Source organism: Streptomyces sp. NPDC052052 (assembly GCF_040680455.1).
Classification (GTDB): domain Bacteria; phylum Actinomycetota; class Actinomycetes; order Streptomycetales; family Streptomycetaceae; genus Streptomyces.
Genome location: NZ_JBFAWU010000022.1, coordinates 1 through 109959 on the forward strand (window position 1 = coordinate 1; position 109959 = coordinate 109959).

Sequence of the window (109959 nt, forward strand, 5' to 3'; positions counted from 1 at the left end):
TTCTAAATGACCAGCACCAGCGAACAGTTGTCGGCCACCACCCTGCTGCGGTTCGCCACCGCGGGGTCCGTCGACGACGGCAAGTCCACCCTCGTGGGACGTCTGCTGCACGACTCCAAGTCGGTCCTCACCGACCAGCTGGAGGCCGTCGAGCACGCCTCCCGCAACCGCGGCCAGGAGGCGCCGGACCTGGCCCTGCTCACCGACGGCCTGCGCGCCGAGCGCGAACAGGGCATCACCATCGACGTGGCCTACCGCTACTTCGCCACGCCCCGCCGCCGGTTCATCCTCGCCGACACCCCGGGCCATGTGCAGTACACCCGCAACATGGTCACCGGCGCCTCCACCGCCGACCTCGCCGTCGTCCTGGTCGACGCCCGCAACGGCGTCGTCGAACAGACCCGACGCCACGCCGCCGTCGCCGCACTCCTGCGGGTGCCGCACGTGGTGCTGGCCGTCAACAAGATGGACCTCGTCGACTGGTCCGAGAAGGAATTCCGCCGCGTCACCGAGGACTTCGCCCGCCACACCCAGGATCTCGGCATCCCCGGGGCGGCCCCGTTCACCGCGATCCCGCTCTCCGCACTGCACGGCGACAACGTCGTGGAGCCCTCCGCCCGGATGGACTGGTACACCGGTCCCGCCCTGCTCGCGCATCTGGAGACCGTGCCCACCGGCGACGACCTCGCCGAGAGGCCCGCCCGGTTCCCCGTGCAGTACGTCATCCGGCACGACGGCCGACGTCTCTACGCGGGCCAGCTGGCGTCCGGGGTGCTGCGGGCCGGCGAGCAGGTCGCCGTACTGCCCTCCGGGCAGCGCTCCACCGTCACCGCGATCGACCGGCTCGGCGAGCCGGTCCCTGCGGCGTACGCGTCCGACTCGGTCGCTCTGCGGCTCGGCGACGACCTGGACATCTCCCGGGGTGACCTGATCGTGCCCGCCGCCGAAGCGCCCCTGCCGACCCGCACGGTGGAGGCCGATGTCTGCCACCTCGCCGACCGGCCGCTGCACGTCGGTGACCGGGTGCTGGTCAAACACACCACCCGTACGGTCAAGGCCGTGGTCGAGGAGATCACCGGAACACCCCACGGACTCACCGCCAACGACCTGGCCCAAGTGCGGCTGCGTACCGCCGAGGCGCTCTTCACGGACCCGTACGCCGACTGCCGGCGCACCGGATCGTTCCTCCTGATCGACCCCGCCGACGGTGCCACGCTCACCGCGGGCATGGTCCGGTGATCCTGTGCCGGCTCTTGCCCTGTCCCGTGTGACCCATGGCTATCCGGACGGGTCCGCTCCCGTCGTCGAGGACCTCGACCTGACCGTCACCGAGGGCGAGTTCCTCTGCGTGCTGGGCGCGTCCGGTTCCGGGAAGTCGACCCTGCTCGCCCTGCTGGCAGGGCTGGTCGAACCGCTGTCGGGGACGGTGTCCCTGCCCACCCCCCGGCCCGCCCTGATGTTCCAGGAGCACGCCCTGTTCCCGTGGCTGACCGCGGGCGGGAACGTCGAACTCGCCCTGCGGCTGCGCGGGTTGCCGAAGTCCCGGTGGCACACCGAGACGGAGCGGCTGCTGACGCTGGTACGGCTCGACGGGGTCTACGACCGGCCCGTGCACACGCTCTCCGGCGGGATGCGGCAACGCGTGGCGCTGGCCCGTGCGATGGCACAGGGCAGCGGCGTCCTGCTGATGGACGAACCGTTCGCCGCGCTCGACGCGATCACCCGCGACGTCCTGCACGAGATGCTGACCCGGGTGTGGCGCGAGCAGCGGCTCACGGTCGTCTTCGTCACGCACAGCGTGCCGGAGGCCGTCCGGCTCGGCACCCGGATCGTCCTGCTGGCGTCCCGGCCGGGGCGCGTCGCGGACGAGTGGCGGTGCGGGGATCCGGGGGCGGACTCCGCCACGATCACCGCCCGGCTGCGGGAGGAGGTCGTGCGCCATGCCCGTATCGGCTGAACCAGTGGCCGGCGAGGTCTCCGACGGCCTCGACGCCCTGGACGGGCGCGCCCCCGCGGCCCCGTCCCCTGCCCGGGGGCGCCGCCTGCGCCTGCCGGCCGCCCCGGTCGTCGCCTTGCTGACTGTCCTCCTGCTGTGGCAGGCCGCCTGCGCCTGGGGGCTCTCCACGACCCTGCCCTCCCCCTCGTCCGTCGCGGCGGCGCTGGCCGGAACCTGGCGGGACGGCACGCTGCTGCCTTCGCTGGGCCACAGCCTGCTGCGGACCGGTGCGGGATTCGCCCTCTCCGTCGTGCTGGGGGTGCTGACCGGTCTGCTGATCCACCGGGTCCGGCCGGCCCGGGAGGTGCTCTCGCCCATCCTGTCCGCCCTCCAGTCGCTGCCGGCGGCCGGTCTCGTCCCGCTCGCGGTGATCGTCCTCGGGGAGTCCGAGGGCGCGGTGTACGCGGTCGTCCTGCTGGGTGCCGTACCGCCGGTGGCCCTCGGTCTGGCGGGGGCATTCGACCGGATCCCGCCGCTGCTGCTGCGGGCGGGCCGGTGCCTGGGGGCCCATGGCCGGACCTACGTCCGCCACATCCTGCTGCCCGCGGCACTGCCCGGTCTGGTCGCCGCGCTGCGGCAGGGCTGGACGTTCGGCTGGCGGGCACTGATGACCGCCGAACTGATCACCGCCACCCCGTTGCCCGGCGTCGGCCGGCTCCTCGATTCCGGCAAGCAACAGGACGACACCGCCCTGGTCCTGGCGGCCGTCCTGCTCATCCTCGCCGTCGGTGTCCTCATCGAGTCGGCCGTCTTCGCCCCCGTCGAACGCCGGGTGCTGCACATCCGGGGGCTGCTTCCCGACCGGGCCGCCCCCGGTCCGGACCGTCCCCGTCCGTCCCGAAAGGTACGCGTTCCATGAGCACCACCCCCGAACCCCGGGTCAGCGTCGTCGTCCCGGTGTACAACCCCGGCCCGCACATCGACGAGCTGATCGCCTCCCTGCTGCGCCAGACCATGGCGCCCGGCGACTTCGAGGTGATCTTCGTCGACGACGGTTCGACCGACGGCACCGGCGCCCGGCTCGACGACCTCGCCTCCCGTCACGCGCACATCGACGTCGTGCACATCCCCAACTCCGGCTGGCCCTCCCGCCCCCGCAACATCGGTATCGAGCGCGCCCGGGGGGTGTACGTCCAGTTCGCCGACAACGACGACTGGTTCGGCGACGAGGCGCTGCAGCGGCTGTACGCGTACGCGACCGCCCAGGACGCCGACGTGGTCGTCGGCCGGATGGCGGGCATCCGCCGCGGTGTCCCGCGTGAGCTGTTCCGCAGGAACCATCCCGAGGCGACGCTCGCGAACGCACCGCTCATCGACAGCCTGACTCCGCACAAGATGTTCCGGCGGGAGTTCCTCCTGGAGCAGAACCTGCGTTTTCCCGAGGGCGACCGGCGGCTGGAGGACCATGTCTTCGTCACCGCCGCCTACTTCGCCGCCCGGCGGATCTCCGTGCTGTCCGACTACGTCTGCTACTACCACGTGGGCCGTCCGGACGCCTCGAACGCCGGATTCCGCACCTTCGACCCGGCCGGCTACTTCGGCAACCTCCAGGAGGCCCTCGACATCGTCGACCGGAACACCGAACCGGGAGCGCTCCGCGACCGGCTGCACCGGCGGTGGCTGCGCGTGGAGATCGTCGACCGGCTGAGCGGGCGCCGCTTCCTCGACGCCCCCGAGGAGTGGCGGGCCGACTTCTTCCGGGAGGCCCGGGCCGTGGCCGCCGCACGGTTCGCCCCCGGGGTCGCCGCGGGGCTGCCGGCAAGCCGCCGGGCGGCGGCGGACCTGCTGATCCAGGGCCGGATGGCCGAGGCCCTGGAGTGGGCGGGGTGGGAGTCGCGCATACGGGCGAGGGCGACGGCCCAGGTCTCCCCTTCGCTGGAGATCACCGCGACGGGCGGGCTGTACGCGGGTGCCTCGCCGCTCGCCTTCACCCACCGCTCCGACGGCACCGACGCCCTGACCACCCCCGTGACGGGCATCCGTCCGGACGCGCTCGACGTGACACAACGGCTCGGCGTGGCGCGCATGGACATCCTGGCCCGACGGCGCAGCGGCGGCGAGGAGTTCTTCCTTCCGGTCACCACATCCGCCGAACGCGCCCCGGTGAAGGGGCGTGACACGGCGGACCGGTTCCGGCAGGTCCACACCGCGGTGGCCCGGCTCGCCCCGGACACCCTCAATGCGGGGCGCAACGCGGGCACCTGGGACCTGAAGGTGCGCATCACCAGCTGCGGCTGGCAGCGGGACGCGGACCTGCCGCTGTCCCTGAGCATTCCCACCGACGGCGCCCCGCCGGCCGTCGTGGACCGCGTCCGCCGCGACCGGCTGACGCGCGCCAAGCGCTCGGCGCGGCGTCGTAGCCGGCTTCTCCTGACCCGGGTCCGGAACCTGCTGCAGAGCTGAGGGCTCTCCCCCGGAGCCCCGCTTCGGAGCCCCGCTTCGGAGCTCCTGGAGCCCCGGAGCCTTCGGGGCCCCGCCCGGGGTCCGTCAGGCCCGGCGCCGCGCGGCCTCGTACAGGACGATCCCGGCAGCGACACCGGCGTTCAGCGACTCCGCGCCACCCGGCATCGAGATGCGGACCCGGTAGTCGCAGGTCTCGCCGACGAGGCGGCCCAGTCCCTTGCCCTCGCTGCCGATGACGATGACGACGGGGCCGTCGAGCGCCTCCAGGTCCTCGACGGTGTGCTCTCCGTCCGCGGCGAGGCCGACGACCGTGAGACCGGCCTTCTGGTAACCCTCCAGGGCCCGGGTCAGGTTCGTCACCCGGGAAACCGGGGTCCGGGCGGCCGTGCCCGCCGAGGACTTCCAGGCACCCGCGGTCATCCCGGCCGCGCGCCGCTCCGGCACGACCACGCCGTGGCCGCCGAACGCGGAGACGGAGCGGACGATCGCGCCCAGGTTGCGCGGGTCGGTGACGCCGTCGAGGGCGACGATCAGCGGGTCCTCGCCGTTGTCGTACGCGGCCGCGGTGAGGTCCTCCGGGTGCGCGTACTCGTACGGCGGGACCTGGAGGACCAGGCCCTGGTGGTTCAGGCCGCGCGTCATCCGGTCCAGCTCGGCGCGCGGGGCCTCCATCAGGTTGATGTTGCCGCGGTCACCGGCCAGCTGGAGCGCGTCGCGGACCCGCTCGTCGTTGTCGATGTACTGCTGGACGTACAGGGTCGTCGCCGGGACGCCGTCGCGCAGGGCCTCGTAGACGGGGTTGCGGCCGACGACCATCTCGGACGTGCCCTTGACGCCCCCGCGCCGCGGCGCGGGGCGGCGGGCCGCGGCCTGCTTGGCCTGGGCGTTGGCGATCCGGTTCTTCACGTGCCCCTTGCGGGCGGAAGCGGGCGGCGTCGGGCCCTTGCCCTCCAGGCCACGGCGCCGCTGCCCACCGCTGCCTACCTGCGCGCCCTTCTTGTTGGACGTGCGGCGGTTCCTGCGCTGGCTGTTCCCGGCCATGACCTACCTGTTTCGTTGCTTCTGGGACTGCGTGCGTACAAGTGAAGTGTGCCGCCCGGGACGCCGGGCGGCACATGGGACGGCTACGGGCGCGGGCCCAGCGTCCATCGTGGTCCGCTCGGACTGTCCTCGATGACGAGTCCGGACTGGCCCAGCTGGTCGCGGATGGCGTCGGCGGCGGGCCAGTCCTTGCGGTCGCGGGCCGCCTGGCGCTGGTCGAGGACGAGGCGTACGAGGGAGTCGACGACGCCGTGGAGGTCGTCGCCGCGGTCGCTCCCGCCGGCCCAGTGGTCGTCGAGGGGGTCGAGACCGAGGACGCCGAGCATCGCGCGGACCTCCGCCAGGCGGGCCACGGCGGCTTCCTTGTCGTCCGCCGCCAGTGCGGAGTTGCCCTGCCGGACGGTGGTGTGGACGATCGCGAGGGCCTGCGGAACGCCCAGGTCGTCGTCCATCGCCTCGGCGAAGGCCGGCGGGACCTCGGTGGCCGGGGCGACCTCGCCGCCGGCCTTCTCCACGACGCGCTGGACGAAGCCCTCGATCCGCGCGAACGCGGACTCGGCCTCGCGCAGGGCCCCCTCGCTGTACTCGATCATCGACCGGTAGTGGGGGGTGCCGAGGTAGTAGCGCAGCACGATCGGGCGCCACTGCTTGACCATCTCGCTGACCAGCACGGAGTTGCCGAGGGACTTCGACATCTTCTCGCCGGACATGGTGACCCAGCTGTTGTGCACCCAGTAGTTCGCGAACGCGTCGCCGAAGGCCTTGGCCTGGGCGATCTCGTTCTCGTGGTGGGGGAAGATCAGGTCGATGCCGCCGCCGTGGATGTCGAAGGCGGTGCCGAGGTACTTGTGGGCCATGGCGGAGCACTCCAGGTGCCAGCCGGGCCGGCCGCGGCCCCAGGGGGTCTCCCAGCTGGGCTCGCCGGGCCGGGACGCCTTCCACATCGCGAAGTCGCGCGGGTCGCGCTTGCCGGTCTCGCCCTCGCCGGAGGGCTGGCGCAGGTCGTCCAGGTCCTGGTTGGAGAGTTCGAGGTAGTCGGGGAAGGACTTCACGTCGAAGTAGACATTGCCGTCGGCCGCGTAGGCGTGACCTCGCTCGATCAGACCCCGCATCATCTCGATCATCTCGGGGATGTGGCCGGTCGCGCGGGGTTCGTAGCTGACCGGGAGGCAGCCGAGCGCGTCGTACCCCGCGTTGAAGGCCCGCTCGTTCTCGTACCCGATGGCCCACCACGGGCGGCCCTGCTCGGCCGACTTCGTGATGATCTTGTCGTCGATGTCGGTGACGTTCCGGACGAAGGTGACGTCGTAGCCGCGGTACTCGAACCAGCGGCGCATGATGTCGAAGTTCAGCCCGGACCGGATGTGCCCGATGTGCGGGGCGGCCTGGACGGTCGCGCCACAGAGGTAGATCGAGACACAGCCCGCGGTGAGCGGTACGAAGTCACGGATCTGCCGGGCGCTGGTGTCGTACAGGCGAATAGTCACGCCTCAAGGGTAGTGGGCGCGCACCAGTGCCCCGCGCCCCTCCCGGGGCCACGGGGACAAGTTTCTGGCGGCAGGACGCTCCGGGAGGCCCGGACCGGTCACGGCACTACATACGTCCGACGACCTTGCGCGGGGTGATGCGGACGACCACCCGCTCGGCGTCGGCACCGAAGTCGGGGTTGAACTCCGCGTACTCCTTGCCGGTGTACTTCACCGACAGCTCGTCGATGAGCTCCTGGCCACCCTCGGTGGTGAGCGCCGCGGTGCCGCGGATCTCCGCGTACGAGTAAGGCGCGTCGAACGGCTGGAGGACGACGGAGACCCGCGGGTCGCGGCGCAGGTTGCGCTCCTTGCGGCGGCCGACCGTCGTCGAGATGAGCAGGTCGTCGCCGTCACGCTTCACCCAGACCGGCGAGACCTGGGGGCTGCCGTCCGGCTGGACGGTGGCGACGGTGACGAAGACGGGCGTGTCGAGAAGCGCCTTGATTTCCGGGGAAAGTGCGGCGGTCATGAGGTACGTCCTCCACAGGGGATCGGCGGCGGTTCGTCTACCCGTACCCCAACACGGCGTCAGCCTTTCCGCTTCCCGCTCCTTCCCACCGGAAGGGCCAAGGCGAGTGCGGCACCCGTGAGCGGCACGGCGGCGAGCACCGCCCACCGGACCGGGCCGGGCGTGCCGAGCAGCGCCCCGGTGGCCGCGCTGCCGCCGAGCACGGCGAGCCCGGAGACGGACGACAGTGCTCCGGTGGCGAGTCCGAGCCGCCGGTCGTCGACGAGATCCGGTACGAGGCCGCGTACGGCGGGCACCAGCAGCATCTGCCCGAGCGTGAGCAGCACCACGAGCACGGCACCGGGCAGCAGCCCGGCGGGTCCGGCGGGCGTGAGCGGCACCGCGGCGAAGGCGGCGGCGACGACGGTGAGTCCGGCGACGAGTGCGGTGCGCGGGGCGAGACGGCGGGCGGCCCAGCGGGTCAGCGGCAGTTGGGCGCAGACGACCAGGAGCGAGGAGAGCGCGAACAGCCAGCCCAGGGCGGCCTGCGAGCCGGTGGCGCGCTCCACCTCGGCGGGGAGGGAGAGATAGAGCTGGTTGTAGGCGATCAGGTAACCGCTGTACGCGAGGCAGAGCACGAGGAAGGGGCCGTTGCCGAAGACGTCGCGCAGGGCGCGCCGGGACCCGGCCGGTGTCCTGCCGGCGGGTGCCCGGCGCGGCATCCGACGGAAGTGTCCGGCGAGGACGCCCGCGAAGACCAGCGCACCGGTGAGGCAGGCCGCCCGGAATCCGGAGTCGAGGAGCAGGAGCAGCGAGCCGAGCAGCGGTCCGACGAAGGCTCCCGCCTGTCCGGCGGCGGAGAACACCGCCAGCACCTGGGCGCGCGGGGTCGTGGTGTCCTTCTCGTACCGGACGGCCTCGCGGGCGGTCTCGGACTCCACGGCGGGCGAGAACAGCGCGGCGGCGAATCCGATGAGGACCACGGCGGCGATGACGGTCGCGGTGGACCCGGCGAAGGCCAGCCAGCCGAAGCCGGCGATCCGCAGGGCACAGCCGACGAGGACGACGGGACGGGGACCATACCGGTCGGTGAGCGCGCCGCCCACGACGAACAGGCCCTGCTGGCTGAAGGTGCGCAGGCCGAGGACGAGTCCGACGAGCCAGCCCGCCATGCCCAGGCCGGTGCCGAGGTGGGTGGAGAGGTAGGGCAGCACCGCGTAGAAGCCGATGTTGAAGGCGAACTGCGTGGCGATCAGGAGGCGCAGGTAGGGGGAGTACCGGGGTGCCGCGGCGTTCCCGGGACGGCCGCCCGCTGCCGCCGCCGCTTCCGTCCGCCGGCCGGGTGCCCACCGGTGCGGGATCACGCGGCGCCTGCCCGGTTCCGGTTCCTGCCCTGGACCGCCGCCGCCGTGAGGACGGCCAGGGCGCCCAGGACGGCGAGTGCGGCGGCGGGGGCGAGTACGGACCAGGGGGCCCGTTCCGCGTACGGCATGTTCTCCGACAGCATCCGGCCCCACTCCGGTGCCGGGGCCGGTGTGCCCAGCCCGAGGAAGCCGAGGGAAGCGAGGGCCAGCGCGATCGCCGGTACGCGCAGGACCGCGTGGCGCAGGACCGGGGGCAGGACGGCGGGCAGCAGATGACGGCGGGCCAGGTGCCACCGCCCGGCGCCCAGGGAACGTGCGGCCGCGAGGTGCGGGGCGGCGCGCTCCTGCGCGTACAGGGCCGAGGTGTGGGCGGCGAGCGGGGCCCAGGCTACGGCGGTCACGGCCGCGGCGGCGCCCCAGGGGCCGGGGCCCGCGATGCCCGCGACGACCAGTCCGGTGAGGACCGCGGGCAGCGCGTTGGCGGTCTCGGTGAGCGCCCCGGCCCGTACCGCCCCGAGGACCAGGCCCAGCACGAGGGTCGCGGCGGAGACGGCGACCGCGGTGAGCACCGTACGGGCCGCTCCGTGGCCCAGCCTGGCGAGGAGGTCGCGGCCGAGGGAGTCGGTGCCCAGGGGGTGCGTGGCGGACGGGGCGGCGAGGCGGGCCGCGGCGTCCACCTGGAGCGGGTCGCGCAGCAGCCCCGCGAGGGTCACGGCGGCGAGGAGGACGGCGAGGACGACCGCACCGGCGAGGAGCGGACGGCGCGCGGGCAGCTTCGGGGGCACCAGTGCGGGAAGGTTCCCGTCGCGCAGGGCGGGCCCGAGCAGGGCGCGGGTGGCGAGGCGCGCCCCGCCGCCCGCCACGGCGCCCAGGAGCAGGAGCAGCAGGACGCAGGCCTGGAGGACGGGAAGGTCCTGCGCGAGGGCCGCGCCGAGTGCCGTGGAGCCGAGGCCCGGTACGGCGTACAGCGTCTCGACGGCGACGGCGCCGCCGGTGAGGCCGACGACGACCATGCCGATCTGGGGCAGCAGTCCGGGCAGGGTGCGGTGCAGCGCGTGCCGCGCGATACGGCGTCCGGGCAGTCCGCCCGCGGCTGCGGACCGCGCCCACGGTTCCGCGAACGCGGCGGGCAGCGCGTCGTCCAGCAGCCGGCCGAGCAGGGCGCCCGCCGGCACGCCCATGGCGAGCGCGGGCAGCACCGCCTGGCCGGGCGTGCCCCAGCCGAGCGCGGGGAACCAACCGAGCCGCACGGCGAGGACGGTGGCCAGGACGGCGGCGAGCAGGAACTCCGGCAGCGCGGCGAGCACGGCGGCACTCGTCCCGGCCCGCGTGGTGACGATCCGGCGCCGCGCCCCGCGACGGAGCGTGCCCGCGGCGAGTGCGGCGGCCAGCAGCACGGCGACGGCGAGCGAGACTCCCATCAGGGAGAGGGAGACGCCGAGCGCGGACATCACGTCGGGGGCGATGGGCTGCCCGGAGACCCAGGAGACGCCGAGGTCGCCGTGGAGGAGCCCGCGGAGCCAGTCGCCGAGGACCTGCGCGGGCCCGCCGTCGAGGCCGGTCTCGGCGCGGATCGCGTCGAGGGTCTCGGGCGTGGGCGGCCGGTCGGCGTAGCGGGCGTGCAGGATCGTGAGCGCCGGATCCGTGCGGGTCAGCCGGGGCAGCAGTCCGATGACGGCGACAACGGCGAGGAGTGCGCCGAGCCGTCCTGCCAGGTGCTTCACCCGGTCACCCGATGCGGGTGTCGGCGGTGATGAGGGTGCGTTCCATCGGGTCGAGCGAGACGCCCCGGACGCGGGTGTCGTCGTACCCCTGGATGAAACGTTCGTGGAGCAGCGGCACGAGGGCGTCGGTGCCCAGGATGCGGGCCTCGGCGGTCATGGCGGCGCGGTGGCGGACGTCGGTGCCGGCGAGGCCGGCGGCCTTGCCCACGGCGGCGTCGACGCGCGGGTCGCAGAGCTGGGAGATGTTGAAGCTGCCGTCGCAGGTGAAGTCGGAGGCGAGGTAGGAGACGGGGTCGGCGGTGTCCAGGAGGGTGTTGCGGGCCTGGATGAACGCGTCGTACCGGCCGGCCAGCGCGTCGGCCTCCAGCTGGGCGTAGTCGCGTACCACCTGCTTGACGGTGAAGCCGCGGGCGGTGAGCTGCTGCTGGACGACGGAGGCGACCTCGGGCAGTTCGGGCCGGTTGGTGTAGGTGGCGAGGACGATCTCCTCCGTCTTCGCGACCTGGGCCCGGTCGGCGGCCTTCACGCGGTTCGTGGGGGCCGTGCGGGCGGCGGCGGCCCAGGGCACTCCGGGGCCGAGAAGGCCCTCGGCGGTGTCGGCGCGGCCCTCGTGGACGCCCTTGACCAGGGCCTCGGAATCGATGGCCTCGCGGGCGGCGGCGCGCATGGCCGGGTCGGCGAAGACACCGTGTTCGGTGTTGAGGGAGAGGCCGTTGGTGCGCGCGGAGGGGAAGGCGTGGACGAGCCGGTCGCCGAGGAGGGACGCCTGCGAGACGGGGACGTACTCGGCGATGTCGACGGCCTCGGTCCGCAGCGCGTTGGCGCGCGCCGTGCCGTCGGCGACGAACGTCACGTCGGCTCCGGGGGCCTTGGCCTTCGGGCCCCAGTAGCTGTCGTTGCGCTGGAGGGTCGCGCTCACCGCGCCGTTGACCTTCGTCAGGGTGAACGGGCCGGTGGCGTGCCCGGCGGGGTTCACCCTGCCGTCCCGGTACGCGGCGGCGGACAGGATCGTGAGGGAGGGGTTGGCCAGGCGCTGGGGCAGCAGCGGGTCGGGGTCGGCGGTGGATATCCGTACGGTCCGCGCGTCCGGTGCCGAAGCGGTGAGGCGGGTGTCGCTGAGGACTCGCGGCTTGGGCGAGGCCGCCTTGGCGGCGCGCAGCGAGCGCACGACGTCCGGGGCCTTGAGCTTCGTGCCGTCCTGGAAGGCGGCGTCACGCAGGGTGAACGTCCAGGTGCGGTCGTCGTCCCGCTTCCAGGAGGCCGCGAGTGCGGGCTTTGCCTCACCGTTCCTGTCGAGCGCGGTGAGGCCCTCGATCACGGCGAGCCGGCTGAGCGTGACCGCGTCGTCGCCGTAGGGGGACATGGCCTGGGCGGGCGGGAAGGCCATGGCGACCCGGAGCCGTTGCCCCGCCGTGGAGCCGTCGGAGGTGCCCGAGGAGCAGGCGGTGGCGAGCGGGACGAGAAGGGTGGCCGCGAGGAGCGTCAGCGGCAGCGCGGAGCGACGGCGTCGGGGCGTGGACATGACGGCACCTTATATGAAAATGATTGTCATCTACTGGACGGGAGTCGGCATCGGCAGTTCGAAGTGGACGATGCCCTGACCGCCACCCGGCAGCGCACGCTCGTCGCACACCTCGGACGCCAGCGACCGCCAGAACGGCTCGGCGCCCGGCACGGCGGGGTCGGTGTGCAGATAGATCGCCTCGTACCCGCCCGTCCGCGCGACGAAGTCGCAGAGTTCGCGGACCAGCCGGCGCGCCAGGCCCTGCCTGCGGTGTCCGGGCGCCACGTAGATCCGGCAGAGCTGGGCGGTGCTGCCGGACGGGAAGCGATCCGCGACCCACTGCGGATTGGGCGGCGCCTGGGGCCCGCGGTCGCGCACGGCGCCCGTGGCGACGATCTCGCCCTCGCACTCGACGACCAGCAGGGTGCAGCGGTCGGGGCGCAGATAGGCGGCGTCGGGGTCGATGATGTCGGCGTGCCAGCACGGCACGTAACCGGACCCGAAGTCGCGGTAGACGGTGTCGAGCATCACGGCGCGCGCTCCGTCGAGGTCCGCGGAGCCGGCCGTGCGCAGTACGTACCGGCCGGCGTCCGCCCGCACCGGCTTCACCGTCGTCGTGCTCATCCGCGAACCCCACCGCCCTCGTACGACACCTCGTTTGCCGCACCAGAGTACGTGCAACTGATGTGCAACAAGGTTCCGGGGGCAGACGCCACGGCGGCTCAGCCGGTGCGGTAGACCAGCGCCGTCGCGATCCCGGCGAGGCCCTCGCCCCGCCCGGTGAAGCCGAGCCCGTCGGAGGTGGCGGCAGAGAGCGAGACCGGCGCACCCACGGCGGCCGACAGCACCTTCTGCGCCTCGTCGCGCCGCTTGCCGATCTTCGGCCGTACACCGACGACCTGTACGGCGACATTGCCGATCTCGAAGCCCTCGGCCCGCACGATCCGCGCCGCCTCGGTCAGCAGGGTGACCCCGGCGGCGCCGGACCACTCGGGCCGGCCGGTGCCGAAGTGCTGCCCGAGGTCACCGAGCCCGGCGGCCGAGAAGAGCGCGTTGCACGCGGCGTGCGCGACCACATCGGCGTCGGAGTGTCCGGCCAGACCGGGCCCCTCCCCCTCCCACAGCAGACCCGCGCACCACAGCTCGCGGCCCTCCTCGAAGGCGTGGATGTCGGTGCCGATCCCGACGAGCGGGATCACCGGACCGGTCCGTTCCTCAGAAACCATCGTTCGCCCTCCTGCGTGCGAGTACCGCCTCGGCCAGCACCAGATCCAGCGGCCGGGTCACCTTGAACGCCTCCTCGTGCCCGGGCACCACCACCACGGGCTCCCCGAGCCGCTCCACCATGCCCGCGTCGTCCGTGGCGCCCTCGCCCTCGACCGCGACGGCCTGGTGTGCGCGCACCAGGGTGTCCCGGTCGAAGCCCTGCGGGGTCTGCACGGCACGCAGCCTGGCCCGCGGCGGTGTGCCGAGCACCGGCTCCGGCTCCCCCGGTGCGCCGGGCTCGACCTCCTTGACGGTGTCGGCGAGCGGCAGGGCCGGGACGACGGCGGGGGCCCCGTCCCGTACCGCCTCGACCACCGCGTCCACGGTGTCGACGGGCACCAGCGGGCGCGCCGCGTCATGGACGAGGACGACGGAGACCTCCTCGGGCAGGGCGTCGAGGCCGAGCCGCACCGACTCCTGGCGGGTCTCGCCGCCGGGCACGACGAGGTAGTCGGTGCGCTCGGGCAGGGCGTGTGCGTCGAGCAGGTTCTTGACCTCCGGCGCGCCGTCCGGCGGTGCGACCACGACGACCAGGGTGACGGAACGGGACGCCGCCATGGCCCGCACCGCGTGGATGAGCATGGGCGTTCCGCCCAGCGCACGAAGCGCCTTGGGGGCGCCCGGGCCGAGGCGTACACCGCGGCCGGCCGCCGGAATCACGGCTGCTGCGCGGTACGGACGCGGTTGATCAGACATCGGTTGCACTCCGAAGCTCCGGCATGTTTGTTTTCACAGCCGACATGGGTATGGCCACAAGCGAGCCGGGCGCCACTCCACGACTCGACCGGACCCCTTCCGTGACTCCCGGTCGGCATCGGACAGTCGCACCGGTCGCTCGGGATCGGTTACGCAAGATCGCGAGCAAGCTATAGGGGGATGGCCGACGGAGCCAGCGCATCGGTGGGGCAGCACGAAATCCAGACACGTCCCTGGCTGGATCACGCCACTGAATCGCGTCACTGAAATCGCGCTGCTTAATCACGTCGCCGCATCACGCCGTGACTGAACCCAGATATGCCGCAGCGCCCGACGACATACCGTGAATACGGTTGTCAGCGGGCACCGCGGCACATGAGATGACACAGCCGGCGCAAGCCGGTTCAGGACGCGAGCACCTCGTCGAGCAGAGCCTCGGCCTTGTCCTCGTTCGTGTTCTCCGCGAGAGCGAGCTCGCTCACCAGAATCTGGCGAGCCTTGGCGAGCATGCGCTTCTCACCTGCGGAGAGTCCACGCTCGCGCTCACGACGCCACAGGTCGCGAACGACTTCGGCGACCTTGATGACATCGCCGGAGGCGAGCTTCTCCAGATTTGCCTTGTAGCGACGGGACCAGTTCGTCGGCTCCTCGGCATACGGCGCGCGCAGCACCTCGAAGACCCGGTCCAGCCCTTCCTGCCCGACTACGTCGCGCACACCCACGAACTCTGCATTGTCCGCCGGCACGCGAACCGTCAAGTCGCCCTGAGCGACCTTGAGCACCAAGTAGGTCTTGTCCACGCCTTTGATCTGGCGAGTTTCGATAGCCTCGATCAGCGCGGCCCCGTGATGGGGATAGACCACGGTGTCGCCAACCTTGAACGTCATGTGACAGGTACCCCTTCCGTGGCTATCAAGGGTAACACGAGAACAGCTTCTCCTGAATGGCGTTTTCGCAGGTCAGGGCATATCTCGGGGCTTGACAACAGCAACACGGACGTGCTGCGGAAGGCTCGCGGGAGACGGTATTCGCAGGTCGGAGCGGTTGCACGCACGGGGTGAAACGCGCACGTTACACGCATCCGGACCCCTCTTCGAAGTGACTGAACGTCCCGTTTTGCCGGGTTCTGGAGGGGGAGTTTCCGTACTCCGTTCGGAGATCGATCACTCGTACGGATGTATGTGGGGTGATCAATAGAATTGATCACCGCTCCGGTGCGATCGGTTATGCGCAGGGAATGCGCCACGCTTCATGAATTGATCACCGTTGCTCGCCGCGATATGCGAACGGCGCGTGTCGACCGGATTCGTGGTGCACCTGTCACGCAAACGCCGACCCGGTACCGGCCCCCGACGGCATCGGCCGCCGCGAAGTGCCGATGCGCCAAGGGGCGGGTCGGGTGCGGGGCGGAAGGGGCGGCTCGGTAGCCTAAGGCCGCTGACACACCCTTAGGGCGGCTTTACGTCGCCCGCCCTTCCCGTCCGCAGTCCGAACGTTCAAGGAGTTGCCGCCGCCGTGAGCCGCAGCCTTCGACACGGCGCCCTCGCCGCCACAGCCATCGTGTTCTCGATCGCCTCGCTCAGCGCGTGCGGTGCCGGCAATCACGCCGCGACGCTCGAGGTCAGGCCGGACACTGCTGCCACCACCATCGGTGACATCAGCATCCAGAACGCGAACCTCATCATCCAGCCGGAACACGGCGCCGAGGGCCCGGCCGTCGTCTCCGCGACGCTGTTCAACAACGGCGTCAAGCAGCAGACCCTGGATTCCGTCACCCTGCCGGGCACGACCGTCACCGTGGCGCTGCACGCCGCCAAGGGCTCCGGCCCCGTCGTCGTCCCGGCCGGCGGCCGGGTGGTCCTCGGCGGCGAAGGCAACGCGTCCGCCGTGATCGAGAACGGCCACGAGGCCTCGCAGGCCGGCAATGTGCAGCGCGTCGTCTTCAAGCTCAGCTCGACCGGCGAGGTCCCGCTCAACGCGTTCGTCGTCCCGGCGACCAGCTACTTCGAGAGCTTCGGCCCGAGCACCCTGCCGACGCCGAAGCAGACCTCCACACCGACCGGTACCGCCTCCGCTTCGCCGGCGGCCGGTTCGGAGTCCGACAGCGACACGGCCACTCCGGACAACGACGCGTCCGCCTCGTCGCACACCGACTGACCCCGCACGCATACGACGGAGGGCGCCCTTCCTCATCGGGGGGCGCCCTCCGCGTGTCCGTACGGGCCGCTCTACGGCTCGAACTTGTACCCCAGGCCCCGCACCGTCACCAGGAAGCGCGGGGCGCCCGGGTCGGGCTCGATCTTGGCGCGCAGGCGCTTGACATGGACGTCGAGGGTCTTGGTGTCACCCACGTAGTCCGCGCCCCAGACCCGGTCGATCAGCTGCATACGGGTCAGCACCCGGCCCGCGTTGCGCAGCAGCATCTCCAGCAGGTCGAACTCCTTGAGCGGGAGGTCGACCTTGCCGCCGGAGACCGTGACCACATGGCGGTCCACGTCCATCCGGACCGGGCCCGCCTCCAGCGCGGCCGGTACGACCTCCTCCGGCTCACCGCGGCGGCGCAGGACCGCACGGATGCGGGCGACGAGCTCCCGCGAGGAGAACGGCTTGGTGACGTAGTCGTCCGCTCCTATCTCCAGGCCGACGACCTTGTCGATCTCGCTGTCCTTGGCCGTGACCATGATCACGGGGACGTTGGACCTGCTGCGCAGCTGACGGCATACCTCCGTGCCGGGCAGGCCCGGCAGCATCAGGTCGAGCAGCACGAGATCGGCGCCGTTGCGCTCGAACTCGTCCAGCCCGTCCGGGCCGGTGGCCGCGACGGCGACCTCGAAACCCTCCTTGCGGAGCATGTAGGACAGGGCGTCACTGAAGGATTCCTCGTCCTCGACGACGAGCACTCGGGTCACGGAAGGACCTCCGGGGCAGAAAATGGTTCGAGGTTGTCGGGGTGAGCGGGTCCGTGCGGCCCGTCGGCGCCGTCGGCGACGAGCAGCCCGTCCGGGCGACGGTCCCGCTCCCGTGCGGAGCCCGCTTCGGGCAGCCGCAGGGTGAACGTGGAGCCCTGGCCCTCCGAGCTCCAGACCGAGACCTCCCCGCCGTGCGAGGCGGCCACGTGCTTGACGATGGCGAGACCGAGGCCGGTGCCACCGGTGGCACGTGAGCGGGCCGGGTCGACGCGGTAGAAGCGTTCGAAGACCCGCTCGCGGTCCTTCTCCGAGATGCCGATGCCCTGGTCGGTCACGGCTATCTCGATCTGGTCCCCGCCGGGTACGGACAGCCGCCTGGCGGCGATGCCCACTCGGGTACGGGCGGGGCTGTAGTTGACGGCGTTCTCGACGAGGTTGCCGAGTGCCGCTGCGAGCTGGCCGCGGTTGCCCCAGATCCGGAGGTCCGCCGTGCCGCCCGCCGCCATGGTGATCTGCTTGGAGCCGGCCTGCTGGCGGCAGCGGTCGATGGCCTCGGCCACCAGCTCGTCCACCCGGACCGGCTCGGCGTCCTCCAGCGGGTCGTCGTTCTGCACCCGGGAGAGGTCGATGATCTCCTGCACCAGGTTGGTCAGCCGGGTCGCCTCGATCTGCATGCGCCCCGCGAACCGCTCCACCGCCTCCGGATCGTCCGAGGCGTCCATGACGGCCTCGGAGAGCAGCGAGAGCGCTCCGACCGGGGTCTTGAGCTCGTGGCTGACATTGGCGACGAAGTCGCGGCGTACCGCTTCGATCCGGCGGGCCTCGGTGAGGTCCTCGACCAGCAGGAGCACCAGTCGGGAGCCCAGCGGAGCGACCCGCGCCGAGACCGCGAGGGTCTCGCCGCGGCCGGTGCCGCGCCGGGGGAGGTCCAGCTCGACCTGCCGTATCTCACCGTCCCGGCGGGTGTCCCTCGCCATGTGGAGCATCGCGTCGACGGCGAGCCGCCCGCCCCTGACCAGGCCCAGCGCATAGGCGGCGGAACTGGCCTTGACCACGCTGTCGCTCTCGTCGAGCACGACCGCTGAGGAGGAGAGCACGGACAGGACGGTGTCCACCCCTGGAGGCAGGGGGGCGTTGCTGTCGGGGCGCAGGGAGGTACGTGTCGGCATCTTCTGGTCGCGCTCGCTCCAGCGGAACGCCAGCATGGCGACCACTCCGGTGCACGCACCGCCGATCGCCGCAGCTGCGGCGACTGCCGCGTTCACGTCCATACCTCAAGGTTATGCGCGCCCAGGAGACCTCTCCCAGCCATCCGAGGGCATATCCGAACACTCGTCGCCCAGAGTTCACCAAGGGGCAAGGGACGGTTCACCCGTGCGGCCGGAAGCCGACGCGTACGCAGCCCAGGGTGACAGCGTGGGGTCCGTATCCGGCCCCGGCCTTGACGAGGACTGGAGAGGGACATCCATGCGTGACGCGTACCACGAGGAACTCGACTCGATCGGCGAGGGGCTGGTCGAGATGGCCCGGCTCGTCGGGTCGGCGATCGGCCGGGCGACCACGTCCATGCTCGATGCCGATCTCAAGCTCGCGGAGAGCGTGATCGCCGCGGACCAGAAGGTCGACGACCTGCAGCACGACCTGGAGGCGCGGGCCATCGCCCTGCTCGCGCGCCAGCAGCCGGTGGCGACCGATCTGCGGATCGTGGTCACCTCGCTGCGGATGAGCGCCGACCTGGAGCGCTCGGGCGACCTCGCCCAGCACGTCGCCAAGCTGGCCCGGCTGCGGTTTCCCGAATCGGCGGTGCCGCACGACCTGCACGCCACCATTCTGGAGATGGGGCAGCTGGCCCAGCGGCTGATGGCCAAGGCGGCCGAAGTGATCATCACCAAGGATGTCGACCTGGCCCTCCAGCTGGAGCAGGACGACGACGAGATGGACCTGCTGCACCGCACCCTCTTCCAGCACCTGATGGACGACCGCTGGAAGCACGGCATCGAGACCGCCGTCGACGTGACGCTGCTCGGCCGCTACTACGAACGCTTCGCCGACCACGCGGTGTCGGTCGCCAAGCGCGTGGTGTACCTGGTGACCGGCGAGCACGCCGACGAGATCCAGCAGCAGCCGCCGGCGCAGGGCGCATGACCGGAGGCCGGGCCGGAAGGGGCAGACCTCCGTCGGCGTACGCGGGCGCGCCCGGTCGCACAGGTGTTTCTGCACATGTGCGCCGTTGATGCGCCCGCCCGCCTGGGCATTCAATGGGGTGGGGCGGCACGCCTTGTCGGTAGCCCCGGTCGTACGCGCGTCGTTGTCGCGTACGGCTCTGTCGTACGTATGGAGGAGGAACCATGGCCGATTCCCCCACGACCGAACCCCAGCAGGAGGCACCCGCCGAAGCGGTGCATCTGCCCCTGCTCGGCGCCTGCGGATGCGGCTCGGGCTGCGGATGCGGCTGCCAGTCCGGTGCTCCGTGCCAGTGCGGCGGCTGACCGGACCCGGTCGGCAGTAGCCACGGAAGCCGACGGGGCACCCCGTGCGGAGCGAACTGCTTCGCACGGGGTGCGCTTCGCGGGCGTGCGCGGGCGCCGGGCCGCCTTCGATGGCCGCACGCCCTCGCTGCGGTCAGCGAGGGAGCCCCAGCTCACCCGCCCGCAGCCCGGCCTGGAAGCGGGAGCCGGCCTCCAGCTTGATCATCAGCTCGGCCACGCGCCGCCGGTAGGTGCGGAGAGAGACGCCGAGCCGTCGGGCCGCCGATGCGTCGGTGAGTCCCGAACCAAGAGCTTTGAGGACCGAGCGGCCGTCGGCATCGAGATGGGGGACGTCGCTGCGCAGATAGGTGTCGAGATCGGCCGAGTTGTCCCAGATCGCCGAGAACAGCGAGTGGACGCCCTCGACCAGGATCGGCGATGTCGTCACGGTGTACTCGCGGCCGGTGGGGGTGTCCCGGCCGGCCAGGATCATCACCCGCCGGTCGATGAGGATGGTCTCGTACGGCAGCGGCGACGCGCTGATCCGCACGCGAGCGCCCTCGCCCTGGACCAACCGCAGGTGCGCGCGGGCCTCCTCCTCGATGAGCGCCACCGGGCTGAGCAGCTTGCACGTGGTGAAGTCCGGGGACCGCACGGCGCGCATCCGGTCCTGTACCGATGCCCTGGCCTCCGGCTGGGACCAGGTCTTCAGGTCCCGGGCGGCGCACAGGAACTCGGCCCGCGCGGACGCGAAGAGATGACCGGCACGCGCGATCAGTTCCGCGTCCCCTTGGACCGAGAACACCTGTTCATTCCGCACTGCGCCAGTCTGGCAGCAAACTGTCACGGGCTCGCCGGACTTCATGACGGATCGGACCATGAATCCCATGGCGACCAAGAAGACTTTCTCCCTCGGTGGAGACCTGACCATCAACCGACTCGGCTTCGGCGCCATGCGCCTGGCGCTGGGTACCCTCGACGGTCCGACGCGGGCCCCGGAGAGCGGCATCGCGGTGCTCCGGCGTGCCGTGGAACGGGGCGTGAACCACATCGACACGGCCGGCTTCTACGGCCGCGGAGCGGTGTGGGCCAACGATCTGATCCGTACCGCGCTGAGCCCCTACCCCGACGACCTGGTGATCGCGACGAAGGTCGGGCCGCTGCTCGGGGCGAACGGAGTGCCGAGCAGGCAGGCGACGCCCGATGAGCTGCGCGCCCTGGTCGAGACGGATCTGCGCACCCTCGGGCTGGACCGGCTCGACCTCGTCTACCTGCGGGTGGGCGGGCTGGCCGCACCGGGTGGCGAGTCGATCGCCGAACGCTTCGCGGTACTGGCCGAGCTCCGGGCGGAGGGGCTGATCCGGCACCTGGGCGTCAGCCATGTCGACGCCGCCCAGTTCGCCGAGGCCCGGGCGATCGCACCCGTCGCCGCGGTGCAGAACGAGCACGTCGCCGACATGGAGCTGCTCGCGGAATGCACGGAAGCGGGTGCCGCGTACGTGCCGTACTTCCCGCTCGGCGGTGGCCGCACCCCGCTCGACACCGGACGGCTCGGCAAGGTCGCGGCACGCCTGGGCGCGACCGTCACACAGGTACAGATCGCCTCGCTGCTGGCGTTGTCGCCGTCGGTGCTGGCGATCCCCGGCACCGGCACTCTCGGTCACCTGGAGGAGAACCTCGCGGCCGGCGATCTCGATCTCAGTGACGAGGACCTGTCCGAGCTGCGCGGCTGACGGGTCGTCTACTCGGCACAGCGGTCGCCGACATCGTTCTCATCGGCCCATCGTTCTCATCGGCCCATCGTTCTCATCGGCCCGGAGCCCGGCCACGACGACCTGGGCCAGGCTCCGGCCGTGGGTGAGGGTGATCAGCCAGGACCCGGCCCCCGCCCGGCCACCCAGACGCCCACCGCGGCCGCGACACCGGAGGCATCGTCGCCGCTCGGGCGCATCAGCACGCCAAGATCCAACTTCCTTGCTCTGCACACCGATCGGCCGATAAGGTGCCGAACCACCTTCACCGAACCATCACTTCATGACGCGCTTTCCCCGGGCCCCGATCGAGAGGTTTCCGCGATGAGTACGCGGTTCACGCTTCAGCCCAACCAGACTCCGGCACGTCCCGAGCGGCGTGCGGAGATTCTTGCGGACCCCAAGTTCGGACGCTACTTCACCGATCACATGGCCCGCGTGGTGTGGACTCCGGAAACGGGCTGGGGTGACGGCGAGGTGGTTCCGTTCGCGCCGATTCCCATGCACCCGGCAGCGGCGGTGCTGCACTACGCGCAGGAGATCTTCGAGGGGATGAAGGCCTACCGGCACCCGGACGGGTCCATCTGGACCTTCCGGCCCGAGGCCAACGGCGAGCGGTTCATCCGCTCCGCGCAGCGACTCGCCCTGCCCGAACTCCCCCTGCCGACGTTCCTCGACTCGGTGTCCGCTCTGGTCCGCGCCGACCAGGCGTGGGTGCCCCAAGGAGAGGAACAGAGCCTGTATCTGCGTCCGTTCATGTTCGCCTCGGAGCCGTTCCTCGGTGTGCGACCCGCCGCCGAGGTCACCTACATGGTGATCGCCTCTCCGGTCGGCTCGTACTTCTCCGGCGGGGTCAAGCCGGTGTCGATCTGGCTGTCGACGGAGTACACCCGCGCCGGGCGCGGTGGGACCGGCGCGGCCAAGTGCGGCGGCAACTACGCGGCGAGCCTGGCCCCGATGAGGGAGGCCGCCGAGCACGGCTGCGACCAGGTCTGCTTCCTGGACGCGACCGAGGGGCGCTACGTCGAGGAACTCGGCGGCATGAACCTGTACTTCGTCACGCGCGACAACCGCCTGGTCACCCCGGAACTCGGCACCATCCTGGAGGGCGTCACCCGGGCCTCCATCCTCACCCTGGCCAAGGAGCTCGGCCTCGACGTCGAGGAGCGCCCGGTCACGATCACCGAATGGCAGCAGGGCGTGCGCACGGGTGAGATCAGAGAGGTGTTCGCCTGTGGCACCGGCGCCGTGGTGACGCCCGTCGGGCGGCTGGTCTGGAACGACGGAGAGGCGATCGCACCGGACACCGGCTCAGAGTCCTCGGTGACGATGCTGCTGCGGCGCCGCCTGGTCGACATCCAGTTCGGCCGGGCCGAGGACCCTCATGGCTGGATGCGACGCCTGATCTGAGCGACCGGCCCGCCCGCCCCTTACCGAGCTGCGGGGCTGACGGGCCGACTCCCGGACCCGGGGCCGGCGGGAGCGGCACTCTCCTCGACCCGGCCCTCCCCCGGCACCGGCACCGCCGGGCCGCTCTCCGCCACCGGGTCCGCCGCGGCCGCCGCCCCGCGCTCATCGGGCAGGTTCCGCATCAGCAGCCCGTAGCCGAGCGCGGCCCCGGTCCCCAGGACGGCGCACGCCCCCCAGAGCCACTGCGCCCCGAACCGGTCGAGGACCAGGCCCGCCATCAGCGGCGCGATCAGCGCCGAAGCCGACCAGGACATCGTGTACATGCCCTGGTAGCGGCCCCGGCCCCGGACGGGCGAGAGCCTCACCACGAGGCTGCTCTGGATGGGCGAGCTGATGATCTCGCCAACCGTCCAGACGCAGATGGTCAGCGCGTACAGGGCGACCGACCCGGCGAACGCGGTCAGCCCGAACCCGTACCCCGCCAGCAGCGCCGAGACGATCAGCAGCCGGCGCGGATCGCGGTGCTGGAGGAAACGCGTGACCGGGATCTGGAGCACCACGATCAGCACCCCGTTGACGGCCATGGCGGCACCGAAGTCGGAGCTGGAGAACCCGTCCGCGCCCATGGCCACCGGGAGCCCCACGGACCCCTGCTGGAAGATCAGGGCGGTGACGAAGGACAGTCCGACGACGCTCATGAAACGCCTGTCGCGCACCACGGTCATGAGCCGTACCTCGTCGGCACCGGCTGCCGCACGCCCGCGCACCCCCTGCGGGTCGGGCCGCGACTCGGGCACCTTCATGAAGACCACGAGGGCGCAGAGCAGCGTCATCGTGGCCTCGCCCAGGAACCCGACGAGATAGCTGTACTCGGCGACGAAGCCGGCCCCGGCGGAGGAGACGGCGAAGCCGAGATTGATCGCCCAGTAGTTGAGCGAGAAGGCCCGCACCCGGTCCTCGGGCCGGACGATGTCGGCCATCATGGCCTGCACGGCAGGCCGCGAGGCGCTGCTCGCCATGCCGACGAAGAACGCCACGAACGCGATCGCCACCGGATGGACCATGAATCCGAGCACGGCCACGGACACGGCGGTGGAGGTCTGCGCGATGAGCATGGTGGGCCGCCGACCCAGCCGGTCGGTCATCACCCCGGCCCCGAGTGAGGAGACGACCCCGCCGAGCCCGTGCAGCGCGGCGACCAGACCTGCGTACGACGCCGAGTAACCTCGCTCCAGGGTCAGGTAGAGCACCATGAACGTGGCGACGAAGGCCCCGAGACGGTTGACCAGCGTGCTGGTCCACAGCCACCAGAACTCCCTGGGGAATCCGGACACGGAATCTCGGGCAGCCCGTCCAAGACCGGCGACAGACATACGGAATCCCCCCAGGGACGTACGGAACACGGACGCTCGCCGGTAAGAGGCCCGACAGCTCCGCACACATTACAAATCCCGGATTCCACTCCGCCACCCCATTGATGCCGACCGCCCGTCGCCGCATTCCCCGGCCCCCTCACCTCGCCCCCGCCGGGCCCCTCCCGTCCGCCCGGTGACCGCCCGGTCCCGGCTGTCCGGCCTGTGACCGCCCGCGCGACACGAGTACGGATTCGATTACGCTCGGGGCCATGGCCGACGCACCGTACAAGCTGATCCTCCTCCGCCACGGCGAGAGCGAATGGAACGCGAAGAACCTGTTCACCGGTTGGGTGGACGTCAACCTCACGGAGAAGGGCGAGAAGGAGGCAGTCCGCGGCGGTGAGCTGCTCAAGGACGCCGGTCTGCTCCCCGATGTCCTGCACACCTCCCTCCAGAAGCGCGCCATCCGCACCGCGCAGCTCGCGCTGGAGGCCGCGGACCGCCACTGGATCCCCGTCCACCGCACCTGGCGGCTGAACGAGCGTCACTACGGCGCCCTGCAGGGCAAGGACAAGGCGCAGACGCTCGCCGAGTTCGGCGAGGAGCAGTTCATGCTCTGGCGCCGCTCGTACGACACCCCGCCGCCCGCCCTCGAGGACGGCACCGAGTTCTCCCAGAGCGACGACCCGCGCTACGCGTCGATCCCGCCGGAGCTGCGCCCGCGCACCGAGTGCCTCAAGGACGTCGTCGTCCGCATGCTGCCGTACTGGTACGACGGCATCGTCCCGGACCTCCTGGCCGGCCGCACGGTCCTGGTCGCCGCCCACGGCAACAGCCTGCGCGCGCTGGTCAAGCACCTCGACGGCATCTCCGACGCCGACATCGCGGGCCTGAACATCCCGACCGGCATCCCGCTCGCCTACGAGCTGGACGCCGACTTCCGCCCGGTGAAGCCGGGCGGCACGTACCTCGACCCGGAGGCGGCGAAGGCTGCCATCGAGGCCGTGAAGAACCAGGGTAAGAAGAAGTAGCTTTCGTAATCATGCCCCTGATCCGCGCTTTCGGTGCGGATCAGGGGCATTTTCACGGCTTGGGCCCTCTCTGGCCCTCAGGCCCCCGGGTCCTGCGGCCGGAGCGCTCGCCCGAGAGCCTTCCGGGCTCGATCCCGGCTGCTCGGCATGAGGTGCGCGTACACCTTCAACGTCAGCCCCGGATCGGAGCGCCCGAGGTACTCCGCGAGGCCCTTGATGCTCTCTCCCGTATCCAAGAGCACGGACGCGTAGAAGTGCCGCAGGGCGTGCATGCCGTGCTCGCTGGCGGCGGCGTGCTCGCGACTCTTGTCCTTCGGGATGACGCCCGCCTTCGCGAGAGCGGGCTTCCAGTGGTCTTCGTTCAGCGAGGTCCGCCAGATGTGCCCACCGTTGGGCCCCGTGAAGATGAGCCGCCGGGTCACCGGCTGGCCGTTCGCTCGCATCCACAGGAGTTTGATCTCTACCGGCGGGAATCGCTTCATGTGCTCCTGTAGTGCTTCTGCCACCGGATCGGACAGCGGTACGTCACAGAGCTTGCCGCCCTTCGGGGGCGCGGACACGGCCTTGATCAGGCTCAGCTTGAGTTGCTGCACTACGTGCAGCGTGCCGCTGTCGGAGTCGATGTCATCGACGGACAGGCCGAGGATCTCCCCTTACCGCAGGCCGCATCCGGCACCCACGTCGACCACGGGCCGGAAGCGCTCGACCATGGCGACGCGCACCCATGGCCGCGGGGTCACCGTGCGCGAGTTGCAGGAGTTCCGGCGCAGGCATCCATCTTCTACGGCGGCGGAGAGCCTGGAGCGGACGTTGGAGAAGATGACGCGTGCGTACGCGCCGGACATGCCGGATGCCTCGAGCTGCGTCACGAACTCTCGGACGTGGCTCGGCTGGAACGACCCGAGCTGACGCGCCCCGATGCGCGGGAAGGCGTGCAGTCTGAGCCGAGACTCCATTGACGCCCGAGTGTTCGGGTCGCCGCTCTGGCTCGCGAGCCACTTCTCTGCGAACTCCTGAAACGTGGTACGGGACGCATTCGGGTCGATGAAGTCGCCGCAGGCTACGTCTGCCTGCATGGCACTCAGCCACTGCTCGCCCTGGCGTTTCTGCCCGTCGGGGAAGGCCTTCTCCTTACGCTTCCCCTCGGGCGTGAAGGAGCGGGCGCGGTAGCGCATGCCCTTCCGTGGCGGTCGGTCCTGACACGGACGGTCTTGCTGTCGGTGCCGGTCGTGGTCTTGAACCAGCGGTCGTGGATGTGGCTTGCCATGAGGAGCGGAGTCCTTTCCCAGCATGGAGCAGGGGCGGCCGCTCGACGGCCGCCCCTGCTGGCGTGTAAGGCCGCGACGCGGTCGACGTCCTTGAGCTGAGTGACGTAGGCCCCCACTTCGGCGGGGTCGTAGCGGACGTGCTTACCGACGCGGAATCCGGGAGGGCCGGTGCGCTTCCTGCGCCACTGGTAGACGGTTTCGCGGGGAACGCCGAAGATCTCGGCGATGTCGTCGGGAGCGCCCGCCACGCCATTCTCCTCGCGGAACTCCGCAAGGCAGGCCTGCTGGACATGGACGACGCCGCGATCGACGGCTCACACGTCCAGGCCCTGAAAGGGGGGCTCACACCGGACCCTCGCCGGTCGACCGTGGCCGCCTCGGCAGCAAGCACCACCTGATCACCGACCGGCACAGAACACCCCTCGCCGCGTCGTTGACCGGCAGAAACCGTCATGACGTCACCCAGTTCATACCGCTGCTGGACACGATCCCCCGCATCCACGGCCTAGTAGGCCGGCCCCGCTACCGGCCACGGCGCTTGTTTGCCGACCGCGGCTACGACTACGACAAGTACCCACGCCTGCTCCGCACGCGTGGCATCACGCCGAAGATCGCTCGCAAGGGCACCGCCCACGGATCCGGCCCGGGCAGGACCAGATGGGTCGTCGAGCGAACCTTCGCCTGGCTCCACCAGTTCAAACGCCTACGGACCCGCTACGAGATACGAGCCGACCTACACCTCGGGCTGCTCCAACTCGCCTGCAGCATCATCTGCTCGCGACGCCCCCGAACCTCATTCTGAAATGATCAGCGCTCCTCTTCGTGAGTGAGGGTCCGGGGCGACACCGCCGGCCCTCCTTAGGCCCTCTGAGGGCGACAAGCAACGGTCAATAGCGACCACCCATGGCCGCCCAATCGCAGGTCAGCGGAGGTTAGTCGGCACGCCTGCTGACACCGCAGGATGCGGAGCCGTCAGCCGTGCCGGACGACGACATCACCCGATGGCAGGCCTCCCTCCACTTCGGTGTTGAACAGCGAATTCACCCCCTGATCCGCCGCAGATCGTGATGGAGTTCGCACGGAGCACCATCGAACGCCAGGGGAGTCCAGGGCGGCGTGGCTCGCCGAGCTGGCCGGGAATGTGGAGGAGTTGCGGGGCGCTGAGGGCGCGTGCACTCGTGCCAAAGCAGCTCCACAGACCTCCTGTTGCCAAGCCCATGAAGGGCCTCAGCTTAAGCATCGAGATGACTCTTGCCAGACTTTCCCCTCGTACCGCGACGCTTTGGATAGTCGGACCAACGCTTCGTGTATTCGGAATCCTCACGGATAGACAGGCGGAGCACCTCGCTGGAGTTCTCATAGATCGCCAACCTTAGGACATACTGAGCCTCAGAACTCACAGGCAGGCCTGTCAAGTAATAGGACGAGGGTCGAACTAGGCGAAGGGTCTTTCCGTTTGCCGTGCCTAGCGTCAGCGTGCGCCTACCGTAGTCGTCGGTCTGAGATTCACGGAGACGTGAAACCACCGGGAGGAATCCCGCCTCTTCCGCCTCTGCAAGGACTGTCTCCGCAGCATTAATGGCGCCCAACACTTCATCTTGAGTCGGGAACTTCGGATTAGTGTGCTGCAGGACATTTCGGATCTCATCGACCTTGCCTGAATGCAGCTTTTGCGAGGCAGTAGCCAACATGGCCACAATACGAGATCTTGCGGTCTGATCGAGATCAAGATAGGGATAGGCGTGCTTGAATAGAAAAGTGTAAGGGGAAGCCGAGCGCAGGAGTTTGGGATAATCACCAAGGCCCCGCCGTGTAGTCTCGTCAGACTTCAAGCGCCTCAGGCGGTCGGCCAAGATCGCGAATCCCCGAATCATTGGGAACAGTGTCCACTTTCCATCATCGGAAAATTGAACGTCTGATTGATCCCGAGAGAGTTCCTGGATGGTAAATGTGATCGCCTCATCGGGAGAGTAGACGAACCCTGATGTCGCATAATGATCACGCAGAAGCGACCAGGTGGCCAGCTTGAGGTACTCCTGAAGCAGCCCCTCCAATTTCACGAAGAAGTTAGAAGCAACCGCTCTAATGTCTGCCTGATCGGCTGGCGCGTACGTATGCGTACGCATGGCGAGTTCCCTCAGCCTGGTGCCATACTGACGGAAATCGACCAATACGTCAGATTCAGACGGCCCATCAATGCCTAGCCGCCATGTGATCGCCCGCCTGAGGGACTCTTCGTTCGAAAGGCGTTCCCTGGCCCGTGGGCCGATACCAACGAACTTCTCTGCCGCCTCAAGGTTCGCGCCACTATCAAAGATCAGAGATCCCAGCGCTCCGTCCAGGGGGCCACCGCACACGAACTGATCCAACTGCTCCTGGAAGGACGCCCCGTCTGTCCCTCTGATCAGCCACTCCAGCCTCTCGCGCTGGGCTGGGTTCCCTAGGTCAAAGAGATTCGAGATCAGATGACGACTCCGCAGCAGAGCGAGCGACGAAGCACCGAGAAACCTGACACCTCCATTTGCGCACTCAGGCGCCAGATCGAAGTACCCCGTAGCCCTGATATCCCTGGGAGACTTTCGGATTTCAGCTGGCGGGATAAAAATACTTCCGGACAGAATTAGCGAATCAAGTGAATCGATAATCTCCTCATCCCGACACAGGAGAATGAGTTGCAGCACCTGAGCTTCATTAAGACCCTCAGTGAACTTTTCAGCCTCTTTGACGTCTTGTCCAAGCGTGGAGATAGAAGCCCGAAGTTTACCCTGAGTGCAGTTAAGCAGGTCATGCAAAATCAGACGCATTTCAGGAGCGGAGAATGCATCGCCAATAAGAGTCGGGAGCCCGGCTGAATGCCTCCACGAGAAAGGATTGACGTGAGAAGCAACCTGATCGCGCGAGAACTCGTGCCACTCGCTTTCCGCGCTATCCTGGCGAGACAAAACCTCTCGCATCTTAGAACGGACCTTCGAGATCTTTGATGCTCCCGTTTCAAGGAGCACGTTATGCAGCTTCATGCACGACAGATCATCGCAGTGGTAGAGCGGCACCCAGACGGAGGGCGGACAGTAGCGGACTTGCCGGGACCGAACAAGTCCCCAGGGGCCTGTTACATAATCATGCATCTGGAATACCCCTTGGGGGGCGCCGGACAGTAGCGTCATCGTATCCTTATGAGTCAGAGTGTCATTGTTGTCCCTTAGCTCACTGAAGGCCTTGTCGTACAATTCCCGCCCATAAATATAGGGGAAGAGAATTCTCTCCTTCCTGATCTCGTCAGAAATCGACTTTTCGATCGAATCCAGGTTGGTCTCGTCTGGATGTACCAGCAACTCGTTCCAAGAGACTTGCAAGAATGCAGATAGCGTGCATTCGTTGCGAGGGTTAGCATTGCTCTGCACGCGGGAAACCAGCCCGGCGCCGGCAGAAGTGAGCTTGATGGCCGCCGCGAGTCGCGCTGGGACTTCGTAAGCGTCAGAAATGATGCACGATCCAAGAAGATCTGACAGGCAGTCAATCCGGAGGATCCGTTCCTGCGTTTCGGGGTTCGAATAGATCTTCTCGATCTGCTCACGCGTCAGCTTGTCGGCCATTCTTTGCCTCCCCAGACCTTGGAACCGTCACCAGGTTACGAACCACGCCGAGAATCCGCAGGGCTTTCAAGCAAGACCCTCTCCTTCTGTGCTAGAGGAAGGCGTTGGCCGCGGTCAGGGTCCTATGCGCAGCTGCGGGACGTGACACGGTGTGGCGGCAGTGCGCTCCGACCTCACAGCGCTTGAGCAGACCCCGGCTGAGTCCGCGTCGATTCCCAGCTCGGTGTCCGGCCAGCAGAAGGCGCAAGCCGTAATGTTCGGATCAGTGAGGTCAACTCGGTTCGGCAATCGGCCCACTACACTCACCCCAACCGCCCCTGGCCAGAGAAAAAGCCAAAGCGCTGCTGGAGTACTAAGTGTCTTGTCAGACACGGCACGGGTGCCTAGCCGAACCTCTAGCGGTAGAGGGTCTCGCCCCTAGCGCTAGAGGTTATGACGAGCCCCCGACTGGCCCCCTGTGAGCCCTCCGAGGTCGACCGACGACGACCAACAACGACCGCCCGACTGCAGGTCAGTTGCAGTGCGCGGCGCTCTGAACAGGGCCGAAAAACAGGCCAGCCAGACCCAGGGCAAGAAGAAGTAGTTCCGTGCACGTACTGAAGCCCCCTGCCTGGGTTCTGTCCCCAGGAGGGGGCTTCGGTCGTGCCGTGCCCGGTGCACCACGGTTCAGATCGGCTCCGGCTGCGGTTCCGGCTGTCGCACGGGGGTGGCCCGCGGTTCCCACGCCGTGGTGGTCCGTACGTAGCCGTAGACCACCGAGGCCATCGCCAGTATGAGCAGCGGTCCGAACACCCACGGATGCTCGGCCATCGTCAACGGCAGGAAGCGGTAGGAGACCAACAGCGCGGCGAAGACCGTTGCCCCGTAGGCGACCAGCCGGATCCCCGCACGGTCCCAGCCGCGGTCGTACGAGCGCAGAGCGGCCTCGATCGTCAGGACGAACACCACGCCGGCGATGAGGTCCACGCCGTAGTGGTAGCCGAATCCCAGCGTTGCGGTGAGCGTGGCGACCAGCCAGAACGTGCCTGCGTACCGCAGAACGCGTGGGCCCTTGCGGGTATGGATGAAGATCGCGGTGGCCCACGCCGTGTGCAGGCTGGGCATGCAGTTCCGCGGGGTGATCTCGTCGAACGGCATGGAGTGCGGGGTGCCGATCGGCGACGGCGTCCGGGGCCACAGGTCGGCCACCGCCCAGTGCGCGCTGGACGGAATGTCCGGCGCCCACAGGCTGATCGTCGCCCAGTGCTCGGTGCCGGTGCCGTAGGCGAAGAGCGGCCCGACCACCGGGAAGATCATGTAGAAGGCCGGCCCGATCAGACCGATCACCAGGAAGGTGCGCACCAGGTGATGGCCCGGGAAGCGGCGCTCGACCGCCACATGGCGCAGTTGGTACAGCGCGACGACGACCGCGGCCACCGCGAGCTGGCCGTAGACGATGTCGAGGAAATTGAAACCGATGGGGCCGGTGGCCGTGACGAACCGGCCCACCAGCCAGGACGGATTACCCAGCGCGTGATCGGCTGTCGCCACGTACTGGTCGAGCACCGTCGGGCGGGTCTGCGAGGTGATGAGCAGCCAGGTGTCGCCGGTCTTGCGGCCGGCCACCAGCAGCAGGCCCAGCCCGACGCCCTTCAGCAGCAGTACACGTTCGGCGCCGGTGCGGCGCGTGACGGCGATGACCGCGCAGCCGAGCATCACCCACAACGCGCCGTTGCCGAAGGGATGGCCGCCGGTCGTCCCTTCGTCCACCACCCACCGGACCAGCGTGAAGGCGATATCGATACCGATCGCCGCACCCGCCGCGATGAACCGCTGCCGCCAGGTGAGGACCACCATCATCAGGGCCAGGGCGGCGTACAGCACACCGCCCGACTTGGGGGCGATGACCAGCTCTCGCACCTGACTGGTGAGCGGCCCCGGCAGGCCATAGCGACGCGCGGCGAACTCCAGCACGACGAGGAATCCGAGGGCCACGACACCCGCCACGGCCCAGAGCACGGCCCGTCTTCGGGGCAGGTCCGGTGGAGATATGTGCCCGGGCGGAGCGGCCTCGTCGCCCGCGTTCCCTCTGCGTATCCCAGCACCCTGAGACACCGTGTACCTACCCCCTTGGTCCGCTCCTGCACGCCACCCGTGCCCTTGGTGGGCCCTAGGAGCGGACAGCCACAGTCCCCATGGCGGTGCCCCAGGCCATCACGGGAGGGAAGCACAGCGGATCTGTGCAGGTCAATAGCCTTGTGGGCGCACAAGCACCGTTGCCTTGGGCGACGGCCACCAGGCGCGCGGGGCACCGCCTCCCCCACGACGTCCCCACCCCGGTGAGAAGTACCGCGCAGGCCCTGCGTCCGCCCCGTCCTGGGGCTAACGTGGCCCGTGCAGCGGCCCGTGCACGGGCGGAGCCGATCGGACGGGCCGTACGGCGAGAGCAGGGAGAGCGGGGAGAGCAATCATGGGCGAGCCCCTGAAGACCTTCGTCGGCGGCACCGAGGTCGACGTGCCCAACAGCATCCCGGCCATCCGCGCCGCACTGCCCGAGGAGAGACGCGAGGAGTTCGACCGCGCCATCAACGACGCCGGGGTGGGCGAGATCCAGGCGGTCATGCGGCACTGGATGCTGGAGGCCGTGCCGGACCCGGAGGCCGAGAAGATCCTGGACCGGCTGGCGCAGGACGAGGCCGAGAGGCGGACCGTCGCTTGAGCTTCCGCATCTCCTACGCCCCGCCCGCCGACGACACCCTGGCCAAGATGCGCGACGGCGAGGTGTTCCGCGACGAGATGGCGCGCACCCTGGGCCTCGACCCGTACGGGCACGGGTCGTCGGCCGTCAAGCGCGAGCGCGACCGCCGCGAGGCGACGGTCGCCGGGGCCATCGTGCTCTATTACGTGTCCAGGACGGTCCTGATCGTCACCGTGGTGAGACTCGTCCCGCTGCCCTGAACCGGCGGCCGGGACGACGCCTCGGGCCGCCGAGCGCTCCGCCTCACGCGTCGGGGACGCAGGTCACGCATCGGGGGCATCGATGATCTTGCCGTTGCTGTCCACGGTGTGGGTCTCCCAGTACGTGTCCCACGTGTCGCCCACATGCTTCGGGACCTTGCCCTCCGGGTACCGGGTGTATCCCTTCGGCGGTTCCTCGCCGTTGGGCACGCACGCCGACCCGGTGCCGCCGACGGTCAGGACCGGGTATTCGCCGCCGCCGCAGGCCGCATCCTCGGTAGAGCAGCCCGCGGTCAGCAGCCCCGCGACCACGGCGGCCAGCGCGAGGCCCGCCGCGGACCGGCTCCGGCGGCGTCCGCTGCTCGCGGGCACGTGGTGACGTCGGCTGGTTCCGTACATGATCGACTCCCTCTGGGTGGCTGGTGGGACCAGCCTGCCCGGAGGGTGATGCACCGTTCATGAGTACGAATACTCATGGGTATCGGCTCGCGTACTTGCTCTCTTGGGCACGGCACGACGTGTCCCGCCCGGCGGCAGCCGGGCGGGACACGGAGGGCCGGCTAGGCGAGCTTGGCCGCCTGGCCCTCGACCAGCGCGGTCGGCAGACCGAATTCCACGCCATCGAGCCCGCCCGCCGCAGCCATGTTGAACGCGGAGAACGTGGCGACCGTGGCGCCCTGGCGGAAGGCCACGAGCTTGAACGGGACCGACTCGCCCTCCTGCTCGACCGTCACCGTCCAGGCGGCGGCTTCCTCCCCGGCCGTGACCTGCTCCTCGGCGATCTTGGTGACCTTCTGCTTCTCACCCTTCGCCGTGAGGGTGAAGCCGCCGGCGCACTCGGTGGCCGCGGTACGCAGGCCGGCGATCGTCTCCTCGGCGCCCTTGCCGTCGTACGAGGCGAGCGAGATCTGCGTCGTCGTGATGTCGAGCGCCGCCGCCATCCCCGTGGCACCCTTCTTGGGCTCGCTGACGGAGTGGCGAAGGGTGGAGGCCGCGGGCTTGGCGATCGCGGCGCCCATCAACGCGTCGGCCAGCGGGGTGCAGGCCTCCTTGTCCGTGGTGACTTCCTCCGTGGCGATGGTGTCCTTGGCCGTAGCCTTGGCGATCTTCTCGCCCTTGACGTCACCCTGGGCCAGCGCGGCCTTCTCCAGTTCGGCGGAGGTGAGCGCCTTGACCGCCGGCTGCGCGGCGGCCGACCCCTTGCCCTTGGCGTCCGCCGCCGTGTCGTCACCGCCGGAACCGGAGTCCGAGCCGCCGCAGGCAGTGGCGAGCAGGGCCAGGCACACTGCACCGGCGGCAACGGCGGTACGACGTATGACAGTGGGTCGCATGGTCCGGATCCGTCTCTCTGAGCTGGGGTCTTCGAATTTGCACACTCTAGAGCGGAACTTGGTTTGACGATCACTCAATTCAGGCACAGGAAAACGATCGTGACGGCGCTGTGATCTTCCTGTGAAGGCACCGCCCGCCCACCTCGATCCGCCGCGCGAAGGAGATCAACCCGTGGGCTGCCGGGTCAGTCCGTGGGGCGCCGGGTCAGATGGGCGAACGCGTCCAGGTTCCGGGTGGACTCGCCGCGCGACACCCGCCACTCGTACTCCTTGCGGATCGCGCTCGCGAAGCCCAGTTCCAGCAAGGTGTTGAACGCACCGTCGGCCGCTTCGAGGACCGTGCCGAGCAGCCGGTCCAGCTCCTGCGGGGTGACCACGGAGAGCGGCAGCTTGCCGACCAGGTAGATGTCGCCGAGCCGGTCGATCGCGTAACTCACGCCGAAGAGACGGAGATTGCGCTCCAGGAGCCAGCGGTGGACGGCCGCGTCGTTCTCGTCCGGGTGGCGGACGACGAAGGCGTTGAGGGAGAGCGAGTGGGCGCCGACCCGAAGCGAGCAGGTGGTGGAGAGCTTGCGCGTACCGGGCAGTTTGACCACATAGCTGCCGGATTCGGGGCTCTCCCATTCGAGCTCGGCGTCCGTCAGCGTCGCCTCGATGACCTGCGCGATCCGCTCGATCCGCGGGGCGCCCGCGCCGGCCTGCGCGACCTGCGTCGTCACCGCTTCCTCGGGTACGTCAGCCATGGTGCGAGCGTACGCGACGGCGGTGTCCCTGCAGCGCGGCCGTGTACACCTCGGCGGTCGCGGACGCGGCGGCGTCCCAGCCGAAGCCCCGGGCGTGCGCGGCGGCCGCCTCACCCATCCGGGCAACCAGCTCCGGCTCCTCGGCGAACCGGCCCAGCGCCTGGGCGTACGCCCGCGGGTCGTGTCCGGGTATCAGGAAGCCGCTGACGCCGTCCCGCACCGCCACCGGAAGCCCTCCCACGGCCGCCGCGACGACCGGGGTGCCCGCCGCCTGCGCCTCCAGGGCGACCAGCCCGAAGGACTCGCTGTGCGAGGGCATCACCAGCACGGACGCCGCCCGGAACCAGTCGGCGAGCTGCTCCTGCCCGACCGGCGGATGGAACCGCACGACATCGGCGATGCCCAGCAGGGCCGCCAGCTTCTGCAGCCCCTCCGGCTTCGCGAGCCCGCTGCCGCTCGGGCCGCCGACGACCGGTACGACGATCCGGCGGCGCAGCGAGGGATCGCGGTCCAGCAGGACGGCGACCGCCCGCAGCAGCACGTCCGGGGCCTTCAGCGGCTGGATGCGGCCGGCGAAGAGCGGTATCAGCGCGTCCTTGGGCAGCCCGAGGCGCGCCCGGGCCGCTTCCCGGCCGTCGGCCGGGCAGAAGCGGTCGAGGTTGACGCCGGGATGCACGACGGCGACGGACCCGGGCTCGGCGTCGTAGAAGCGGATGAGCTCGTCCGCTTCCTCGGCCGTGTTCGCGATCAGCCGGTCGGCGGCGCGGACGATCTGGGTCTCGCCGATGACGCGGGCGGCGGGCTCGGGGGTGTCGCCCTCCGCGAGTGCCGCGTTCTTGACCTTCGCCATGGTGTGCATGGCGTGGACGAGCGGAACGCCCCAGCGCTGGGCGGCGAGCCAGCCGACGTGGCCGGAGAGCCAGTAGTGGGAGTGGACCAGGTCGTAGTAGCCGGGGCGGTGACCTGCCCATGCCTGCATGACGCCGTGTGTGAAGGCGCAGAGCTGGGCGGGCAGCTCCTCCTTGGCCAGGCCCTCGTACGGGCCCGCGTCGACATGCCGGACCAGTACGCCGGGCGACAGCTCGACCTTCGGGGGCAGTTGGCCGGTCGTGGACCGGGTGAAGATCTCGACCTCGATGTTGATCGCGGCGAGGCGTTTGGCCAGCTCCACGATGTAGACGTTCATGCCGCCCGCGTCACCCGTGCCCGGCTGGTGCAGGGGCGAGGTGTGCACGGAGAGCATCGCGACACGGCGCGGTCTGCGGTGGCTGCCGGGGAAGGCGGTCGGCAACCTGAGGCGCGGTGCGACACGGCTGCTGCCGAGCCGGGAGACGTACTGACTCACGTCGTCCGGTCCTCCTCAACTCAGGGCATGACACCGACAGGACCCGGGCCCTCAGACGGCTGCAACAGGGGCGCTCCCCCTTTCATTTCCGCTTTGCCAAATCGTTACCCCGTGGGGACCACCCGCCGGATCGTTACTCTCGGTGTCATGCGCCCCATCGGCACCGCGACCCGCGGGACCACCAACCCGAACCGGCTCCGCCGCATGGACCGCTGGATCGCCGCCGTCCACGGCCCGGCCCTGCGCCGAGCCGACACCCCCGTCGCGGTGGACCTCGGGTACGGCGCCGCCCCCTGGACCGCCGTCGAGCTGCTGCACCGTCTGCGGACCGCCGAGCCGCGCACGTCGGTGGTCGGGATCGAGATAGACCCGGAGCGGGTCGAGGCGGCGAAACCGTACGAGCGCGAGGGCCTCACCTTTCTGCACGGCGGCTTCGAGATACCGCTCCCCGCACGCCCCGACCTCATCAGGGCGGCGAATGTGCTGCGCCAGTACGACGAGGGCGAGGTCGCCGCGGTCTGGCAGCGGCTGTGCGCCCGCCTCGCGCCAGGCGGGCTGCTGGTGGAGGGCACCTGCGACGAGATCGGGCGCCGGCACGTCTGGGTGGCGCTCGGCCCGGAGGGCCCGCGCACGGTGACGTTCGCGACCCGGCTCGCCTCCCTGGACCGCCCCTCCGACCTCGCCGAGCGCCTGCCCAAGGCGCTGATCCACCGCAATGTGCCGGGCGAACCCGTCCACGCCTTCCTGCGGGACTTCGACCGGGCGTGGGCGGCCGCCGCCCCGTACGCCTCCCTGGGCGCCCGGCAGCGCTGGATCACGGCCGTGCGCGCCCTGTCGGCCGACTGGCCGCTGACGGACGGGGTACGGCGGTGGCGCCAGGGCGAAGTCACGGTGGAGTGGACCGCCCTCCAGCCCCGCCGCTAGCCGGACCGGCCGCCCGCCGACGGCCGTCCACGCGCCGGTCGGATCCGCGGGAACTCCGGCCGGGGCGCCGTTCGTCCCACGGTGGGCGGTTCCAGGGGTGTGGGGAGCGGAACCCGGGGCGTCGGTCGATTCTCGCGGCCGTCAGGACAGCAGGTGTGCGCCTCTGTCGCTTTTCGCCACGACATGGCACGATCTCGGCAACGACGGAAAGTTACTGACGGTAAATCAGATTCATACGGAGGGGGATCTCTTGAACCGACGCCATGTTGCCGCGGCGGCGATGACCCTGGCCTGTGCGCTGTCCGTGCTCTCCACGCCGGTTCCGGCCTTTGCCGCACCCGCACCCCCTTCGCCCTCCGTCGCACCGTCCCCCTCCGGATCGAAGGCACCGAAGAAGAGCCTCGAAGAGGTGCGCAAGGAGATCGAGGACCTCTACCTCAAGGCCGGCTCGGCCACCGACGCGTACAACCTCGCCGAGGAACGCGCCAAGAAGCAGTCCGCCGAGATCGTCCGGCTGGCCAGGGCCATCGTCGCGGGCCGGTCGAAGATCGACGAGCTCAAGGACCAGGCAGGCGCCCAGGCCCGCGAGCAGTACCGCACCGGCGGACTGCCGCCCGGCGCCCAGCTGATGCTCAGCGACGACCCGCAGCTGTTCCTGGACGGGGTGAACCGGGTCAGGTCCGGCCAGCAGGCCGCCCGGGGCGTCCTCGGCGAACTGACCAGGACCCAACAGGACCTGGAGACGTACACCAAGGACGCGAGCGCCAACTGGAAGAAGCTGGAAGCCAGTCGCCTCAAGCAGGCCGAGACGAAGAAGAAGATCAACGCGCAGATCGCCGCGGCGAAGAAGCTGGAAGCCCAGCTGGAGAAGGAGGAGCGGGCTCGCCTGCTCAAGCTGGAGGAGGAGGCCGAGTACACGATGCAGAAGGCCTGGCTCAGCTCCGGCGCCCTGACGGACATCAATCGCGAGGCGAGCGCGCGCGGCAAGAAGGCGGTGGCCTTCGCGACCGACCAGATCGGCAAGCCGTACGTCTGGGGGGCCGAGGGCCCCGATTCGTACGACTGCTCGGGCCTGACCTCACAGGCCTGGGCGGCGGCGGGGCGGCCGATACCGCGGACCTCGCAGGAGCAGTGGCGGCTGCTCCCCCACATCCCCATCAAGGACATGCGCCCCGGCGACCTGATCATCTACCACAGCGACGCGAGCCACGTGGGCATGTACGTCGGCGACGGCGCCATCATCCACGCCCCCCGGCCCGGCCGGAACGTCACCCTGGCCGGCGCGGGCTCGATGCTGATCCTCGGAGTGGTCCGCCCGGACAAGTGAGGTCGCCCGGAAGCCGGCCGGCCCGGCTCCCGACGGGCCGCCCCCGACGGAGTTCCCGGCCCGGATGCCCCACGGCACACACCACCCGGCCGGGCGCCCCGGGGAAGTGACCCGTACCACCCGCACCCCGCCGCCACGCGTGATGTTTGTCATGCCCCGCAACCCGCCCTCACCCCCGTGGTTCTCGCCGGATCCGTGACCTGACGCGGCTTATGGCGGCGCATATGCCACCGGCTGATTCCGGTGCGCCATTCCGTTCCGCCGCCACGGACCGCTATGGTCCCCGTCTGGCGGATCGTCGCTCGTCGTTCCGCCGCGCCCTCGGGGGGAGGGAAGGAAACCTGGACCGATGCCCGTACCCGCACCGCAGCAGCGCGCCGCCCTCGCTGCGGAGACCTCCCACGGCGCCGACCTCACCCTGCTGGTGATGGAGGACGACCCGACGGGCACCTTCACCGTTCCCGAGCTGCCGTCCGCGGCCGGTTCACGCATCCGTGTGCGCAACGCCCGCAATCTCACCGAGGCGGACCGGCTCCTCACGAACGACGTGGACTGCATCCTGCTGGACCTGAACCTCCCCCTCGGCTCCGAGGCCCGCAGCACCACCACCGAGGGATCCGACGGACTCGCCACCCTCAAGCACGTCCTGCGGATCGCCCCCCGCCACGCCGTGATCGCCCTCACGACGCAGGACGACACCGAGCTGGCCGCCGAGGCGGTACGCGTCGGCGCCCAGGACTACCTCTTCCGCGGCGAACTCGACGGACGCCTTCTCAGCCGCGCCATCCGTTACGCCGTCGAACGCAAGCGGGCCGACGTCGCCCAGCACCAGCTCACCGAGTCCCGGCTGCGCGCCCAGGAGAACGCCCGCCTCGAACGCGGTCTGCTCCCCACCCCGCTGCTCGAAGGCTCCGATCTGCGCTTCGCGGCCCACTACCGGCCCGGCCGCAGCCGTGCACTGCTCGGCGGGGACTTCTACGACACGGTCCGCACCCCGGACGGCACCGTCCACGCGATGATCGGCGACGTCTGCGGGCACGGACCGGACGAGGCCGCACTCGGCGTGGAACTGCGCATAGCGTGGCGGGCGTTGACCCTGGCCGGCCTCTGCGGCGACGAGCTGCTCTCCACCCTCCAGCAGGTCCTGGAGCACGAGCGGGACAGCGAAGAGATCTTCGCGACGCTCTGCACCGTCGACATCGCCCCCGACGGCCGACGCGCCGGCCTCTGTCTGGCGGGCCACCCCGCCCCGCTGATCGCCCGGCACGGGCGGGCCGCGCAGCTGCTCCCCCACGAGGACGGCGGCCCGGCCCTGGGGCTGCTGCCGCGCGCACGCTGGCCGCGCCGACAGGTGGAGCTGGGCGGCTCCTGGAGCCTGATGGCCTACACCGATGGGCTGATCGAGGGACGTGTGGGGCCGGGGCGCACCCAACGGCTCGGGCAGGACGGCATGGTCGCGATGATCAACCAGCAACTGGCCCAGGGACTCACCGGCGAGGACCTCCTGGAGGCCGCGGTCACCCAGGTGCGGGAGCTGAACGGTGGCGAGCTGACCGACGACGTCGCGATCCTGCTGCTCGACCGCGACCAGGAACGCAGCCGCCGTCCGGGGCCGAAGGGCGAGCGGGCCCGGAGCACCCCGCGCCGCCGCCTCCCACCTGCATCACCGACGCCCTGCGCGACCTCCGCGGTCGCGGGGAGCTCCGTGCGCGCTCAACGACCGCCGTTGTAGGGCCCGTACGGCCCGTCGCTGCTGGAGCCGCCGCGCCGGCCGCCACCCGACACGGCCTTGAGCGCGGGCCGGACGTCCACCAGGAAGACGATGGACGCGACCGCGCCCGCGAGCTGGAGGAACAGTATCGGCACGAAAAGATTCACGGCCACGGTGATACCAAGGATGATCAACCAGAAGGACTTCTTCTGCTTGTCCGCGGCCCGGTAGGCGTCCTCACGAGCTGTGGCGGCCAGGACCAGTGCGACCACGGCCAGGACGAGCATGGCCATGTAGAGCAGCCAGATCAACGTGCTGAATCCTGTGAGCAACATGGTGTGCACCGCCTAATCAGTGGATGAGCTCCCGCGGCCAAGGTACCGGGACAACGCGCCGGGCACCCCGAAAGGTGCCCGCCCCGTGCCCCGGTATGCCCTCAGGCTGTGGCGCTGCGGCCTACTTCGCCGACGGCGGAGTGGTCTTCCTCGCAGCCGGCTTGCGCGCGGGCGCCTTCTTGGTGGGCGTGGCCGACGGCTTGCTCTCCGCCTTCGCGGCCTTCGGACCGGGCGCGGTCCTCGCCGTCCCCGACTTGGCGGCCGGACCGGGCTTGGCGCCGGACGCCGGCTTCGCGTGGCCCGTCGGCCTGGACTCCTTGCGGGGCTCGACGACGACGGCGACCCCGACGATGTCGTCAGCCGCCTCGCCCCGCCAGTTCCGCACGGTCTGCTCGCCGCGCTCGGCGACCTTCTCGTACGCCTCCCTCGCCCGCACCGCGTACTCCGCGGCCACGCCCAGACTGCGCATGGCCAGGTCCTGGGCGTTCTCCCCGAGCTTCCGCAGATCGCTGTCGAACGACCCGATCACCTCGTTGACCTTGGCCTGAACGGTGGCCTGGGCTTCCCTGGCCTGTGCGGTCATCTTCTCCTGCACGGCCTTGGGGTCGGCGTTGCGCATGGCGTCGAAACGCTCCGGCGCCTCGGCCCGCAGCTGCTCGATCAGCGCCGGAACCTTGCGCGCCTGCTCGACGGCGATGTCGGCCGTGCCGGCGGCGAAGTAGAGGGGGGTCGGGTCGGTGAGGGTCTTGCGCAGGTCATCGGTGATGGCCATGACTGTGGTCCTCCCGGATCATCAGACTCAGTGTGAGGGTTTTGATGAAGGCTTTGAAGCTGGGCCGGCATCGCTGCCACCGGCCGTACCGGGGCTGCCGGCACCGGGGTGGCCGTCCGCACCGGCCCCCGATCCGGACGTGTCGCCGGTCTGCGATCGGGCATCGGCGCCGGATTCCGGTCCGGGCTCGAACCCGTTCTCCTTGCGGAAGGAGTCGTAGATCTGCAGCAGAACGCTCTTCTGCCGCTCGTTTATGGACGGGTCGGCCAGGATCACCGCCCGCGTCTCCAGCTCCTCCCGCCCCCGCTCGTCCAGGATCCCGGCCCGTACGTACAGGGTCTCGGCGGAGATCCGCAGCGCCTTGGCGACCTGCTGCAGCACCTCGGCGCTCGGCTTGCGCAGCCCGCGCTCGATCTGGCTGAGGTAGGGATTGGACACCCCGGCGGCATCGGCGAGCTGCCGCAGCGACAGCTGCGCGTTGCGCCGCTGTTCGCGCAGGTACTCACCGAGATTGCCGACGTTGAGTGATGCCATACCTTGATGGTGCGCCCGCTTGCTAACTTTTGCAAGCGCTCGCTTGCAAAAGTGCAGCAGGCCACCCGGGCGGCGCCTTGGGGCTGAGCACGGTAGGTGTCCGTTCCCGGTAGAAGTGCGCGAGATCCGCTGGAGGTGACCAGCGATCCGACCGATTCCCACCCGAACCGATCAGCCGAAGCGCTTGGCTCCGAGCACTGATCAATCCGCTGACAGGGCCAGCGGCATGCGGCAGGATGCGGACGCATGGCTCTCTCGTCTCGTATCGCCATGCCGGGCCAAGTCTGGTCGGTGGCCGCACAGGATGCATCCGGTCCGCTGCATGTGACCAACTGGCGCGATCGTCTCGTCGACCTCACCTACTCCCCCAGGCCGGAAGGCGATAGCTGGTCGCGGCGAGTTCTTGATCGGGTCCCAGGGATACGGGGAATTCACCACAGGCCACTACGACCGCGGTGGTGGCACAACAGCCCGGTGGGCCAGTCATGGCGCAATGCTCGTTGACAGCCGGGGCACCGTCTGCGGCCCTGAGCTGGAGAACTGCCTGCCATCCAAGTCGCGGTTCCGGCGGCTGGCGCCGGACAACACGCTCGTGGATGGGCCTCCTCTGACGGGCTACTACACGTCCTATCCCGCGATGGATCGCGAGGGCACCGCCGTCTTCTGGCGTGACGGCAAGCTCCTCGCCGTCGACGCGGACCTGGATGCGCACGAGTTGTTCGCGATGGATGACAGCCGGAACGTCATGAACCGCACCCTGCTGTTGGGGGACGGTCGCGTCGTAGTGTCATTGGACAGCGAGGTTCTCACCTTTCACAGCCCACTGGGACCCCTGGCCGAGGGCCCCTGGCCGTGCGGGGACGCGAATCTCCGGGGCAACCCTGTGCTGGGCTGACGCCCTCAGGACACGGTCACCCGACCGAGGGCAGGGTTCCGCACGGTCAAGACCGCGTTGGCGTCAATCTGACTGGAGCCCCGGAAGGACCCACGGCCTCGCGGGATCCGCCTGGATGCCACGAGGCCGTGTCACGCTGCCCCGCACCGACTGCGAAGGAGTTCCACACCGTCGCCTTCGAGATCGTCGCAGTACGTCGCGCGTCCAGTCATGGCCATGATCAGGGCCAAGGTGCGCCCGGACACAAGGGGCCCGGAACCGGTCGTGAACGGGCCGTCATCCGCTACAAGTCTCAGGCCACCGATGCGTCCCTTGGCAAGGACCACGAGGTCTGAGCCCTGGTAGTACTCGGCCGTCTCCGTGACGACCCCGATCGGATAGTCGCGGCGGATGCCCAGCGCGCGCCGGATGTCTTCTCCGTGCACGATCGTCTCGCCCAGCATGGCGAGGGCAGGCAAGGGAGGCTTGGTCGTGCTCGGAACGATGCGCCGGAAACGTTCAAGGGTCTCGCCCGGGGTCGCGCCGAGCTGCTCGGCCAGCCGCATGGCCACCTGCTTGTCGAAGTCGAACCGGCAGCGGATCACACCCGCCATCCAGCTCACGGGGTTGAGGCTCGCCCCCGCGATCAGGTGCGCCAACACCTCATGCACCGTCAATCCGGCGCAGAGCGAAGGCGTTGACCACTGCTCTTCCGTCAGATCTGTGAGATCGGACGCCAGCGCCGCTCGCTCTGCGCGGATCGAGGGCCAGACCCCGGCCCCGCGATTGCGGCCTGCTGTCCGTACCGGATCAGTCATACGGGCTGGACTCCTGTCAAGGGTCGTGATCTGCGTTGCCCCGGCCCGAACAGTGGACGTCCGGCAGGGGCGTTCCCGAAAGAGACTCTTGCTCCGGAGCAAACTCATCGCCAGAGGACGAGTCGCCGGAGCTCACCCTGCCGCCCTGGCCGAGCTGACTGATGCGAGTGGTCATGCGGCGAATTCCTCTCCGGTGGACCAGCAGCCCTTCACGGCCTCCCGCAATGGGTGCGAGAGATGCGGCCTCGACGAACGGATGAACTCGGACCTTCCGCACCGTCCCTCACGAAGCGTCCGCGTCGTCGTCCATGAGGGACATCCCAGATGCCAGAGCACGGGCAGTGTCGGCGAAGTACTGCTCGTCGGCTCCAGGGGCGAGGCCGAGGGGGACGCCCTGGGCTAGGCCGACGAACAGCGCCCTGAGCGCGGTGGTCAGGCGTTGTGCCCGGTGCGACGTCACGACGCCTCCGTTGTGCGACCTCCCCGTGAACAGCGCGATCAGATGGGTCTCCTGCGACCGGATGGACGTGGCAAGTTGGGACCCAAGGTCCGGGTCGTGCACGACCATGTCCAGCAAGGTGATCTGGAGCGACAGGCGAGCTCACGTACATGCGACTGGTGATTGCCTACGACAGCGGCTGGGTGCTGGCGGCCGCGGCCGGCCTCCTGATGGCGTGGCAGGGCAGCAGTGCCGGGGGCGAAGTCTGGATGGGGTACCAGGCAGCCGCCCCCTCGTGTTCACCGCGCTGCTGGTCGCCGCTGCCCCTGTTCGGAAGAAGTCCGCCGTGCCGGCGAGCGGATAAGGGGAGATCTCCAGAAGCTTCCTGAAATCGGGTGAGTCGGGCGGCAGTTGTGTGACACGGTCAGGGATATGAAGAGGATCACGAAAGCATCGCTCGTCACCCTCTCGGCTGCCGTCGTGGCCATGGGGCAGACGGGAGCCGTGCACGCCGACACCCCTCACTGGAACAAGACCAAGAAGTGCCAGCAGAAGGACTGGGACGGGCGGAACGTGCCCACCCGTATCGGGAACAGTGAACTGGGTTGGACCCACTTCTCCAGCAACCACAACATCCGTGCCTGCCGCATCGTGAACGCTCCCCTGAACGGCACGGCGGACAAGAACGACGGCAAGGGGGGCCTGGAATACTGGGGTTACGCCTTTGACGGCAAGCACCCTCAGGTGAAGATCATCGTCAAGGCGCAGGTCACCCGCCGTACTCAGGACAAGCGGTACGACGCCGGAAGCGGGCAGATGATCGGCGTCATCACCGCCTACTGCAAGGGCATGAGGAAGTGCCCGAACTGGATGAACCAGTCCGCCGCCAAGTTCAAGCGCTGAACAGGGAGACACCCGCAATGACGCCGTGGGAAGTGGCCGTGGCACAGGCCGACGTGACCGGCCACTTGATCCTCTACACGCAGGCACCGATCGTGAAGAAGATGCGTGTCCGCGGCGTCCTCCCGGGCCCCGACGGGGCGCCGACCGTGCGGATCGCGCTCGGCGGCCGCAAGGCGACCGTCGATGATCTCCTCACCATCTACGAGATCCCGCTCTTCCGGCAGGACGAGATGCTGCTCCCCTGGGAGGCGGTCAGCCGTGTACGGCACGAGGCGGGTGAGGTGCGGTTCCACTCCGGCAGCCACGTGGGCAACGTCCTCGATACGCCGCTGATCAGGCTCTCGGAGGACGTGCCCGGCAAGGAGCGGCTGGAGGACCGGGCGCACACGTTGCTCACCACACTGAACTGTCCGGCTCCGGGCTATGAGGAGCGGGAGAAGGCCGAGTCACTCCTGGTCGGCTTCCTGTACCTGAGCAAGGGCCGGATGCGGCTGTATGTACGCCATCAGGGTGATCCCGACGTCGTGGCCTGCGACGTCCGGCTTGCGGAGGCCGGGCCGGCCGTGATCGCGGAGGTGTTCTCCCGGTCGCAGGAGCGGGAGCTGTTCGAGGAGCCGGAGGACGATCCGCACTGCACGGCCGTACTGGATCTGACGCACTGAGCGGATCAACTGGATTGGGGATCAACGGAAGCCGGCCGAGCCCAGCGGCTGAGGACGCTCACACCCTCGGGGAACCGTAGCTCTCAGCTCCCTCACCAAGGCACGCACGACAGCGGATCCGGCCAGTTCGGGGGTCGTGACGTGGCCGACCTGGCGTGTCGGGCGCTCAGGGCCGAGATCGGTGATCTCCACCGAGTTCGGTGCTCCGGCCAAGGAGAGCGCAGGCATGATCGCCATGCCGTGACCTCCGCTCACCAAGGAGAGCACCGCTCCGTCGTCCTCGGCCTCAACGGTCGCCTTCGGGATCCAGTCCTGTGCAGCCCACCAGGCGCGGGTGTACGAGCCACAGTTCTCGGCCCAGTCGACCAGCGGCAGCGAGCGCGGGGCAGCGTGTCCCGCCGGGTACACCAGGGCATACGGCTCCTCAAAGAGTTCGCTCGCGACCAGGCCCGGTGGAAGCGGCACGGAGCCGTCCAGCGTGGCGAGGGCGATGTCGGCTTTCCCGTCGGCCACTTCGCCCGCGGTGCCGCGCCCCACCTCGCGGACGATCCGCACCTGCGGCTCGATCTCAGGATGCCGGGCGCGCAGCCGCTGAAGGACAGGCGGCAGCAGGTGGAGAGCCGCGCTGCGGAAGGCCGCGATCCGAAGCGGCCCCTTCGCCGCGTCGTACCGGGCCGCACCGCGCGCCTCGGCGGTCAGGACGTCCAGCAGGCGCAGAATGCGGCGGGCGTGCGCCACAGCGCTCTCTCCGGCAGGCGTAGGGCGGGCGCCGGAACGGCCGCGTTCGAAGAGCACAGCACCGATCCTGCGCTCGCTGCCACGCACCGAGTGGGAGACCGCGGACTGGGTCAGACCGAGTGTCCTGGCCGCGGCCGAGAAGCCGCCGGCGTCCGCGACGGCCACCAGGACGCGCAGTTCGTGCGGGGCAAGATCGGAGTCGGTCGTGCGGGCCACCGGGCGCTCACCTCACCGTATGAGAACTGCTCATGGAACAGGCCGTCGCATGAACGCAACCGGCTGCCCCGCAGGCGCATTCCCGCCCTACGGTCCGGTCATGAACGAGACCGCGATCACCGTGCACCAGACCGCACGCCCCCACGGCTTTCCCACCGCCAAGCACTTCGCGTTCGTCGAGTCCACGCTTCCCGACCCCGCAGTCGGCAGCGCGCTGGTGGAGAACCTCTACTGGTCCGTCGACCCCTATCACCGCGAGATGATGGATGACGTCCCCGGCGGCTTCGCCCTCGACGCACCGCTGGAGGGCCGTGCCATCGGGCGGGTCATCGCCTCGCGCACGCCCCGGCTGGCCGAGGGCGAGATCGTGTTCCACCGGCAGGGCTGGCGCACGCACGCGGTCGTCACACCCGAGGAGATCCGGCGGCTGCCCCGCTTCGACGGCGTGCCCCTGACCGCGTATCTGAGCATCCTCGGCGGCACCGGCCTGACCGCCTATGTGGGCCTGACCCGGATCGCCCGGTTCCAGGAGGGCGAGGACCTGTTCGTGTCGGCCGCAGCAGGCGGGGTCGGCACGGCCACCGGACGGTTCGCCCGGCTCCTCGGCGCCGGACGGCTGACGGGCAGCGCGGGCTCGACGGAAAAGGCCGACCACCTCACGCGGGAGGTCGGCTATGACGCTGTCTTCGACTACCACGACGGGTCCGCCGCCGATCTGCTCGGCAAGGTCGCACCGGACGGCATCGACGTGTTCGTCGACAACGTCGGTGGCGAGCAGCTGGCCGCGGCGGTGGGGGCGCTGCGCGCGTTCGGGCGCATCGTCCGCATCGGCACGATCAGCCAGTACAACACCCCCGGCACTCCGCCACCGCGCTTCAACTACGCGGACATCGTGGAGAAGAGCCTCCGCATGGAGGGCTTCCTGGTGAGCAACTACCGTGCCGTACAGGAGGAGTTGTACGAATTCGCGGTACCGCACCTGCAGAGTGGCCGGCTCGGCCTGGATGAGACCGTGGTGGACGGGTTCGAGCACATCGTGGACGCGTTCCTGGGAATGCTGCGCGGCCGGAACACCGGCAAAATCATCGTGCGGAACCGTACGCACACCCCGTTCGCCCAGGCGGAGGAGGGCTCCGTGCCGTGCTCCATCCGTGCGAACTCCCCCTGGGACGCGGACAGATCCGGCCGGACAGGGCACGTGACGCAATAAGTTGACCCGGATGTGCCTTGCAGGCCCGTGGGAGGAGGTCCCGTGGATGTCGGGCTGATCAACGGCCTACCCGGCCACCCCCTCTTCGTTCACGGCGCGGTGGTGCTGGTCCCGCTGACGGCGCTGGTGCTGGTGGTCTGTGCGCTGTGGCATCCGGCAGCGCGCCGGGTCAGCTGGGTGCTGCCGCTCCTGGGGCTGATCACCCTTGCTCTGGTGGTGCTGACCACCGAATCCGGTGAGTGGCTGGAGGAGCGGGTGCAGGGGGGTGCGGTGCTGGAACAGCACACCGAGATGGGCTCCGGCCTCACCCCGTGGGCGATTGCCCTGTTCGTGGTGACGATCGCCGTCTGGCTGCTCGGCCGGGTCGGTCCTCGTCGGGAGCGTGGGCGCAGCGATGCGGTCGACGGGCCCACCGGTGGCGGGGTGTCCGCGGTGGCTCGGTCGGCCTCTTCCGTTGCTGTGCGCGTCGCGGTGGCGGTGATCGCCCTGGTCGTGGCCGTCGGTGCGGCCGTTGACGTGTATCGCATCGGCGAAACGGGGGCGAAGGCCGTCTGGCAGGGCCGCTTCTCGGCAAGCGGGTCCGACGGCCGGGGGTGACGCGGCAGCAGTCGCGCCGGCAACAGCCCGTCGCCCCATGGGGCGCGTCGACCGGCCGGACGTCTTGCCTGTGTCCGGCCGGTCTCGCGGCTCAGTTGGGAGGTGGGTCAGTGGAGTTGGTCGAGTGCCTGCTGGAAGGCGGCGGCGTGCTTGGCCGCGGCGGCGGCGGTGTCGCGGAAGTAGCGGGCGGCGGCGGTGTCACCGACGGCGGTGGCCCGCTTGGCGAAACCCGGGTACTGGTTGGTCGCTTCGTTGTGCTCCCCGGCGATGGCCGTGCGCAGGTTGTCCTTCGTCATGCGGACATGACCGGCCAGGGCCGCTTCGCCGGCGAAGTGTTCGTGCAGTTCCACCCCGGCCGTGCCCTCGAACAAGCGAGCCAGGGCCTGGTTGCCGGTCTGCCGCGCGCGTTCGGCGAAGAGCATGTACTTGGCGTGGGCGAGCGCCTCGCCGTGCATGGCGGTGTCCAGGTTGGCCATCGTGCGGGCAGCCTTCACCTTCGGCATGCCGGCGGGCACCGGCACCATGTCCGCCTTGGGCGGCGCCGGGACGGAGCCGCGGCCGGTGGTCACGGCTGTCAGTGCCATGCGGTACGCGTCGCGGTGACGGCCCTCGTCCGCGGCGATCTCGGTGAACAGCTTGGCGGCCTCGTCGTCACCGTCCATGCGGGCCTGGTCGGCGAAGCCCCGGTACATGACCTGGTGCTCGTAGGTCTCGCCGTTGATGGCCTGGCGCAGGTTGGCCTCGTTCGTGCCGACCGTGCCGGCCAGGGCGGCCGCCTGCTTCAGGTGCTCGTTCAGCTCGGTCTGCGCCGTGGCGCGGAAGAGCTTGCCGACGGCCGGGTGGGCCTCGCGGTCGGCTTGCGTGCCGAAGAGGCCGTAGGAGGCGTGGGCGAACGCCTCGCCCTTCATGGTGGTGGTGAGGTCGGAGACCGTCTGCTGGCGGGGTGACTGGGCGGCGGGCGCCACCGTGTGCGGCTCGGCCGGTACGGCAAGTGCCATGGCTGTGGCGGCCTGCGATGCCGCGGTCAGCGTGCTCAGAGCGACCAGAAGTGCGCGGATCGAGTGACGGAACATGATGTCCTCCTCGGGAGCCCTTGGGAGCGGCCCTCCCATACGACCCGTACGCGCCCACTCCTGCCCCTTCACGTAACCCTTTCGGGTGTTTACGCAGCGTGGCATCGGTGCTTGATGCCGGGCAGGCGGCGGTCGGAGCCGGTCGGAATGGCACGGCCCCGGGTGTCCGCATTCAGTGTCCGGAGTCAGCGCGCGAGGGAGAAGTAGTTCTCCTCTTCCTGGGTGAAGTGCAGGCGCAGCACGCTGTAGAGGCCGTAGAGGCAGGCGCGCAGGTCGTCGATCTGTTCGGGGCGCAGGCCGCCGTGGTGGGCGCCGGCGAGCTCCAGGTGGGTGGTGATGCGGCGGGCCAGGCGGTGGATCTCGGTGTGGGCGCGGCTCATGGTGGCGGTGGTTTCCGGGCCGCCGAGGGCGGGGGCGAGGGCGGGGTAGAGCTGGGTTTCCTCGGCGTACTCGTGAGGGAGGAGGCGGTCGGTGAGAAGCCGGTCGACATGGCGGACGGTGTCCAGGGCCTGCGGGCCGGTGGAGTCCGACAGTTGGTCGGCGGCTTCGCGGACGGCCTCGATGACGTCGCGCAGGTCGTCGTGCTCGGCGGCGAAGCGCTGGATGAGCTGTTCGGTAGCCGGTTCGATGGTCACCCGGGCGCGACGATCGACGCGCAGGGCGCGCAGGGCGTTGAGGATGACGGCGACGTCGATGCCCTCCTGGAGGAGCGCGCCGACGGCGGGCGGCAGCAGGCCGTAGGCGGCGGCGCCCATGGCCGCGAGGGACATCAGCATGCCGCCGAGGGAACTCTGGACGGCGATCCGCCGGGCGCGGACGGCGATGGTGGCGGCATCGGCGAGGCGGTCGACGCGGTCGGTGGTGAGCACGATGTCGGCCGCTTCGGAGGAGGCGCTGGAGCCGTGTGCGCCCATGGCGACGCCGACGTCGGCGGCGGCAAGGGCGGGGGCGTCGGTGACACCGTCGCCGACCATGACGGTGACCGCGCGCTCGCGTTCGGCCTGCACGGCGGCGACCTTGTCGGCGGGGGTCTGCTGGGCGCGGACGTCGTCCAGTCCGAGGACGGCGGCGATCTCGCGGGCCGGCTCGGCGCGGTCTCCGGTGAGCATGAGCAGGCGCTGGATGCCGGCCTCACGCAGGCGCCGCAGGGTGCGCGGGGCGTCGTGACGCAGCGGGTCGCGCAGCAGGATCGCTCCGGTGAGCGTGCTGTCCGTGGTGAGCCAGGCGACGGCGGCACCATCCAGGGTGGCGCGGTTGTCCGCGGCGCCGGCCCAGGCGGGCAGGGGCGTGCCGTCGTGCTTGCCCACGCTCACCAGCCGGCCGCCGACGCGACCGGTGGCGCCGCGCCCGGGCTCCTCGGTGACGTCGCGGACCGGCATGAGCGTCAGGCCGCGGACATGGGCTTCGTCGGTGATCGCCCGGGCGAGGACGTGGGGGGAGTACTGGTCGACGGAGGCTGCCAGGGCAAGGACGTCGGCGGGGGTACGGCCGGGCGCGGCGGCAACGTCGATCACCCGGGGGCGGCCCGTGGTGAGGGTGCCGGTCTTGTCGAGGATCAAGGTGCGGGCGCGGCCGAGGGTCTCCAGGGCGGCGCCGTCACAGATCACCACGCCCTGACGGGCGGCGCGGGACAGCCCGGAGACGATCGCGACGGGCGCGGCGAGCAGGAGCGGGCACGGGGTGGCGACCACCAGGACCGCCACCGCCCGCACGGCCGAGCCGCTGACCAGCCAGGCCAGCCCCGCCACGGCCAGCGTCAGGGGCAGGAACCAGGCGGCGTACCGGTCCGCCAGCCGGATCACCGGGGCGCTCTCGGCACCTGCCTGCCGGGCGAGGCGGACGATCTCGGCGTAGGTGCTGTCCTGCTCGGTCGCACAGGCCCGCAGCTCGAAAGCGGTGCCGGCGTTGATGCCACCGCTGCGCACCGTCTCGCCTGCGGTCCGTTCGACCTGAAGGGACTCCCCGGTGAGGACGGACTCGTCCAGGACAGCGGTGCCGTCCTCGATGCGCCCGTCGACGGGGACGACCTCGCCGGGACCGACCACCAGCAGGTCATCCACCCGGACCTCGCTCAACGGCACCGTCCGCACCTCGTCCCCGGTTCGGCGGCGGGCCGACCGCGGGGCATGCTCCAGGAGATGGCGCAGGTCGTGCGAGGCGCGGCGTTCGGCTGCGGCGTCCAGCCAGCGGCCGGTGGCGAGCATGAGCGCGATCAACGCACCGGCCAGATACTCGCCCGTGGCCAGGGTTCCGGCCAGGGCGAGGACAGCGATCAGGTCGACCCCGGCCCGGCCGCGTCGCAGCGCGCCGATCACCCAGGCCAGGGCCGGGAGGACTGCTACGACGGTCCCGGCCGCCCAGCATGCGGCCGCGACCCGCCCGAAACCGCCGAGCCACGCGACACCGCCCGCCACCAGGGCACCGGCGGTGACCGCGAGCAGTACCGGCTCCAGCCACCGCCGGGCGGGGGCACCTGCCGTCCGTGTATCCGTTCGTTCGTCGTCGCGTCGGTTCACCGTGCACTCCGTTCGCCCCGGCTGCCTCTGGCCGGCACGCCGCACCGGTCGGTGCTCCTGCCAGAGCCGTTCGGTCCGCCCAGCCGGACCCTCGGGGCGCCGGCCGAACGCGCCCTCACCCTCGGCAGGTACGCACGGGGGCCTCGAAAGGTCCGGGGCGACGCTTGCGGCCGAATCCTCGGAGAACGAGTCGCGCGGAACAACGGCCGACGTGGGCGGCGCCCGCCGTCCTGCCGCCGGAAACAACGGATCTGCTCCGACAAGTGCCTCCGAGCCCCAGGATCGCGCCGCCGGGATGGTCTCGCATGTCCGGCCCGTGGCCCCCGGCGCAGGGCGCCGGCCGGCACACCCCTGTGGGGTGCGCACCGGGTCCGATGCCCTGCGGAACCGCCGGTCAGTCCCTGACGATGCAGAAGGGATGCCCGACCGGATCGGTGAGGACCCGCGCCCTGGAGGCCTCATGCGGCTGGTGGTCCGGCTTGCCCGCGCCCAGCTCCAGCAGGCGGGCCTCGGCTCCGTCCAGGTCCTCCCCCACCTTGAAGCAGATGTGCAGCTGCTGGGGAACGGTCTGGCCGGGCCAGCAGGGGGCCCGGTAGCCGTCGACCCGTTGGAAGCCGATGAAGAGTCCGTCCGCACGGTTGAGACCGGCGAAGTCGGCGTCCGACTTCGGGTGGGGTTCGAGGCCGGTGGCCTGCTGGTAGAACGCCGCCAGAGCCAACGGATCGGGGCAGTCGAGGGTGATCGCAACCAACTCCATCTGCGGGGACATGGCACCTCCGGGCCGATCGGTCAACTTCCGTACCGCACAACCTACTTCCATGCGGCACACCCTGGCCGCGGCCGTCTGCGGCCGAACAGGGCGCCCACCGCGACGCCGAGCAGGACCGAACGGAACGCCCACCGCGACGCCGAGCAGGACCGAACGGAACGCCCACCGCGACGCCGAGCAGGACCGAACGGAACGCCCACCGGGACGCCGAGCGAGCCGGCGCGGAATCCTTGTTGACCTTCACCCTGGGGAAGCCCACAGCATCGGTGGAGCCGGGCGACAGGCCCGGCATGAGGAGGTACGGGCATGGGGTTGCTGACCATCGGAGCGTTCGCGAAGGCGTCCCGGCTGTCGCCGAAGGCGCTGCGTCTCTACGACGAGCTCGGCCTGCTGACCCCCGCCCGTGTCGACCCGGTCACCGGCTATCGGCTCTACGCACCGGAACAACTGGACCGGGCCCGGCTGGTCGCCTGGCTCCGCCGCCTGGGAATGCCGCTGGCCCGCATCCAGCGCGTCTGCACGCTGGATGCGGCATCGGCGGCCCAGGAGATCCGCGCGTTCTGGGCCCGGGTCGAAGCCGACACCGCCGCACGGCGGGACCTGGCCGCCTTCCTCATCGACCACCTGAGCTGGAAGGACCCTGCCATGTCCCCGACCGCCAAGCCCCTCAGCATCCGTTACGCGGCCCTGTCCGACACCGGCCTCGTCCGCCGGAGCAACCAGGACACCGCCTACGCCGGGTCCCGGCTGCTCGCCGTCGCCGACGGCTTCGGCAGCCAAGGAGCCCCCGCGAGCGCGGCCGCCGTCGACGCACTCAAGCACCTCGAAACGGACAGCATCCCGGCGGGCCGTCTCCTCAACGTTCTGGAGGACGCGATCGAACAGGCCAAACAGGCCGTGGACGGCCTCGCAGGTCCCGGCTCCTCCCCCGAAGAGGCGGGCACCACCCTCACCGCGATGCTCTGGACCGGATCACAGCTCGCCCTCGTCCACATCGGCGACTCCCGTGTCCATCTCCTGCGCGACGGACGGCTGTTCCAGATCACCCACGACCACACCATGGTGCAGTCGATGGTCGACGAAGGACGCCTCAGCCCGGAGGAAGCCGCCTCCCACCCCGAGCGGTCGCTGCTGGTACGCGCCCTGGGCCCAGGCGCCGATACCACCCCCGACCTGCGTCTTCACGACGCCCGGCAGGGAGACCGGTACCTGCTCTGCTCCGATGGGCTGTCCACCGTCGTACCGACCGAGGAGATCCGCCGGGTGCTCTCCGAGAACGGCGAGCCCGAGCAGACGGTCCGCGAACTCGTCGCCCTCGCCAACGGCTCCGGCGGCCCCGACAACATCAGTTGTGTGGTCGCCGACGTCGTGGAACTCCAGCAGTAGGCGGCAGCGGCCCCGCTCCGGCCGACGAGGACATCGGTACGGTGCCCGTCCGCACTCGTGGGGAGTACGACACAGCCGGTCCCGCACGGTCACTGCGGCCGGCGCCGTTAGGACGCCTCGTCCGCGGCGCCGGGCCTCCCGTGCCGTGCGGGTCCCGTCAGCTGCCGACGTAGGCCGCGAGATGCTCGCCGGTGAGGGTGGAGCGTGCGGCGACCAGGTCGGCGGGGGTGCCCTCGAAGACGATCCGGCCGCCGTCGTGGCCGGCGCCCGGGCCGAGGTCGATGATCCAGTCGGCGTGCGCCATGACCGCCTGATGGTGTTCGACGACAATGACCGACTTGCCGGAGTCGACGAGCCGGTCGAGCAGGCCGAGGAGTTGCTCGACATCGGCGAGATGCAGGCCGGCGGTCGGTTCGTCGAGGACGTAGACGCCGCCCTTCTCGGCCATGTGGGTGGCCAGCTTGAGCCGCTGCCGCTCGCCGCCGGACAGCGTCGTGAGCGGCTGGCCGAGGGTGAGGTAGCCGAGCCCGACATCGGCGAGCCGGCCCAGGATGCGGTGCGCGGCAGGCGTGCGCGCCTCGCCGGTACCGAAGAACTCCTCGGCCTCGGCCACCGACATCGCGAGCACCTCGCTGATGTCGCGGCCACCGAGGTGGTGGTCGAGGACCGAGGCCTCGAAACGCTTCCCTTCGCAGTCCTCGCAGGTGGTGGCCGTACCCGCCATCATCGCCAGGTCGGTGTAGATGACACCGGCACCGTTGCAGGTGGGGCAGGCACCCTCGGAGTTGGCGCTGAACAGCCCCGGCTTCACGCCGTTGGCCTTCGCGAACGCCTTGCGGATCGGGTCGAGCAGACCGGTGTACGTCGCCGGGTTGCTCCGCCGCGAGCCGCGGATCGGGCTCTGGTCGACCGACACCACACCCCCGTCCCCTGTCTCCTGGGGCATCGACCCGTGCACGAGCGAGCTCTTGCCGGAACCGGCGACGCCGGTGACGACGGCCAGCACCCCGAGCGGGATGTCGACATCGACGTCGCGCAGGTTGTGCGTCGTCGCGCCCCGGATCTGCAGCGCGCCGGTGGGGGTGCGCACCGTCTTCTTCAGGGTGGCCCGGTCGTCGAGATGGCGGCCGGTGACGGTGTCGCCGGCCCGCAGCCCCTCGACGGTGCCCTCGAAGCAGACGGTGCCGCCGCCCGTACCGGCGCCGGGGCCGAGATCGACGACATGGTCGGCGATCGCGATCATCTCCGGCTTGTGCTCCACGACGAGCACCGTGTTGCCCTTGTCCCGCAGCCGCAGCAGCAGCTCGTTCATCCGCTGGATGTCATGGGGGTGCAGTCCGACGGTCGGCTCGTCGAAGACATAGGTCACGTCGGTGAGCGAGGAACCGAGGTGGCGGATCATCTTGACGCGCTGCGCCTCGCCGCCCGACAGTGTGCCCGACGGCCGGTCGAGCGCGAGGTAACCGAGCCCGATCTCGACGAACGAGTCCAGGGAATGCCGCAGAGCGGTGAGCAGCGGTGCCACCGAAGGCTCGTCGAGACCGCGGATCCATGCGGCCAGGTCGCTGATCTGCATCGCGCAGGCGTCGGCGATGCTGACCCCCTTGATCTTCGAGGACCGGGCCGCCGCACTGAGCCGGGTGCCGTCGCACTCGGGGCAGGCAGTGAAGGTGACCGCGCGATCCACGAACGCCCGGATGTGCGGCTGCATCGCCTCCTTGTCCTTGGACAGCATCGACTTCTGGAGCTTGGGGATCAGTCCTTCGTAGGTGAGGTTGACGCCGTTGACCTTGACCTTGGTCGGCTCCCGGTAGAGGAAGTCCTGCATCTCCCGCTTGGTGTACCTACGGATCGGCTTGTTCGGGTCGAGGAAACCCGACTCGGCGTAGACCTGCACGGTCCAGAAACTGTCCGACTTCCAGCCGGGAATGGTGAACGCGCCCTCGGCGATCGACTTGGAGTCGTCGTAGAGCTGGGTGAGGTCGATGTCGGAGACCGTGCCCCGGCCCTCGCAGCGTGTGCACATGCCGCCGGTGCGGGTGTAGGTCGCCTTCACGGCCTTCTTGTTGCCGCGCTCGACGGTGATCGCACCGCTCGCCCTGACCGACGGGACGTTGAAGGCGAACGCGCCGGGCGGGCCGACGTGCGGTGTGCCGAGCCGGCTGAAGAGGATGCGGAGCATCGCGTTGGCATCGGTGGCGGTACCGACCGTGGAGCGGGGGTCGGCGGACATCCGCTGCTGGTCGACGGCGATCACGGTGGTCAGCCCGTCGAGCACGTCGACCTCGGGCCGCGCCAGGGTCGGCATGAAGCCCTGCACGAAGGCGCTGTAGGTCTCGTTGATCAGCCGCTGGGACTCCGCGGCGATCGTGTCGAACACCAGCGAGCTCTTGCCCGAGCCGGAGACACCGGTGAACACCGTCAGCCTGCGCTTGGGTATCTCGATGCTGACGTCCTTGAGATTGTTCTCGCGCGCGCCGTGCACACGGATCAGATCGTGGCAGTCGGCGGCGTGCGGCGCGGACGGCTGTGCGTCCGCCCTCGCGGTCGTGTTCATGGCGCCTCCCTGAGGGCTGTCCCGTGAGGCCGAGCCGCCTGCGCGGTCCCCGTCGGCGTCACCTGGCTCGATCTAACCAGCTCCGATCCGACCAGTACGGGCGATTCTTCGCGTTGCGCAGCTGCCGCGCAGGAACGAAGAACGAAACCGGAGCGCGTGGTGGTGGGGCACGCTACGTTGCGGACATGACTGAATTCGTACTGGTGGCGGGCGCGTGGCTCGGGTCGTGGGCGTGGGACGAGGTGGTCCCGGAGCTGCGTGCGGCCGGGCACGGCACCCACCCGGTGACGCTGTCGGGCCTCGCCGAGAAGCGCGCCATACCGGCAGGGCAGCAGACCCACGTCCAGGACGTCGTCGACGTGGTGGAGGGCCGCGATCTCCACGAGGTCGTCCTGGTCGGGCACAGCTACGCCGGCATCCCGGTCGGCCAGGCCGCCGAACGGATCGGTGACCGACTGGCCCGTGTGGTCTTCGTCGACTCCGAGGTCCCGGTCGACGGCGAGTCGTTCGCCTCCGACTGGTGGGCCGGCCGCGAGGCGCTGGAGGCCGCCATCGACAAGAACGGCGGCTTCTGGGCGCCGCTCACCGCCGCCGACTGCGAGGGCCAGGACCTCACCGGCGAGCAGATCGCCCGGTTCACGGGCGGCTCGACACCGCACCCCGGCGCCACGCTGACCGAGCCGGCCGTGCTGACCCGCCCGCTCGGGGACCTTCCGGCGACGTACATCAAGTGTCTGCTCGACGGCGACGAGCCGAAGCCCGTCGTGGCCGAGCTGGTGGCCGGCAACGACAGCTGGGAACTGGTCGAGATGAGCACCGGTCACTGGCCGATGTTCTCCCGGCCGCGCGAACTGGCGCAGATCCTCAGCCGCTCGGTCCAGAAGGCCTGATCCCGGGAGCGGGCCCGACAACGGCCTGCCGCCGCACGCCCGACACCCGTCCACCCGGCGCCCGCACGCCCCTTCCGTACGGGCCCTCCCGCGCCTGCCCGTCGAGTGGCCGGACCGGAGCGTGGGGGTCCGGTGGGGTGGACGGGCCCGGCGGGATCCGGCCGAAAGGCCCTAGGATCCCGCTCATGGCTACCGACCCCGGCTACATCTGCTCCTGCTGCGGCGAACACCACGCGGAACTCCCGATGGGGTACTCCACCATGGCGCCCGACGTCTGGGACCCGAGCCTGGAGAGCGATCCCGACAGCATGCTGTCGTCGGACCAGTGCGTCGTCAGGAACGAGCACTACTTCGTCAAGGGACTGATCGAGATCCCCGTCATCGGCAGCCAGGAGAGCTTCTCCTGGGGTGTCTGGGTCTCGCTCAGCCGGGAGAACTTCGCCCGCGCCCTCGATGTGTGGGAGACCCCCGGCCGCGAGTCGGAGCAGCCGTACTTCGGCTGGCTGAGCACCGAACTGGGGCTGTACTCGCCCCGTACGACCAACCTCAAGACCAACGTCCACACCCGCCCGATCGGCCTGCGCCCCCGGATCGAGCTGGAGCCCACCGACCATCCGCTGGCCGTGGAGCAGCGCACCGGCATCACGATGGACCGGGTGCGGGAGATCGCCGAGGCGGTACGGCACGCCGAGGACGACCGCCCCTGAGTCCCGCCGCCGGGTGCGCCCGGCGGGAATGCCGACCGGCCGTCCGCTACCCGGTCCCGAGCCCCGACCGCAGCTGCGCGAAGGCGCGTTCCGCCGCCTCGACCGCACGGCCGTACGCCTGGTCCGCGCTCTCCCCCGCGTCGATCCGTCGCCAGTTCTCCAGTGCCAGGATGCGCTGCACGACGATGATCTGGCCCGCGGCCAGCCTGTCCTCCAGCCGGTCGCCCAGCGCCTGGGCGAGCGCCGCCTCGGACCGGCTCTGGTAGGCGTACAGGCGGGCCACCAGGGACGGTGTCCCGTACAGCAGCCGCAGGAACGCCAGCACCTCCGGCACGTCGCAGAGTCCGGTCACCGGGTCGCGCCGCTCCAGGCCGTCCAGGAAGTGGCGGTGCAGGGCGTCCAGAGGGGATTCGGTCTGTGCGCGGGCGGCGACGACCCGGGCCGGTTCGTCCTCGTGGTCGGCGAACCGGTGCAGGACCAGGTCCTCCTTGGCCGGGAAGTACCGGAAGAGGGTCGGCTTGGAGATGTCCGCCGCGGCCGCCACCTCCGCCACCGAGACCTTGTCGAAGCCCCGCTCCAGGAACATCGCGATCGCGGCGTCGGAGACTGCCTGGTACGTCAGCAGCTTCTTCCGCTCACGCAGACTCATCGTCGCGGGGGACGCCGGCACCCCGGGGACCGGGGCAGGCTCCGCGGCCGTGTGCGCCGCCCCGGCACCTGGCTTCTCTCCGTTCATGACCCCGAAGCGTACGCCCTGACCTCAACCGGACTTGATGTCCCGGCGGCCGGGCGGCCCGGTCGACCGGGCCCGGCTACTTCGGGCGGTTGGCGGTGACCAGCCATGCGGGGGTGCGCAGGCGCACCGCACCGTTCTCCTCATGGGCGTGGAGGATGCCGGTGAGTCTTTGGCGGGCCCGGTCCCGGGCCTCTGGTCCGACCTGGCTGGTCAGGTGGCGTCCGGGGCCGGAGGCCAACAGGAAGGCGGCCGCGTCGGCGGCGCTCCGACCCCACGTCCCGTGGGCCTCCACGCGCACGACGTCGATGTCCTCGAATCCAGCGGCGGACAATATCCCACCGGTGCGGCCCGGGTCCGCCAGGGCGAACATTCCCGGGCTTCCCGGTGCGCCGAACTCCCCGACCGGCAGGATGTCGCGCAGTGCCGCGATCGCCTGGAGCCACTCATTGCCCTCGGCCCCGGCCGCGCAGATGAATGCCATGCGTCCGCCGGGGCGCAGGGCGCGCCGGATGTTGGCGAAGGCGGCAACGGGGTCCGCGAAGAACATCACTCCGAAGCGGCTGATCGCGACGTCGAACGCGCCTGGCCCGAAGGCGTGGGCCTGGGCGTCTCCTCGTTCGAAGGCCGCGTTGGGGACGCCTTCGCGTCGCGCGGTCTCGCGGGCGCGCGCCAGCATCGGTGCCGACAGGTCCAGGCCCAGGGCCTGCCCGTTCGGGGCCCGGCGTGCGGCCAGGCGGGTGGTGCACCCGGTTCCGCAGCCGATGTCCAGGACACGGTCGCACTCCTGGATCTCGGCGGCGGCGAGCAGGGGTTCGTCGAAGCCCCCGTTCACGGCGTCCCAGCGATCCTGGTTCCGGGCCCAGTGGTCGCCTTCGTATCCGTTCCACGCCTGCGCCTGATCGATGTTGACGATGTGTTGCATGCGGGCCTCCTGCTGTGCGGGGTGCGTGCCGGACTTAGAATGGGCGTGCGCCCAAAGGGTAGGGGCACACTATGGGCACGCGCCCATAGTGGCAACGCCTTCCGCCCGGAGCGGGCCGCGATGCCGTATCACCCCTGACCAGGAGTAGCTCTATGTCCCCGCGCGGAGTAGCGATCCCCGACCTTCGCGAGCGGCTCTTCGACGCCGCCGAGCGGGTCCTGGCCCGCGAGGGCCCGGCCGCCCTGACCAGCAGGGCGATCACCGGTGAGGCGGGCTGCGCCAAGGGTCTGCTGCACGCACATTTCGACGGCCTGGACGAGTTCGTCGCCGAGCTGGTCCTGGACCGGTTCGCGCGCACCGCACGCCAGGCCGGTGGGCTCCCTGCGCAAGCGGGTCAGGCCACCGTGGCCGACAATCTCGTCACGGTCGCGCTCATGCTCCTGAACTCCCTGGACCCCACGGTCACCGGCCTGGCCATCACTCGCCCCGCCGCCTCCCTCCGGATTCGCGAGGCGCTGGAGGCCGGCGCACCGGGCTTCACCGCGATCCAGAACGCCATCACCGCCTATCTGGACGCCGAACGGCAGCTCGGGCGCCTCCCGGACGGCACCGACACTCCGTCGATCGCCCTCGCCCTCGTCGGGACCGTTCACCACCTCCTGATGACCGGCTGGGTGGACGCACCGGACCCCCGTGATCAGGCGGAGCGACTGGTCGCCCTGCTCGTCGGCGCCGCCCCCCGGTCACGGCACTAGAACACGTCCGGGCACCAAGCTCGCCGGGCCGTCCGGAGCATCCCCTCCGCCCGCGCCACCGCACCCGGCGCGAGTTCCGTGACGCGGCCCAGGGCGGCCAGTCGGGACGGGGACTCGTCGCCGAGGTAGAGCGTCCCCAACTCCCGTACGTCCAGGGCGAGATCGGCGGCGGCCGTGGTGGGGAAACAGGTGGCGCCGGACGGGGAGGCGTCGAGGCGGTAGCGGCCGGTGGTCAGGCCCGTGGCGTCGTGGACGTCCAGGGTCAGGGTGCCGGAGGCCGCGTAGGTACGGGCCTCCAGGGCGCGTACGACGTCCAGGACGCGTATCCACAGCCAGTCCGCCTGGGTCACGATGCGGGCCGCGCGCGGGTCCGGGAGGAGCAGTGGCAGCAGGTCGTCGGGGGCACGGTGACCGGTACGGACGGTGGTGATCCAGTCGATGGAGCAGACGAAGTGCCACAGGGCCCGTTCCGCGGCGGGCGTGACCGCAATGTGGTCGGCCACCGTGGCCCGGTTCAGCGGCTGCTTGGCGTCGCCCCAGCGGTCGTCGGCCCGGTAGACGATCAGACCGTCGGGCTCGCCCTCGGCATTGCGGTAGAGGGCGTAGAAGGGTTCGGTCCAGGCGCCGGGGGCGGGCAGGTTCTCCCCCGTCCTCAGTTTCCACCAGCGCGGGTTGCGGTCGACCGCCCCGTGCTGCCGGGCGCGCAGCCGCTCGTGCAGGGCCGGGCCGAGCTTGCGGACGTCCTCGCCGCTCACCAGGTCGATCCGGCCGCCGTCCTCGGCACCGGGCACCGGCAGGCGCGGGTCGAGGCCCGCTCTCGGCACGTCGATCTCCCACTCCGTGGTCCACGCCGCCGGGCCGAAGCCGTACCGTCCGTAGATCGGGTACTCGGCGGCGATCAGCGTCGCGACCACGTCGCCGCGTTCCTTCGCCGCCGCCAGGTCCGTGGCCATCATCCGGCTGAGCAGCCCGCGACGGCGGTGGGTGGGCGAGACCGTGACGTTGCTGATCGCGTCGGCCGGCACCGTGGCACCGCCGACGACCGTGAGCTCCTGCGCGAACGAGCGGAACGTGGCCACGCACCGCCCCTCGTCGAACACGCCCTGGGTACGGGCCAGGGCGGTGTGCGGGAGCCGGTCGGCCACCTCCTCGTCCGTCACCGTCGGGGGGCGCAGAAAGCCGGTGTTCAGGGCGCGCAGCCAGTCGGGGAACTCGGACTCGGTGATCATGCGGGCGTCGGGGCACATGGGCCCCACGCTAGGTACCGACTCCTGTTCTGTCGTCCGGTTTTCCGCCGCGGGCCCCTGCCCGGTGCCGGCCAGTGCCGCCCGGTGCCGGCCCGGTCAGAACGCCGCGCGTATCGCGCCGACCTCGCCGCCGCCACCCAGCAGAGGCGCGTGCCCGATCCGGGAGACGACCGGGGCGTCGATGCCGAGCAGCCGCAACGACCGGGCCAGCACGGGGCCGAGGGCACGCGTCGCACCGTCGTCGATCTTGAAGGCCAGCGCCCGTCCGTCCGCCAGCGCCACCGCCTGCACCGCCTCCGCGCCCATCTTGGAGAGCGTGCCCGGCACCTCCCGCATCAGCCAGGTGTCGGGGCGGCGCGTTCCGGCGACGTACTCGGGGTGGGCCCGCATCGCGTCCCCGACCCGGCGCTCCGCCGTGCCCGGCTCCGCCAGCACGAACGAGCGGAAGGCCCGCGCCAGGCCCACCAGGCTGACCGCCATCAGCGGCGCCCCGCACCCGTCCGTACCGACCGAGGCGACCGGCTCACCGGCCGCCTCCTCGACCACCTGCAGCACCAGCTGCTGGAGCGGGTGCGCCGGGTCGAGGTAGGACGCCCGGTCCCAGCCGTTCACCGCGCAGGCCGCGAGCATCGCCGCGTGCTTGCCGGAACAGTTCATCGCCACCCGGTCCCGGCCCCGGCCCGCGGCGAGGTACGACTCGGCCTCCACCGGGTCCAGCGGCAGGTCGGGCGGGGTCTGCAGATCGTCGGGCGTCAGTCCGTGCTCGGCCAGCATCGTGCGCACCAGGTCGAGGTGGAAGCCCTCGCCCGAGTGGCTCGCGGCGGCCAGGGCCAGTCGCTCCCCGGACAGGTCGAGGCCGGCCCGCAGCAGGGCGGCGGCCTGCATCGGCTTGTTGCAGGAGCGCGGGAAGACCGGTGCCGCCGGGTCGCCCAGCGTCTGTTCCACGCTGCCGTCGGCGGCCAGGACGACCAGGGAGCCCCGGTGCCCGCCTTCCACGAAGCCGGATCGTACGACCTCGGCCAGGACGGGGTGGGCCACGGAGTGGTCGGAGGATATGGCGGCGGGAGCAGCGAGAGTGACGCTGGAGGTCATGGTGCGGCCTTCCGGGGACAGAGGTGACCCGCCCCCGGAAGGATCGCTTCAGGCGAGCAGGTCGTCTACTTGGGCTTCCCCATCACGGTACCTGCGCGCAATCTCCGCACTGCAGTCGTCAGCAGTGCGTTGCAGCTGGTGACGGCGCCGGGAGACCTGCTGCTCGTAGCGGACCAGACGCCCCATCGCGGTGTGCAGCTCCTCGTCCGTACGGGCGTCGAGATCGGAGAGCGCGACCTCGGCGAGCGTCTCGGCCGCCAGACGGCGGTACTCGTCGCTGCGCGGCGTGGTGAGCGTGACGTGCCGAGCGGAGGAGCGGTGCTGGGACGGGGTGTCGGCGAGGATCTCCGAGAGCCGGTCCACCACCGGTGTCTCCGGATCCGCCCTTCGGGCCAGTTCGGCCCTCAGGATGTCGATGCGTCCCTGGACCAGCCGCCGCACATAGCTGAGGTCGGCCTCGTCGCGCTGCGCCTCACGGCGCAGGGTGCGCAGCTCCGGCAGCCGCAGGCCGTCGAGCTCCGACTGCGGCCCCATCGACGGGACTCCGTCCGGGCCGTGGCCGGTGCGCTGCAACGGTGGGCGCATGGTGCTGGTACCGGTGCGCGCGTTCGGCACGGCACCGGGGGACTGCCCGGTTCCGTAGGTACTCATACTGTTGTCCATCCCCTCGACCGGTGCGTCGGCACACCGCCTCCCGAGCATCGTGCCACTCCAGCGGGGTCTGTGTAGATGACCTGTACCCGTTCAGCCCAAGATAGGTTGGTCGGCATGCGTGCAGTGATACAGAGGGTGGACGGCGCGAGCGTCACGGTGTCCGACGGCACGGGGGCGTCGGACGCGCCGGAAGTGGTCGGCGAGATCGTCGGCGAAGGACTGTGTGTGCTGGTGGGGGTCACCCACGAGGACACGAAGGAGAAGGCGGCGCAGCTCGCCCGCAAGCTCTGGTCCCTCCGCATCCTGGAGGACGAGAAATCCTGCTCCGACGTGGACGCGCCGCTTCTGGTGATTTCGCAGTTCACTCTCTACGGGGACGCCCGCAAGGGGCGCAGGCCCACCTGGAACGCCGCGGCGCCCGGTGACGTCGCCGAACCGCTGGTCGACGAGGTGGTGGCGCAGTTGCGGGCGCTGGGGGCGCGGGTGGAGACGGGCCGGTTCGGAGCCCGGATGCGGGTCTCGCTCACCAACCAGGGCCCGTTCACCGTCATCGTCGAGGTCTGAGCCGGGACGGGGCGGCACCTCGGCCGGATCGACCCGATCGCGGTCCCGCCCCGGTACGCCGGTGCGGGACCGCGATCGGAACGAAGGTCCTACGGCTCCACGACCGTCTCCTGGGAGGCCGCCGTGTCCCCGGCGAGCAGTTCCGCGTCCACCGCGACGTTCCGCTTGACCAGGGCCAGGGCGATCGGCCCCAGCTCGTGGTGGCGGGCGGACGTGGTGATGAAGCCCAGCTGACGTCCCTCGGCGCCGTCCGCGGCGAGCCGGACCGGGGTGCCGGGGCCGGGCAGGACGACCTCGCTGCCGTCGAGGTGCAGGAAGACCAGGCGCCGGGGCGGCTTGCCCAGGTTCTGCACCCGGGCCACGGTCTCCTGACCGCGGTAGCAGCCCTTCTGGAGATGGACGGCGGTGCCGATCCAGCCCAGCTCGTGCGGGATGGTGCGGTGGTCGGTCTCGAAGCCGACGCGCGGCCGGTGCGCCTCGACGCGCAGCGCCTCGTACGCCAGGATGCCGGCCAGGGGGCCGTTCGCGGCGGCGTACTCCGCCAGGTCGGCGCGCGGCAGGAACAGGTCCCGGCCGTACGCCGTCTCCCGGACCGTCACTCCGTCCGGGACCTCCGCGATGGAACCGGCCGGGAGGTACACCACGGCAAAGTCCGCGGTGCGGTCGGCGACATCGACCCGGTAGAAGAACTTCATGGACTCCAGATAGGCGACGAGGTCGCCCTGGGTGCCCGGTTCGGCGTGCATCCACACGGTCTCGCCGTCGTCGACGAGATAGAGGGCGTGCTCGATGTGGCCGTGCGCGCTGAGGATCAGGGCCTCGGTGGCCTGACCCGGGGCGAGCTCGCTGACGTGTTGGGTGATCAGGAGATGCAGCCAGGCCAGCCGGTCGCTGCCGCTGACGGTGACGACGGCGCGGTGCGAGAGGTCGACGAGGCCTGAGCCGTCGGCGAGGGCGCGCTGCTCACGGAACAGGTCGCCGTAGTGCGCGGCGACGCCTTCGTCGCGGCCTTCGGCGGGGACGGCGCCGGGCAGGGACAGCAGGGGGCTCTTCATACGACCAGCGTAGACGCGCCAGGGGCCCTCGTCCGGACCAGGCCGGTTCAGCGGAGCGCGGTCCCTGCCGTGCGGAATGCCTACCGTGCGGAACCGGCCGCGTCGGCCGCCCGGTGCGCGGTCCCGGAGGCCGCCTTCTTCGTGCAGTCGGCACAGCGGCCGAAGATCGCGAAGTGCTTCATGTCCGTGTCGAAACCGAAGCTGTCCCGGACCTTCGCGGTGAACTCGGCGACCACATCGACATCGGCCTCGATGACGTTGGTGCAGTCCCGGCAGACCAGATGGATGTGGTGGTGGCGGTCGGCCAGATGGTAGGTCGGTGCCCCGTGCCCCAGATGGGCGTGGCTGACCAGGTCCAGCTCCTCCAGGAGCTCAAGCGTCCGGTAGACGGTGGAGATGTTCACGCCGGACGCGGTCTTGCGCACCTCGCAGAGGATGTCGTCGGGCGTCGCGTGCTCCAACGTGTCGACGGCTTCCAGGACAAGCTGCCGCTGCGGCGTCAGACGATAGCCGCGCTGTCGGAGATCGGTCTTCCAGTCGGTGCTCACCACAGGCCCCAGTGTAGGACCGGGTGAGCACCTGGCCACAGGTTTGCGTGGGGCCCGTGGAGCCCGTGGGTCACTTGAAGAAGGCGATGCCGTCGTCCGGCAGGTCGCCGAGGCTCTTCGCCATCGCCTCGACCTCTTCCGGGGTGACGACCTTCTTCAGGTGCGCCGACATGTAGGGGCGCAGCTCCACCTCGGGGGTGGCCTTCTCGCCGACCCACATCAGGTCGCTGTTCACATAGCCGTAGAGACGCTTGCCGCCGCTGTACGGGCCGGAGGAAGCGGTCCGGGCCACAGCGTCGGTGACCAGGTCGATCTGCGGCTTCTGGTCGGCCAGCTCGCCGTACCAGATCTCGATGACGCCCTGGTCACGGACCATGACGACCTCGACCTTGCGGTGCTTGTCGATGCGCCAGTAGCCGGACTCGGACTCCAGCGGCTTGACCTTCTTGCCCTCGGAGTCGAGCACCCAGGTGTGCGAGACGTACTCCAGGAAGTCCCGGCCGTCGTGACTGAAGGAGACCTCCTGGCCGAAGTTGCACTGTTCGGCGCCGGGGAAGTCGGAGACGCCCGCGCCCGCCCAGTTGCCGAGGAGAAAGGCCAGCGGGACGAGGTCCGGGTGAAGGTCGGACGGGATCTCGATCATGAACGGCTCAGGCGATCTGTGAGGTGGGGGACGGGAAGGGGTGACTGCGGGCGCCCGCGAGGGCGGAACAGGTCAGCGCTGGCCCTGGTACAGCTTCTTCACGGTCACGCCGGCGAAGGCGAGAACGCCGACGCAGACCAGGACCAGCAGGGCGGAGAAGAATGCCTCAAGCACGGGGAGCTCCTCGGAACGAGCGGTATGGCAGCAGTACAGGGCCGGGTCCCAGCCTAATGGGTGGGGACCCGGCCCGTCGGTCCGGGGTTTGCCGAGCAGCCGTGCGGCGGCCGGTCAGCCCAGCAGCTGGTTCTGCAGGATCAGCGTCTGGTGGAACGGAACGGCCGGTGTGCCCTCCTTGCCCCTGCGGGACTGGACGACGAGGGCGAGCGTGTCTCCGGCCACCAGGTAACCGTGGCGGACCTGCGCCTCGCCGTACGGCTTCGCCTCTCGGTACGCGAACGAGGAGATGCCGTCCACCTTGCCGGCACCCTCCCAGCCCTCGTCGAACTCCGTCTCGGGCGCCTCGACGAGCGGCGCCGCGGTCGTGCCGCCGTTGATCGAGGTGATGAAGTACCGGGTGAGGGCCGTCGAGTTGAACTGGACGAGATAGATCCGGGTCGACGTGCCGTCCGGCATGGTCCAGCCGCGGGCGGCGACATGCCGCGGAGCGGACTCCTCCAGCGTCTGCGTGATCTCGGAGCGCTCATCCTTCCCGTACTCGGAGAGGTACTGCTCCGTGCTCACCCAGCCGCCATCGAGCTTCTTGTCCTCGGTTGCTCCGGCCGGGGCGGGCAGCAGCAGAGCCCGCAGGTCGGCGTGGTGGACCTCGCTGGGATTGCTGTCGCTGTACGGGCGGGGCGAGCCGGCCGGGAGCGCGGGCAGGCTGAGCTCGGGGTAGTCCCAGCGGCCGTCGCGCTCGGTGGCCAGACCGGGCACGTCGGTGCGCTCCATGGAAGTGATCCCGAAGGCCGTACCGGCGCCCACACCTCCGAGGACGAGGGCGGCAGCGGTCCAGCGGGCGACGGCCCGCAGGACGCGCCGGGGCGGCCGGGGCTGCGAGGGAGGCAACAGCGGCATCGGTGGGACTGCCGGAGGCTCGGGCACCTCCGGTGCGGGGAGGGCCTCCACGCACGCGGTGGACGCGTCTGCCCGCGGTGCGGGGAGGGCCTCGGCGGGCTCGGCGGGTACGCCCGCCGTCTGCTCGGTCATACGTACTCCCCCGGAGACGCGATGTGGTCGAGCTGGTCCTTCAGGAGCTCGGCGACGGCCGACCGGGCGAACGGCTTGGTACCGGATGCCGAGACGCTGATGCTCAGCTCGCCGTCGTACGCCAGGCAATCCATCGACTCGATGGCGTCCCCGCTGTCCTCGCTGTCCTCGCTGTCCTCGCGCAGGACGAAGCACCGGGCGTTCCTGGTGTGCCCCTTGATCTTCGGTCCCTCGCGGAAGAGACCGATCGAGTCCCGGAAGCCCGTCCTGAAGGTGTAGAGGTTCTGGACGGCCTTCTTGTCCTTCATCCGCACCATCTCGGTGTTGATCAGCAGGTCGTTGCTGTCCGCGGTATAGGAACGGACGGCGATGCCCTCGATGCGGAGTTTGTCGATCCTCTTCTCGTAGGCCCGGCGCTCCTTGCCCGCGAGACCACGGGCGCTCTCCTTCATGGCGGCGGTCGCCTTCGCGCCGCTCTGCTCGCCGTCGTTGCCCAGCTCCCCCAGGTCGGGGCCGAGCCGGTAGCCGCTCGGCACCGGCAGCAGCAGCTTGCTGAGCTCGGTGGAGGCCCTTCCCCGGGCCACCTCACCGGCGGGGTCCTTGCCCGGCTTGTGCGCGGGCTTCTTCCAGAGCCTGGTCCCGGCACTGCGGTCGGCGGCGTCCACCGTGTTGCTGGTGTACACGGCCGCACCTGCGATCGCGGCGACCACCAGCACGGCGGGGAGCACCCTTCCGATCACCCGGCGTGCCCCACCGGAGGAGGCCGGGGGAAGCGGGATGGCGGCCCCGACGGCGTCGGTGTTCCCGTCCGGTGCGGTCGGCGGCATGGTCACGTCGTTCACAGGCGCTCCAGCTGTCGTTCGGCCAGCGTCCGGATGTCCTTCTTGCTGATCGGCGCGGTGTCGAAGATGTTGATGTCGACCATGATGTCGCCCTGGTACATGATGGCCCGGGCGCGGTACATGGGCAGGTAGCCCGGCTGCCGGTCGACCTCGTAAAGGTAGTAACGGCCGTTGTGGCTGCCCTTGATCGGGTCTCCGTCGTTGCCCGCACCGAACGCGGTCCCGGACATGTACCCACGCTGGCCGTCGCCGAAATCCTGAGCCGCGTTGAGGGGTCCTGGGCTGAACTGCACGAGATGGGTCTCGGCGGTGCGGTTCTGCCCGCGCGTCCAGTCGGAGCTCGCGACCCGGCGTATGTCCTGCTCCAGGAAGTACTCGTACATCGGGCCCTCGTCATCGAAGAAGCGGGCGTAGGCGTCGACGCTCAGCCAGCCGCCGCCCAGCGCCGACGTGTCGCTCTCGTTCCAGCCCGCGGGCGGGTCGGCGAGCAGCTTGCGCAGGTCGCCGTCCGTCTTCACCTGGCGGTCCTCGGAGGCAGGCAACGGAGTCGGGACCTTGTCCGCGGGCAGCGCCTTCGCCGGGTACGCCAGATCGGGCTGGGACAGGGCGGGCAGCGGAGTCGGAGCGCGCCCGGCCTGCACGTGGTAGCCCACGGCGGTGCCGCCCGCGATGCCGAGCACCGCGGCGGCGGCGATCAGCAGCGCCGTACGCCCGCGCGGGCGCCTCACGGCGGGCACGGCGCCCGGTACGGCCTGAAGTTCGGCCGACGCCGACTCGGGTACGGGCTGGGCCAGGGGCCCGGGTTCGGCCGGCGGCGGCTCCGTTGTCCCTTCGGCCGGCGGCGGCTCCGGTGTCCCTTCGGCCGGCGGCGGTTCCGGTGTCCCTCCCACTGGCACCGGCTCCGGTGCCGCTCCGGCCGGCGACGGTTCCGTTGTCCCTTCGGCCGGCGGTCTCTCCATGGCGCCGGCCGGTGTCTCCTTCCCGGCGAGCGGCTCGGCCTGCCCGTCAGGAATGGTGTCTTTCGGTTCCAATTGGGTCCCCCCACGAGACCAGAGGCGCTGATTCCGTTATCCGCGCACACACCTGACTGCCGCCGAAGACCTTTGGTTGCCTGCCCGACGATTACAGTTCGGCCTATGCCGAAGAAGCTCGTGATCAAGGTGACTGCCGGTGCCGACGCAGCCGAGCGCTGCTCGCAGGCGTTCACGGTGGCCGCGGTCGCCGTCGCCAGCGGTGTGGAGGTCTCGCTCTGGCTGACCGGGGAATCATCCTGGTTCGCTCTGCCGGGACGCGCCGCGGAGTTCGAACTGCCGCATGCCGCGCCGCTGCCGGACCTGATCGAGTCGATCCAGGCGGGCGGGCAGATCACCCTGTGCACCCAGTGCGCGGCCCGTCGCGACATCACCGAACAGGACGTCCTGGAGGGGGTGCGCATCGCGGGCGCCCAGGTCTTCGTCAGCGAAGCCATGGCCGACGGCGTACAGGCCCTCGTCTACTGACACGCCCGCGCCGGGCACCGCTCAGTGTCGCTTCTTGCCGTCGAGTTCGTCCCACCACTCGTCGGACTGAGGATCGCCCGACGGGTCGTCCCACCAGCGGTCCTCCGGACCCCTCCGGTTGGCGATCATGGCCGCGACGGGCGGAATGACCATGGCGACGACGCACATGGCTATCGCGGCGGGCATCGACCACAGCCGGACAAAGGCCCACGCCGATACGAAGAGGACGATGCAACCGCCCATCATCAGGAAATAGCCGCGCCGGCGTCGGGCGTACATAAATCAAGCGTAGGCCCGTTGCCGCTCACGGGTACGACCGAAGGGCCGTACCCCGTCGCAGGAGGCGTCCAACCCCTGGAGTACGACCCTTCGGCCGGTGAGACGACCGCGGGACTCCGGTCCGGTGACCGGATTCCAGCGTTCCTGTTCTTGTCGCGCGCTGGTGCCGCGACCGGTACTAGACGGCGATCGCGACCTCGGAGAGACCACCGGTCTGCGCCACGACCGTGCGGTCGGCGGTGCCGCCGGGGACGAGGGCGCGCACCGTCCACGTGCCCTCGGCCGCGTAGAAGCGGAACTGCCCGGTCGCCGAGGTCGGAACCTCCGCGGTGAACTCACCGGTCGAGTCCAGCAGGCGCACGTAACCGGTGACGGGCTCGCCGTCGCGGGTCACGCTGCCCTGGATGGTGGTCTCACCGGGCTTGATGGTCGAAGCGTCGGGGCCGCCGGCCTTTGCTCCACACATGTTCTCTGTCCTTCTGGTCGAGGGTCGTGCTGGTCCGGATCGTGCGGAGTTACTTGTTGGCGCCGAGCTCGATCGGCACGCCCACGAGGGAGCCGTACTCGGTCCACGAACCGTCGTAGTTCTTGACGTTCTCCTGGCCGAGCAGCTCGTGCAGCACGAACCAGGTGAGCGCGGAGCGCTCGCCGATGCGGCAGTACGCGATGGTGTCCTTCGACAGGTCGACCTGCTCGCCCTCGTACAGGGCCCGGAGCTCGTCGTCCGACTTGAAGGTGCCGTCGTCGTTGGCGTTCTTCGACCACGGGATGTTGCGGGCGCCCGGCACGTGGCCGGGGCGCTGGGACTGCTCCTGCGGGAGGTGCGCCGGGGCGAGCAGCTTGCCGCTGAACTCGTCGGGCGAACGCACGTCGACCAGGTTGAGGTTGCCGATCGCCTTCACGACGTCGTCGCGGTAGGCGCGGATCGACTCGTCCTGCGGCTTGGCCTGGTACTCGGTGGCCGGGCGGGACGGGATTTGGTCGCCGTCGACCAGGTCGCGGGAGTCGAGCTCCCACTTCTTGCGGCCGCCGTCGAGGAGCCGGACGTCCTGGTGGCCGTAGAGCTTGAAGTACCAGAACGCGTAGGACGCGAACCAGTTGTTGTTGCCGCCGTACAGCACCACGGTGGTGTCGTTGCCGATGCCCTTCTCGGACAGCAGCTTCTCGAAGCCGGCCTGGTCGATGAAGTCACGGCGGACCGGGTCCTGGAGGTCCTTGGTCCAGTCGATCCGGATCGCGTTCTTGATGTGGTTCTTCTCGTAGGCCGAGGTGTCCTCGTCGACCTCGACGAGCGCGACCTGCGGGTCGTCGATGTGGGCCTCGACCCAGTCGGCGTCTACCAGGACGTCACTGCGGCTCATTCTGTTCTCCTCCGGGGCAGTTTGCGGCGAGATGGTGCGTGATGCGGATGTACGGCGGCGCAAGGTGCGCGGCACACGTGCACAGGCGATCGGAAGGGGCCCGGACATCGGTCGAAGGGCCGGCGAGGAAAGCGGGAGGCCGAAGGCTCCGCTCAGACAGTGCGACAGAGCATGGCGGCGACACGGCACAGGTCGACTGCCCGCCGTTTCGTGAGATTCGCCCGTCCCCGCTGTGGGAGACCGCCCATGGAGCACTGCATGGGACCGATCGTAGGGAGGTACGGGCGGACATGTCACCGCCCTTTCGAATGGTGAGACGCGATCGTCCGCGATGCGAGACACTCCCGCGATTGCGTCATCCCTCGTACCCGTCCCCCACCACTGGAACACCCGTGCCATCTACGGACCGGACGCGTCCGTCTCACTATGTGGTGCACAGGGGTGCCGGGGCCCGGTCCGCTCGCGGCACTCGCGGCGGGAGGCTATCCGGCGAGCCGCACGTCCTTGCCCACGACCGATATCTCCACGCCCTCGGCGGTCGGCCGGATCTCCTTCAGCTCCAGCCCGCTCGGAAGGCCCCCGACCTCCCGCTCGAAGTCGGTCTTCTTGCGCACCAGGCCCTCCAGCCCCGGGATGCCCTCGCCCGGCACCTTGTCCGCACGCACCTTCAGGATGTGCCCGTCGACCAGGGTCACGGTGGAGCGGACACTGCGCGAGAGCGGGTTGCCGAGGACGTCGACCGTGCCGGTCACCTTCACCTTGCCGTCCCCGCCGTACGCGACGACGACGCCCTCGCCGGCGGCCTGCGTCAGGTCCTCGTACGAGATGAGGACGGTGCCAGTGGCCCGTGCGGCGGTGGCGCTGGAGTAGCCGTCGGCCAGCCTCACCTCGTGCAGCGCGGCGTTCATCCGGCTGATCCGGATCCTGCGGCCGTTGCTGTCGGTCTCGATGCCGGTGATCTCGACGTCGACCTCGTCCAGCTGCGAGCCGGCGACCTGCGTCAGGAACGGGAATCCCTTGATGGAGACGTCCGTCGAACCGATCGTGGCGCCGGTGACCTGGACCCGCCCCTCGACCTCCGACTCGGCGAACCACACCGCCACCCGGTCGACGGCGACGACCAGCAGTATTCGCAGTGCACGCATGCCCGCTCTTCCCCCACCCAGCGTTCGGCCGACGGCCCTCCGGTGCCCGTGCGCCCACGGTGGATGCACAGACACGCCCGAGGTGATCGACGAGCGGCCGCCCTCCTGCGGTTCCCGGGAGGGGGTGTGAGCGGGGCTACCCGAGCAGGCGCCCGATCAGATACACGGCAGGGGCCGCGGCGGTGAGCGGCAGCGCCACACCGGCTGTCATGTGGACGAACCGCGACGGGTAGTCGTAACTCGCCACCCGCAGCCCGATCAGCGCGCACCCGCCCGCCGCGAACCCGAGCAGCGCGGCCTGCGCCCCGAAGTCGGTGAGCGTCCCCGTCGCGGCACCGGCACCCGTGGCGACGAGCAGTGCCACCACGACCGAGGCCGGACCGGTCAGCGGCAGCGCGCGGACGAGCACCGCGACCGCGACGGCCACCCCGCCCACCGTCACCGCGTCCGGGACCGCCGCGAGGTGTCCGGCGGCCAGCACGGCGAGCGCGGCCGATGCGACGGTGGCCATCAGCCCCTGCATCCGCTCGTCGGCGCTCGCCCGGCTGCGCAGCTGGAGGACCACGGTGAGCAGCACCCAGATGCCCAGGGTGCCGAGGATGGCGGCCGGCCCGTTCTCACGGCCCGCGGCGAGCAGGGCGACGTCGGCGACGAACCCGCCGGCGAAGGCGAGCGCGATGCCCTGCCGGGCCGGCCACATGCCGTTGAGCCGGAACCAGCCCGCCGCGGTCACGGCCTGGAGCAGCACCAGGGGCACGACCAGGGCGTACGAACCGATCGCGGCACCGACGGCGAGCAGCAGTCCGAGCGCCGCGGTGATCCCGGCGGGCTGCATGCCCGGCGCGATGATCGGCGAGCGGCCCTCGGCGCGGGCGCGCTGGGCATCGGTGACGCGGCTGTTGCCGACGGTGGTGGGCGGGCCGTACCCGGTGTCGTCGAGCGCGGGCCCGGGGGCGGAGTGGTCCTCGCCGACGGGCGCGACCGGGGCCTCGGGAGGCAGCGGGTAGGAACCGGACGCCCCCGACGGCGGCTGCGGAGAGCCGGTTCGGGCGGCGTCCGGACCGGGCTGCCCGACCGGCCGGGCGGACTGGACGGCCGGCTGGTACTGGGTGTCCCAGGTCCGGCCCTCCCACGTCTGCGCGACAGCGGGGTCCTGCGGGCCGTGGCCGGCGCCGGCAGCGGGCTCCTGCGCGGGCCCGGCTGGCCACGCGGTCACCGGGGTCGCCCCGGGCGCCTGCTGCGGGTCGTACCTGCCGTGCGAGGCCTGGTACGGGTCCGGGTACGGGGCCTGCTGCCCGTACGCCTGCCCGCCGTAGGGCGACGGGTCGCCGTAAGGCTGCGGGTCGCCGTAAGGCTGCGCGCCGTGGGAGGGGTCGCCGTGGACCTGCTGCCCGTACGCCTGCTGTTGCGGCGCGTACGGCTGCTGCTGTTGCGGCGTGTACGGCTGCCCGCCGTAGGACTGTGCGCCGTAGGAGGGGTCGCCGTGGACCTGCTGCCCGTACGCCTGCTGCCCGCCGTAGGACGGGTCGCCGTACGTCTGCTGTCCGTACGCCTGCTGCCCGTACGCCTGCTGCCCGTACGGTTCCTGCCCGTGCCCCTGCGCGGGCTGCGGCTCCCGCCCGTCCGCCGGGTCGTGCCCGTACCCGTGGCCCGGGTCCTGTCCGTACGGATGCTGCTGATCGTTGCTGCTCATGTGCTGCGGTTCACCCTCCTGCGAACGGCGGGAGCACCTCGACCGTGCCGCCCTCGGCAAGGCGTACGGTCTCATGCCCGCGGGTCCCCACGGGATCACCGTCGATGAGGAACGAGCACCTTTGCAGCACTCGGGTGAGCTCACCGGGGTGCCGCTCGCGCACCGCGTCGAGCGCTTCGGCGAGGGTCGCGGCCGCGTACGGCTCCTCCGCGGTCCCGGCGGCGGCCTTGGCCGCGGCCCAGTAGCGGATCGTTCCCGCAGGCATGACGGCGCTCCTCTCGTCTCGCGTCAGCTGTCCATGATGAGTCACGGCGCCGTCGCCCAGTCGCCGATACGACCGAGCAGGCTCTCGTCCGCGGCGTTCTCGGCATGGCCCATGCCGTGTTCCAGCCACAGCTCGCCGCCGTCGCCCGCGGCGTCGGCCAGCATCCGGGGGTGGTCCAGCGGGAAGTACGGGTCCTGGTCCCCGTGCACGATCAGCAGCGGGGCGGGGGCTATCAGCCCGGCCGCCTCGACCGGCGAGAGCGGCACCGGGTTCCACTCCTTGCGGTCGATCCGGGTACCGAACCCGTACCGGCCGACCAGACGGCCCGTGGGCCGGGTGACCAGCCAGTGCAGACGGCGCATCGGGGCCGTGCCCCGGTAGTACCAGCGGGCGGGCGCACTCACCGCCACCACCGCGTCCGCGTGCGCCGGAGCGCCCGCCTCGTCCTGTCCCGCACGCCCCGCGGCCTCAGCGGCTGCCGTGCCGGACGCCGTCGGGGCCGTATACAGCGCCCCGTGCCGCAGCACCACGGAACCGCCCATCGAGAACCCCACGGTCACGACCCGCCGGTGCCCGAGCGCACGCGCCCATCGCACCGCGGCCGCCAGGTCCAGCACCTCGCGGTCGCCCACCGTCGACCGCCCGCCGGAGGCGCCGTGCCCCCGGAAGGAGAAGGTGATCACGGCCGCGTGCCGGGCGAACACCCCAGCCGCACGGCGCACCGCGGGCCGGTCCACCGATCCGGTGAAACCGTGCGCGATCACGATCGCGGCACGGTCGGAGGATGTTTCCGCGGCGGCCCCGACATCCGCCGTACACGGCTCGTACACCGCCTCGACGGGGATCCCGTCATCGGTCCGCAACGTGGTGCGCCGGGGGCCTGGCGTGATCAAAGGAACAGAGGAACTGCGAAATCGCCCCTCGGACACTGAACTCATGTGAGCTATTGTGCTGGGAAGAGGATCCGGGCAAAGCAGCCCCCGGGTCCTTTTGTGGTTTCCGAGCCTTGTTACGGCGACGTTTCCACAAGCTCAGCGGTCCCAGGGCGCGGGACCGCAGCGTAAATCCCGTATGACGAATGTCGCGCGGGAAGCAGGGCGAAAGCCAGCACGAAACGTACGAAGAAGTGCCGCATACTCCCCCGGGTCCCACGCCCGGGAGTGCCCCTCTCGCAGGGAACGAGGAGGACCGACGTAATGAGCGAGCGAACCGTGCACGACCCTCGACCGATGACCCGGGCAGGTGGGCCGCGATGAGTTCACTGCTGCTCCTGACGAATGCCCTTCAACCGTCGACGGAGGTGCTTCCGGCCCTCGGTCTCCTGCTGCACAGCGTGCGGGTGGCACCGGCCGAAGGCCCCGCCCTCGTCGACACCCCCGGTGCCGACATCATCCTGATCGACGGCCGCCGCGACCTGCCGCAGGTGCGGTCGCTGTGCCAGCTGCTGCGGTCCACCGGACCGGGCTGTCCGCTGATCCTCGTCGTGACGGAGGGCGGTCTCGCGGCCGTCACCGCCGACTGGGGCATCGACGACGTACTGCTGGACACGGCCGGACCCGCCGAGGTCGAGGCGCGGCTGCGGCTGGCCACGGGCCGGCAGCAGATCGGCGTCGACGACTCCCCGATGGAGATCCGCAACGGCGATCTGTCCGTCGACGAGGCCACGTACAGCGCGAAACTCAAGGGCCGGGTCCTGGACCTGACCTTCAAGGAATTCGAACTCCTCAAATATCTGGCGCAGCACCCCGGCCGGGTCTTCACCCGCGCCCAGCTGCTCCAGGAGGTCTGGGGCTATGACTACTTCGGCGGTACCCGGACGGTCGACGTCCATGTGCGGCGGCTGCGCGCCAAGCTCGGCCCCGAGCACGAGTCGCTGATCGGCACGGTCCGCAACGTCGGCTACCGCTTCGTCACACCGGAGAAGGTGGACCGGGCCGCCGAGGAGGCGAAGGCACAGGCCGGACAGGCGGCACAGGACGCCGAACAGGCGTCCGCCGCACCCGCCGCCCGCCCCGAGGAGCCGACGCCGGCCGGGGCCACGAAGGAAACCGCCCAGGCGCGGCCCGTCAACCGGTAGCGGTCGGCAGGCGGATCCGCCCGGATCCGCCTGCCGACCCTCCGGTCCATCCGCGTAGACTGCCGCGCGTGGCCAAGGTGACGCGGGACGATGTGGCACGACTGGCGGGTACGTCCACCGCCGTCGTCAGCTATGTCATCAACAATGGACCCCGGCCGGTCGCCCCGGCCACGCGCGAGCGGGTACTCGCCGCGATCAAGGAGCTGGGCTACCGGCCCGACCGGGTCGCCCAGGCCATGGCCTCGCGGCGGACCGACCTCATAGGCATGATCGTGCCGGACGCCCGGCAGCCGTTCTTCGCGGAGATGGCACACGCGGTCGAACAGGCCGCGGCCGAGCGCGGAAAGATGGTGCTCGTCGGCAACTCCGACTACCGCGACGAGCGCGAGGTCCACTATCTGCGGGCCTTCCTCGGGATGCGGGTCTCCGGACTGATCCTGGTCAGCCAGGGCCCGAGCGAACGGGCCGCGGCCGAGATCGACGCATGGGACGCCCGGGTCGTGCTGCTGCACGAGCGGCCCGAGGCGATCGATGACGTCGCGGTCGTCACGGACGACATCGGCGGCGCCCAGCTCGCCACCCGCCACCTGCTGGAGCACGGCAACGCGTACGTGGCGTGCCTCGGCGGCATGGAGTCGACCCCGGCGGTCGGCGACCCGGTCGCCGACCATGTCGAGGGCTGGCGGCGCGCGATGCACGAGTCGGGCCGCTCGACGGAGGGCCTCCTCTTCCAGGCTCCGTACAACCGTTACGACGCCTACCAGGTGGCACTGAAGCTGCTCGCGGGGCCGAACAGGCCGCCGGCGATCTTCTGCTCCACGGACGACCAGGCCATCGGGGTGCTGCGGGCCGCACGTGAACTGCGGATCGATGTTCCCGGGGAACTCGCCGTGGCGGGCTTCGACGACGTGAAGGAAGCCGGACTGACCGATCCGCCGCTGACGACGGTCTCCTCGGACCGCCCGGCGATGGCACGGGCGGCCGTGGACCTGGTGCTCGACGACTCGCTGCGGGTGGCGGGATCGCGTCGGGAGCGGCTGAAGCAGTTCCCGTCGGCGCTGGTGATCCGGCGCTCCTGCGGCTGCGGCTGACCGGGCGCGGCGGGTCGGCCCCACGCGGCCGGGTACCGCGCTCCCGTCCCACGCGGGCCCCCTCGCCTCGCACGCGCGTTCCCGTCGCGCGCACCCTTCCGCCGCCCCCTTATATGGGGCATACAAGGTTCTGCCGGGCTTCTCAGCACCGGCTCAGGCTTCTCTCATATTCGGCGGACAGGCTCTTGGGTATGACAGAGAGCCAGCGCCCGAGCGGCGAGTACCCGATGTACCCCTCGTACGGCAACGGTGACGCGTCCTACCCGCCACCGCCGTCCTACCAGCCCGAGCAGCCGATCATGACGGCCCCCGGAACCATGGTGTGGCCGGGCGGCGGCAGCCACGGCGGCGGAGACGGCGGCTACGGCGCCGCCCTCCCCCAGCCGGCCCCCGAACCCGCCGCACCCCGGCGCCGGGTCAAGCGCCCGGTGGCCCTCCTCGCGGCCGTGGCGATCGCGGCAGCGGTCGTCGGCGGCGGCACCGCCACCGCCATCGCCGAACTCACCGGCAACGGCTCGAACAGCACGAGCAGCATCATCCCCGGCACCACCGTCTCGCAGAGCAGCAAGGGCACCGTCTCCGGTGTCGCCAAGGCCGTCTCGCCGATGATCGTCGAGATCAGCGCGACCTCGACCTCGGGCGAGTCCACCGGGTCCGGCGTGATCATCACATCCGACGGCGAGGTCGTCACCAACAACCACGTCATCTCCGGCGCCTCGTCGATCAAGGTGACGCTCAGCACCGGTAAGTCGTACACCGCCGACGTCGTCGGCACCGACGCCGACAAGGACCTCGCGCTCATCAAGCTCCAGGGCGCGAGCGGGCTGAAGACGGCCACGCTGGGTGACTCCTCCGCGGTCGCGGTCGGCGACCAGGTCGTCGCGATCGGCTCCCCCGAGGGCCTCACCGGCACCGTCACCAGCGGCATCGTCTCCGCCCTCAACCGCGATGTCACCGTCGCCAAGGACGACGACACCGACCAGAGCCAGAGCCAGGACCAGTACGGACAGGGCAACAGCCAGCAGTGGCCGTTCGAGTTCGGCGGTCAGCAGTTCAACGGCGACACCGGCAGCTCCACCACCACGTACAAGGCCATCCAGACCGACGCCTCCCTCAACCCCGGTAACTCCGGCGGCGCGCTGATCAACATGAACGGCGAGATCATCGGCATCAACTCCGCCATGTACTCGGCGAGTTCATCCAGCAGCTCAAGCAGCGCGGGCAGCGTGGGCCTCGGCTTCGCGATCCCGGTGAACACGCTCAAGGCCGACCTCGACACCCTGCGGGCCGGCAACGGCTCCTGAGGAGACAGCCATGCACCACCCCGCACACACCCCCACCGGTCCGGCCGACCTGGCCCTCCCGCTCGCCCTCCTCGCGCAAGGGTCGGCCGGACCGGACGCCGGGACCTCCCGCACCCCCGAGGTCCGCACCTCCACGAGCCGCAGACGCCGAGCCGCGCGACGCCGGGCCGCGGCCGTGCGAGGCTGAAAGCAGCCCCCGGACGCCCGGAACGAGAAGAGGAACCAAGCGATGAGTGCCGCCGAAGACGATCCGCAACGCATCCTGATCGTCGACGACGAGCCCGCCGTGCGCGAGGCCCTGCAACGCAGTCTCGCGTTCGAGGGGTACGGCACCGAGGTCGCCGTCGACGGCCTCGACGCCCTCGCCAGGGCGGAGACGTACGCCCCCGACCTCATCGTCCTCGACATCCAGATGCCGCGGATGGACGGGCTGACGGCGGCCCGTCGGCTCCGCTCCGCGGGCACCACCACCCCCATCCTGATGCTCACCGCCCGCGACACCGTCGGCGACCGGGTCACCGGTCTCGACGCGGGCGCCGACGACTACCTCGTCAAGCCCTTCGAACTGGACGAGCTCTTCGCCCGTATACGGGCCCTGCTGCGCCGCAGCTCCTACGCCGCCCCGGCGGGCGGCAGCACCGTCGACGACCAGGTGCTGTCCTTCGCCGACCTGCGGATGAACCTGGCCACCCGCGAGGTCACCCGGGGGACCCGCCGGGTCGAGCTGACCCGTACCGAGTTCACCCTGATGGAGATGTTCCTGGCCCACCCCCGGCAGGTGCTGACCCGCGAGCAGATCCTCAAGGCGGTATGGGGCTTCGACTTCGAACCGAGCTCCAACTCCCTGGACGTGTACGTGATGTACCTGCGCCGCAAGACGGAAGCGGGCGGCGAACCGCGACTCGTGCACACGGTGCGGGGCGTCGGCTACGCACTCCGCTCCGGCGGCGGTGACGGATGACCAGGCCCCTGAAACAGCTGCGCGCCCTGCCGCTGCGCTCCCGCCTCGCCCTGCTGGTGGCGGCGGCGGTGGCGGTCGCGGTGGCGGCGGTCGCGGCCGCCTGCTGGGTCGTGACGAAGACACAGCTGGACCGGCAGTTGGACAACTCGCTGCGCAGCTCCCAGGTCGATGAGAGGTACCTGTCGGGGCTGTACAACTACTGCCGCGGCACCAGCTCGGTGCTGCCCCCGTCGTTCACCGGGTACACCGTTCAGCTCGTCGACTCCCGTGGCACCGTGTGCATCGAGCCGAACGCGTCGGTGCTCTCCGTGAGCTCCGCCGACATCGCGGTGGCCGACGGGCGAAAGCCCTACGCCCTGCACTCGACGAAGGCCGAGGACGGGACGCGGATGCGCGTCTACACGTACTCGCTGAGGCGGGCCACGCCCCCGAGCGGTGGGACGTCGGGCCAGATCGCCGTCTCCATCGCCCGTCCGCTGAGCGAGGTCGACAAGCCTCTCTCCACCCTCGCCTGGGTGTTGCTGGTCGTCTCCGGTATCGGCGTCATCGGCGCCGGAGCGGCCGGCCTGTGGATCGCCCGTTCCGGCCTGCGCCCCGTCGACGAACTCACCGAGGCCGTCGAACACGTCGCCCGCACCGAGGACCTCACCATCCGCATCCCGGTGGAGGGCGAGGACGAGATCGCGCGGCTGTCCCGCTCCTTCAACACCATGACCGCCTCCCTCGCCAGCTCCCGCGACCGCCAGGCCCAGCTCATCGCCGACGCGGGTCACGAACTGCGCACCCCGCTGACGTCCCTCCGTACCAATATCGAGCTCCTCGCCCGCAGCGACGCCACCGGCCGGGCCATCCCGCCGGACGACCGCCGGGCCCTGATGACCTCGGTCAAGGCACAGATGACCGAACTGGCCTCGCTCATCGGCGACCTCCAGGAACTGTCCCGCCCCGACGCGGCGAGCCCCGGCCCCCTTCAGGTCGTCGGCCTGCACGACATCGCGGACGCGGCCCTGGAACGGGCCCGCCTGCGCGGCCCCGAACTGACGATCAGGGCCGACCTCACCCCCTGGTACGTACGGGCCGAACCGGCGGCACTGGAGCGGGCCGTGGTCAACATCCTGGACAACGCGGTCAAGTTCAGCCCGCCCGGCGGCTCGATCGAGGTCGAGCTGCGGAACGGCGAACTGACCGTACGGGACCACGGCCCCGGCATCCCCGCGGAGGACCTCCCCCACGTCTTCGAACGTTTCTGGCGCTCCCCGTCCGCCCGCCAGCTCCCCGGCTCCGGCCTCGGCCTGTCGATCGTCGCCCGCACCATCCAGCAGGCGGGCGGCGAGGTCGACCTGCGCCCGGCGGAGGGCGACGGCACGATCGCGTCGATCCGCCTGCCGGGAGCACCGCAGCTGCCCCCGGAACACTGAGGCGGGGGCGGGCTGCGCCGCGCTCCGGGCCCGACCCGGCAGGGATCAGAGCCGACGACGGAACTCGGCAGCGGACTGCGGCGCAACCCGGTGCCCGAGCATCGCGCAATTCGAAAGAAACGCAAGCAGCAGGTGTGGACAAGGGAACTGCTCCCCGCCGCAGTGCGCGTCAGCAGCGAGCAACAGCCAGACTGACGACGTAGCGCTCCTCCACCGTCCCGTGGGGAAAGAGGCAGGTCAGCAGGTCTCGCTCCGCATCCAGGAACGTCTTGGTGCCCTTCTCCCCGAGCATCAGGAAGTCGGAGTAGCTGGCGAGGTTCGCGAGATGTGTATCGAGTGGGACGGTCCGGGTCCACCGCACCTGGCGGGTCGCGAAGTCGAGTTCGGTTGGCAGTCCGCGGAATCGGGCCATCGGATCGGGTTCGCTGTCGTCGGCGCCGAAGAGACGCCGAAGGCGAGCGTCCTGGTCGGCTATCCAGGAGACCGTGCTGTCCGAGTCGTTCCACCAGAGGGCGAGCGCACCCCCGGGGCGAAGCACACGGAGTGCTTCCGGGACGGATCTGCGCTGGTCCGTCCAGTGCCAGGCCTGGGCATAGGTGAGGATGTCGATCGCCCCGGAGGCCAGTGGCAGGTTGTTGCCATCCCCGAGCACAAGAGGGACCTCGGGCAGCCCGAGGCGGAACTGGGAGGCCATTCCTTGGCCGGGTTCCACCGCGATGACGCGTGCACCACGGGCATGGAGGAGGGCGGTCGCCAGTCCGGTACCGGCACCGATGTCAGCGACCCGAGCGCCCCTGAGGGGGCGGTCGGCAAGTTCTTCGACGGCATCGATCAGATCGGGCGGGTAAGAAGGGCGGTGTGCGGCATAGTTGACGGCGGCCTGGTCGAAGGAACGGGCCTGTGAGGTGGTCGTCATGGTGCCATCCTCGGCAACCGAAGCCGCCTGACGCAGTGCTTTACCGCGATCGCGGAAGCGGCGATGAGTTCCCCCGACCCGGGAAGTCTCACCATCGTTGTCCGACAACATCGGAGGAACACATGGCTCAGCTCTTGAGAGTTCAGAACTTCTCTGTCTCAAGTGACGGTATCGGGGCCGGTGAGGACCAGACCCTGGAGAATCCGTTCGGCCACGTCCAACCCGAGAGGCTGTTCTCCTGGGCTGGTGCCACAGCGAGCTGGCCCATGCGCACCGATCCCGGGGGCAGCCGGGGCCTCGACGACTACCTCACCCGGGACTTCGCACGCAACATCGGTGCCGAGATCATGGGGCGCAACAAGTTCGGTCCCCAGCGCGGTCCTTGGCAGGATCACGAGTGGCGCGGGTGGTGGGGTGACGAGCCTCCGTTCCACACCCCGGTGTTCGTCCTGACCCACCACAAGCGTCCGTCGATCAGGCTCTCCGACACCACGTTCCACTTCGTCGACGGCGACCCGGCCACGGTCCTCAAGCAGGCCCGGGAGGCGGCGCAGGGCAAGGACGTCCGGCTCGGCGGCGGGGTCACCACCGTCCGGGAGTTCCTCGATGCCGACCTCGTCGACACCCTGCATGTGGCGGTCTCGCCGGTGAAGCTCGGGACCGGGCTGCGCCTGTGGGAGTCACCCGAGGAGCTGCTCGACCGGTTCCACCTGGAGGTCGTGCCCAGCCCGAGCGGCGTGACGCACCACTTGTTCTGGCGGAAGTGACCGGTCCTCCGCACGCGGCGAGGAGATGCCGGAGCATGCTCCGGCCCACCGCCCCGTTTCAGCACATGCAGCAGAGCACGGCGCCCGCCGGGCACCGCCTCAGACGCCCGGCGGGCGGTACGTGAGCAGGTCGCCCGGCTGGCAGTCGAGGACCTCGCAGATACGGGTCAGCGTGGTGAAGCGGATCGCGCGAGCCCGGCCGTTCTTCAGGATGGACAGGTTCACATTGGTCACGCCGACCCGGGAGGCGAGCTCCGCGAGGCTCATGCCGCGCTCGTCGAGCATGCGGTCGAGGTGGACTTCGATCGCATGGTTTTCCTGGTCGTCCGAGCCCATCAGACCGTCCCTTCCAGATCCTCCCGCATGGTCACCCCGGCATGCATGATGCGGGCGAACGTAAGGATGCCCAGGGCCGTGAAGACAAGTGTGTAGGGCGCCTGCATGGCTCCCAGCCAGCTTTCCGCGTCGAAGGTGTAGTCCTGGGCCAGAGTCGCCAGCATCGCCGCGTCCGCGCCGGCTTCCACCGCCCGCGCGACCAGGGAGCCGAGCAGCAGCCACCAGCCCGCCGCCCGCAGGTACGTGACGGTCTGTGCGGTGAAGACGCCGTCGCGGGACGCACTCTGTATCAAGCGGTTGAGCAGGAACAGGATGCCCAGGAGCAGCAGCCACGACGGGAAGTCGCCGAGGAGGTCGTACAGCCGCTGGACACCATCGGGGTGATCGGAGCAGTAGGTCGGGCGGACCATGACCCCGGCCCCCGCACGGGGCTGCGTCATGGTGGTGAGCTCGTCCGCGCTGAAGTCCGAGCGGGATTCGGCGCACACGACCGCGCTGCTCCAGAACGGGCGCAGCCGGGAGCCGACCAAGGGTCCCACGGCGCCGATGATGAGGCCCGCGAGCATCAGCCGGTACACGCCCCGGACCACCGTGGCGACCGGCTCCAGCAGCCTGGCCTCGGAGCGGTCACCGCTCGACGGCTGTGCGTCCGGCGACGTAGTTCTCGTGATTCCCCACATCAGCAACTGCCCCCTGTATCGAATATCGATGGTATCGATTAACGATAAGAACGGGTGGGCGGCGAGTCAACCCTTCCGGGACGCCCGTCCACCAGCCCGCACGGGGCCCCACGCCCCTCCCTTGCTCAGGCGGGGGACGTCACGCCGCAACGCCGCGCGCGGAAGCTCCTTCCACCACTGCGGCATGAGCCTTTACGGTGCGTCCTGGCCCCGTTCCCGCCTTCCTGCGACCCCTGAGTGGAGAAGCGAGTCGATATGCCCGCCGAACAACAGTCATCCACGGTGCGTCAGATACTCCGGAGCCTCGCTGTGTTCGCGGGAGAGCTGCCCGAGTTCCATCCGCAGGCGGCTCCCGGAACGCCCCAGGAGCTGTTCACCGCCTGGCTGACGGAGGCCATCGCGGCGGGTGTGCGCGAACCGCACGCCATGACGCTGTCGACCGCGGGAGTGGACGGCACGCCCTCGGCCCGGGTGCTCCTGTTGAAGGACGTGGGCGTGGGCGGCTGGAGCTTCGCGGCCCATGCGGCCAGCCCCAAGGGCCGGGAGCTGGCGGGTACGCCCGCGGCGGCGCTCACGTTCTACTGGCCGCAGCAGGCCCGCCAGGTGCGGTTGCGCGGCCCGGTCGCGCCCGAGAGCCCCGAGCTCAGCGCCCAGGACTTCCTCGCTCGCCCCCTGGGCTCCCGCGCGGAGGCACTCGTGGGCATGCAGAGCCGCCCGCTCGACGACCCGAAGAACATCCTCGCCGCCACCGAGGAGTCACTCGCCCGCCTGGAGCGCGAGCCGGACCTCGTGGCCGCGGAGTGGACCCTGTACACGGTGAGCCCGCAGAGCGTGGAGTTCTGGCAGGGCGACAAGCAGCGCAAGCACACCCGGCTCGCCTACCTCCGCTCCGACGACGGTTGGGACAAGCAGCTGCTGTGGCCGTGATCCGGGGTTCACGCGTTTCGACAGCAGTCGGCCTCCGCGGCTGAGCCGGCCGTGGCACCCTCGGCACGGCCGCGGAGTCGCGCCGCGGGGTCGAATTCCGCGACCGTGGATTCGGCCCCGTTCTCCTGTGCAAGCTGCGGCAGCTCGCCCGTGACGGACGAAGGCTTGAACAACTCCCGTCGCACGCCCGGGAGATGGAGGACTGTCGACCTTCCACAGCCGAATCGGATAGCGCAATGCCGCAGGGTGCAGGTACCCCCACCCCCACGTGGTGGCTCGCCGGATGGGCAGCGACATCCGGATGCGGCGATCGTGTGGCTCGGAAGACCACCTGAGCCGAAGGGGGAAAAAGTGAGTCGTCCTATGGAGCGGGCTCTCACGCGCCGCATGGTACTGGCCGGTGCAGCGGCGGCCGGTGCGGGAACGGTGTGGGCAGGCGCGGGGCAGGCCGTCGCCGGTGGGGGGAGAGAACCGGTGGAGCAGGCGGCGGTGGCCGCCGAAGTGGCCCGCGGCGAGCGGGCGTTGATCGAACTGCGGCGGGATCTCCACCGGCACCCCGAGGCCCCCGGGCGGGAACGGCGCACGGCCGCTGTGATGGCCCGGGAGCTTCGGGCGGCGGGGCTGACCGTGACCACCGGGTTGGGCGGCCACGGGGTCGTCGGTGTCCTGCGGGGCTCGCGGCCCGGCAGGACCGTTGCCTACCGGGCGGACATGGACGCGGTTCCGCCCACGGACATCGTCGGAACAGGCCCCGCGCCGGCCCACGTCTGCGGCCACGACATCCACACCACGGTGGGAATCGGCGTCGCCCAGGTCCTGGCGCGGCTGCGGCGGCGCTTGAGCGGAACGGCGGTCTTCGTTTTCCAGCCTGCCGAAGAGACCCTCTCCGGCGCCCGCGCGCTGATCGACACGGGCGTGCTGGAGCGTCTGGGCGTCGAGGAGATCCATGCGCTGCACTGCGGGCCGTTCCGGGTGGGCCAGTTCGCTGTGACCGCGGGTTATGGAATGCCGGGCCAGGACAAGGCGGAGGTGACCCTCTCCGGTCCGGACGCGGTCGATGCCGCCCGGCGTCTGGCCGTCGATATCGGCGCGCTCGCCACGGTGGCCGTACCGCAGACCCCGGCGGACTTGGAGCGCCTCGTCGAGGATGCCCAGACGCCCGACGGGCCGCTGGCCCGGTTCGTGGCCGTTCGGGCCGTAGCGCAGGAGGCCGAGGTGAAGGTGTCCTATCGCTGCTGGCCGCAGGAGCGGTATGTGGAGGTGCGCGAGGAGATCCGGCGAGCGGCCATGCCGTACGCAGGGGCCTCGGTGCGTTTTCCCACCGAGCCTTTCCCGGCCCTGGTCTGCCCGGAGCGTGACTCCCACATGCTCGCCCACCACCTGCGGCGCACTCTCGGCCGGAGCGCGGCCATCGAGCTCCATGCCGCCTTCCCGCCCTTCAGCGGCGAAGACTTCGCCCTCTACGTGGACCGTATGCCCGGTACCTTCACGTTCCTCGGCGTCCGGGCTCCTGGAGCACCCATCACAGCAAGCTACCCGCACTATCCCGACTTCTCCCCGGACGAGCGGGCCATCGGAATCGGCGTGCGGGCGATGGCGGGCTGGATCGCGGAGCGCACCCACGGAGGGCGGCGCCTGCCAGGCGAATCCGGGGGCCGGGGCGACTGACTTCCGTTCTCGGATTATGACTCCACGTCTGTGGTGCGTGGACGCTGTCCGTCTGGAGCTCGAGCGCGCACTGCACAGGCCGAATCGGGCGGCACCCGCGCGCAGGCGCGCCCCGAGAAGAGGCGGGCCGGGCCTGCGGGCGGGTGGTGCCAGTGTCAGGCGCGGCTGTTGTAGTAGAGGACGTCCCAGTGGCTGCCCTCGCGTGCGTACACGTTGCCGGCAGGCGACGTGTAGAGCTTCGTGCCGTCCTTGCGGGCGCCGGCCCGCTTGAAGTGCTTGGGGATGTACGCGTCCAGGCAGCCATCCCGCCTGGACATATCCACCTTGTAGCCATTGCGGTGGGAGTACGTACCCGCGGCGTGGCCGACCTCGGTTCCGGCGGTGAGGAGCACCCGGCACTTGCTGAGGTTCTTGAAGGCGATCACGCCGGCCACCGTCGCCTTGTTGATGTGGGTGAAGGAGGTGCACCCCCTGGTGTCCCAGTTGGCGCAGTTCTTGCTCGACGCCCAGGAGACGCCGGCCTTCCGGAACTGCGCCGCCGCGTCGTTGTGCCGGGCATACTTCGCGGGTGCCGCGTCCGCCACGTTGATGGACAGCAGGACCGAGCTCATCACTGCGACCACCAGGACGGATCGGACTTTGTTCATCGAGGCTCCTCCACGGGTGAGCTGCGCACGTGGCGCAGCCAAGATCTACTTCGCGTGATCTTGATTGTGGCGATGCGCACAAAAGGTGAGAATCCCTCGTGAGGGTGACCAGCGCACGCTGTGACGTTTCCGCGGCTGACGCGGTGAGCCGCCCAGAGCGGCCTCGCCGGGCGACCACGCAAAGAAGCGGGGCGGTGGGCCCGTCGGCCCACCGCCCCGCTCACCCGCGTACGGGCGTTCGTACTGGAGTTACTGGAGTTACAGGAGTTGCTGGCGTTACTGGATGACCGTGATCCGGTCCGTCGCCGGCGGGGCCAGCGGCGCGTCGGCCGTCGAGTGGGCCGCCAGGTAGGCGTTGAACAGGTCCAGGTCGGAGGCGCCGACGAGCTTGTCGGTGCCCTGGCCGAGGGCCGCGAAGCCGTCGCCGCCGCCCGCGAGGAACTCGTTCATCGCGACCCGGTAGGACTTCGCCGGGTCGATCGCCTCACCGTTCAGCCGGATGGTGTCGGTGACCACGCGGGCCGCGCCGGTCTTCGTCATGTCCAGGGTGTAGGTGAGGCCCTCGGACACCTGAAGGATCTTCGGGCTGGCCTCGTTGGAGCCACTGACCTGCTGCTGAAGGGCCTCGACCAGCTGGGCACCGGTCAGGGTGACGACGTTCATCATGTTGGTGAAGGGCTGCACGGTGAACGCCTCCCCGTACGTCACCACCCCGTCGCCCTCGCTGCCGGTCGCCTTGTAGACCAGGTCCGCGCGGATACCGCCCGGGTTCATGAAGGCGACGACCGCCCCGCCCTTGTCCGCCGGGGCCAGGCCCTCCAGCTGGGCGTCCGCGATCAGGTTGCCGAGCGGCTTCTCGGGGGCGGTGGAGCCGCGCCCGTTGATGTCGGCGCTGATGTAGCCCTGCGGCCTGTTCGCGATGGGGGCCGCGAGGGTGTTCCAGCGGGCGATCAGGTCCGTCAGGTCGGAGGCCTTGGGCTGGTCCCGGGTGACGATGTGGTTCGCCGACCTCGGGTTCGAGGCACCGGCCGACTTCACCGAGGTACGGACGATGTCCTTGGTGCGGCGGTCGTAGGTGAGGGTCGTGTCGGTGTAGAGCTTGCCGAACGAGGACGCCGAGGTGACCATGCGCGGGTTGCCCGCCGGGTCCGGGATGGTGCACACGTAGGCCTGGTGGGTGTGGCCCGTGACCAGTGCGTCCACCTTGGGCGTGATGCCCTTGGCGATGTCGACGATCGGTCCGGAGATGCCGTCACCGGCGCCGGAGCTGTCGCAGTCGTAGTTGTACGAGGTGGAGGCCGGGGCCCCGCCCTCGTGGATCAGCGCGACGATGGACTTGACGCCCTGCCGGTCCAGTTCCTTGGCGTACTTGTTGATCGTCTCGATCTCGTCGTGGAACTTCAGGCCCTTGACGCCGGCGGCCGTCACGATGTTCGGCGTGCCCTCCAGGGTCACCCCGATGAAGCCGATCTTGACGCCGTTCTTCTTCCACACCGTGTACGGCTTGAGGACCGGCTTGCCGGTCTTCTCGTCCGTCACATTCGCGGCGAGGTACGGGAAGTCGGCGCCCTGGAACTCCTTGCCCTCCTCGTAGCACCCCTCGACCGGGTGGCAGCCGCCGTTCTGGAGGCGGGCCAGCTCGGTGGCGCCCTCGTCGAACTCGTGGTTGCCGACGCTCGTGACATCGAGGTCCAGCTTGTTCAGCGCCTCGATGGTCGGCTCGTCATGGAAGAGACCGGACAGCAGCGGGCTCGCGCCCACCATGTCGCCGCCGGCCGCGGTGATCGAGTACGGGTGCCCCTGGCGCGCCGTGCGCAGCGAGGACGCGAGGTACTCGACACCACCGGCCGGAATCGTCTTGGTCGTTCCGTCGGCCTGCGTCTCGGTGACCGAGCCCGCCGAACCGGACGGCGGCTCCAGGTTGCCGTGCAGGTCGTTGAAGGACAGCAGTTGCACGTCGACCGTACGGGCCGGCTCGTGGCGCCCCTGGCCACGGTCCTGGGCGTCGGCCGGCATCGCGGCGACGAGCGCGCCGACGGTGGCGAGCCCGGCCGCGGCGGCGAGCATGCGCCGGGACGCGCGGTTCTTCTGCGGTGTCGCTGACATCGGTCCCCTTGTGAGTTCAGCGGGAGGTGTGAAAGCAGTGGTGAGTCTGGAGGACTTCGTGCGAAGCCTAGGGTCAACGCGCGTAGCGCGACAGACATACAGGGTTACGAACTGGTTGCCATAGGGGCGGTTTCGAGCCAACTCCCCCGCCCGGCCCGTCGGGAGTGCCCGGTCGGCGTGCGGGCTCACCGGCCGCGGTCCGGCGCGCGGACGGTGCGCCGCTCCGCCTCGGGCAGGGTATCCGGAGCCCCGGCGGACGGCCCGGACGCCCCCGGCACTCCCGTGCCGCGCCAGGACGTCCCGCCGCCACTCCGCCCCCCGTACGCTCGTAGACATGACGACTGACGTACCTCTCCCCGCCCCGGGGCGTGAGCTCCAGACGCTCGACGTGCTCTCCCCCGAACAGGCGGCGGCCGTATCCGATCTGCTCGCCGAGGCGGCCCGGTCCGACGGCAGGCAGGCCGTGTCCGAGCAGGGCCGGCTCCAGCTGCGGGGCGGCCGGCGTGAGGGGGTGCGGCATCTGCTGCTCACCAGTGGCGGCACCCTGGTCGGGTACGCCCAGCTGGAGGACACCGACCCGATCGAGGCACCGGCCGCCGAGCTGGTCGTGCATCCGGCGTACCGCGGACAGGGGCACGGGCGGGCGCTGGGTGCGGCGCTGCTCGCCGCCACGGGCAAGCGGCTGCGGGTGTGGGCGCACGGCGGGAAGTCCGCGGCCCGGCATCTCTCCCAGGTCCTCGGCCTCTCCCTCTTCCGCGAACTGCGGCAGCTGCGGCGCCCGTTGAGCCGGTCGGACATCGCGGAACCGGTGCTGCCGCCCGGCGTCACCGTGCGTACCTTCGTGCCCGGCGAGGACGACGCCGCCTGGCTCGCGGTGAACCGCGCCGCCTTTGCCCACCACCCCGAACAGGGCTCGCTGACCCAGCGCGACCTGGACGACCGCAAGGCGGAGGCGTGGTTCGACCCGAAGGGGTTCTTCCTGGCCGAGCGGGACGGCGAACTGGTCGGCTTCCACTGGACGAAGGTGCACGCCGAGGAGCAGCTCGGCGAGGTGTACGTCCTCGGCATCCGGCCGGACGCGCAGGGCGGCGGCCTCGGCAAGGCGCTCACCGCGATCGGGCTGCGCCACCTGGCCGCCGAGGGGCTGCCGACCGCGATGCTCTACGTCGACGCGGACAACAAGGCAGCGCTGACCGTGTACGAGCGGCTGGGTTTCGTGACGCACGAGGTGGACCTGATGTACCGCACGGAGTCCTGAGCAGGCACGCGGCTCATCCGGGGCGGTGTCCTGAGCAGGCGCGCAGCTCGACCGGGGCGGTGTCCCTTGACACCGCCCCTCTCTTCGCCCACCCTTTCACTACTTCCTTAGTGAAAGGAGTGAACATGGCAGAGCCCGCAGCGGTCGAGTACCGCATCGACCGGCGCAGCGGCGTCGCCACGTACCTCCAGATCGTCCACCAGACCAAACAGGCCCTGCGCCTGGGTCTGCTGGAGCCCGGCGACCGGCTGCCGACCGCGCGCGAGGTCGTGGAGGCCACCGCCATCAACCCGAACACCGTGCTCAAGGCCTACCGGGAACTGGAGCGCGAGGGCCTCGTCGAGGGCCGGCGCGGGCTCGGCACCTTCGTCACCCGGACGCTCGGCGGCGCGGCGGCCGCCGACGACACCCCGTTGCGCGCCGAGCTCACGGACTGGGCCCGCCGGGCCCGCGCGGCCGGGCTGGAGAAGGACGACGTGAGCGCGCTCTTCACCGCCGTACTGGACACGACATTCGAGGGGGATCACACCGGATGACAGGCGCTGCGATCGAGGCCGACGGCCTCGGCATGAAGTACCGGGGCAGGGGCTGGGCGCTTCGGGACTGCTCGTTCCGACTGCCCGCGGGGCGCGTGTGCGCCCTCGTCGGCCCCAACGGTGCGGGCAAGTCCACCCTGCTCGCCCTCGCCGGGGGCTTCCTGCGGCCGACGGAGGGCGCGGTGCGAGTGCTGGGCGCGGCACCCGGTGTCGAGCGGTCCAAGGTGGCCTTCGTGGCCCAGGAGAAGCCGCTGTACCCGCAGTTGACGGTGGCCGCGACGCTCTGGGCGGGCGCCGAGCTGAACCCCGCCACCTGGGACCAGGACACCGCCGAACGCATCGCCGGGGACCTCCCGCGCGACGCCACGGTCCGTCACCTCTCCGGCGGCCAGCGCACCCGGCTCGCCCTGGCCCTCGCCCTCGGCAAGCGGGCCGAACTGCTGCTGCTGGACGAGCCGATGGCCGACCTCGACCCGCTCGCCCGCCACCAGCTGATGGGCGCCCTGATGGCGGAGGCCGCCGAGCACTCCACGACCATCGTGATGTCCTCGCACATCCTCACCGAGCTGGAGGGCGCCTGCGACTACCTCCTGCTCGTCGACGGCGGCCGGGTCCGCCTCGGTGGCGAGACGGACGACCTCCTCGCCGCACACGCCCTGCTCACCGGTCCGGTGCGGGACACCGCACCGCACACCGTCGTCGAGTCCCGCACCACGGGGCGGGTCCAGACCGCGCTGGTGCGGACTCAGGGCCCGGTGGACACCGGCGTCTGGGAGACCGCGGAACCCTCGCTGGAGGAACTGCTGCTCGCCCATCTGCGGTCGCCGCAGGCGCCCGCGCTGCTGACGCCGAGCGCGGAGGCCGACCGGGAGGTGGCCGCGGTATGAGCACGATCGCCCTGCGCGGCCCGGCCCGCGTCGTCCTGACCCAGCACCGGCGGGCCCTCCAGCTGCTGGGCGCGCTCCCCGTCCTGGTCGTCGTCGCCCTGGTCGGTGCCTCGCTGTGGAGCCAGCACCTCACGGACGTCTTCGCCTCGACGGACTGCTCCGTCAATCACGTCACCCTCGACTGCGGCAACACGGTGCACACGTTCCTGGACCATGAGCTGCGGCTGCAGAAGGTCTTCGACTGGGCCGCTTTGCTGATGATGGTCCTGCCCGCGTTCATCGGGATCTTCGTTGCCGGCCCGGTCATCGGACGCGAGATGGAGAGCGGCACGTACCGGTTGGCGCTGTCCCAGTCCGTGGCACCCGCACGCTGGCTCGCCGCCAAGCTCGCCGTGCCCGCCGTCGTGACCCTGGCCTGCGTCTCCGTGTTGTCGGCGGCCTGCGCCTGGGCTTGGTCGCAGCCCGACAACCACTACGAAAAGCCGGAGTGGTACGAGCGCGGCGTGTACGGCTCGATCGGCACCGTTCCCGTCGGCTACGCCCTGTGCATGCTGGCCCTCGGAGCACTCGCCGGTCTGCTGCTGCGGCGGACCGTCGCCGCGATGGTCTCCACGGTGATCGGGTACGGGGCCCTGGTGATGGCCCTGAACTCCGTGCGCGACCGCCTGTGGCCGACCGTCACGACCACCTTCAAACTCGGAAGCTTCGACGTTCCCGACAGGGCGAGCCTCGTCCGACGGGGCTGGCTCTCCGCCTCCGGCCAACGGCTGCCGGACACCACGTGCCAGCACTGGGCCGACGACCTCGAGCAGTGCCTGGCCGACCAGCACATCACCCGCGGCTACCTCGACTACCACCCCGCCTCGCACTTCTGGCCGCTCCAGCTCGTCGAGACCGGCATCCTGCTCGCCCTCGCCGCCCTCGCGGTCGCGCTCACCTTCCGCGTGCTGCGCCGCCGCCACGGCTGAGCCGCAGGCCGTTCCGGGCCCCTCCACGGGGTCCGGAACGGCTCGTACGGCGTATCCGGGCACCCGGACACCGCTTCCTGCACGTCATGTCGCCGTTACCGGCCATTCAGACAGGCTTGCCAGGCTCTCAGAATGCAGCCAGCCGTGCCGACGCCCCGCAGCGGGAGAAGACCCGACGCAGACCCGGCGAACCGCTCGAACCGGGGGTTTCCCGCGATCTCCTCGTCCTCCGGCGCGCCCTCGAAGCCCCTGACGCGGAACAATGGGGCCATGAGCCAGCAGCCCAGCTCCGAGGCCCCGGCCCGGCCCCCTGTGCAGCCGTCGGTCGGCCTGCTCGCCGCGCACCGGCCGCATGCCCTCGCCTCGTCCAACGGTGGTGCGCTGTCGACCCGGGCCGATCTCGATCCCGACATCGACGCCGACGTCGACGCCTACGAACCCGATGTCAGCGGCGACGAACTGCCCCCCGACCGCTTCCTGGACCGGGAACGCAGTTGGCTCGCCTTCAACGAACGCGTCCTCGAACTCGCCGAGGACCCGGCGACCCCGCTCCTCGAACGGGCTAATTTCCTCGCGATCTTCGCCTCCAACCTGGACGAGTTCTTCATGGTCCGGGTCGCCGGGCTGAAGCGCCGGATCGCCACCGGCGTCGCCACCCGCTCCGCCTCGGGGCTCCAGCCCCGCGAGGTCCTCGACCTGATCTGGACCCGGTCGCGCGAGCTCATGGCCCGGCACGCCGCCTGCTTCCAGCAGGACGTCGCCCCCGCCCTGTCCGACGAGGGGATCCAGCTGATCCGCTGGCCCGAGCTGACCGAGAAGGAGCAGGCCCGCCTGTTCACCTTCTTCCGGCAGCGGGTCTTCCCCGTGCTGACCCCGCTCGCGGTCGACCCGGCGCACCCCTTCCCCTACATCTCGGGGCTCTCGCTCAACCTCGCCGTCGTCGTGCGCAACCCGGTCAGCGGCCATCGCCACTTCGCCCGGGTCAAGGTGCCGCCGCTGCTGACCCGCTTCCTGGAGGCGTCGCCGCAGCGGTACGTGCCGATAGAGGACGTCATCGCCGCCCACCTCGAAGAACTCTTCCCGGGCATGGAGGTCCTCGCCCACCACATGTTCCGGGTCACCAGGAACGAGGACCTGGAGGTGGAGGAGGACGACGCCGAGAATCTCCTCCAGGCCCTGGAGAAGGAACTCATGCGGCGCCGCTTCGGCCCGCCGGTCCGCCTGGAGGTCGAGGAGTCCATCGACCCGTACGTGCTGGACCTGCTGGTACGCGAGCTGAAGGTGTCCGACGCCGAGGTCTACCCGCTGCCGGGACCGCTCGACCTCACCGGGTTGTTCGGCATAGCTTCCCTGGACCGGCCCGAGCTGAAGTACCCCAAGTTCATCGCGGGCACCCACCGCGACCTCGCCGAGGTCGAGACCGCCTCGGCGCCGGACATCTTCGCCGCCCTGCGCGAACGCGACGTGCTGCTGCACCACCCGTACGACTCCTTCTCCACCTCCGTCCAGGCATTCCTGGAGCAGGCCGCGAGCGATCCCGACGTCCTCGCGATCAAGCAGACCCTGTACCGCACCTCGGGCGACTCACCGATCGTCGACGCCCTCATCGACGCCGCCGAGTCCGGCAAGCAGGTCCTCGTCCTCGTCGAGATCAAGGCGCGCTTCGACGAGCAGGCCAACATCAAGTGGGCCCGCAAGCTGGAGGAGGCCGGCTGCCACGTGGTCTACGGCCTCGTCGGCCTCAAGACCCACTGCAAGCTCTCGCTCGTCGTCCGCCAGGAGGGCGACACCCTGCGCCGCTACTCGCACGTCGGCACCGGCAACTACCACCCCAAGACGGCCCGGCTGTACGAGGACCTCGGCCTGCTGACCGCCGACCCGCAGGTCGGCGCCGACCTCTCCGACCTCTTCAACCGGCTCTCCGGCTACTCCCGCCGCGAGACCTACCGCCGCCTCCTGGTCGCCCCGAGGTCCCTGCGCGACGGGCTGATCACCCGTATCAACAAGGAGATCACGCATCAGCGGGCCGGGCGGAACGCCTACGTCCGCATCAAGGTCAACTCCATGGTCGACGAGGCGATCGTCGACGCCTGCTACCGGGCCGCGATGGCGGGCGTACCGGTGGACATCTGGGTACGCGGCATCTGCGCGATCCGGCCCGGCGTACCCGGTCTCTCCGAGAACATCCGGGTCCGCTCGATCCTGGGCCGCTTCCTCGAACACTCCCGGATCTTCGCGTTCGGCAACGGCGGAGAACCCGAAGTGTGGTTCGGCAGCGCCGACATGATGCACCGCAACCTCGACCGCAGGATCGAAGCCCTGGTCCGGGTCACCGACCCCGCCCACCGTGCCGCGCTCAACCGGCTCCTGGAGACCGGCATGGCCGACACCACCTCCTCGTGGCACCTCGGGCCCGACGGGAACTGGACCCGGCACTCCATGGACGCGGACGGCCAACCGCTGCGGCACGTACAGGAAATGCTCATCGACGCCCGGAGGCGCCGGCGTGCGACGCCATGACCACCAGACGACCCAGGCGGACCTGACAGCCGGGGCGGTTCTCGCGCCCTACCTGAAGGATCAGGCCGCCGCGTTCCTGCGCAGCCTGCGCCTGCACCGCGAGACCAGCGCCTCCACCGATGCCACGACCCGCACCGCGGCGGAGGCCGCCGTCGCCCTGCGGCGCTCCGCACGCCGGATCGGCGGCACCCTGCACACCTTCCGGGCCGCACTGGACCCCGCCTGGGCCGAGCAGCTGCGCACCGAACTCGCCTGGCTGTCGGGCACCCTGGCCCGGGAGCAGGCCTGCGCGACCCGGCTCGACCGGCTCCTCGACGCACTGCACGCCCTGTCCGGAACGGCACTGCCCGGCGCCCGGACCGGTTCCGGTTCCGCCGCCTCGGGCCTCGCTGCATCCGGCGGCTCCGGCGGCTCCGGCTCCGGCTCCGGCTCCGGCTCCGGCTCCGGCTCCAGCTCCAGCTCCAGCTCCAGCTCCAGCGATAAGGAACGCGCCGCCCTCGGCGTCGGCGCGGCGCGGGCCGGGGCACTGCTCGAACGGCAACTGACGCTCGCCCGCACCCGGGCCCACTCCACGGCCCTCCAGGCACTGGGCTCCGCCCGCTTCCACGCGGTGGCCGACGCCGTCGCCCTGCTCGCCTCCGACGTCCCGCTCGCCCCGGAGGCCACCGCCCCGGCCCAGGACCTGCTGCACGGGCCCGCCGACCGGGCCGCACAACACCTGCTCGGCGCGGTGGCGGCGCTCCCCTCGGACCGGACGGCCGGACCGTACAACGAGGCGCAGGACGCGCCCTGGCACCGCACCCGGCTGCTGCTGCGCCTGCACCGGTACGCCCACGAGGTGGTGCGGGGCGCCCCCGATCCGGTGCTGGCCGCGCCGGGACGCGCGCTCGACCTGCACCGGGACGCGGCCGATGCCGCCGCGGCGGCCGCATCGGCGGCCCGTACCCCCCGGATCGCGCCCGCGACCGCGTACGCCCTGGGGGTGCTCCACGCCGATCAGCGGCACGAGGTCGAGGCGGCCCGCCACGTGTTCCGGAGGACTTGGCCGTACGCGACCGCGGCGGTGGTCACACCGTGAGCGGACCCGTGCTCGCCGCGGGGTGCGTGCTGTGGCGTCGGTCTCCTTGCACCGACGGAATCGAGCTTGCCCTGATCCATCGGCCTAAGTGGTCAGATTGGTCCCACCCGAAAGGCAAGCTCAAGCCTGGCGAGGCATTCCAAGACGCGGCAATACGTGAGGTGCGCGAAGAAACCGGCATGACGTGCGACGTGGGGTCTGCCCTGCCGACCGTTCGGTACCTGGTCGAGGGCCGTCCCAAGGAAGTCCGTTACTGGGCAGCTCAAGCCACCGGTGGAGCATTCGCGCCGAGCAAGGAAGTGGACCGGATGGTCTGGCTGCCTCCCCCAGCGGCACAGGGGCGCCTCACTCACAAGAGAGACAGGGAACTGGTCACAGTCCTCCTCGACGCTCTTCGCGCGGCGGGCGAGCAGCCGTGATGCCCTGGCGCGCAATCGAGGTCTTGGGGCGGTTGAGGAAAACTGGTAGATGACTGGATAGGGTCAGAGATATTCTCCGCACTCGCCGCCGCCAGCTCTACGCAGAGACATGCTGTAGCGTCTCTCCTTTGCTTTAACTCTGGGCATGCCCCTCATCCCAGCTGGACTCTTTTTTATCTTTGCGCCAACCCACCTTGAGCAAGTTGGGATCAAACGGGGCTTTATCACTGACGCCCGCCGGGACGGGCATCACTACGATCGAAGTGAAGATTTGCCCCAGGACCTCTCGCTTTTCAGAGAGTCCCATGTCCTCCCACTTTTCCCGATTCCATCCTCGAAGTAGGTTCCGCTTAGTCTCCGACCTCAGGTGGCCCTCCTCTTCCTGTTCTAGCGTTGCAATGTTTCGCCCCAGGCGCGTCAGAATTTCACGCACATCACCCCACTCAACCTCCCCTGAGGCCACGGAATCCTTGATTCCCTTACACTGCCTACGAAGATGAGCGAGCTTATCCTTCCCACGCCAGGGAATCATCTTGACTTCAGTGTCAGCGAAATGCTCATCCAGGTACGCGAGCGCAAGACCTTCTAGGTGCTTATCTACGAGAGAGACCCTACGACCTACACCCTTGCAGTTGGCGTCTCCGCATCGGCAATAGTCACCATATTTTGCATTCTTCCCCGTGGCCTTATTTCCGCTGAGCTTTGAGTAGCAGAATTCCTCAAAATCGTTGAGGCGCCCACATCGGAGATATCCCGAGAAAAGGTAGCCGCGGGTCCGCAGCCCAGAGGGCGGATCGCCCGCTTCGCTCTTCTTCATACCCCGATGAAGACGGTTCGCCTGAACCCCGGCCATGATGGACTTCCACATTTCGTAGGTGCATCCATCGGATTCCTCGACGTGGTCCCACTCCCCAATCACGGGCTCACCGGTCTCGGCGTCCACCAAGACTTCGCCGTTGAGTACCCGCCCACCCCACCACGCCGGGTTGGTGACGATGGCCTTCACGCCCTGTTCCGTCCAGGCGCCGCCTCTGGCCGTCGGGACTCGCCTCTTGTTGATCTCTGCCGTGATGCTTCGCCATGACCTACCTGCGTACCGCAGCTTGATCATGTGGGTCAGGTGCGGCCATTCATCTTCGTTCCGATGCTTGTTGCCGACCCGGTGGGGGTTCTTGGACGCTCCTAGCCAGCCGAACCGGCGCGGTGCGCCGTAGGTCTTCCCCTCCACCGCTCTGTCAGCGGCGCTCCGCTCGGCGCGCTTGCGCATCTTCCTGACCTCTGACTCGCCTGTACCTGAGGTGACCAGGCCCGAGGCGATCGTTTCGTTGTCGTTGGCCAGGTCCAAGAAGGTCGTGTTCTCGATGAAGACACCGTCCCCGGCCATGACCAGCGCGTCCTGGAAGGCAACGAAGTCCCGGGGAAGTCGGTAGACACGCTCCTTCTCGACAGCGATGCAGCCGCGTACGGGCATCCCTGTCTCTTCCTCCTGGCCGTGCATAATGTCGGCGCACATCTGCCGGAACGCCGGGCGGATGACCTCGCGCTTAGCGGCGGTGAGGTTGTTGTCCTCGTAGTGCATGACAACCGCGCATCCGTGCAGCTCGGCGACCTTGGTGTTGTTCTTGTGCTGGCGTCCGACGCCGATGGCATCACCGTTCAGGCGATCAGCGGATATGCGGGCGTAGGAGATCACCGGCGTACGACCGCTGAGCCAGTCATCGAGCGTGCCGCCCTGGTCCAGCCACACCTGAAGGGGCGGGGAGACGTACGACCGGGAAAAAGTCTTCGAGGGCCGCGCGGGGTTCCGGGTGTCGATCACGTCGGAGAGACTAATGCACCGTGATTCACGATGTTGCGACAATCGGTCGCACCCAAAGGGCAAGTTGAAGCGCCGCAGATCGTCGCTGACTTGTCGGCCCGGGAAGGTCCCCAGCGGAGACTCCGATTGCCCTCCGCAGCCCCACCGGTCATCCGGCGCACCGACCGAGTCGAGGACCCTGCGCTCCCGCACGGACACTCCGCCGTACGCCTAGCGTTCACCCCTGATTCACGCTCCCCCGTGGGCGGCTTCACCTCCTCTGCCTAACTTCGGCTGTACACGGTGCACGGCACGACGCCGCAGCACCCACCCCAACGCACGCCGTCGCAGAACGAAGAAGACTTCGGCGGCTCCTGGAAGGAACACCCGAAAGTGAAGCTTCAGCGCAAGAACCGGCTTCGTGCCACCGCGCTCGGTGCCCTCGCCGTCTCCGGCGCCCTGGTCCTCACGGCGTGCGGTTCGGACGACAACAGCAGCGACAAGACCAGCGGCGGCAACGGCGGCACGACAAGCGCCGCGTCGGACATCACGTGCGACGACGCCAAGGGCCAGCTGCTCGCCTCCGGCTCCAGCGCGCAGAAGAACGCCATGGACCTCTGGGTCCAGAAGTACATGGCCGGCTGCTCGGGCGTCGAGATCAACTACAAGTCGTCCTCCTCCGGTGAGGGCATCGTCGCCTTCAACCAGGGCACGGTCGGCTTCGCCGGTTCCGACTCGGCGCTCAAGCCCGAAGAGGTCGCCGAGTCGAAGAAGATCTGCAAGACCGGCCAGGGCATCAACCTCCCGATGGTCGGCGGCCCGATCGCCATCGGCTACCACCTGGAAGGCGTCGACAGCCTCACGCTGGACGCCCCCACCCTCGCCAAGATCTTCAACGGCAAGATCAAGAACTGGAACGACGCGGCCATCGCCAAGCTCAACAGCGGTGCAAAGCTTCCGGACAAGGCCATCCAGGCCTTCCACCGCTCCGAGGACTCCGGCACCACCCAGAACCTCGGCAAGTACCTGGGCGCGGCCGCCCCGAGCGACTGGACGTACGAGGCCGAGAAGAAGTGGCCGGCCCCCGGCGGCCAGGCCGCGGCCGGCTCGGCCGGTGTCGCCGCCCAGGTGAAGCAGGTCGACGGCGCGATCGGCTACTTCGAACTCAGCTACGCCACCTCGCAGTCGATCTCCACCGTCGACATCGACACCGGCGGCTCCGCCCCGGTCAAGGCCTCCTCGGAGAACGCCTCCAAGGCCATCGCCGCCGCCAAGGTCAAGGGCACCGGCAAGGACCTGGCCCTCGACCTCGACTACACCACCAAGGCCGACGGCGCCTACCCGATCGTCCTGGTGACCTACGAGGTCGTCTGCGACCAGGGCAACAAGGCCGAGACGCTGCCCACGGTCAAGTCCTTCCTGACCTACACCGCCAGTGACGCGGGCCAGAAGCTCCTCACCGAGGCCGGCTACGCGCCGATCCCGGCCGAGATCAACGCCAAGGTCCGCGAGACCATCGCCTCCCTCTCGTAACCGACCTCTCCTCACCGAGGGGACACCAGCACCACCTGTCACACCGTCAGCAACACCAGCAACACCCGGCGAGCCGGTCCGGTGCACGTCCCCGGACCGGCCCGCTACCCATCCGGTGCACCGCCGCCAGGGGAGCCCCGCTCCCCCACACAGACCGGAAAGACCATGGCTTCCACCACACCGACAGACACGCCGCCGATACCCTCGGCGGTGCCCGAGCGCGCCAGGCCCAGGACCGGGCGCGCGGGCGACAAGATCTTCCTCGGCCTCTCCCGGGGCTCGGGCATTCTGCTGCTCGTGATCATGGCGTCGATCGCCGTGTTCCTCACCTACCGCGCCACGGTCGCCGTCTCCGGGGACGAAGGCAACTTCCTCACCACCTTCGACTGGAACCCGGCCGGCGACCCGCCGGTCTTCGGCATCGCGGTCCTCCTCTTCGGCACGGTCGTCAGCTCGGTCATCGCGATGGCCATCGCCGTCCCGGTCGCTGTCGGCATCGCCCTGTTCCTCTCGCACTACGCGCCGCGCCGGCTGGCCGCGCCGCTCGCGTACGTCGTCGATCTGCTGGCCGCGGTACCGAGCATCGTGTACGGCATCTGGGGCGCCCTCTTCCTGGTCCCGTACCTGGAGGGCCTGAACCTCTGGCTCGACCGGTTCTTCGGCTGGACGTACGTCTTCGACAAGACCGAGGTCGGTGTCGCCCGCTCGCTCTTCACCGTCGGCATCCTGCTCGCGATCATGATCCTGCCGATCGTGACCAGCGTCAGCCGCGAGGTCTTCCGCCAGGTCCCGAGGACGAACGAGGAGGCCGCCCTCGCGCTCGGCGCCACCCGCTGGGAGGTCATCCGGCTCTCGGTGCTCCCCTTCGGGCGCTCCGGCGTGATCTCCGCCTCGATGCTGGGGCTGGGCCGTGCGCTCGGCGAGACGATGGCCGTCGCCACGGTCCTGTCGCCGAGCTTCGTCATCTCCGGGCATCTGCTCGATCCGGGCGGCGGAACGTTCGCCCAGAACATCGCCGCGAAGTTCGACGAGGCCGACGCATTCGGGCGCGACGCCCTGATCGCCTCCGGCCTCGTGCTCTTCGTCCTCACCCTGCTGGTCAACGGCGCGGCCCGACTGATCATCGCCCGCCGCAAGGAGTACTCGGGGGCCAACGCATGAGCCAGGCAGCCAACACCGGCATCCAGGACCTTCCCGTCCCAGCTGCAGCACCCGCCCGCACGAGTGGCCTCAGTACCCGGGCCCTGCCCCGCTGGGCCCCCCTCGGCTTCGCGGCCGTCGCGATCGCGCTGGGCGTGGGCACCGGCGCGGCGGCGGGCTGGCGCAGCCACACCCAGTGGGGGCTGTTCTCCGCCCTCCTCTTCGTCGTCATCTCGTACGTCACGACGACGGTCGTCGAGAACCAGCGCCAGGCCAAAGACCGGCTCGCCACCAGCGTCGTCTGGGTGTGCTTCCTGCTCGCCGTGGTCCCGCTGTGCTCCCTGATCTGGACCACCGTCAGCCGCGGTATCAAGGTCCTCGACGGGTACTTCCTGAGCCACTCCATGGCCGGTGTCCCCGGCATCGAAACGGGCGGCGGCGTCTACCACGCACTGATCGGCACCCTGGAACAGGTCGGCCTCGCCACCCTGCTCTCCGCCCCGATCGGCCTGCTGACCGCCGTCTACCTGGTGGAGTACGGCAGGGGTGCGCTCGCCAGGGCCGTCACCTTCTTCGTCGACGTGATGACGGGCATCCCGTCCATCGTCGCCGGCCTCTTCATCCTGTCGATCATGCTGATGGCGAAGCTCCAGCCGTCCGGCCTGATGGGTTCGCTGGCCCTGTCGATCCTGATGATCCCGGTCGTGGTCCGCTCCACCGAGGAGATGCTCAAGCTCGTCCCGAACGAGCTGCGCGAGGCCTCGCTCGCCCTCGGCGTCCCGAAGTGGCGCACCATCCTGAAGGTGGTCCTGCCCACCGCGCTGGGCGGCATCACCACCGGTGTGATGCTCGCGATCGCCCGGATCGCCGGCGAGACCGCGCCGATCATGCTGCTGGTCTTCGGCAGCCAGCTGATCAACACCAACCCCTTCCAAGGCGCACAGTCCTCGCTCCCCTTCTACATCTGGGAGCAGTACCGGATCGGCAGCGAGCCGTCGTACGACCGTGCCTGGGCCGCCGCCCTGGTCCTGATCGCCTTCGTGATGATTCTCAATCTGGTGGCCCGCGGCATCGCCCGCTGGAAAGCCCCACAGCACTGACATATGCGGCATTGCCGCGTGGCCGGCCGCTGTCGCGGCCCACAGGAAGAAGCAGTGATTCAGATGGCCAAGCGCATCGACGTCAGCGGCCTGTCCGCCTACTACGGCTCCCACCTCGCCATCGAGGACATCTCGATGACCGTGGAGCCCCGCTCCGTGACCGCCTTCATCGGCCCGTCCGGCTGCGGCAAGTCCACCTTCCTGCGCACCCTGAACCGCATGCACGAGGTCACCCCCGGTGGCCGCGTCGAGGGCAAGGTGCTGCTGGACGACGAGAACCTGTACGGGGCGAACGTCGACCCGGTGGCCGTGCGCCGCACGGTCGGCATGGTCTTCCAGCGCCCCAACCCGTTCCCGACCATGTCGATCTTCGACAATGTCGCGGCGGGCCTGAAGCTGAACGGCTCGTACAAGAAGAACCAGCTGTCGGACATCGTCGAGAAGTCCCTGCGCGGCGCCAACCTCTGGAACGAGGTGAAGGACCGGCTGAACAAGCCCGGCTCCGGCCTCTCCGGCGGTCAGCAGCAGCGTCTGTGCATCGCCCGCGCGATCGCGGTCGAGCCGGAGGTGCTGCTGATGGACGAGCCGTGCTCCGCCCTGGACCCGATCTCCACCCTCGCGATCGAGGACCTGATCGGCGAGCTGAAGGAGCGCTTCACGATCGTCATCGTGACGCACAACATGCAGCAGGCGGCCCGCGTCTCGGACCGCACGGCGTTCTTCAACCTCGCGGCGGTCGGCAAGCCCGGCAAGCTGGTGGAGATCGACGAGACGGAACGCATCTTCTCCAACCCGTCCGTCCAGGCGACCGAGGACTACATCTCGGGCCGCTTCGGATAGGTCACCCGGCAACGGGGCCGGCCCGGCCCGGGGGACGGGTGGTGACGTCCGGTGGCTGGTTTCCACCGGCGAACCGCCCCGTCTCCCGGCGGACCGGCCTCGTCCCCCCAACGGCCTTGGGGTGCTGCATGGCGGTGCCACCGCAAGGCGAAGGGGCCGCCCCCACTCCCCGTCCAGGGAGTGGGGGCGGCCCCGTTTCCGTGCGTGCTCGGGTCACCCGAAGAGCAGGACGACGACCCCGTAGCTCGCGGCGGCGACCACCGCCGCTGCCGGCATCGTGATGAACCAGCCAAGGATGATGTTCTTGGCGACACCCCAGCGCACCGCGTTCACCCGCTTCGTGGCGCCCACGCCCATGATCGCCGAGGTGATCACATGCGTCGTGGAGATCGGTGCGTGGAACAGGAACGCCGAGCCGAACATGATCGACGCACCCGTCGTCTCCGCCGCGAATCCCTGCGGCGGGTCCAGCTCGATGATCTTCCGGCCGAGGGTCCGCATGATGCGCCAGCCACCGGCGTACGTACCCAGCGAGAGCATCGCCGCGCAGACCAGCTTCACCCAGACCGGGATCGGGTCGCTCGGGCTCTCGACATCGGCGATGACCAGGGCCATCACCACGATGCCCATCGTCTTCTGGGCGTCCTGCAGACCGTGGCCGAGCGCCATGCCCGCGGCCGAGACCGTCTGGGCGATCCGGAAACCGCGCTTGGCCTTGTGCGGATTGGTCTTCCGGAACAGCCACATGATCACGACCATCACCAGATAGCCGACGACCAGACCTATGACCGGCGAGATGAACATCGGGATGACGACCTTGTCGAGCACCCCGTCCCAGTGCACCAGCGTCCCACCGGCGAGCGCCGCACCGACCATGCCGCCGAACAGTGCGTGCGAGGAGGAGGACGGCAGTCCGAAGTACCAGGTGACGAGGTTCCAGATGACCGCCCCGACGAGCGCGGCGAAGAGGATGCCCATCCCCTTGTTGCCCTCGGGGGTCGCGATCAGGCCCTCGCTGACGGTCTTGGCGACGCCGCTGCCGAGGAACGCACCGGCGAGGTTCATCACCGCGGCCATCGCCAGGGCCGCACGTGGCGTGAGTGCACGGGTCGAGACGGACGTGGCGATGGCGTTCGCCGAGTCGTGGAAACCGTTCGTGTAGGTGAAGCCGAGCGCGACACCTACGGTCACGATCAGCGCAAAGGTGTCCACGTGGTTCAGGACTCCTTGACCGCGATGGTCTCCACCGTGTTGGCGACGTGCTCGAACGCGTCAGCCGCCTCTTCCAGTACGTCCACGATCTGCTTCAGCTTCAGCACCTCGATGGCGTCGTACTTGCCGTTGAAGAGGTGGGCGAGCAGCTTGCGGTGGATCTGGTCGGCCTGGTTCTCCAGGCGATTGACCTCGATCCAGTACTCGGTGAGATTGTCCATGGTGCGCAGACCCGGCATCGCCTCGGCGGTCAGCTCGGCCGCCCTGGCCAGTACCTCGATCTGCTGCGAAATGCCCTTGGGGAGTTCCTCGACCTGGTACAGCACGACCAGGTCGACGGCCTCCTCCATGAAGTCCATGATGTCGTCGAGCGACGACGCGAGGTTGTAGATGTCCTCACGGTCGAACGGCGTGATGAAGGAGGAGTTCAGCTGGTGGAAGATCGCGTGGGTGGCATCGTCCCCCGCGTGCTCCGCTGCCCGCATGCGCTCCGCGATCTCGACTCGGGAGGCAGAGTCCGCCCCGAGCAATTCCATCAGGAGTTTGGAGCCCGTGACGATGTTGTCCGCAGAGGCGGAGAACATGTCGTAGAAGCTCGTCTCCCTGGGGGTCAGACGAAAGCGCACGTGGGGTCCTCAGATGCTTTGGATTCGGTCAGGCTGATGCTAGGCGCATCATCCGGCCACGGCTAACCGGCATTCTTCAGTGTCGCGCATCGGACAGCGCGATCCGCACGACCCCCAGGTCACGGTTCGGCAGAATTCGGTATCATATACCCACCAGGGGTATACGGACGCAGGGCAGCGCAGGCAGCAGGAAAACGGGAGGCAGCAATGACCACCACCGAGGCCGCCGGAACCACCGCCGACATCACAGAACCGGCCCCGGTCGTCACCGATCACGACCGGGGCATACACGGCTACCACCACCAGAAGACCGAGCACCTCAAGCGACTGCGCCGGATCGAGGGCCAGATCCGCGGCCTGCAGCGCATGGTCGACGAGGACGTCTACTGCATCGACATACTCACCCAGGTTTCGGCGTCCACCAAGGCACTTCAGTCCTTCGCGCTCCAGCTCCTGGAGGAACACCTGCGGCACTGCGTCGCCGACGCGGCGGTCAAGGGAGGCGCGGAGATCGACGCGAAGGTGGAGGAGGCCACGAAGGCCATCGCCCGGCTGCTCCGCACCTGAAGCGGGGGCCTGCGTCCGAGGGATACGGGGCCGCCCCGGAGCGGGGACTGCCCGACCCCCCGGGAGGTCCGGTGCGGGCCCGGCCCGGTGCGGGGCCCGGCACTCACCTCCGGCGCTCGGCCTGGAGCGGGACGGTGGTCCGGTCGCTGATGACCGTGACGTTCAACACCTCGTCGATACGGTCCGCGCTGAGCCGTTCACCGATCGCAGCCGACGCGGCGATCATCAGCTCGCCGCAGAGCTCGATCTCGGCGAGCGCCACATGGTCGGATACGGCCGGCGTGCCGAGCGTCACCATGTAACTCACCTCTCACTGCCGTCACCGACTTCCTAGCGTAGAGAGTGGGCTACACCCCGCGCATGGCACGGACGGACCATTTCACGCCCACCGGCATGCCTAGTGCCGCGGCAGGTACTTACGTCCGGGCAGCCGCCCCGCTCCGCCGGTCCGCGGCCGTCCACCGGCCCTGCTGGATCCGCCCGGTGTAGATGTCCCGGTCGTCCGGCAGCCGTACCGAGACCGGGACCCCGAATCCGGTCAGCAGCGTCGTCGACACCACTTCCACGACCGGACCCCGGTTGGCGAAGCTGAACCGGTGGCGGACCTTGCGCAGCCGGCCCTGTTCGTCCAGGTACGCGTCGAAGACCACCGTGTCGGTATGGAACCCCTTCGCCGCCGCGGACAGCGCCCCGCGCGAGGCCGGCGAGGCCTCGCGCGCCGCCCGGCCGATCCTCGCGGTGCCCCGGTAGTGCCGCACGGCCACCCCGGCGAACCCGGTCCTCCCCACGTACGTCACCTGCTGTGCACCGCGCAGCAGTTCGGCGGCGGCCATCGGATCGGTCACCCCGCCCGTGACCAGATTGCCGTCCTCCAGGGTCGTCGTGTCGATCCTGACCCATTTGTCCGCGGGCACTCCGGCGCCGCGGTTCATCATGTAGAGCGCTCCGGGGGCGAGGAGTTCGGTGATGGGGCGGTGCTCGACCGCACCGGCGGCGTCCTTGGGCAGCACGACCGTGAGCCGGCCCGTCTGGTTGCGGAAGTCGTAGGTCCCGCGCCCCCTGATCGTCAGCCGGGTCCCGCCCGCCGCGGTCTCCATCGAGGTACGCACCTCGGCGGTACCGGCCGCGGGCCGGGCTCCTGCCCCGTGGGTGCCGGCCCCGGTCATCACACCGGTTCCGCCCACCGTCTCCGCGAGCACCTCGGCCGCGCGGCGGACCGCGTCCAGGGAGCCGGCACCGTCCCGCTCATCGGCCATGGCGCGGTCGCCGCCGTCGCTGTCGCGCGCGCATCCGGCGGTCGCCGCCATCACGCCCACCACGGCAAGGGCGCAGACAGCGCGCGCCCTGCTCCCGGACCTGTGCTGCTGCACCACCATCGTCTGCCAACCCCCAACGACGTACTGCTTGCCCGAGCCTCCATCCGCTTCGCATAACGACAGCCCGTGTCCCCCGTCACGCCGCCCCGTACGCCACACCGCCGAGTGGCCCTGCCGAGTACCGTGGACGGGTGCATGTGCGACCCGCCGAAGAGGTACCGCAGACTTCCCCCACCCCCGCGCCCTCGGGGCACGAGCCCGTGACCGTGGAACGCGGCTCCTTCTGCACCGCCCGCTGCGGCTGCGGCTGGTCCGGTCCGGCCCGCCGCTCCAGGGACCGGGCCCGCACGGACGCCGCGGAACACCGCGCGGCGCCCTGACCTCCCTCGTTCGATCGCCCCACCGACAGCCTCTCCCCCCCACCGACCGGTCCCGAGCGTCCCGTCCCGGAGGTCCGATGAACCCGCTGTCCCTGCCCGGCCGGCGCACCCTGCTCACCGCGGGCGCCGCGGCAGCACTCACCGGCGTCACCGCGACCGCCTGCAGCGGTGCCTCCGCCTCCGGTCCGAGCCCCGGGCCCGGCGCGGGCGGCAGCTCTCCGACCACCGTTCCCGCCTCACCGGCCCCGTCCGGGCCGGCGCAGCCCTCCCCGTCCGGACCCGCGAACTGGTCCGCCCTGGCCAGGAGTCTGGACGGCACCCTGGTCCGTCCCCAGGACGCCGACTATCCGACGGCCCGTCAGCTCTACAACACCCGCTTCGACGGCCAGAAACCCGCCGCCATCGCCTATGTCGGGCACGAGGCGGACATCCGCGAGTGCCTGGCCTTCGCCCGCCGCACCGCCACCCCCGTCTCCATCCGCAGCGGCGGTCATTCCTACGCCGGCTGGTCGAGCGGCAACGGACGCCTCGTCATTGACGTCTCGTCACTGTCCCGCGTCGAGCGGAACGGCACGATCGGTGCGGGTGCCCGGCTGGTCGACGTCTACCGGGGGCTCGCCCGCCACGGTCTGACGATCCCCGGCGGCTCCTGCCCCACCGTCGGCATCTCCGGTCTCACCCTCGGCGGCGGCCATGGCGTCGCGTCCCGCGCCTACGGCCTGACCTGCGACAGCCTCACCGCGGCGACCGTCGTCACCGCCGACGGCAGAACCCTCACCGTGGACGCCACCCAGCACCCGGACCTGTTCTGGGCGCTGCGCGGCGCGGGCAACGGCAACTTCGGCGTGGTCACCGAGCTGGTGTTCCGTACCCGTCCGGCCCCGCAGGCCGTCACCGCGTACCTGTCCTGGCCGTGGTCGCGCGCCCGGTCCGTCATCACGGCCTGGCAGGAGTGGGGGCCGTCCCAGCCCGACGAGATCTGGTCCTCCGCTCATCTCGACGCGGGGCCGGGCGGTGTCGCCCCGACCGTTTCGGTGGCGGCGTTCAGCCTCGGCACCTACGGCGACCTGCAGAACGCGGTCGACCGGCTCGCCGACCGGATCGGCGCCTCGGCCTCCTCCGTCTCGTTGCGCCGCCGCGGCTACCTGGAGGCGATGCTCGGGTACGCGGGCTGCTCGGGCATCACCGAGGCCCAGTGCCATCTGCCGGGCACGACGCCCGGCCGCACCGCACAGGGCGCCCTCCGGCGCGAGACGTACGCCGCCGCGTCCGACTTCTACGACCGCACTCTGTCCCCGGCGGGGGTGAGCGCCCTGCTCGACCGGACCGAGGCGTTCACCCGGATTCCCGCGTCCCGGGGCGGCGGCGGCACCATCGTGCTCACCGCACTCGGCGGGGCGATCAACCGGGTCTCCCCGCAGGCGACGGCCTTCGTCCACCGCGGTTCGCGCGTGCTCGCCCAGTACATCGGCGCCTGGCGCGCCGGTGCGACCGGCGGCCCCGCACAGGACTGGCTGGAAAGCACCCGCACGGCGATGCGCCGGTACGCGTCGGGAGCGGCCTACCAGAACTACCCGGACCCGACGCTGACGAACTGGCGCCAGGCCTACTACGGCACGGCGGCCGACCGTCTCGCCCGGGTGAAGAAGCAGTACGATCCCGGCCGCCTCTTCGCTTTTCCGCAAGGGATCTGACGCCCCCTCGGCATCGCGCCGGCCGGTGCCGCGAGCCCCGGCCGGTACTTGCCCGGGGGCCGGGGGGCACCTCCGCTCCTACGCGGCCAGGTCCTTCTCGCCGTCCCCGCCGCCCGCGCCCGGCCGCGGCTCGGGGATTCCGAAGGCCCCGGCCCGCTCGTCGGACCGCACCGACGCCGACGGCACCGGGCGACGCGACCGCACGAGCCGGCCGAGCCGGTCCGAACGGGAGACGGCCGCCGTCAACGGCGTCAGCAGCAGCGCCGCCAGCGGGGCGAGCAGCAGCGCGACCGCCGTGCCCAGCGCGAAGCCGCCGATCACATCGGTCGGGTAGTGGACACCCATGTAGATCCGGCAGAAGCCCTCCACCAGGGCCAGGCCGATCGCCGCGATGCCGAACTTCCGGTTGGCCACGAACAGCCCGACGGCCAGGGCCATCGCCATCGTGGCGTGGTCGCTCACGAAGGAGAAGTCGTTCTTCCCCTCCACCAGGACATCGAGCCCCTGGTGGTCCCGGAACGGACGCGGCCGCTCCACGAACCCGCGGATCGGAATGTTGACGAGCAGCGCGATCCCGGCGGCGAGCGGGGCCCAGACGATCCCGGCGACCGCC

The 109959-nt window shown here is 70.3% G+C and carries 108 protein-coding genes and 5 pseudogenes (1 of these 113 only partly in view); 51 read left to right on the forward strand and 62 right to left on the reverse strand.

The window, feature by feature from the left end; genetic code table 11:
* Nucleotides 1–6: 6 nt before the first annotated feature.
* The 4 genes from AB0L71_RS24450 to AB0L71_RS24465 are packed head-to-tail and all read left to right on the forward strand — an operon-like array spanning nt 7 to nt 4399.
* Nucleotides 7–1239, forward strand: coding sequence for a GTP-binding protein (locus tag AB0L71_RS24450; protein WP_365246752.1), 1233 nt, complete (start codon nt 7–9; stop codon nt 1237–1239).
* A gap of 28 nt (nt 1240–1267) precedes the next feature.
* Nucleotides 1268–1957: an ABC transporter ATP-binding protein gene (locus AB0L71_RS24455; RefSeq protein ID WP_365246754.1), complete on the forward strand. Its 690-nt coding sequence runs from the start codon at nt 1268–1270 to the stop codon at nt 1955–1957.
* A complete protein-coding gene (locus tag AB0L71_RS24460) occupies nt 1941–2855 on the forward strand; it encodes an ABC transporter permease (protein ID WP_365246756.1) in 915 nt (304 codons plus the stop codon). The genes AB0L71_RS24455 and AB0L71_RS24460 overlap by 17 nt, the downstream gene beginning before the upstream one ends.
* The gene (locus tag AB0L71_RS24465) at nt 2852–4399 is read left to right on the forward strand and encodes a glycosyltransferase family 2 protein (protein WP_365246758.1); all 1548 of its coding nucleotides are present in this window, start codon (nt 2852–2854) and stop codon (nt 4397–4399) included. Before AB0L71_RS24460 ends, AB0L71_RS24465 begins: the two co-directional genes overlap by 4 nt.
* 84 nt (nt 4400–4483) lie before the next feature.
* On the opposite strand, the gene rlmB is transcribed toward AB0L71_RS24465, so the two are convergent.
* The 10 genes from rlmB to AB0L71_RS24515 all read right to left on the reverse strand — a co-directional run bounded on the left by rlmB (nt 4484) and on the right by AB0L71_RS24515 (nt 14858).
* A complete protein-coding gene (rlmB, locus tag AB0L71_RS24470; RefSeq protein WP_365246760.1) occupies nt 4484–5440 on the reverse strand; it encodes a 23S rRNA (guanosine(2251)-2'-O)-methyltransferase RlmB in 957 nt (318 codons plus the stop codon).
* A gap of 83 nt (nt 5441–5523) precedes the next feature.
* Complete coding sequence (gene cysS / locus AB0L71_RS24475; protein WP_365246762.1) at nt 5524–6927, reverse strand: cysteine--tRNA ligase; 1404 nt, start codon at nt 6925–6927, stop codon at nt 5524–5526.
* 106 nt (nt 6928–7033) lie between these two features.
* Nucleotides 7034–7438, reverse strand: coding sequence for a PPOX class F420-dependent oxidoreductase (locus tag AB0L71_RS24480; RefSeq protein ID WP_365246764.1), 405 nt, complete (start codon nt 7436–7438; stop codon nt 7034–7036).
* A 59-nt stretch (nt 7439–7497) separates the two neighbouring features.
* Entirely contained in the window at nt 7498–8682 is a 1185-nt protein-coding gene (locus AB0L71_RS24485; RefSeq protein ID WP_365246979.1) for an MFS transporter, read from the reverse strand.
* A 95-nt stretch (nt 8683–8777) separates the two neighbouring features.
* The gene (locus tag AB0L71_RS24490) at nt 8778–10505 is read right to left on the reverse strand and encodes an ABC transporter permease subunit (RefSeq protein WP_365246766.1); all 1728 of its coding nucleotides are present in this window, start codon (nt 10503–10505) and stop codon (nt 8778–8780) included.
* Nucleotides 10506–10509: 4 nt separating this feature from the next.
* Nucleotides 10510–12027, reverse strand: coding sequence for an ABC transporter substrate-binding protein (locus tag AB0L71_RS24495; protein ID WP_365246768.1), 1518 nt, complete (start codon nt 12025–12027; stop codon nt 10510–10512).
* A 30-nt stretch (nt 12028–12057) separates the two neighbouring features.
* Entirely contained in the window at nt 12058–12633 is a 576-nt protein-coding gene (locus AB0L71_RS24500) for a GNAT family N-acetyltransferase (RefSeq protein WP_365246770.1), read from the reverse strand.
* A 98-nt stretch (nt 12634–12731) separates the two neighbouring features.
* Nucleotides 12732–13235, reverse strand: coding sequence for a 2-C-methyl-D-erythritol 2,4-cyclodiphosphate synthase (ispF, locus tag AB0L71_RS24505; RefSeq protein ID WP_365246772.1), 504 nt, complete (start codon nt 13233–13235; stop codon nt 12732–12734).
* Nucleotides 13225–13971 carry a 2-C-methyl-D-erythritol 4-phosphate cytidylyltransferase gene (gene ispD / locus AB0L71_RS24510; RefSeq protein WP_365246774.1) on the reverse strand — a complete coding sequence of 249 codons (747 nt, stop codon included), beginning with the start codon at nt 13969–13971 and terminating at the stop codon, nt 13225–13227. The genes ispF and ispD overlap by 11 nt, the downstream gene beginning before the upstream one ends.
* 404 nt (nt 13972–14375) lie before the next feature.
* Nucleotides 14376–14858: a CarD family transcriptional regulator gene (locus AB0L71_RS24515; RefSeq protein ID WP_006380568.1), complete on the reverse strand. Its 483-nt coding sequence runs from the start codon at nt 14856–14858 to the stop codon at nt 14376–14378.
* Nucleotides 14859–15486: 628 nt separating this feature from the next.
* Here AB0L71_RS24515 and AB0L71_RS24520 point away from each other — a divergent pair.
* Nucleotides 15487–16128 (forward strand): DUF461 domain-containing protein, encoded by a 642-nt coding sequence (locus tag AB0L71_RS24520; protein WP_365246776.1) that lies wholly within the window; start codon nt 15487–15489, stop codon nt 16126–16128.
* A 71-nt stretch (nt 16129–16199) separates the two neighbouring features.
* Here the strand turns inward: AB0L71_RS24520 and AB0L71_RS24525 are convergent, their stop codons facing one another.
* Nucleotides 16200–16880: a response regulator transcription factor gene (locus AB0L71_RS24525; RefSeq protein WP_365246778.1), complete on the reverse strand. Its 681-nt coding sequence runs from the start codon at nt 16878–16880 to the stop codon at nt 16200–16202.
* Nucleotides 16877–18151, reverse strand: a complete 1275-nt coding sequence (locus AB0L71_RS24530; protein WP_365246780.1) for an ATP-binding protein — start codon at nt 18149–18151, stop codon at nt 16877–16879. The genes AB0L71_RS24525 and AB0L71_RS24530 overlap by 4 nt, the downstream gene beginning before the upstream one ends.
* A gap of 196 nt (nt 18152–18347) precedes the next feature.
* Here AB0L71_RS24530 and phoU point away from each other — a divergent pair, with 196 nt between their 5' ends.
* Nucleotides 18348–19025 (forward strand): phosphate signaling complex protein PhoU, encoded by a 678-nt coding sequence (gene phoU, locus AB0L71_RS24535; protein WP_365246782.1) that lies wholly within the window; start codon nt 18348–18350, stop codon nt 19023–19025.
* A 203-nt stretch (nt 19026–19228) separates the two neighbouring features.
* On the forward strand, nt 19229–19369 hold the full coding sequence (locus AB0L71_RS24540) for a hypothetical protein (RefSeq protein ID WP_365246784.1): 141 nt from the start codon (nt 19229–19231) through the stop codon (nt 19367–19369).
* A 133-nt stretch (nt 19370–19502) separates the two neighbouring features.
* Here the strand turns inward: AB0L71_RS24540 and AB0L71_RS24545 are convergent, their stop codons facing one another.
* Nucleotides 19503–20168 (reverse strand): DNA-binding response regulator, encoded by a 666-nt coding sequence (locus tag AB0L71_RS24545; RefSeq protein ID WP_365246786.1) that lies wholly within the window; start codon nt 20166–20168, stop codon nt 19503–19505.
* A gap of 58 nt (nt 20169–20226) precedes the next feature.
* On the opposite strand from AB0L71_RS24545, the gene AB0L71_RS24550 reads away from it, so the two are divergent.
* Both AB0L71_RS24550 and AB0L71_RS24555 read left to right on the forward strand, forming a co-directional pair.
* Nucleotides 20227–21081 carry an oxidoreductase gene (locus tag AB0L71_RS24550; protein ID WP_365246788.1) on the forward strand — a complete coding sequence of 285 codons (855 nt, stop codon included), beginning with the start codon at nt 20227–20229 and terminating at the stop codon, nt 21079–21081.
* Between the two features lie 342 nt (nt 21082–21423).
* Entirely contained in the window at nt 21424–22509 is a 1086-nt protein-coding gene (locus AB0L71_RS24555) for a branched-chain amino acid aminotransferase (RefSeq protein ID WP_365246790.1), read from the forward strand.
* Nucleotides 22510–22529: 20 nt separating this feature from the next.
* Here AB0L71_RS24555 and AB0L71_RS24560 read toward each other — a convergent pair whose 3' ends face one another.
* Nucleotides 22530–23882, reverse strand: a complete 1353-nt coding sequence (locus tag AB0L71_RS24560) for an MFS transporter (protein ID WP_365246792.1) — start codon at nt 23880–23882, stop codon at nt 22530–22532.
* A 251-nt stretch (nt 23883–24133) separates the two neighbouring features.
* On the opposite strand from AB0L71_RS24560, the gene AB0L71_RS24565 reads away from it, so the two are divergent.
* A complete protein-coding gene (locus AB0L71_RS24565; protein WP_365246793.1) occupies nt 24134–24895 on the forward strand; it encodes a phosphoglyceromutase in 762 nt (253 codons plus the stop codon).
* Between the two features lie 77 nt (nt 24896–24972).
* On the opposite strand, the pseudogene AB0L71_RS24570 reads toward AB0L71_RS24565, so the two are convergent.
* Nucleotides 24973–26162: pseudogene (locus AB0L71_RS24570) on the reverse strand (tyrosine-type recombinase/integrase).
* Between the two features lie 87 nt (nt 26163–26249).
* Nucleotides 26250–26411: pseudogene (locus AB0L71_RS24575) on the reverse strand (helix-turn-helix domain-containing protein); the annotation flags it as partial.
* Here AB0L71_RS24575 and AB0L71_RS24580 point away from each other — a divergent pair.
* Nucleotides 26403–26965: pseudogene (locus AB0L71_RS24580) on the forward strand (IS5 family transposase); the annotation flags it as partial. The pseudogenes AB0L71_RS24575 and AB0L71_RS24580 sit on opposite strands and share 9 nt — an antisense overlap.
* Nucleotides 26966–27395: 430 nt before the next feature.
* Here AB0L71_RS24580 and AB0L71_RS24585 read toward each other — a convergent pair.
* Both AB0L71_RS24585 and AB0L71_RS24590 read right to left on the reverse strand, forming a co-directional pair.
* Complete coding sequence (locus tag AB0L71_RS24585) at nt 27396–29756, reverse strand: hypothetical protein (protein ID WP_365246794.1); 2361 nt, start codon at nt 29754–29756, stop codon at nt 27396–27398.
* 666 nt (nt 29757–30422) lie between these two features.
* Nucleotides 30423–31742 carry a phosphatase PAP2 family protein gene (locus AB0L71_RS24590; RefSeq protein WP_365246981.1) on the reverse strand — a complete coding sequence of 440 codons (1320 nt, stop codon included), beginning with the start codon at nt 31740–31742 and terminating at the stop codon, nt 30423–30425.
* 463 nt (nt 31743–32205) lie between these two features.
* Here AB0L71_RS24590 and AB0L71_RS24595 point away from each other — a divergent pair, with 463 nt between their 5' ends.
* Both AB0L71_RS24595 and AB0L71_RS24600 read left to right on the forward strand, forming a co-directional pair.
* Nucleotides 32206–32454 carry a hypothetical protein gene (locus tag AB0L71_RS24595; RefSeq protein WP_365246796.1) on the forward strand — a complete coding sequence of 83 codons (249 nt, stop codon included), beginning with the start codon at nt 32206–32208 and terminating at the stop codon, nt 32452–32454.
* Nucleotides 32451–32693, forward strand: coding sequence for a hypothetical protein (locus AB0L71_RS24600; RefSeq protein ID WP_365246798.1), 243 nt, complete (start codon nt 32451–32453; stop codon nt 32691–32693). The genes AB0L71_RS24595 and AB0L71_RS24600 overlap by 4 nt, the downstream gene beginning before the upstream one ends.
* Before the next feature lie 63 nt (nt 32694–32756).
* Here AB0L71_RS24600 and AB0L71_RS24605 read toward each other — a convergent pair whose 3' ends face one another.
* From AB0L71_RS24605 to mshA, 4 genes are all read right to left on the reverse strand, one after another.
* The gene (locus AB0L71_RS24605; RefSeq protein ID WP_365246800.1) at nt 32757–33092 is read right to left on the reverse strand and encodes a hypothetical protein; all 336 of its coding nucleotides are present in this window, start codon (nt 33090–33092) and stop codon (nt 32757–32759) included.
* Nucleotides 33093–33253: 161 nt separating this feature from the next.
* Nucleotides 33254–34024: a hypothetical protein gene (locus AB0L71_RS24610; RefSeq protein WP_365246802.1), complete on the reverse strand. Its 771-nt coding sequence runs from the start codon at nt 34022–34024 to the stop codon at nt 33254–33256.
* Between the two features lie 185 nt (nt 34025–34209).
* Nucleotides 34210–34692, reverse strand: a complete 483-nt coding sequence (locus AB0L71_RS24615; RefSeq protein WP_365246983.1) for a YbjN domain-containing protein — start codon at nt 34690–34692, stop codon at nt 34210–34212.
* 67 nt (nt 34693–34759) lie between these two features.
* On the reverse strand, nt 34760–36112 hold the full coding sequence (gene mshA, locus AB0L71_RS24620) for a D-inositol-3-phosphate glycosyltransferase (protein WP_365246804.1): 1353 nt from the start codon (nt 36110–36112) through the stop codon (nt 34760–34762).
* A gap of 147 nt (nt 36113–36259) precedes the next feature.
* Between mshA and AB0L71_RS24625 the strand changes: the two genes are divergently transcribed.
* The 3 genes from AB0L71_RS24625 to AB0L71_RS24635 all read left to right on the forward strand — a co-directional run bounded on the left by AB0L71_RS24625 (nt 36260) and on the right by AB0L71_RS24635 (nt 40095).
* A complete protein-coding gene (locus tag AB0L71_RS24625) occupies nt 36260–37036 on the forward strand; it encodes a class I SAM-dependent methyltransferase (protein ID WP_365246806.1) in 777 nt (258 codons plus the stop codon).
* 250 nt (nt 37037–37286) lie between these two features.
* A complete protein-coding gene (locus tag AB0L71_RS24630) occupies nt 37287–38363 on the forward strand; it encodes an NlpC/P60 family protein (protein WP_365246808.1) in 1077 nt (358 codons plus the stop codon).
* A gap of 349 nt (nt 38364–38712) precedes the next feature.
* Entirely contained in the window at nt 38713–40095 is a 1383-nt protein-coding gene (locus AB0L71_RS24635) for a fused response regulator/phosphatase (RefSeq protein ID WP_365246810.1), read from the forward strand.
* Here AB0L71_RS24635 and AB0L71_RS24640 read toward each other — a convergent pair.
* From AB0L71_RS24640 to AB0L71_RS24650, 3 genes are all read right to left on the reverse strand, one after another.
* Nucleotides 40077–40409 carry a DUF2516 family protein gene (locus AB0L71_RS24640; protein ID WP_365246812.1) on the reverse strand — a complete coding sequence of 111 codons (333 nt, stop codon included), beginning with the start codon at nt 40407–40409 and terminating at the stop codon, nt 40077–40079. The two genes, AB0L71_RS24635 and AB0L71_RS24640, sit on opposite strands and share 19 nt — an antisense overlap.
* A gap of 121 nt (nt 40410–40530) precedes the next feature.
* Nucleotides 40531–41181, reverse strand: a complete 651-nt coding sequence (locus AB0L71_RS24645) for a hypothetical protein (protein WP_365246814.1) — start codon at nt 41179–41181, stop codon at nt 40531–40533.
* A 27-nt stretch (nt 41182–41208) separates the two neighbouring features.
* Nucleotides 41209–41715: a helix-turn-helix transcriptional regulator gene (locus AB0L71_RS24650; RefSeq protein WP_365246816.1), complete on the reverse strand. Its 507-nt coding sequence runs from the start codon at nt 41713–41715 to the stop codon at nt 41209–41211.
* Nucleotides 41716–42208: 493 nt separating this feature from the next.
* On the opposite strand from AB0L71_RS24650, the gene AB0L71_RS24655 reads away from it, so the two are divergent.
* Nucleotides 42209–42610 (forward strand): hypothetical protein, encoded by a 402-nt coding sequence (locus AB0L71_RS24655; protein ID WP_365246818.1) that lies wholly within the window; start codon nt 42209–42211, stop codon nt 42608–42610.
* Between the two features lie 131 nt (nt 42611–42741).
* Here AB0L71_RS24655 and AB0L71_RS24660 read toward each other — a convergent pair whose 3' ends face one another.
* Both AB0L71_RS24660 and AB0L71_RS24665 read right to left on the reverse strand, forming a co-directional pair.
* Nucleotides 42742–43407, reverse strand: coding sequence for a maleylpyruvate isomerase family mycothiol-dependent enzyme (locus tag AB0L71_RS24660; RefSeq protein ID WP_365246820.1), 666 nt, complete (start codon nt 43405–43407; stop codon nt 42742–42744).
* A 283-nt stretch (nt 43408–43690) separates the two neighbouring features.
* A pseudogene (locus AB0L71_RS24665) lies at nt 43691–44008 on the reverse strand (TetR/AcrR family transcriptional regulator); the annotation flags it as partial.
* Between the two features lie 5 nt (nt 44009–44013).
* Here AB0L71_RS24665 and AB0L71_RS24670 point away from each other — a divergent pair.
* From AB0L71_RS24670 to AB0L71_RS24680, 3 genes and pseudogenes are all read left to right on the forward strand, one after another.
* A pseudogene (locus AB0L71_RS24670) lies at nt 44014–44210 on the forward strand (hypothetical protein); the annotation flags it as partial.
* Between the two features lie 68 nt (nt 44211–44278).
* Nucleotides 44279–44749 (forward strand): hypothetical protein, encoded by a 471-nt coding sequence (locus tag AB0L71_RS24675; RefSeq protein WP_365246822.1) that lies wholly within the window; start codon nt 44279–44281, stop codon nt 44747–44749.
* A 17-nt stretch (nt 44750–44766) separates the two neighbouring features.
* Nucleotides 44767–45411, forward strand: a complete 645-nt coding sequence (locus AB0L71_RS24680; RefSeq protein WP_365246824.1) for a hypothetical protein — start codon at nt 44767–44769, stop codon at nt 45409–45411.
* A gap of 21 nt (nt 45412–45432) precedes the next feature.
* On the opposite strand, the gene AB0L71_RS24685 is transcribed toward AB0L71_RS24680, so the two are convergent.
* Complete coding sequence (locus AB0L71_RS24685; protein WP_365246826.1) at nt 45433–46365, reverse strand: LysR family transcriptional regulator; 933 nt, start codon at nt 46363–46365, stop codon at nt 45433–45435.
* A gap of 100 nt (nt 46366–46465) precedes the next feature.
* Between AB0L71_RS24685 and AB0L71_RS24690 the strand changes: the two genes are divergently transcribed.
* Complete coding sequence (locus AB0L71_RS24690; protein ID WP_365246828.1) at nt 46466–47575, forward strand: NADP-dependent oxidoreductase; 1110 nt, start codon at nt 46466–46468, stop codon at nt 47573–47575.
* A 42-nt stretch (nt 47576–47617) separates the two neighbouring features.
* A complete protein-coding gene (locus AB0L71_RS24695) occupies nt 47618–48172 on the forward strand; it encodes a DUF2231 domain-containing protein (protein WP_365246830.1) in 555 nt (184 codons plus the stop codon).
* 107 nt (nt 48173–48279) lie between these two features.
* Here the strand turns inward: AB0L71_RS24695 and AB0L71_RS24700 are convergent, their stop codons facing one another.
* The 3 genes from AB0L71_RS24700 to AB0L71_RS24710 all read right to left on the reverse strand — a co-directional run bounded on the left by AB0L71_RS24700 (nt 48280) and on the right by AB0L71_RS24710 (nt 52530).
* Nucleotides 48280–49245: a ferritin family protein gene (locus AB0L71_RS24700; protein ID WP_365246832.1), complete on the reverse strand. Its 966-nt coding sequence runs from the start codon at nt 49243–49245 to the stop codon at nt 48280–48282.
* Nucleotides 49246–49430: 185 nt separating this feature from the next.
* The gene (locus tag AB0L71_RS24705; RefSeq protein ID WP_365246985.1) at nt 49431–51698 is read right to left on the reverse strand and encodes a heavy metal translocating P-type ATPase; all 2268 of its coding nucleotides are present in this window, start codon (nt 51696–51698) and stop codon (nt 49431–49433) included.
* A 457-nt stretch (nt 51699–52155) separates the two neighbouring features.
* Complete coding sequence (locus AB0L71_RS24710) at nt 52156–52530, reverse strand: VOC family protein (RefSeq protein WP_365246834.1); 375 nt, start codon at nt 52528–52530, stop codon at nt 52156–52158.
* A 306-nt stretch (nt 52531–52836) separates the two neighbouring features.
* On the opposite strand from AB0L71_RS24710, the gene AB0L71_RS24715 reads away from it, so the two are divergent.
* Nucleotides 52837–53916, forward strand: coding sequence for a MerR family transcriptional regulator (locus tag AB0L71_RS24715; RefSeq protein WP_365246836.1), 1080 nt, complete (start codon nt 52837–52839; stop codon nt 53914–53916).
* A 157-nt stretch (nt 53917–54073) separates the two neighbouring features.
* Here the strand turns inward: AB0L71_RS24715 and AB0L71_RS24720 are convergent, their stop codons facing one another.
* The gene (locus AB0L71_RS24720) at nt 54074–56473 is read right to left on the reverse strand and encodes an excinuclease ABC subunit UvrA (protein ID WP_365246838.1); all 2400 of its coding nucleotides are present in this window, start codon (nt 56471–56473) and stop codon (nt 54074–54076) included.
* A 185-nt stretch (nt 56474–56658) separates the two neighbouring features.
* On the opposite strand from AB0L71_RS24720, the gene AB0L71_RS24725 reads away from it, so the two are divergent.
* Both AB0L71_RS24725 and AB0L71_RS24730 read left to right on the forward strand, forming a co-directional pair.
* Nucleotides 56659–57363 (forward strand): alpha/beta hydrolase, encoded by a 705-nt coding sequence (locus tag AB0L71_RS24725; RefSeq protein WP_365246840.1) that lies wholly within the window; start codon nt 56659–56661, stop codon nt 57361–57363.
* Nucleotides 57364–57608: 245 nt separating this feature from the next.
* Nucleotides 57609–58070 (forward strand): DUF2199 domain-containing protein, encoded by a 462-nt coding sequence (locus AB0L71_RS24730; RefSeq protein ID WP_365246987.1) that lies wholly within the window; start codon nt 57609–57611, stop codon nt 58068–58070.
* 46 nt (nt 58071–58116) lie between these two features.
* Here the strand turns inward: AB0L71_RS24730 and AB0L71_RS24735 are convergent, their stop codons facing one another.
* Complete coding sequence (locus tag AB0L71_RS24735; protein ID WP_365246989.1) at nt 58117–58719, reverse strand: TetR family transcriptional regulator; 603 nt, start codon at nt 58717–58719, stop codon at nt 58117–58119.
* 163 nt (nt 58720–58882) lie between these two features.
* Nucleotides 58883–59728, reverse strand: a complete 846-nt coding sequence (locus AB0L71_RS24740; protein WP_365246842.1) for a methyltransferase domain-containing protein — start codon at nt 59726–59728, stop codon at nt 58883–58885.
* 152 nt (nt 59729–59880) lie between these two features.
* Here AB0L71_RS24740 and AB0L71_RS24745 point away from each other — a divergent pair, with 152 nt between their 5' ends.
* Nucleotides 59881–60483, forward strand: a complete 603-nt coding sequence (locus AB0L71_RS24745) for a TetR/AcrR family transcriptional regulator (protein ID WP_365246844.1) — start codon at nt 59881–59883, stop codon at nt 60481–60483.
* Here the strand turns inward: AB0L71_RS24745 and AB0L71_RS24750 are convergent.
* From AB0L71_RS24750 to AB0L71_RS24760, 3 genes are all read right to left on the reverse strand, one after another.
* On the reverse strand, nt 60480–61730 hold the full coding sequence (locus AB0L71_RS24750) for a GNAT family N-acetyltransferase (RefSeq protein WP_365246846.1): 1251 nt from the start codon (nt 61728–61730) through the stop codon (nt 60480–60482). The genes AB0L71_RS24745 and AB0L71_RS24750 overlap by 4 nt on opposite strands.
* 96 nt (nt 61731–61826) lie before the next feature.
* On the reverse strand, nt 61827–62822 hold the full coding sequence (locus AB0L71_RS24755; RefSeq protein WP_365246848.1) for an asparaginase: 996 nt from the start codon (nt 62820–62822) through the stop codon (nt 61827–61829).
* Nucleotides 62823–62870: 48 nt separating this feature from the next.
* Entirely contained in the window at nt 62871–63473 is a 603-nt protein-coding gene (locus tag AB0L71_RS24760; protein ID WP_365246850.1) for an ABC transporter substrate-binding protein, read from the reverse strand.
* Nucleotides 63474–63590: 117 nt separating this feature from the next.
* Here AB0L71_RS24760 and dtd point away from each other — a divergent pair, with 117 nt between their 5' ends.
* Nucleotides 63591–64040, forward strand: coding sequence for a D-aminoacyl-tRNA deacylase (gene dtd, locus AB0L71_RS24765; protein WP_365246852.1), 450 nt, complete (start codon nt 63591–63593; stop codon nt 64038–64040).
* 89 nt (nt 64041–64129) lie between these two features.
* Here dtd and AB0L71_RS24770 read toward each other — a convergent pair whose 3' ends face one another.
* From AB0L71_RS24770 to AB0L71_RS24795, 6 genes are all read right to left on the reverse strand, one after another.
* Nucleotides 64130–65095, reverse strand: coding sequence for a folate-binding protein (locus AB0L71_RS24770; RefSeq protein WP_365246854.1), 966 nt, complete (start codon nt 65093–65095; stop codon nt 64130–64132).
* 80 nt (nt 65096–65175) lie between these two features.
* A complete protein-coding gene (locus AB0L71_RS24775; RefSeq protein ID WP_365246856.1) occupies nt 65176–65646 on the reverse strand; it encodes a Fur family transcriptional regulator in 471 nt (156 codons plus the stop codon).
* A gap of 67 nt (nt 65647–65713) precedes the next feature.
* A complete protein-coding gene (locus AB0L71_RS24780) occupies nt 65714–66286 on the reverse strand; it encodes an FABP family protein (protein ID WP_365246858.1) in 573 nt (190 codons plus the stop codon).
* Nucleotides 66287–66574: 288 nt separating this feature from the next.
* Nucleotides 66575–67492, reverse strand: coding sequence for a hypothetical protein (locus AB0L71_RS24785; protein WP_365246860.1), 918 nt, complete (start codon nt 67490–67492; stop codon nt 66575–66577).
* A complete protein-coding gene (locus AB0L71_RS24790) occupies nt 67489–68334 on the reverse strand; it encodes a hypothetical protein (RefSeq protein ID WP_365246862.1) in 846 nt (281 codons plus the stop codon). Before AB0L71_RS24790 ends, AB0L71_RS24785 begins: the two co-directional genes overlap by 4 nt.
* Nucleotides 68331–69062, reverse strand: a complete 732-nt coding sequence (locus tag AB0L71_RS24795) for a hypothetical protein (protein WP_365246863.1) — start codon at nt 69060–69062, stop codon at nt 68331–68333. Before AB0L71_RS24795 ends, AB0L71_RS24790 begins: the two co-directional genes overlap by 4 nt.
* 408 nt (nt 69063–69470) lie before the next feature.
* Between AB0L71_RS24795 and AB0L71_RS24800 the strand changes: the two genes are divergently transcribed.
* On the forward strand, nt 69471–69833 hold the full coding sequence (locus AB0L71_RS24800) for a DsrE family protein (protein ID WP_365246865.1): 363 nt from the start codon (nt 69471–69473) through the stop codon (nt 69831–69833).
* 21 nt (nt 69834–69854) lie between these two features.
* Here AB0L71_RS24800 and AB0L71_RS24805 read toward each other — a convergent pair whose 3' ends face one another.
* The 8 genes from AB0L71_RS24805 to AB0L71_RS24840 form a co-directional block, all read right to left on the reverse strand.
* On the reverse strand, nt 69855–70112 hold the full coding sequence (locus tag AB0L71_RS24805; RefSeq protein ID WP_365246867.1) for a DUF3099 domain-containing protein: 258 nt from the start codon (nt 70110–70112) through the stop codon (nt 69855–69857).
* A gap of 178 nt (nt 70113–70290) precedes the next feature.
* Entirely contained in the window at nt 70291–70578 is a 288-nt protein-coding gene (locus AB0L71_RS24810) for a DUF1416 domain-containing protein (RefSeq protein ID WP_040023707.1), read from the reverse strand.
* A 49-nt stretch (nt 70579–70627) separates the two neighbouring features.
* The gene (locus tag AB0L71_RS24815) at nt 70628–71473 is read right to left on the reverse strand and encodes a sulfurtransferase (protein ID WP_365246869.1); all 846 of its coding nucleotides are present in this window, start codon (nt 71471–71473) and stop codon (nt 70628–70630) included.
* A 152-nt stretch (nt 71474–71625) separates the two neighbouring features.
* The gene (locus AB0L71_RS24820) at nt 71626–71733 is read right to left on the reverse strand and encodes a putative leader peptide (RefSeq protein WP_365246871.1); all 108 of its coding nucleotides are present in this window, start codon (nt 71731–71733) and stop codon (nt 71626–71628) included.
* Nucleotides 71734–71955: 222 nt separating this feature from the next.
* A complete protein-coding gene (locus tag AB0L71_RS24825) occupies nt 71956–72618 on the reverse strand; it encodes a DUF2993 domain-containing protein (RefSeq protein ID WP_365246873.1) in 663 nt (220 codons plus the stop codon).
* A 136-nt stretch (nt 72619–72754) separates the two neighbouring features.
* Complete coding sequence (locus tag AB0L71_RS24830) at nt 72755–74311, reverse strand: hypothetical protein (protein WP_365246875.1); 1557 nt, start codon at nt 74309–74311, stop codon at nt 72755–72757.
* Nucleotides 74312–74321: 10 nt separating this feature from the next.
* Entirely contained in the window at nt 74322–74576 is a 255-nt protein-coding gene (locus tag AB0L71_RS24835; protein WP_267004405.1) for a MoaD/ThiS family protein, read from the reverse strand.
* A gap of 41 nt (nt 74577–74617) precedes the next feature.
* Nucleotides 74618–75439: an alpha/beta fold hydrolase gene (locus AB0L71_RS24840; protein ID WP_365246991.1), complete on the reverse strand. Its 822-nt coding sequence runs from the start codon at nt 75437–75439 to the stop codon at nt 74618–74620.
* 389 nt (nt 75440–75828) lie between these two features.
* Here AB0L71_RS24840 and AB0L71_RS24845 point away from each other — a divergent pair, with 389 nt between their 5' ends.
* The 6 genes from AB0L71_RS24845 (at nt 75829) to AB0L71_RS24870 (ending at nt 81427) form a co-directional block, all read left to right on the forward strand.
* Nucleotides 75829–76653: a response regulator transcription factor gene (locus tag AB0L71_RS24845; protein WP_365246877.1), complete on the forward strand. Its 825-nt coding sequence runs from the start codon at nt 75829–75831 to the stop codon at nt 76651–76653.
* Between the two features lie 68 nt (nt 76654–76721).
* On the forward strand, nt 76722–77744 hold the full coding sequence (locus tag AB0L71_RS24850; protein WP_365246879.1) for a LacI family DNA-binding transcriptional regulator: 1023 nt from the start codon (nt 76722–76724) through the stop codon (nt 77742–77744).
* 191 nt (nt 77745–77935) lie between these two features.
* Nucleotides 77936–79048 (forward strand): trypsin-like peptidase domain-containing protein, encoded by a 1113-nt coding sequence (locus tag AB0L71_RS24855; protein WP_365246881.1) that lies wholly within the window; start codon nt 77936–77938, stop codon nt 79046–79048.
* A 10-nt stretch (nt 79049–79058) separates the two neighbouring features.
* Nucleotides 79059–79235, forward strand: a complete 177-nt coding sequence (locus AB0L71_RS24860) for a hypothetical protein (RefSeq protein ID WP_365246883.1) — start codon at nt 79059–79061, stop codon at nt 79233–79235.
* A gap of 42 nt (nt 79236–79277) precedes the next feature.
* Nucleotides 79278–80009, forward strand: a complete 732-nt coding sequence (locus AB0L71_RS24865) for a response regulator transcription factor (protein ID WP_365246885.1) — start codon at nt 79278–79280, stop codon at nt 80007–80009.
* Nucleotides 80006–81427, forward strand: a complete 1422-nt coding sequence (locus AB0L71_RS24870) for a HAMP domain-containing sensor histidine kinase (protein WP_365246887.1) — start codon at nt 80006–80008, stop codon at nt 81425–81427. The genes AB0L71_RS24865 and AB0L71_RS24870 overlap by 4 nt, the downstream gene beginning before the upstream one ends.
* A 169-nt stretch (nt 81428–81596) precedes the next feature.
* On the opposite strand, the gene AB0L71_RS24875 is transcribed toward AB0L71_RS24870, so the two are convergent.
* Nucleotides 81597–82343: a class I SAM-dependent methyltransferase gene (locus AB0L71_RS24875; RefSeq protein ID WP_365246889.1), complete on the reverse strand. Its 747-nt coding sequence runs from the start codon at nt 82341–82343 to the stop codon at nt 81597–81599.
* A gap of 122 nt (nt 82344–82465) precedes the next feature.
* Between AB0L71_RS24875 and AB0L71_RS24880 the strand changes: the two genes are divergently transcribed.
* Nucleotides 82466–83110: a dihydrofolate reductase family protein gene (locus AB0L71_RS24880; RefSeq protein ID WP_365246891.1), complete on the forward strand. Its 645-nt coding sequence runs from the start codon at nt 82466–82468 to the stop codon at nt 83108–83110.
* 99 nt (nt 83111–83209) lie between these two features.
* Here AB0L71_RS24880 and AB0L71_RS24885 read toward each other — a convergent pair whose 3' ends face one another.
* A complete protein-coding gene (locus AB0L71_RS24885) occupies nt 83210–83446 on the reverse strand; it encodes a helix-turn-helix transcriptional regulator (RefSeq protein ID WP_365246893.1) in 237 nt (78 codons plus the stop codon).
* Nucleotides 83446–84126: a DUF2975 domain-containing protein gene (locus AB0L71_RS24890; protein WP_365246895.1), complete on the reverse strand. Its 681-nt coding sequence runs from the start codon at nt 84124–84126 to the stop codon at nt 83446–83448. The genes AB0L71_RS24885 and AB0L71_RS24890 overlap by 1 nt, the downstream gene beginning before the upstream one ends.
* 255 nt (nt 84127–84381) lie before the next feature.
* On the opposite strand from AB0L71_RS24890, the gene AB0L71_RS24895 reads away from it, so the two are divergent.
* Together AB0L71_RS24895 and AB0L71_RS24900 are read left to right on the forward strand one after the other, a co-directional pair.
* Complete coding sequence (locus AB0L71_RS24895; RefSeq protein WP_365246897.1) at nt 84382–85053, forward strand: pyridoxal 5'-phosphate synthase; 672 nt, start codon at nt 84382–84384, stop codon at nt 85051–85053.
* 363 nt (nt 85054–85416) lie between these two features.
* The gene (locus AB0L71_RS24900) at nt 85417–86721 is read left to right on the forward strand and encodes an amidohydrolase (RefSeq protein ID WP_365246993.1); all 1305 of its coding nucleotides are present in this window, start codon (nt 85417–85419) and stop codon (nt 86719–86721) included.
* Nucleotides 86722–86876: 155 nt separating this feature from the next.
* Here the strand turns inward: AB0L71_RS24900 and AB0L71_RS24905 are convergent, their stop codons facing one another.
* A complete protein-coding gene (locus AB0L71_RS24905) occupies nt 86877–87368 on the reverse strand; it encodes a hypothetical protein (protein ID WP_365246899.1) in 492 nt (163 codons plus the stop codon).
* 276 nt (nt 87369–87644) lie between these two features.
* A complete protein-coding gene (locus tag AB0L71_RS24910; protein WP_365246901.1) occupies nt 87645–89474 on the reverse strand; it encodes a bifunctional metallophosphatase/5'-nucleotidase in 1830 nt (609 codons plus the stop codon).
* A gap of 334 nt (nt 89475–89808) precedes the next feature.
* Here AB0L71_RS24910 and mshD point away from each other — a divergent pair, with 334 nt between their 5' ends.
* The 7 genes from mshD (at nt 89809) to AB0L71_RS24945 (ending at nt 97140) form a co-directional block, all read left to right on the forward strand.
* Complete coding sequence (gene mshD / locus AB0L71_RS24915; protein WP_365246903.1) at nt 89809–90732, forward strand: mycothiol synthase; 924 nt, start codon at nt 89809–89811, stop codon at nt 90730–90732.
* Between the two features lie 125 nt (nt 90733–90857).
* On the forward strand, nt 90858–91268 hold the full coding sequence (locus AB0L71_RS24920; RefSeq protein ID WP_365246905.1) for a GntR family transcriptional regulator: 411 nt from the start codon (nt 90858–90860) through the stop codon (nt 91266–91268).
* A complete protein-coding gene (locus AB0L71_RS24925; RefSeq protein ID WP_365246907.1) occupies nt 91265–92155 on the forward strand; it encodes an ABC transporter ATP-binding protein in 891 nt (296 codons plus the stop codon). The genes AB0L71_RS24920 and AB0L71_RS24925 overlap by 4 nt, the downstream gene beginning before the upstream one ends.
* On the forward strand, nt 92152–93123 hold the full coding sequence (locus tag AB0L71_RS24930) for a hypothetical protein (protein ID WP_365246909.1): 972 nt from the start codon (nt 92152–92154) through the stop codon (nt 93121–93123). The genes AB0L71_RS24925 and AB0L71_RS24930 overlap by 4 nt, the downstream gene beginning before the upstream one ends.
* A 270-nt stretch (nt 93124–93393) precedes the next feature.
* Nucleotides 93394–95643, forward strand: coding sequence for an RNA degradosome polyphosphate kinase (locus tag AB0L71_RS24935; protein ID WP_365246911.1), 2250 nt, complete (start codon nt 93394–93396; stop codon nt 95641–95643).
* On the forward strand, nt 95630–96721 hold the full coding sequence (locus tag AB0L71_RS24940) for a CHAD domain-containing protein (RefSeq protein ID WP_365246913.1): 1092 nt from the start codon (nt 95630–95632) through the stop codon (nt 96719–96721). Before AB0L71_RS24935 ends, AB0L71_RS24940 begins: the two co-directional genes overlap by 14 nt.
* Nucleotides 96685–97140: an NUDIX hydrolase gene (locus AB0L71_RS24945; protein ID WP_365246915.1), complete on the forward strand. Its 456-nt coding sequence runs from the start codon at nt 96685–96687 to the stop codon at nt 97138–97140. The genes AB0L71_RS24940 and AB0L71_RS24945 overlap by 37 nt, the downstream gene beginning before the upstream one ends.
* Nucleotides 97141–97273: 133 nt before the next feature.
* Here the strand turns inward: AB0L71_RS24945 and AB0L71_RS24950 are convergent, their stop codons facing one another.
* The gene (locus AB0L71_RS24950) at nt 97274–98959 is read right to left on the reverse strand and encodes a recombinase family protein (RefSeq protein WP_365246917.1); all 1686 of its coding nucleotides are present in this window, start codon (nt 98957–98959) and stop codon (nt 97274–97276) included.
* Between the two features lie 372 nt (nt 98960–99331).
* Here AB0L71_RS24950 and pstS point away from each other — a divergent pair, with 372 nt between their 5' ends.
* The 4 genes from pstS (at nt 99332) to pstB (ending at nt 103551) form a co-directional block, all read left to right on the forward strand.
* Nucleotides 99332–100471, forward strand: coding sequence for a phosphate ABC transporter substrate-binding protein PstS (pstS, locus tag AB0L71_RS24955; RefSeq protein ID WP_365246919.1), 1140 nt, complete (start codon nt 99332–99334; stop codon nt 100469–100471).
* A 165-nt stretch (nt 100472–100636) separates the two neighbouring features.
* A complete protein-coding gene (gene pstC, locus AB0L71_RS24960; protein ID WP_365246921.1) occupies nt 100637–101632 on the forward strand; it encodes a phosphate ABC transporter permease subunit PstC in 996 nt (331 codons plus the stop codon).
* Nucleotides 101629–102711 carry a phosphate ABC transporter permease PstA gene (gene pstA, locus AB0L71_RS24965; RefSeq protein ID WP_365246923.1) on the forward strand — a complete coding sequence of 361 codons (1083 nt, stop codon included), beginning with the start codon at nt 101629–101631 and terminating at the stop codon, nt 102709–102711. The genes pstC and pstA overlap by 4 nt, the downstream gene beginning before the upstream one ends.
* Before the next feature lie 63 nt (nt 102712–102774).
* Entirely contained in the window at nt 102775–103551 is a 777-nt protein-coding gene (gene pstB, locus AB0L71_RS24970) for a phosphate ABC transporter ATP-binding protein PstB (RefSeq protein WP_365246925.1), read from the forward strand.
* A gap of 213 nt (nt 103552–103764) precedes the next feature.
* Here pstB and AB0L71_RS24975 read toward each other — a convergent pair whose 3' ends face one another.
* The gene (locus AB0L71_RS24975; RefSeq protein WP_365246927.1) at nt 103765–104763 is read right to left on the reverse strand and encodes an inorganic phosphate transporter; all 999 of its coding nucleotides are present in this window, start codon (nt 104761–104763) and stop codon (nt 103765–103767) included.
* A 5-nt stretch (nt 104764–104768) separates the two neighbouring features.
* Entirely contained in the window at nt 104769–105389 is a 621-nt protein-coding gene (locus tag AB0L71_RS24980; RefSeq protein WP_365246929.1) for a DUF47 family protein, read from the reverse strand.
* Nucleotides 105390–105596: 207 nt separating this feature from the next.
* Here AB0L71_RS24980 and AB0L71_RS24985 point away from each other — a divergent pair, with 207 nt between their 5' ends.
* Nucleotides 105597–105956 (forward strand): metal-sensitive transcriptional regulator, encoded by a 360-nt coding sequence (locus AB0L71_RS24985; protein WP_365246931.1) that lies wholly within the window; start codon nt 105597–105599, stop codon nt 105954–105956.
* A 103-nt stretch (nt 105957–106059) separates the two neighbouring features.
* On the opposite strand, the gene AB0L71_RS24990 is transcribed toward AB0L71_RS24985, so the two are convergent.
* Nucleotides 106060–106254 carry a hypothetical protein gene (locus tag AB0L71_RS24990; protein ID WP_365246933.1) on the reverse strand — a complete coding sequence of 65 codons (195 nt, stop codon included), beginning with the start codon at nt 106252–106254 and terminating at the stop codon, nt 106060–106062.
* 118 nt (nt 106255–106372) lie between these two features.
* Entirely contained in the window at nt 106373–107332 is a 960-nt protein-coding gene (locus AB0L71_RS24995; protein ID WP_365246935.1) for a hypothetical protein, read from the reverse strand.
* Nucleotides 107333–107469: 137 nt separating this feature from the next.
* Between AB0L71_RS24995 and AB0L71_RS25000 the strand changes: the two genes are divergently transcribed.
* Both AB0L71_RS25000 and AB0L71_RS25005 read left to right on the forward strand, forming a co-directional pair.
* The gene (locus AB0L71_RS25000; protein ID WP_365246995.1) at nt 107470–107652 is read left to right on the forward strand and encodes a hypothetical protein; all 183 of its coding nucleotides are present in this window, start codon (nt 107470–107472) and stop codon (nt 107650–107652) included.
* 77 nt (nt 107653–107729) lie between these two features.
* Nucleotides 107730–109346: an FAD-binding oxidoreductase gene (locus tag AB0L71_RS25005; protein ID WP_365246937.1), complete on the forward strand. Its 1617-nt coding sequence runs from the start codon at nt 107730–107732 to the stop codon at nt 109344–109346.
* A gap of 78 nt (nt 109347–109424) precedes the next feature.
* Here the strand turns inward: AB0L71_RS25005 and AB0L71_RS25010 are convergent, their stop codons facing one another.
* A protein-coding gene (locus AB0L71_RS25010) for a phosphatase PAP2 family protein (RefSeq protein WP_365246939.1) crosses the window boundary here: on the reverse strand, nt 109425–109959 show its 3' portion. The gene runs 203 nt beyond the window's last position; only the last 535 of its 738 coding nucleotides appear in the window; the start codon falls outside the window, past its right edge; it ends in the stop codon at nt 109425–109427.

Excerpts from the sequence above, each read along its gene's own strand:
- AB0L71_RS24930 (WP_365246909.1), top strand. The coding sequence starts at position 92,152 with ATGAGCACGATCGCCCTGCGCGGCCCGGCCCGCGTCGTCCTGACCCAG.
- AB0L71_RS24450 (WP_365246752.1), top strand. The coding sequence starts at position 7 with ATGACCAGCACCAGCGAACAGTTGTCGGCCACCACCCTGCTGCGGTTC.
- AB0L71_RS24865 (WP_365246885.1), top strand. The coding sequence starts at position 79,278 with ATGAGTGCCGCCGAAGACGATCCGCAACGCATCCTGATCGTCGACGAC.
- AB0L71_RS24500 (WP_365246770.1), bottom strand. The coding sequence starts at position 12,633 with ATGAGCACGACGACGGTGAAGCCGGTGCGGGCGGACGCCGGCCGGTAC.
- AB0L71_RS24640 (WP_365246812.1), bottom strand. The coding sequence starts at position 40,409 with ATGTTGCTCACAGGATTCAGCACGTTGATCTGGCTGCTCTACATGGCC.
- AB0L71_RS24585 (WP_365246794.1), bottom strand. The coding sequence starts at position 29,756 with ATGGCCGACAAGCTGACGCGTGAGCAGATCGAGAAGATCTATTCGAAC.
- AB0L71_RS24720 (WP_365246838.1), bottom strand. The coding sequence starts at position 56,473 with ATGAACACGACCGCGAGGGCGGACGCACAGCCGTCCGCGCCGCACGCC.
- AB0L71_RS24655 (WP_365246818.1), top strand. The coding sequence starts at position 42,209 with ATGCTCGTTGACAGCCGGGGCACCGTCTGCGGCCCTGAGCTGGAGAAC.
- AB0L71_RS24495 (WP_365246768.1), bottom strand. The coding sequence starts at position 12,027 with ATGTCCACGCCCCGACGCCGTCGCTCCGCGCTGCCGCTGACGCTCCTC.
- AB0L71_RS24910 (WP_365246901.1), bottom strand. The coding sequence starts at position 89,474 with ATGTCAGCGACACCGCAGAAGAACCGCGCGTCCCGGCGCATGCTCGCC.
- mshD (WP_365246903.1), top strand. The coding sequence starts at position 89,809 with ATGACGACTGACGTACCTCTCCCCGCCCCGGGGCGTGAGCTCCAGACG.
- AB0L71_RS24560 (WP_365246792.1), bottom strand. The coding sequence starts at position 23,882 with ATGTCTGTCGCCGGTCTTGGACGGGCTGCCCGAGATTCCGTGTCCGGA.
- dtd (WP_365246852.1), top strand. The coding sequence starts at position 63,591 with ATGCGTGCAGTGATACAGAGGGTGGACGGCGCGAGCGTCACGGTGTCC.
- AB0L71_RS24625 (WP_365246806.1), top strand. The coding sequence starts at position 36,260 with ATGCGCCCCATCGGCACCGCGACCCGCGGGACCACCAACCCGAACCGG.
- AB0L71_RS24880 (WP_365246891.1), top strand. The coding sequence starts at position 82,466 with ATGGCTCAGCTCTTGAGAGTTCAGAACTTCTCTGTCTCAAGTGACGGT.
- AB0L71_RS24610 (WP_365246802.1), bottom strand. The coding sequence starts at position 34,024 with ATGCGACCCACTGTCATACGTCGTACCGCCGTTGCCGCCGGTGCAGTG.
- AB0L71_RS24825 (WP_365246873.1), bottom strand. The coding sequence starts at position 72,618 with ATGCGTGCACTGCGAATACTGCTGGTCGTCGCCGTCGACCGGGTGGCG.
- AB0L71_RS24755 (WP_365246848.1), bottom strand. The coding sequence starts at position 62,822 with ATGACCTCCAGCGTCACTCTCGCTGCTCCCGCCGCCATATCCTCCGAC.
- AB0L71_RS24870 (WP_365246887.1), top strand. The coding sequence starts at position 80,006 with ATGACCAGGCCCCTGAAACAGCTGCGCGCCCTGCCGCTGCGCTCCCGC.
- AB0L71_RS24460 (WP_365246756.1), top strand. The coding sequence starts at position 1,941 with ATGCCCGTATCGGCTGAACCAGTGGCCGGCGAGGTCTCCGACGGCCTC.
- ispD (WP_365246774.1), bottom strand. The coding sequence starts at position 13,971 with ATGTCTGATCAACCGCGTCCGTACCGCGCAGCAGCCGTGATTCCGGCG.
- AB0L71_RS24530 (WP_365246780.1), bottom strand. The coding sequence starts at position 18,151 with ATGGACGTGAACGCGGCAGTCGCCGCAGCTGCGGCGATCGGCGGTGCG.
- AB0L71_RS24750 (WP_365246846.1), bottom strand. The coding sequence starts at position 61,730 with ATGTGCCCCGACGCCCGCATGATCACCGAGTCCGAGTTCCCCGACTGG.
- AB0L71_RS24815 (WP_365246869.1), bottom strand. The coding sequence starts at position 71,473 with ATGAGCCGCAGTGACGTCCTGGTAGACGCCGACTGGGTCGAGGCCCAC.
- AB0L71_RS24830 (WP_365246875.1), bottom strand. The coding sequence starts at position 74,311 with ATGAGCAGCAACGATCAGCAGCATCCGTACGGACAGGACCCGGGCCAC.
- rlmB (WP_365246760.1), bottom strand. The coding sequence starts at position 5,440 with ATGGCCGGGAACAGCCAGCGCAGGAACCGCCGCACGTCCAACAAGAAG.
- AB0L71_RS24555 (WP_365246790.1), top strand. The coding sequence starts at position 21,424 with ATGAGTACGCGGTTCACGCTTCAGCCCAACCAGACTCCGGCACGTCCC.
- AB0L71_RS24635 (WP_365246810.1), top strand. The coding sequence starts at position 38,713 with ATGCCCGTACCCGCACCGCAGCAGCGCGCCGCCCTCGCTGCGGAGACC.
- AB0L71_RS24810 (WP_040023707.1), bottom strand. The coding sequence starts at position 70,578 with ATGTGTGGAGCAAAGGCCGGCGGCCCCGACGCTTCGACCATCAAGCCC.
- AB0L71_RS24740 (WP_365246842.1), bottom strand. The coding sequence starts at position 59,728 with ATGCAACACATCGTCAACATCGATCAGGCGCAGGCGTGGAACGGATAC.
- AB0L71_RS24710 (WP_365246834.1), bottom strand. The coding sequence starts at position 52,530 with ATGTCCCCGCAGATGGAGTTGGTTGCGATCACCCTCGACTGCCCCGAT.
- AB0L71_RS24785 (WP_365246860.1), bottom strand. The coding sequence starts at position 67,492 with ATGACCGAGCAGACGGCGGGCGTACCCGCCGAGCCCGCCGAGGCCCTC.
- AB0L71_RS24645 (WP_365246814.1), bottom strand. The coding sequence starts at position 41,181 with ATGGCCATCACCGATGACCTGCGCAAGACCCTCACCGACCCGACCCCC.
- AB0L71_RS24735 (WP_365246989.1), bottom strand. The coding sequence starts at position 58,719 with ATGAGTCTGCGTGAGCGGAAGAAGCTGCTGACGTACCAGGCAGTCTCC.
- AB0L71_RS24780 (WP_365246858.1), bottom strand. The coding sequence starts at position 66,286 with ATGATCGAGATCCCGTCCGACCTTCACCCGGACCTCGTCCCGCTGGCC.
- AB0L71_RS24565 (WP_365246793.1), top strand. The coding sequence starts at position 24,134 with ATGGCCGACGCACCGTACAAGCTGATCCTCCTCCGCCACGGCGAGAGC.
- AB0L71_RS24855 (WP_365246881.1), top strand. The coding sequence starts at position 77,936 with ATGACAGAGAGCCAGCGCCCGAGCGGCGAGTACCCGATGTACCCCTCG.
- ispF (WP_365246772.1), bottom strand. The coding sequence starts at position 13,235 with ATGGTTTCTGAGGAACGGACCGGTCCGGTGATCCCGCTCGTCGGGATC.
- AB0L71_RS24605 (WP_365246800.1), bottom strand. The coding sequence starts at position 33,092 with ATGTACGGAACCAGCCGACGTCACCACGTGCCCGCGAGCAGCGGACGC.
- AB0L71_RS24675 (WP_365246822.1), top strand. The coding sequence starts at position 44,279 with ATGAAGAGGATCACGAAAGCATCGCTCGTCACCCTCTCGGCTGCCGTC.
- AB0L71_RS24550 (WP_365246788.1), top strand. The coding sequence starts at position 20,227 with ATGAATCCCATGGCGACCAAGAAGACTTTCTCCCTCGGTGGAGACCTG.
- AB0L71_RS24885 (WP_365246893.1), bottom strand. The coding sequence starts at position 83,446 with ATGGGCTCGGACGACCAGGAAAACCATGCGATCGAAGTCCACCTCGAC.
- AB0L71_RS24730 (WP_365246987.1), top strand. The coding sequence starts at position 57,609 with ATGGGGTACTCCACCATGGCGCCCGACGTCTGGGACCCGAGCCTGGAG.
- AB0L71_RS24820 (WP_365246871.1), bottom strand. The coding sequence starts at position 71,733 with ATGCAGTGCTCCATGGGCGGTCTCCCACAGCGGGGACGGGCGAATCTC.
- AB0L71_RS24515 (WP_006380568.1), bottom strand. The coding sequence starts at position 14,858 with ATGACGTTCAAGGTTGGCGACACCGTGGTCTATCCCCATCACGGGGCC.
- AB0L71_RS24690 (WP_365246828.1), top strand. The coding sequence starts at position 46,466 with ATGAACGAGACCGCGATCACCGTGCACCAGACCGCACGCCCCCACGGC.
- AB0L71_RS24835 (WP_267004405.1), bottom strand. The coding sequence starts at position 74,576 with ATGCCTGCGGGAACGATCCGCTACTGGGCCGCGGCCAAGGCCGCCGCC.
- AB0L71_RS24890 (WP_365246895.1), bottom strand. The coding sequence starts at position 84,126 with ATGTGGGGAATCACGAGAACTACGTCGCCGGACGCACAGCCGTCGAGC.
- AB0L71_RS24905 (WP_365246899.1), bottom strand. The coding sequence starts at position 87,368 with ATGAACAAAGTCCGATCCGTCCTGGTGGTCGCAGTGATGAGCTCGGTC.
- AB0L71_RS24540 (WP_365246784.1), top strand. The coding sequence starts at position 19,229 with ATGGCCGATTCCCCCACGACCGAACCCCAGCAGGAGGCACCCGCCGAA.
- AB0L71_RS24900 (WP_365246993.1), top strand. The coding sequence starts at position 85,417 with ATGGAGCGGGCTCTCACGCGCCGCATGGTACTGGCCGGTGCAGCGGCG.
- AB0L71_RS24875 (WP_365246889.1), bottom strand. The coding sequence starts at position 82,343 with ATGACGACCACCTCACAGGCCCGTTCCTTCGACCAGGCCGCCGTCAAC.
- AB0L71_RS24860 (WP_365246883.1), top strand. The coding sequence starts at position 79,059 with ATGCACCACCCCGCACACACCCCCACCGGTCCGGCCGACCTGGCCCTC.
- AB0L71_RS24995 (WP_365246935.1), bottom strand. The coding sequence starts at position 107,332 with ATGGTGGTGCAGCAGCACAGGTCCGGGAGCAGGGCGCGCGCTGTCTGC.
- AB0L71_RS24920 (WP_365246905.1), top strand. The coding sequence starts at position 90,858 with ATGGCAGAGCCCGCAGCGGTCGAGTACCGCATCGACCGGCGCAGCGGC.
- AB0L71_RS24990 (WP_365246933.1), bottom strand. The coding sequence starts at position 106,254 with ATGGTGACGCTCGGCACGCCGGCCGTATCCGACCATGTGGCGCTCGCC.
- AB0L71_RS24925 (WP_365246907.1), top strand. The coding sequence starts at position 91,265 with ATGACAGGCGCTGCGATCGAGGCCGACGGCCTCGGCATGAAGTACCGG.
- AB0L71_RS24745 (WP_365246844.1), top strand. The coding sequence starts at position 59,881 with ATGTCCCCGCGCGGAGTAGCGATCCCCGACCTTCGCGAGCGGCTCTTC.
- AB0L71_RS24680 (WP_365246824.1), top strand. The coding sequence starts at position 44,767 with ATGACGCCGTGGGAAGTGGCCGTGGCACAGGCCGACGTGACCGGCCAC.
- pstB (WP_365246925.1), top strand. The coding sequence starts at position 102,775 with ATGGCCAAGCGCATCGACGTCAGCGGCCTGTCCGCCTACTACGGCTCC.
- AB0L71_RS24650 (WP_365246816.1), bottom strand. The coding sequence starts at position 41,715 with ATGGCATCACTCAACGTCGGCAATCTCGGTGAGTACCTGCGCGAACAG.
- AB0L71_RS24805 (WP_365246867.1), bottom strand. The coding sequence starts at position 70,112 with ATGTACGCCCGACGCCGGCGCGGCTATTTCCTGATGATGGGCGGTTGC.
- AB0L71_RS24770 (WP_365246854.1), bottom strand. The coding sequence starts at position 65,095 with ATGAAGAGCCCCCTGCTGTCCCTGCCCGGCGCCGTCCCCGCCGAAGGC.
- AB0L71_RS24760 (WP_365246850.1), bottom strand. The coding sequence starts at position 63,473 with ATGAGTACCTACGGAACCGGGCAGTCCCCCGGTGCCGTGCCGAACGCG.
- AB0L71_RS24715 (WP_365246836.1), top strand. The coding sequence starts at position 52,837 with ATGGGGTTGCTGACCATCGGAGCGTTCGCGAAGGCGTCCCGGCTGTCG.
- AB0L71_RS24725 (WP_365246840.1), top strand. The coding sequence starts at position 56,659 with ATGACTGAATTCGTACTGGTGGCGGGCGCGTGGCTCGGGTCGTGGGCG.
- pstA (WP_365246923.1), top strand. The coding sequence starts at position 101,629 with ATGAGCCAGGCAGCCAACACCGGCATCCAGGACCTTCCCGTCCCAGCT.
- AB0L71_RS24465 (WP_365246758.1), top strand. The coding sequence starts at position 2,852 with ATGAGCACCACCCCCGAACCCCGGGTCAGCGTCGTCGTCCCGGTGTAC.
- AB0L71_RS25005 (WP_365246937.1), top strand. The coding sequence starts at position 107,730 with ATGAACCCGCTGTCCCTGCCCGGCCGGCGCACCCTGCTCACCGCGGGC.
- pstC (WP_365246921.1), top strand. The coding sequence starts at position 100,637 with ATGGCTTCCACCACACCGACAGACACGCCGCCGATACCCTCGGCGGTG.
- AB0L71_RS24480 (WP_365246764.1), bottom strand. The coding sequence starts at position 7,438 with ATGACCGCCGCACTTTCCCCGGAAATCAAGGCGCTTCTCGACACGCCC.
- AB0L71_RS24800 (WP_365246865.1), top strand. The coding sequence starts at position 69,471 with ATGCCGAAGAAGCTCGTGATCAAGGTGACTGCCGGTGCCGACGCAGCC.
- AB0L71_RS24660 (WP_365246820.1), bottom strand. The coding sequence starts at position 43,407 with ATGACTGATCCGGTACGGACAGCAGGCCGCAATCGCGGGGCCGGGGTC.
- AB0L71_RS24895 (WP_365246897.1), top strand. The coding sequence starts at position 84,382 with ATGCCCGCCGAACAACAGTCATCCACGGTGCGTCAGATACTCCGGAGC.
- AB0L71_RS24845 (WP_365246877.1), top strand. The coding sequence starts at position 75,829 with ATGAGTTCACTGCTGCTCCTGACGAATGCCCTTCAACCGTCGACGGAG.
- AB0L71_RS24700 (WP_365246832.1), bottom strand. The coding sequence starts at position 49,245 with ATGTTCCGTCACTCGATCCGCGCACTTCTGGTCGCTCTGAGCACGCTG.
- phoU (WP_365246782.1), top strand. The coding sequence starts at position 18,348 with ATGCGTGACGCGTACCACGAGGAACTCGACTCGATCGGCGAGGGGCTG.
- AB0L71_RS24935 (WP_365246911.1), top strand. The coding sequence starts at position 93,394 with ATGAGCCAGCAGCCCAGCTCCGAGGCCCCGGCCCGGCCCCCTGTGCAG.
- AB0L71_RS24985 (WP_365246931.1), top strand. The coding sequence starts at position 105,597 with ATGACCACCACCGAGGCCGCCGGAACCACCGCCGACATCACAGAACCG.
- AB0L71_RS24595 (WP_365246796.1), top strand. The coding sequence starts at position 32,206 with ATGGGCGAGCCCCTGAAGACCTTCGTCGGCGGCACCGAGGTCGACGTG.